At 61.5% G+C, this 113312-nt stretch carries 104 protein-coding genes and 3 pseudogenes (1 of these 107 running past the window's edge); 52 read left to right on the top strand and 55 right to left on the bottom strand.

What is annotated here, in order from left to right:
- A protein-coding gene (locus tag ABIE16_RS08445) for a metallophosphoesterase (RefSeq protein WP_371318493.1) crosses the window boundary here: on the bottom strand, window positions 1-459 show its 5' end (the start). The gene continues 516 nt to the left of window position 1, outside the view; the window shows 459 of its 975 coding nt (coding positions 1-459); the start codon lies at window positions 457-459; its stop codon lies off the left edge, out of view.
- Window positions 456-1346: an NAD(+) kinase gene (locus ABIE16_RS08440; protein WP_008016128.1), complete on the bottom strand. Its 891-nt coding sequence runs from the start codon at window positions 1344-1346 to the stop codon at window positions 456-458. Before ABIE16_RS08440 ends, ABIE16_RS08445 begins: the two co-directional genes overlap by 4 nt.
- Window positions 1347-1463: 117 nt before the next feature.
- On the opposite strand from ABIE16_RS08440, the gene ABIE16_RS08435 reads away from it, so the two are divergent.
- Window positions 1464-2414 carry a DUF1853 family protein gene (locus ABIE16_RS08435; RefSeq protein WP_429520876.1) on the top strand — a complete coding sequence of 317 codons (951 nt, stop codon included), beginning with the start codon at window positions 1464-1466 and terminating at the stop codon, window positions 2412-2414.
- A gap of 184 nt (window positions 2415-2598) precedes the next feature.
- On the opposite strand, the gene ABIE16_RS08430 is transcribed toward ABIE16_RS08435, so the two are convergent.
- Window positions 2599-3159 (bottom strand): NADPH-dependent FMN reductase, encoded by a 561-nt coding sequence (locus ABIE16_RS08430; protein ID WP_429520875.1) that lies wholly within the window; start codon window positions 3157-3159, stop codon window positions 2599-2601.
- Window positions 3160-3333: 174 nt separating this feature from the next.
- Between ABIE16_RS08430 and ABIE16_RS08425 the strand changes: the two genes are divergently transcribed.
- Window positions 3334-3561, top strand: a complete 228-nt coding sequence (locus tag ABIE16_RS08425) for a hypothetical protein (protein WP_057715028.1) — start codon at window positions 3334-3336, stop codon at window positions 3559-3561.
- A gap of 88 nt (window positions 3562-3649) precedes the next feature.
- Window positions 3650-4543 (top strand): LysR family transcriptional regulator, encoded by an 894-nt coding sequence (locus ABIE16_RS08420; RefSeq protein ID WP_429520874.1) that lies wholly within the window; start codon window positions 3650-3652, stop codon window positions 4541-4543.
- On the opposite strand, the gene ABIE16_RS08415 is transcribed toward ABIE16_RS08420, so the two are convergent.
- The 5 genes from ABIE16_RS08415 to ABIE16_RS08395 all read right to left on the bottom strand — a co-directional run bounded on the left by ABIE16_RS08415 (window position 4509) and on the right by ABIE16_RS08395 (window position 9810).
- A complete protein-coding gene (locus tag ABIE16_RS08415; RefSeq protein ID WP_349733912.1) occupies window positions 4509-5123 on the bottom strand; it encodes a GNAT family N-acetyltransferase in 615 nt (204 codons plus the stop codon). The two genes, ABIE16_RS08420 and ABIE16_RS08415, sit on opposite strands and share 35 nt — an antisense overlap.
- A 14-nt stretch (window positions 5124-5137) precedes the next feature.
- Entirely contained in the window at window positions 5138-7393 is a 2256-nt protein-coding gene (locus tag ABIE16_RS08410) for an Orn/Lys/Arg decarboxylase N-terminal domain-containing protein (protein WP_090455012.1), read from the bottom strand.
- A 141-nt stretch (window positions 7394-7534) separates the two neighbouring features.
- Window positions 7535-8293, bottom strand: coding sequence for a DNA polymerase III subunit epsilon (gene dnaQ / locus ABIE16_RS08405; protein ID WP_046037200.1), 759 nt, complete (start codon window positions 8291-8293; stop codon window positions 7535-7537).
- Window positions 8294-8506: 213 nt separating this feature from the next.
- Window positions 8507-8959 carry a ribonuclease HI gene (gene rnhA, locus ABIE16_RS08400; RefSeq protein ID WP_007979123.1) on the bottom strand — a complete coding sequence of 151 codons (453 nt, stop codon included), beginning with the start codon at window positions 8957-8959 and terminating at the stop codon, window positions 8507-8509.
- A gap of 92 nt (window positions 8960-9051) precedes the next feature.
- Window positions 9052-9810 (bottom strand): class I SAM-dependent methyltransferase, encoded by a 759-nt coding sequence (locus tag ABIE16_RS08395; RefSeq protein WP_007988453.1) that lies wholly within the window; start codon window positions 9808-9810, stop codon window positions 9052-9054.
- Window positions 9811-9875: 65 nt separating this feature from the next.
- Here ABIE16_RS08395 and gloB point away from each other — a divergent pair, with 65 nt between their 5' ends.
- The 8 genes from gloB (at window position 9876) to fabI (ending at window position 20580) form a co-directional block, all read left to right on the top strand.
- Window positions 9876-10643 (top strand): hydroxyacylglutathione hydrolase, encoded by a 768-nt coding sequence (gene gloB / locus ABIE16_RS08390; RefSeq protein ID WP_057715032.1) that lies wholly within the window; start codon window positions 9876-9878, stop codon window positions 10641-10643.
- A 99-nt stretch (window positions 10644-10742) separates the two neighbouring features.
- On the top strand, window positions 10743-12173 hold the full coding sequence (locus ABIE16_RS08385; protein WP_057715033.1) for a transglycosylase SLT domain-containing protein: 1431 nt from the start codon (window positions 10743-10745) through the stop codon (window positions 12171-12173).
- 223 nt (window positions 12174-12396) lie between these two features.
- Complete coding sequence (locus ABIE16_RS08380) at window positions 12397-14217, top strand: extracellular solute-binding protein (RefSeq protein ID WP_429521155.1); 1821 nt, start codon at window positions 12397-12399, stop codon at window positions 14215-14217.
- Window positions 14214-16055: an extracellular solute-binding protein gene (locus ABIE16_RS08375; RefSeq protein ID WP_429520873.1), complete on the top strand. Its 1842-nt coding sequence runs from the start codon at window positions 14214-14216 to the stop codon at window positions 16053-16055. The genes ABIE16_RS08380 and ABIE16_RS08375 overlap by 4 nt, the downstream gene beginning before the upstream one ends.
- Window positions 16056-16059: 4 nt before the next feature.
- A complete protein-coding gene (locus tag ABIE16_RS08370; protein ID WP_007979116.1) occupies window positions 16060-17133 on the top strand; it encodes a microcin C ABC transporter permease YejB in 1074 nt (357 codons plus the stop codon).
- 1 nt (window position 17134) lies between these two features.
- A complete protein-coding gene (locus tag ABIE16_RS08365) occupies window positions 17135-18154 on the top strand; it encodes an ABC transporter permease (protein WP_218498219.1) in 1020 nt (339 codons plus the stop codon).
- 1 nt (window position 18155) lies between these two features.
- Window positions 18156-19766, top strand: a complete 1611-nt coding sequence (locus ABIE16_RS08360; protein WP_429520872.1) for an ABC transporter ATP-binding protein — start codon at window positions 18156-18158, stop codon at window positions 19764-19766.
- Between the two features lie 19 nt (window positions 19767-19785).
- On the top strand, window positions 19786-20580 hold the full coding sequence (gene fabI, locus ABIE16_RS08355; protein ID WP_057715039.1) for an enoyl-ACP reductase FabI: 795 nt from the start codon (window positions 19786-19788) through the stop codon (window positions 20578-20580).
- Window positions 20581-20758: 178 nt separating this feature from the next.
- On the opposite strand, the gene ABIE16_RS08350 is transcribed toward fabI, so the two are convergent.
- Entirely contained in the window at window positions 20759-21625 is an 867-nt protein-coding gene (locus ABIE16_RS08350) for a LysR family transcriptional regulator (RefSeq protein ID WP_429520871.1), read from the bottom strand.
- A gap of 112 nt (window positions 21626-21737) precedes the next feature.
- Between ABIE16_RS08350 and ABIE16_RS08345 the strand changes: the two genes are divergently transcribed.
- On the top strand, window positions 21738-22163 hold the full coding sequence (locus ABIE16_RS08345) for a VOC family protein (RefSeq protein ID WP_223502161.1): 426 nt from the start codon (window positions 21738-21740) through the stop codon (window positions 22161-22163).
- Between the two features lie 103 nt (window positions 22164-22266).
- Here the strand turns inward: ABIE16_RS08345 and ABIE16_RS08340 are convergent, their stop codons facing one another.
- The 6 genes from ABIE16_RS08340 to ABIE16_RS08315 all read right to left on the bottom strand — a co-directional run bounded on the left by ABIE16_RS08340 (window position 22267) and on the right by ABIE16_RS08315 (window position 27788).
- Entirely contained in the window at window positions 22267-22848 is a 582-nt protein-coding gene (locus ABIE16_RS08340) for a GGDEF domain-containing protein (RefSeq protein ID WP_223502160.1), read from the bottom strand.
- 74 nt (window positions 22849-22922) lie between these two features.
- Window positions 22923-23504 (bottom strand): hypothetical protein, encoded by a 582-nt coding sequence (locus ABIE16_RS08335; RefSeq protein ID WP_223502159.1) that lies wholly within the window; start codon window positions 23502-23504, stop codon window positions 22923-22925.
- A gap of 1 nt (window position 23505) precedes the next feature.
- The gene (locus ABIE16_RS08330; protein WP_429520870.1) at window positions 23506-25674 is read right to left on the bottom strand and encodes a molybdopterin cofactor-binding domain-containing protein; all 2169 of its coding nucleotides are present in this window, start codon (window positions 25672-25674) and stop codon (window positions 23506-23508) included.
- Between the two features lie 25 nt (window positions 25675-25699).
- Window positions 25700-26155: a (2Fe-2S)-binding protein gene (locus ABIE16_RS08325; RefSeq protein ID WP_057715045.1), complete on the bottom strand. Its 456-nt coding sequence runs from the start codon at window positions 26153-26155 to the stop codon at window positions 25700-25702.
- Window positions 26156-26385: 230 nt separating this feature from the next.
- Complete coding sequence (locus ABIE16_RS08320; protein WP_218498222.1) at window positions 26386-27540, bottom strand: NnrS family protein; 1155 nt, start codon at window positions 27538-27540, stop codon at window positions 26386-26388.
- A complete protein-coding gene (locus ABIE16_RS08315; RefSeq protein WP_057715047.1) occupies window positions 27540-27788 on the bottom strand; it encodes a hypothetical protein in 249 nt (82 codons plus the stop codon). The genes ABIE16_RS08320 and ABIE16_RS08315 overlap by 1 nt, the downstream gene beginning before the upstream one ends.
- A gap of 291 nt (window positions 27789-28079) precedes the next feature.
- On the opposite strand from ABIE16_RS08315, the gene ABIE16_RS08310 reads away from it, so the two are divergent.
- The 5 genes from ABIE16_RS08310 (at window position 28080) to ABIE16_RS08290 (ending at window position 33647) form a co-directional block, all read left to right on the top strand.
- Window positions 28080-28604, top strand: a complete 525-nt coding sequence (locus ABIE16_RS08310) for a sigma-70 family RNA polymerase sigma factor (RefSeq protein WP_150814632.1) — start codon at window positions 28080-28082, stop codon at window positions 28602-28604.
- Entirely contained in the window at window positions 28601-29584 is a 984-nt protein-coding gene (locus ABIE16_RS08305; RefSeq protein WP_429520869.1) for a FecR domain-containing protein, read from the top strand. Before ABIE16_RS08310 ends, ABIE16_RS08305 begins: the two co-directional genes overlap by 4 nt.
- A 99-nt stretch (window positions 29585-29683) precedes the next feature.
- Complete coding sequence (locus ABIE16_RS08300) at window positions 29684-32173, top strand: TonB-dependent siderophore receptor (protein WP_429520868.1); 2490 nt, start codon at window positions 29684-29686, stop codon at window positions 32171-32173.
- Between the two features lie 103 nt (window positions 32174-32276).
- Window positions 32277-32780, top strand: coding sequence for a VOC family protein (locus tag ABIE16_RS08295; RefSeq protein WP_057715051.1), 504 nt, complete (start codon window positions 32277-32279; stop codon window positions 32778-32780).
- 33 nt (window positions 32781-32813) lie between these two features.
- The gene (locus ABIE16_RS08290) at window positions 32814-33647 is read left to right on the top strand and encodes a helix-turn-helix domain-containing protein (RefSeq protein WP_429520867.1); all 834 of its coding nucleotides are present in this window, start codon (window positions 32814-32816) and stop codon (window positions 33645-33647) included.
- Between the two features lie 192 nt (window positions 33648-33839).
- Here ABIE16_RS08290 and ABIE16_RS08285 read toward each other — a convergent pair whose 3' ends face one another.
- Window positions 33840-34427, bottom strand: a complete 588-nt coding sequence (locus tag ABIE16_RS08285) for a LysE family translocator (protein ID WP_429520866.1) — start codon at window positions 34425-34427, stop codon at window positions 33840-33842.
- Between the two features lie 91 nt (window positions 34428-34518).
- Window positions 34519-35850 carry a PLP-dependent aminotransferase family protein gene (locus ABIE16_RS08280; RefSeq protein ID WP_429520865.1) on the bottom strand — a complete coding sequence of 444 codons (1332 nt, stop codon included), beginning with the start codon at window positions 35848-35850 and terminating at the stop codon, window positions 34519-34521.
- A gap of 89 nt (window positions 35851-35939) precedes the next feature.
- Between ABIE16_RS08280 and ABIE16_RS08275 the strand changes: the two genes are divergently transcribed.
- The 5 genes from ABIE16_RS08275 to ABIE16_RS08255 all read left to right on the top strand — a co-directional run bounded on the left by ABIE16_RS08275 (window position 35940) and on the right by ABIE16_RS08255 (window position 40288).
- Entirely contained in the window at window positions 35940-36836 is an 897-nt protein-coding gene (locus ABIE16_RS08275; protein ID WP_218498226.1) for a DMT family transporter, read from the top strand.
- A gap of 91 nt (window positions 36837-36927) precedes the next feature.
- Window positions 36928-37548 carry a LysE family translocator gene (locus ABIE16_RS08270; RefSeq protein ID WP_090454996.1) on the top strand — a complete coding sequence of 207 codons (621 nt, stop codon included), beginning with the start codon at window positions 36928-36930 and terminating at the stop codon, window positions 37546-37548.
- 186 nt (window positions 37549-37734) lie between these two features.
- Entirely contained in the window at window positions 37735-38817 is a 1083-nt protein-coding gene (locus tag ABIE16_RS08265; protein ID WP_429520864.1) for a bifunctional transcriptional activator/DNA repair enzyme AdaA, read from the top strand.
- A gap of 36 nt (window positions 38818-38853) precedes the next feature.
- A complete protein-coding gene (locus ABIE16_RS08260) occupies window positions 38854-39666 on the top strand; it encodes an isocitrate lyase/PEP mutase family protein (protein WP_218498228.1) in 813 nt (270 codons plus the stop codon).
- 4 nt (window positions 39667-39670) lie between these two features.
- The gene (locus ABIE16_RS08255; protein ID WP_429520863.1) at window positions 39671-40288 is read left to right on the top strand and encodes a DNA-3-methyladenine glycosylase family protein; all 618 of its coding nucleotides are present in this window, start codon (window positions 39671-39673) and stop codon (window positions 40286-40288) included.
- Window positions 40289-40420: 132 nt separating this feature from the next.
- On the opposite strand, the gene ABIE16_RS08250 is transcribed toward ABIE16_RS08255, so the two are convergent.
- From ABIE16_RS08250 to ABIE16_RS08240, 3 genes are all read right to left on the bottom strand, one after another.
- A complete protein-coding gene (locus ABIE16_RS08250; protein WP_349733889.1) occupies window positions 40421-41518 on the bottom strand; it encodes an extracellular solute-binding protein in 1098 nt (365 codons plus the stop codon).
- Window positions 41519-41520: 2 nt separating this feature from the next.
- Window positions 41521-42645, bottom strand: a complete 1125-nt coding sequence (gene aguA, locus ABIE16_RS08245; RefSeq protein WP_429520862.1) for an agmatine deiminase — start codon at window positions 42643-42645, stop codon at window positions 41521-41523.
- A 100-nt stretch (window positions 42646-42745) separates the two neighbouring features.
- Window positions 42746-43630, bottom strand: coding sequence for a LysR substrate-binding domain-containing protein (locus tag ABIE16_RS08240; protein WP_090454991.1), 885 nt, complete (start codon window positions 43628-43630; stop codon window positions 42746-42748).
- Between the two features lie 241 nt (window positions 43631-43871).
- Between ABIE16_RS08240 and ABIE16_RS08235 the strand changes: the two genes are divergently transcribed.
- The 3 genes from ABIE16_RS08235 to ABIE16_RS08225 all read left to right on the top strand — a co-directional run bounded on the left by ABIE16_RS08235 (window position 43872) and on the right by ABIE16_RS08225 (window position 46905).
- Window positions 43872-44006, top strand: coding sequence for a hypothetical protein (locus ABIE16_RS08235; protein WP_429520861.1), 135 nt, complete (start codon window positions 43872-43874; stop codon window positions 44004-44006).
- Window positions 44007-44057: 51 nt separating this feature from the next.
- Window positions 44058-44552, top strand: coding sequence for a GFA family protein (locus ABIE16_RS08230; protein WP_057715061.1), 495 nt, complete (start codon window positions 44058-44060; stop codon window positions 44550-44552).
- Between the two features lie 103 nt (window positions 44553-44655).
- On the top strand, window positions 44656-46905 hold the full coding sequence (locus tag ABIE16_RS08225; protein ID WP_429520860.1) for a TonB-dependent siderophore receptor: 2250 nt from the start codon (window positions 44656-44658) through the stop codon (window positions 46903-46905).
- A gap of 152 nt (window positions 46906-47057) precedes the next feature.
- Here ABIE16_RS08225 and ABIE16_RS08220 read toward each other — a convergent pair whose 3' ends face one another.
- Window positions 47058-47666, bottom strand: a complete 609-nt coding sequence (locus tag ABIE16_RS08220; RefSeq protein ID WP_090454987.1) for a tRNA-(ms[2]io[6]A)-hydroxylase — start codon at window positions 47664-47666, stop codon at window positions 47058-47060.
- A 162-nt stretch (window positions 47667-47828) separates the two neighbouring features.
- Here ABIE16_RS08220 and ABIE16_RS08215 point away from each other — a divergent pair, with 162 nt between their 5' ends.
- A complete protein-coding gene (locus tag ABIE16_RS08215; RefSeq protein ID WP_057715063.1) occupies window positions 47829-48692 on the top strand; it encodes a universal stress protein in 864 nt (287 codons plus the stop codon).
- A gap of 148 nt (window positions 48693-48840) precedes the next feature.
- Here the strand turns inward: ABIE16_RS08215 and ABIE16_RS08210 are convergent, their stop codons facing one another.
- A complete protein-coding gene (locus tag ABIE16_RS08210; protein ID WP_057715064.1) occupies window positions 48841-49311 on the bottom strand; it encodes a DUF1289 domain-containing protein in 471 nt (156 codons plus the stop codon).
- 457 nt (window positions 49312-49768) lie between these two features.
- On the opposite strand from ABIE16_RS08210, the gene acnB reads away from it, so the two are divergent.
- A complete protein-coding gene (gene acnB, locus ABIE16_RS08205) occupies window positions 49769-52369 on the top strand; it encodes a bifunctional aconitate hydratase 2/2-methylisocitrate dehydratase (protein ID WP_340316407.1) in 2601 nt (866 codons plus the stop codon).
- 328 nt (window positions 52370-52697) lie between these two features.
- On the opposite strand, the gene ABIE16_RS08200 is transcribed toward acnB, so the two are convergent.
- The gene (locus tag ABIE16_RS08200) at window positions 52698-53978 is read right to left on the bottom strand and encodes a serine/threonine transporter (protein ID WP_057715067.1); all 1281 of its coding nucleotides are present in this window, start codon (window positions 53976-53978) and stop codon (window positions 52698-52700) included.
- Window positions 53979-54343: 365 nt separating this feature from the next.
- Here ABIE16_RS08200 and ABIE16_RS08195 point away from each other — a divergent pair, with 365 nt between their 5' ends.
- From ABIE16_RS08195 to ABIE16_RS08175, 5 genes are all read left to right on the top strand, one after another.
- A complete protein-coding gene (locus ABIE16_RS08195; RefSeq protein ID WP_429520859.1) occupies window positions 54344-54727 on the top strand; it encodes a tautomerase family protein in 384 nt (127 codons plus the stop codon).
- A gap of 28 nt (window positions 54728-54755) precedes the next feature.
- A complete protein-coding gene (locus ABIE16_RS08190; RefSeq protein WP_223502143.1) occupies window positions 54756-55343 on the top strand; it encodes a TetR/AcrR family transcriptional regulator in 588 nt (195 codons plus the stop codon).
- Window positions 55344-55525: 182 nt separating this feature from the next.
- Complete coding sequence (locus ABIE16_RS08185) at window positions 55526-56491, top strand: 2-hydroxyacid dehydrogenase (protein WP_429520858.1); 966 nt, start codon at window positions 55526-55528, stop codon at window positions 56489-56491.
- A 144-nt stretch (window positions 56492-56635) separates the two neighbouring features.
- On the top strand, window positions 56636-57703 hold the full coding sequence (locus ABIE16_RS08180) for a phosphotransferase family protein (protein ID WP_429520857.1): 1068 nt from the start codon (window positions 56636-56638) through the stop codon (window positions 57701-57703).
- A 137-nt stretch (window positions 57704-57840) separates the two neighbouring features.
- The gene (locus ABIE16_RS08175) at window positions 57841-58608 is read left to right on the top strand and encodes an SDR family oxidoreductase (protein ID WP_150718376.1); all 768 of its coding nucleotides are present in this window, start codon (window positions 57841-57843) and stop codon (window positions 58606-58608) included.
- Between the two features lie 144 nt (window positions 58609-58752).
- On the opposite strand, the gene ABIE16_RS08170 is transcribed toward ABIE16_RS08175, so the two are convergent.
- The 7 genes and pseudogenes from ABIE16_RS08170 to ABIE16_RS08140 all read right to left on the bottom strand — a co-directional run bounded on the left by ABIE16_RS08170 (window position 58753) and on the right by ABIE16_RS08140 (window position 64338).
- Window positions 58753-58974: a hypothetical protein gene (locus ABIE16_RS08170; RefSeq protein WP_139212678.1), complete on the bottom strand. Its 222-nt coding sequence runs from the start codon at window positions 58972-58974 to the stop codon at window positions 58753-58755.
- Window positions 58975-59234: 260 nt separating this feature from the next.
- Window positions 59235-59369: pseudogene (locus tag ABIE16_RS08165) on the bottom strand (response regulator transcription factor); the annotation flags it as partial.
- Window positions 59370-59426: 57 nt separating this feature from the next.
- Window positions 59427-59852: pseudogene (locus ABIE16_RS08160) on the bottom strand (PAS domain-containing protein); the annotation flags it as partial.
- Window positions 59853-59995: 143 nt separating this feature from the next.
- The gene (gene sigJ / locus ABIE16_RS08155) at window positions 59996-60889 is read right to left on the bottom strand and encodes an RNA polymerase sigma factor SigJ (protein ID WP_429520856.1); all 894 of its coding nucleotides are present in this window, start codon (window positions 60887-60889) and stop codon (window positions 59996-59998) included.
- Window positions 60890-60892: 3 nt separating this feature from the next.
- The gene (locus ABIE16_RS08150; protein WP_090454979.1) at window positions 60893-61327 is read right to left on the bottom strand and encodes a carboxymuconolactone decarboxylase family protein; all 435 of its coding nucleotides are present in this window, start codon (window positions 61325-61327) and stop codon (window positions 60893-60895) included.
- A 94-nt stretch (window positions 61328-61421) separates the two neighbouring features.
- Window positions 61422-62705 carry a Zn-dependent hydrolase gene (locus ABIE16_RS08145; RefSeq protein WP_429520855.1) on the bottom strand — a complete coding sequence of 428 codons (1284 nt, stop codon included), beginning with the start codon at window positions 62703-62705 and terminating at the stop codon, window positions 61422-61424.
- A 148-nt stretch (window positions 62706-62853) separates the two neighbouring features.
- A complete protein-coding gene (locus ABIE16_RS08140) occupies window positions 62854-64338 on the bottom strand; it encodes an NCS1 family nucleobase:cation symporter-1 (RefSeq protein WP_429520854.1) in 1485 nt (494 codons plus the stop codon).
- Window positions 64339-64891: 553 nt separating this feature from the next.
- Here ABIE16_RS08140 and hydA point away from each other — a divergent pair.
- The 3 genes from hydA (at window position 64892) to preA (ending at window position 69136) form a co-directional block, all read left to right on the top strand.
- Window positions 64892-66331, top strand: coding sequence for a dihydropyrimidinase (hydA, locus tag ABIE16_RS08135; RefSeq protein ID WP_218498240.1), 1440 nt, complete (start codon window positions 64892-64894; stop codon window positions 66329-66331).
- Between the two features lie 162 nt (window positions 66332-66493).
- On the top strand, window positions 66494-67861 hold the full coding sequence (locus ABIE16_RS08130) for an NAD(P)-dependent oxidoreductase (protein ID WP_218498241.1): 1368 nt from the start codon (window positions 66494-66496) through the stop codon (window positions 67859-67861).
- Window positions 67862-69136 (top strand): NAD-dependent dihydropyrimidine dehydrogenase subunit PreA, encoded by a 1275-nt coding sequence (gene preA / locus ABIE16_RS08125; protein WP_340316197.1) that lies wholly within the window; start codon window positions 67862-67864, stop codon window positions 69134-69136. It begins immediately after the preceding gene.
- Between the two features lie 142 nt (window positions 69137-69278).
- Here the strand turns inward: preA and ABIE16_RS08120 are convergent, their stop codons facing one another.
- A complete protein-coding gene (locus tag ABIE16_RS08120) occupies window positions 69279-69899 on the bottom strand; it encodes a TetR/AcrR family transcriptional regulator (protein WP_008046717.1) in 621 nt (206 codons plus the stop codon).
- A 393-nt stretch (window positions 69900-70292) separates the two neighbouring features.
- On the opposite strand from ABIE16_RS08120, the gene ABIE16_RS08115 reads away from it, so the two are divergent.
- A complete protein-coding gene (locus tag ABIE16_RS08115; RefSeq protein WP_429520853.1) occupies window positions 70293-71183 on the top strand; it encodes an aldose 1-epimerase in 891 nt (296 codons plus the stop codon).
- Here ABIE16_RS08115 and ABIE16_RS08110 read toward each other — a convergent pair.
- The 13 genes from ABIE16_RS08110 to pedF form a co-directional block, all read right to left on the bottom strand.
- Window positions 71159-72895: a PAS domain-containing hybrid sensor histidine kinase/response regulator gene (locus ABIE16_RS08110; protein WP_090454974.1), complete on the bottom strand. Its 1737-nt coding sequence runs from the start codon at window positions 72893-72895 to the stop codon at window positions 71159-71161. The genes ABIE16_RS08115 and ABIE16_RS08110 overlap by 25 nt on opposite strands.
- The gene (ercA, locus tag ABIE16_RS08105; RefSeq protein WP_057715188.1) at window positions 72879-74042 is read right to left on the bottom strand and encodes an alcohol dehydrogenase-like regulatory protein ErcA; all 1164 of its coding nucleotides are present in this window, start codon (window positions 74040-74042) and stop codon (window positions 72879-72881) included. The genes ABIE16_RS08110 and ercA overlap by 17 nt, the downstream gene beginning before the upstream one ends.
- A gap of 220 nt (window positions 74043-74262) precedes the next feature.
- Window positions 74263-75405, bottom strand: a complete 1143-nt coding sequence (gene pqqE / locus ABIE16_RS08100; protein ID WP_429520852.1) for a pyrroloquinoline quinone biosynthesis protein PqqE — start codon at window positions 75403-75405, stop codon at window positions 74263-74265.
- Window positions 75383-75655, bottom strand: coding sequence for a pyrroloquinoline quinone biosynthesis peptide chaperone PqqD (gene pqqD / locus ABIE16_RS08095; RefSeq protein WP_057715190.1), 273 nt, complete (start codon window positions 75653-75655; stop codon window positions 75383-75385). The genes pqqE and pqqD overlap by 23 nt, the downstream gene beginning before the upstream one ends.
- Window positions 75652-76404 (bottom strand): pyrroloquinoline-quinone synthase PqqC, encoded by a 753-nt coding sequence (pqqC, locus tag ABIE16_RS08090; RefSeq protein WP_090454972.1) that lies wholly within the window; start codon window positions 76402-76404, stop codon window positions 75652-75654. The genes pqqD and pqqC overlap by 4 nt, the downstream gene beginning before the upstream one ends.
- Window positions 76405-76547: 143 nt before the next feature.
- The gene (gene pqqB / locus ABIE16_RS08085; RefSeq protein ID WP_429520851.1) at window positions 76548-77462 is read right to left on the bottom strand and encodes a pyrroloquinoline quinone biosynthesis protein PqqB; all 915 of its coding nucleotides are present in this window, start codon (window positions 77460-77462) and stop codon (window positions 76548-76550) included.
- A gap of 55 nt (window positions 77463-77517) precedes the next feature.
- Window positions 77518-77589 carry a pyrroloquinoline quinone precursor peptide PqqA gene (gene pqqA / locus ABIE16_RS08080; protein WP_003253598.1) on the bottom strand — a complete coding sequence of 24 codons (72 nt, stop codon included), beginning with the start codon at window positions 77587-77589 and terminating at the stop codon, window positions 77518-77520.
- Between the two features lie 256 nt (window positions 77590-77845).
- Window positions 77846-79366 carry an acetaldehyde dehydrogenase ExaC gene (gene exaC, locus ABIE16_RS08075; RefSeq protein WP_218498250.1) on the bottom strand — a complete coding sequence of 507 codons (1521 nt, stop codon included), beginning with the start codon at window positions 79364-79366 and terminating at the stop codon, window positions 77846-77848.
- A gap of 239 nt (window positions 79367-79605) precedes the next feature.
- Window positions 79606-81381 (bottom strand): PQQ-dependent methanol/ethanol family dehydrogenase, encoded by a 1776-nt coding sequence (locus ABIE16_RS08070; protein WP_057715194.1) that lies wholly within the window; start codon window positions 81379-81381, stop codon window positions 79606-79608.
- Window positions 81382-81658: 277 nt separating this feature from the next.
- Window positions 81659-82597 carry a quinoprotein relay system zinc metallohydrolase 1 gene (locus tag ABIE16_RS08065; RefSeq protein ID WP_429520850.1) on the bottom strand — a complete coding sequence of 313 codons (939 nt, stop codon included), beginning with the start codon at window positions 82595-82597 and terminating at the stop codon, window positions 81659-81661.
- Between the two features lie 16 nt (window positions 82598-82613).
- The gene (locus ABIE16_RS08060) at window positions 82614-83375 is read right to left on the bottom strand and encodes a quinoprotein dehydrogenase-associated SoxYZ-like carrier (RefSeq protein WP_090454968.1); all 762 of its coding nucleotides are present in this window, start codon (window positions 83373-83375) and stop codon (window positions 82614-82616) included.
- Window positions 83376-83385: 10 nt separating this feature from the next.
- A complete protein-coding gene (locus ABIE16_RS08055) occupies window positions 83386-84261 on the bottom strand; it encodes a substrate-binding periplasmic protein (RefSeq protein ID WP_154860158.1) in 876 nt (291 codons plus the stop codon).
- A gap of 3 nt (window positions 84262-84264) precedes the next feature.
- Complete coding sequence (pedF, locus tag ABIE16_RS08050) at window positions 84265-84726, bottom strand: cytochrome c-550 PedF (RefSeq protein ID WP_154908896.1); 462 nt, start codon at window positions 84724-84726, stop codon at window positions 84265-84267.
- 210 nt (window positions 84727-84936) lie between these two features.
- Between pedF and ABIE16_RS08045 the strand changes: the two genes are divergently transcribed.
- The 6 genes from ABIE16_RS08045 (at window position 84937) to ABIE16_RS08020 (ending at window position 90133) form a co-directional block, all read left to right on the top strand.
- A complete protein-coding gene (locus tag ABIE16_RS08045; RefSeq protein WP_429520849.1) occupies window positions 84937-86121 on the top strand; it encodes an ABC transporter substrate-binding protein in 1185 nt (394 codons plus the stop codon).
- A 30-nt stretch (window positions 86122-86151) separates the two neighbouring features.
- The gene (locus tag ABIE16_RS08040; RefSeq protein ID WP_429520848.1) at window positions 86152-87111 is read left to right on the top strand and encodes a YVTN family beta-propeller repeat protein; all 960 of its coding nucleotides are present in this window, start codon (window positions 86152-86154) and stop codon (window positions 87109-87111) included.
- Complete coding sequence (locus tag ABIE16_RS08035) at window positions 87108-87839, top strand: ABC transporter ATP-binding protein (protein WP_429520847.1); 732 nt, start codon at window positions 87108-87110, stop codon at window positions 87837-87839. Before ABIE16_RS08040 ends, ABIE16_RS08035 begins: the two co-directional genes overlap by 4 nt.
- Window positions 87836-88627, top strand: a complete 792-nt coding sequence (locus tag ABIE16_RS08030) for an ABC transporter permease (RefSeq protein ID WP_429520846.1) — start codon at window positions 87836-87838, stop codon at window positions 88625-88627. Before ABIE16_RS08035 ends, ABIE16_RS08030 begins: the two co-directional genes overlap by 4 nt.
- Window positions 88628-88852: 225 nt before the next feature.
- Window positions 88853-89410, top strand: coding sequence for a PQQ-dependent catabolism-associated CXXCW motif protein (locus ABIE16_RS08025; protein WP_057715203.1), 558 nt, complete (start codon window positions 88853-88855; stop codon window positions 89408-89410).
- Window positions 89411-89467: 57 nt separating this feature from the next.
- Window positions 89468-90133: a response regulator transcription factor gene (locus tag ABIE16_RS08020; protein ID WP_057715204.1), complete on the top strand. Its 666-nt coding sequence runs from the start codon at window positions 89468-89470 to the stop codon at window positions 90131-90133.
- A 108-nt stretch (window positions 90134-90241) separates the two neighbouring features.
- Here the strand turns inward: ABIE16_RS08020 and nahK are convergent, their stop codons facing one another.
- The 6 genes from nahK to ABIE16_RS07990 all read right to left on the bottom strand — a co-directional run bounded on the left by nahK (window position 90242) and on the right by ABIE16_RS07990 (window position 98083).
- Complete coding sequence (gene nahK, locus ABIE16_RS08015; protein ID WP_429520845.1) at window positions 90242-92875, bottom strand: hybrid sensor histidine kinase/response regulator NahK/ErcS'; 2634 nt, start codon at window positions 92873-92875, stop codon at window positions 90242-90244.
- Complete coding sequence (gene nosP, locus ABIE16_RS08010; protein WP_090454961.1) at window positions 92805-93968, bottom strand: nitric oxide-sensing protein NosP; 1164 nt, start codon at window positions 93966-93968, stop codon at window positions 92805-92807. The genes nahK and nosP overlap by 71 nt, the downstream gene beginning before the upstream one ends.
- A gap of 154 nt (window positions 93969-94122) precedes the next feature.
- Entirely contained in the window at window positions 94123-95307 is a 1185-nt protein-coding gene (locus ABIE16_RS08005) for a porin (RefSeq protein ID WP_407516691.1), read from the bottom strand.
- 209 nt (window positions 95308-95516) lie between these two features.
- Window positions 95517-96323: a sulfite exporter TauE/SafE family protein gene (locus ABIE16_RS08000; RefSeq protein ID WP_090454959.1), complete on the bottom strand. Its 807-nt coding sequence runs from the start codon at window positions 96321-96323 to the stop codon at window positions 95517-95519.
- A 9-nt stretch (window positions 96324-96332) separates the two neighbouring features.
- Window positions 96333-97577 carry an FAD/NAD(P)-binding oxidoreductase gene (locus ABIE16_RS07995; protein WP_429520844.1) on the bottom strand — a complete coding sequence of 415 codons (1245 nt, stop codon included), beginning with the start codon at window positions 97575-97577 and terminating at the stop codon, window positions 96333-96335.
- A 164-nt stretch (window positions 97578-97741) separates the two neighbouring features.
- Window positions 97742-98083, bottom strand: a complete 342-nt coding sequence (locus ABIE16_RS07990; protein ID WP_007976596.1) for an ArsR/SmtB family transcription factor — start codon at window positions 98081-98083, stop codon at window positions 97742-97744.
- A gap of 118 nt (window positions 98084-98201) precedes the next feature.
- Here ABIE16_RS07990 and ABIE16_RS07985 point away from each other — a divergent pair, with 118 nt between their 5' ends.
- On the top strand, window positions 98202-99065 hold the full coding sequence (locus ABIE16_RS07985) for an MBL fold metallo-hydrolase (RefSeq protein ID WP_429520843.1): 864 nt from the start codon (window positions 98202-98204) through the stop codon (window positions 99063-99065).
- A 128-nt stretch (window positions 99066-99193) separates the two neighbouring features.
- Here the strand turns inward: ABIE16_RS07985 and bkdR are convergent, their stop codons facing one another.
- Window positions 99194-99682: a Bkd operon transcriptional regulator BkdR gene (gene bkdR, locus ABIE16_RS07980; protein ID WP_007976593.1), complete on the bottom strand. Its 489-nt coding sequence runs from the start codon at window positions 99680-99682 to the stop codon at window positions 99194-99196.
- 185 nt (window positions 99683-99867) lie between these two features.
- Between bkdR and ABIE16_RS07975 the strand changes: the two genes are divergently transcribed.
- From ABIE16_RS07975 to ABIE16_RS07955, 5 genes are all read left to right on the top strand, one after another.
- A complete protein-coding gene (locus ABIE16_RS07975) occupies window positions 99868-101103 on the top strand; it encodes a 3-methyl-2-oxobutanoate dehydrogenase (2-methylpropanoyl-transferring) subunit alpha (RefSeq protein ID WP_154860167.1) in 1236 nt (411 codons plus the stop codon).
- A gap of 1 nt (window position 101104) precedes the next feature.
- Window positions 101105-102163, top strand: a complete 1059-nt coding sequence (locus tag ABIE16_RS07970) for an alpha-ketoacid dehydrogenase subunit beta (protein WP_154908888.1) — start codon at window positions 101105-101107, stop codon at window positions 102161-102163.
- On the top strand, window positions 102164-103441 hold the full coding sequence (locus ABIE16_RS07965) for a dihydrolipoamide acetyltransferase family protein (protein ID WP_429520842.1): 1278 nt from the start codon (window positions 102164-102166) through the stop codon (window positions 103439-103441).
- A 3-nt stretch (window positions 103442-103444) separates the two neighbouring features.
- The gene (gene lpdA, locus ABIE16_RS07960; protein WP_223502125.1) at window positions 103445-104827 is read left to right on the top strand and encodes a dihydrolipoyl dehydrogenase; all 1383 of its coding nucleotides are present in this window, start codon (window positions 103445-103447) and stop codon (window positions 104825-104827) included.
- Window positions 104828-105035: 208 nt separating this feature from the next.
- Entirely contained in the window at window positions 105036-106055 is a 1020-nt protein-coding gene (locus ABIE16_RS07955) for a branched-chain amino acid aminotransferase (protein WP_090454954.1), read from the top strand.
- 160 nt (window positions 106056-106215) lie between these two features.
- Here ABIE16_RS07955 and ABIE16_RS07950 read toward each other — a convergent pair whose 3' ends face one another.
- Complete coding sequence (locus ABIE16_RS07950; RefSeq protein ID WP_429520841.1) at window positions 106216-106980, bottom strand: ArsR/SmtB family transcription factor; 765 nt, start codon at window positions 106978-106980, stop codon at window positions 106216-106218.
- A gap of 78 nt (window positions 106981-107058) precedes the next feature.
- On the opposite strand from ABIE16_RS07950, the gene ABIE16_RS07945 reads away from it, so the two are divergent.
- Complete coding sequence (locus tag ABIE16_RS07945; protein WP_429520840.1) at window positions 107059-108168, top strand: cytochrome P450; 1110 nt, start codon at window positions 107059-107061, stop codon at window positions 108166-108168.
- Between the two features lie 11 nt (window positions 108169-108179).
- Here the strand turns inward: ABIE16_RS07945 and dmeF are convergent, their stop codons facing one another.
- Together dmeF and ABIE16_RS07935 are read right to left on the bottom strand one after the other, a co-directional pair.
- Window positions 108180-109124: a CDF family Co(II)/Ni(II) efflux transporter DmeF gene (gene dmeF, locus ABIE16_RS07940; RefSeq protein WP_429520839.1), complete on the bottom strand. Its 945-nt coding sequence runs from the start codon at window positions 109122-109124 to the stop codon at window positions 108180-108182.
- A gap of 13 nt (window positions 109125-109137) precedes the next feature.
- Window positions 109138-109413, bottom strand: coding sequence for a metal/formaldehyde-sensitive transcriptional repressor (locus ABIE16_RS07935; protein ID WP_057715220.1), 276 nt, complete (start codon window positions 109411-109413; stop codon window positions 109138-109140).
- Window positions 109414-109674: 261 nt separating this feature from the next.
- Here ABIE16_RS07935 and ABIE16_RS07930 point away from each other — a divergent pair, with 261 nt between their 5' ends.
- Window positions 109675-110706: a D-cysteine desulfhydrase family protein gene (locus ABIE16_RS07930; protein ID WP_429520838.1), complete on the top strand. Its 1032-nt coding sequence runs from the start codon at window positions 109675-109677 to the stop codon at window positions 110704-110706.
- Window positions 110707-110709: 3 nt separating this feature from the next.
- On the opposite strand, the gene ABIE16_RS07925 is transcribed toward ABIE16_RS07930, so the two are convergent.
- Window positions 110710-111048: an FKBP-type peptidyl-prolyl cis-trans isomerase gene (locus ABIE16_RS07925; RefSeq protein WP_349733837.1), complete on the bottom strand. Its 339-nt coding sequence runs from the start codon at window positions 111046-111048 to the stop codon at window positions 110710-110712.
- 173 nt (window positions 111049-111221) lie between these two features.
- On the opposite strand from ABIE16_RS07925, the gene ABIE16_RS07920 reads away from it, so the two are divergent.
- Both ABIE16_RS07920 and ABIE16_RS07915 read left to right on the top strand, forming a co-directional pair.
- Window positions 111222-112295, top strand: a complete 1074-nt coding sequence (locus ABIE16_RS07920) for a sensor domain-containing diguanylate cyclase (RefSeq protein WP_349733835.1) — start codon at window positions 111222-111224, stop codon at window positions 112293-112295.
- 412 nt (window positions 112296-112707) lie between these two features.
- A pseudogene (locus ABIE16_RS07915) lies at window positions 112708-113312 on the top strand (copper oxidase); the annotation flags it as partial.

Here is a 113312-nt window from a genome sequence, read left to right as displayed (position 1 = left end):
GTCCCAGCAGGCGTGGACCACGCGAAAACGCCCGGCATCGACGAACAATGGCAACTGGTAGAACCATTGCTGGAAGTCGTGCCAGTCACCCGGATGGTGTTCGAACTGGGTCAGGGTTTCGTGCAGCAGGCGGGCATGACGCGGCGTGTGCTCACGCACGAACTGCTTGCCGCTGCCGGGCAGTGCCGGCGTGCTCCAGCCCAGCGCATTGAACTCGTGGTTGCCCATGATGCACAGCGCCTGACCGGCCTCGACCATGTCGTGGACGATATGCAGTGCCTCGCGAATCCGCGGGCCGCGGTCGATGATATCGCCGACGAACACCGCCATGCGCGAATCGTGTCGCCAGACGCCGCCCTGTTTGTGATAACCGAGTCGGTCGAGCAAGTGCTCCAGGGTCAGAGCGCAACCGTGCACGTCACCGATCAGGTCGTAGCTACGCGCGGGATCGAGCATCAGTCGCCTCCACCCCCCAACTTGCTGCCCCAGCCAAGCTTGGTCCGGCAGACTTCATAGTAATTGTGGTCCAGCGGATGGATCAGCCGCAGTTTCTGGGCTTTCTTGCTGACGGTAATGGTGTCGCCCGGCGCGCAGGTGAAGTGGTTCTGCCCGTCGCACGAGACTTGCGGGTAAATCTGCATATCCTTGGACACGACGATTTTCAGCTCACTGTTGCCATCGACCACAATCGGTCTACCCGACAAGGTATGGGGGTACATCGGCACAATCACAATAGCGTCGAGCTTGGGATGCATGATCGGCCCGCCGGCGGACAACGCATAGGCGGTGGAACCGGTCGGCGTCGCGACGATCAGGCCGTCGGCCTTCTGGCTACAGACGAACTGGCCGTCGATGTACAGCTCGAACTCGATCATTCGCGTGGATTTGCCGGGGTGCAGCACGACGTCGTTCAGTGCATCGCCCTGGCCGATGGCCTCGCCGTGGCGGCGGACTTCGGCCTGCAACAAAAAGCGGTTTTCCACCAGATAGTGGCCATCCAGCACTTCGGCGACCTTGGTTTCCAGCTCATCGGGACGGATATCGGTGAGGAAACCCAGGCTGCCCCGGTTGATGCCGAGCACCGGAATATTGTGTTTGGCCAGCGCCCGGGCGGCACCGAGCAGGCTGCCGTCACCACCGACCACTATGACCATGTCGCAGACTTCGCCGAGCATCTTGCGCGACGAGGTTTGCAAGCCGTGCCCTGGCAGCACTTCGGCGATGGTGTCTTCGAGGATCACGTGCAGGTGACGATCGAGCAGAAACCGTTTCAGTCGGCGGACGGTATCCAGCACCTGGGAACTGCCCAGGCGACCGATGATGCCGATATTGCGAAATTGCTCCATGGGGCTCCTGCGGGGATCTGCGTGGCGGCGAAAACCACGATTATGGGCGAAAGCCGCCCGTAGACAAAATCCTTTCAGTTTCAGGGGTGTGCCCGGGTTTCGGGCTATGCTCGCAAGATGATGCTATTTCCGGATTTGCTCCACCTGCCCCATCAGTTACGCCATCCCGAAGTGCGTGACCTGGCGTGGGTCATCCTCGCGCCGCCCATGCTGGACAATACCCCGTGGCCGCAGCGTCACCCGCTGGCCGGCAGCGACTGGGTGCAGGCACCGGATCGGCTGGAGCATTGGCTGCGGCAGCTGGATCGGGACAGTTATGGCCTGCTGCACTGGCTGGCCCAGGCCCGGACCCGGCGCCTGGGTTTGTACTACGAACGCCTCTGGCAATTCGCCGTGCAGCATGCACCGGGCATTGAACTGATTGCCGCCAACATGCCGATTCGCCACGAAGGGCACACCCTCGGTGAACTGGACATGCTGCTGCGCGACCGCGACGGCGTGCATCACCTGGAACTGGCGATCAAGCTCTACCTTGGCCCGCAATCCGGCGACGGACACGACACCGCCAAGTGGCTGGGCCCGGGCTGCCACGACCGGCTCGACCGCAAACTGGCGCACCTGAGCCAGCATCAATTGCCGATTTCCACACGCCCCGAGAGCCGTGAAGTGCTCGCGGCGCTGGATATCCAGGCGTTCAGCGCACATTTATGGCTGGGGGGTTACTTGCTGTACCCGTGGCCCGGACAAGCCGCCCCGCCATTGGGTGCCCATCCACAGCATTTGCGGGGTCGCTGGTTGCATCAAAAGGATTGGCCGGCGTTGTTGGCCCAAAGCCCGCCCGGTCGCTGGCAACCCCTGCCCCGTCACGCCTGGCTGGCGCCGGCGCATTATTCGGCCGAGCACACCTGGAACCCCGGACAGATGCAGGCGTGGCTGGATGACCTGGACCCGCTGGCGCCAGCACAACTGCTGGTGCGCCTGACGGAAAATGCCAGCGGCGACTGGGAAGAGGCCGAGCGATTGTTTCTGGTGGCGGATCTTTGGCCGAATGTGCCGGGACAGGGTTGAGTCCAGTATTGCCTGAGCCGGCCTCTTCGCGAGCAAGCCCGCTCCCACATTGGGCCTCAGCCGAACACAACTCTTGTATCCACTGAAGATCCCTGTGGGAGCGGGCTTGCTCGCGAAGAGGCCAACACGGTCTAAAGAGATAACCACCCAGCGCTTCGCAGGACAAAGCGCCGGCCAATGACCATCAGTCTTTCTTGTGCTGCTCGACCCATTGCCCATAAGCACTGATGAAACTTTGCAGGAACGGCTTTACCGACTCGGACAACTTGCCAGATTCGTCGAACGCCGAACCGGCGTTCCCCAGATAGGCCTCCGGTTGCTGCATCATCGGCACATTGAGAAACACCATGGATTGACGCAGGTTGTGATTGGCACCAAACCCGCCGACGGCCCCCGGCGACACACTGATAACGGCTCCCGGCTTACCGCTCCAGGCGCTTTTGCCATATGGACGCGACCCCACGTCAATCGCGTTTTTCAACGGTGCCGGCACCGACCGGTTGTATTCCGGGGTCACGAACAACACCGCGTCGGATGAGCTCACCTGTTGTCGGAAAGTGCTGTAGGCTGCCGGCGGTGAAGCGCCATCGATATCTTCGTTATAGAGCGGCAGATCGCCAATTTCGACGATGTTGAGCTTGAGATTGGCCGGCGCCAGTTCTATCAGGGCCCGTGCGACCTTGCGGTTGATCGATTCCTTTCTCAAGCTGCCGACCACGACGGCGATCGTATAGACGTTGCTCATAAGATTTCTCGACTGTCCGATAGGAAGAGCTTGTAGTTATAGATGACGATTCAAACAGCGGGCGACCGAAAACCCCGTCCCTGACTATTTTTTTCCCGTAGGAAAACTTACCTCGCCCAAGCACGGTCTACAGTGCCGCAAATTGAGTGATTTATCTCCAGAGGTTCTAAGCAGATGGCAGCAGTACTCGTCGGTCAGTTCCATGCAAGAGACGCGCAAGGCCGCATTTATTCGGTGCACGAGTTTCAGGACTCCACCCCGGCGGCAGAAGGTTCAGGGCCTGTCACCACCTACAAGCTGGCCATTGGCGACCGCGTCAACAAGGTCGACGACAATGAATTCATGCTGGTGCAAACCGGCGTGACCATTACCCGCGAACCGCAGATCGCCAGCGCTTCATAACCCGTCGTTATGAGCAGAAGTCATATGCACGGACTTGGGGTAGGATTCAGCCACTGACTCCTCCACCTGCTGAACATGGACTTCACGCATGCGCTTACGCCATATCGAAGTGATCCAGGCACTCTTGCAGACCGGTCACCTGGGCACCGCCGCCGAATGGCTGCAGTTGCCGGTGGCCGAAGTCGAGCGCTTGCTGCGCGACGCCGAGGATCAGTTGGGTTTCATGCTGTTCGCCAGCGTGCGCGGACGATTGCAGGCCACCCGCGAAGCGCGGGAACTGCAGGTGGAAATTGCCCGGGTCTATGATGCGCTCGAACCGGTGCAGCGCCTGGCCAACAGCCTCAGGCAATACCTGGCGCCGCCGCTGCGCATCATCTGCACCCCTCCCCTGGCCAACCAATTGTTGCCACACAGCATCGCGGCCCTGCGCCGACGCCTGCCCGATGCGGCTTGCACGCTGCTGAGCCAGCCCACCCGCGACATCGTCAGAAGCCTGCTGCTGCGTGAAAGCGATCTGGGCCTGAGCCTGCATGACCCCGATCACGCCGACCTCGACTGCCATGTAATTGCCCAGGGCAAACTCCAGTTGCTCGCCCCCCATGGCTGGCTGCAACCGAAACAGAAATACATTTCACTGCAGGATCTGGCCGGCCAATCGATGATCGGCCTGGAGGGGCAGGACCCGTTGAGCCCGGCGCTGGAAAACAAACTGCACGGCTTGCGCCCTGCCCCGGTGATTCAGACCCGGGTCCAGACGCATCAGATGATGCGCAGCATGGTCGAGGCCGGCGAAGGCCTGGCCATCGTCGACCCCTTCACCGCCCTCGGCGCCAAAGCCTCGGGGCTGGACACCTGCCCGCTGGCGCCAGCGGTCCCGATCAGCCTCTACGCCCTGACCCTGAAAAACGCCGAACCCTCTCCGGCGGTTCAGACGCTGTTAACCATCGTCACGGAACAAGCCGCGGCGATGCTGACGAACTGAACGGATTTTCCAGCGGGTTTTCGAACAATCGATACCAGAACAACGCCACTTCGGCGGTGTTCGGATCGATGCCGCGATAGCGCAGGTGGTCGATCCCACCAATCACGTAACCGCAGCGTTCATAGAGCCTGCAGGCCCCCAGGTTGTTGTTCTGGGTTTCGAGCATGATGCCTGGCAGCTTTTTCTTGCGGCTCCAGAACTGCGCCACATCCAGCAGGGCCTTGGCCACGCCATGCCGCCGGGCCGGTGCGTGCACCGCCAGCTCGTCGATATGGGCAAAGCCGTTCCAGTTGGTGCTGACCACCAGGTGCCCCACGGGCTGGTCATCCAGATAAGCCATGAAAATCGCGCCGTCGGCGGAATCGCGAAAGCTGCTGAATTCCTCGGGATCGATGCCGTAGCACTTGCGATAAGGCGTGATCGGGGTGACAGGCCACTGTGCCACCGGCGCTCCTATTTGTGCCGCACCGTAGGCCGCGACTTCAAAACTGAAATCACTGCCCCAGATATAGGCGGCAAAACCCTCGTCGGCAACCCGTACCGACAACCCTGGATAATTCGGATTTATAACCGGCTGCATACTGGGAAATGTCCTCATTCCTTGATGCAATCGACGGTGTAGCACCGTCCACTGCCCTGATCTTCATGTTGCAATCCGTGCACATCAGCAACGAACCCCGGAAAGCTGCTATCGAACGTGCGGGCAAACGCCAGGTAATCGATGATCGAGCGGGTCGACTCGGTAAAGCGCTCACCCGGCATGATCAGCGGAATGCCGGGTGGGTACGGCACCAGCATCACTGCAGCGATCCGCCCGTCCAGCGCATCGATCGACACGGCTTCGACTTCACCCCGCACCAATTGATCATAGGCGTCCGCCGGCTTCATCGCGACTTCCGGCAGAACGGTGTACATGCGCTTGAGGTGCCTGGCGGTGGCATTGCTGCGATAACAGGCATGCAACTGATCGCACAGATCACGCAGCCCCATGCCCTGATAGCGTGCGACATTCTCTTGCGCCACACAGGGCAGGCAACTGGCCAGACTGACGTTGGCGTCGTAGCTGCGCTTGAACTCCAGCAGTTCGGTGAGCAGCGTGCTCCACTTGCCCTTGGTGATGCCCATGGAGAACAACACGAGGAACGAGTACAGCCCGGTCTTCTCGACCACCAGGCCGCGCTCCCACAGGAACTTGCTGACCACCGCCGCCGGAATCCCGCGCTCGCTGAGGGCGCCACCGGCCGTCAATCCCGGCATCACCAGCGTGACCTTGATCGGGTCGAGCAGCACATAGTCGTCGGTCACGCCGCCAAAGCCGTGCCAGTCGGCATCGGGTTGCAGCAACCAGTCCTCAGTGACGACCCGCTCGATGCCTTCCGCCGACGGCGGTTGCCAGATCGAGAACCACCAGTCATCGGCGGCAATGTGCTGGCGCAAATTGGCCAGCGCACGGCGAAAACTCAGGGCTTCGTCGAACATTTCCTGCAACAGCGAACGCCCGGCCGGCCCCTCCATCATCGCCGAAGCCACATCCAGCGAGGCGATGATGCCGTACTGCGGCGAGGTCGAGATGTGCATCATGAATGCTTCGTTGAAGCGATCCCGATCCAGTTGCCGCGCACCGCCATCGCGCACGTGAATCATCGATGCCTGACTGAAGGCCGCCAGCAACTTGTGGGTCGAATGGGTGGTGAACACCAACGGGCTGTCTTCATCACGGGAGGTGCCCATGCCGTAGCGCCCGGCAAAGAACTCATGAAACGCTGCATAGGCGTACCAGGCCTCGTCGAAGTGCAACACCTCAACGCTATTGCCCAGTTGCTGCCTGATCAGCTCAGCGTTGTAGCAAAGGCCGTCATAGGTCGAATTGGTCACAACGGCAAGCTTGACCTTCGGGGAACGCCCCTTGGTCAGCGGACTGGCGTCGATCTTGGCCTGGATCGATTCGCGACTGAACTCACTCAGGGGAATCGGGCCGATAATCCCCAGTTCATTACGCTCCGGACACAAGTACAGTGGGATGGCGCCGGTCATGATGATCGAATGCAGCACCGACTTGTGGCAATTGCGGTCCACCAGCACCAGGTCATCGCGGGCGACCACCGAGTGCCAGACAATCTTGTTGGCCGTGGACGTGCCATTGATCACGAAAAAGGTGTGATCGGCGCCAAAATTGCGTGCTGCACGAGCCTCGGCTTCAGCCAGGGGGCCGGTATGATCGAGCAAGGAGCCGAGCTCCGGTACCGACACCGAAAGATCCGAGCGCAGGGTGTTTTCCCCGAAAAACTGGTGAAACGCCTGCCCGACCGGACTTTTGTGATACGCCACGCCACCGCCGTGGCCGGGGGTGTGCCAGGAGTAGTTGGAATCCGCCGTGTGCTGCACCAACGCCTTGAAAAACGGCGGCAGCAGGCCATCGAGGTACTTGCGCGCGGCGCGGGCCACCTGCCGGGCGAGAAAGGGCACGGTGTCCTCAAACAGATAAAGAATGCCGCGCAACTGATTGAGCTCGGCCATGGCGTCGGCGGGTGCGTTTTCCAGGGTCACTTTTTCGCCCAGGGCGAAGATCGGCAGATCCGGTGCACGCACCCGCGCCAGACCGATCAGTTCGGCCATGTTTTGCAACAAATGAGAATGGGTGCTGGCGTCTTCAGAGGCAATCAACATGCAGGACAGGCCGTGGTAAGTCGACGCAACCAGTCGTCCTTCGGTGTAGTCCACCGCCGAAACGACGCTGAACCCTTCCTGCTCCAGCTCCCGGGCAATCCCCCGCACGCGGTCACCGGCAACGCTGTCGGCCTTGATGTCGCGATGAACGATCAGGACCGGGAATTTCAAGTCTTTGTACATGAGGCTCAGCGTCCTGAGGCGGCAGACCAGAGCCTGCCAATCACCTCAGGTTAGAGTGTTGCAGCGGATGTGGCGAGCGGGATGCACCAACTTGTGGCGACGAGGGAGTTTCCCTGTGGCGAGTATCTGCCAAATAGGGTGTTATGCCTGCGCTTCAGCCTCGGCCAACTGCACCCACAACGCCGGGGCACCAGCGGATTTGCCGATGATTTCCAGGCGCGCCGCGTGGCGGGCCAGGTCGTCTTCACTGGCGCGGATGATGCGCGTCGGCTGACGGTCCGCCGGCAAACGGCGAATCTCGGTGGCCGAATTGTCCGCCCCTTCACCCGAGCCATTGCCATCGGAGGCGTTGCCGGCCAGGGACAGACTGGTCTGCCCCCCGGTCATGGTCAGGTAGACGTCGGCAAGAATCTCGGAGTCGAGCAAGGCGCCGTGCAGTTCACGACCGGAGTTGTCGACGCCATAGCGTTTGCACAGGGCGTCGAGGCTGTTGCGCTGCCCCGGATGACGTTCCCGGGCCATCATCAGGGTGTCGAGGATCGAGCAGTGCTGCGTGATGTCCGCGCGGTCCTGTTGGCCCATCAGGGCGAATTCGTTGTTGATGAAGCCAACGTCGAACGCCGCGTTATGGATGATCAGCTGCGCGCCCTTGATGAACTCGAAGAACTCTTCGGCCACCTCGGCAAAACGCGGCTTGCCCACGAGGAATTCGTTGGTGATGCCGTGGACGCCGATCGCGCCCTCGTCACTTTCGCGATCGGGTTGCAGGTACACATGAAAGTGCCGGCCTGTCAGGCGTCGGCCGATCAACTCGACACAACCGATTTCGATAATCCGGTGGCCGTCGGTCACCGGCATGCCGGTGGTTTCGGTGTCGAGTACAACGGATCTGGTGGCCATCAGTGCTCAGCTCTCAATCGGTCAATCGTGCAAAAGCGGCGATGTTAACACGCTCGCCGGGGTCTTTCAGGTACACCGAGTCACCGCCTTCGCGAGCAAGCCCGCTCCCATATTGAATCGGCGTCGGCTCACAACTTTGTGGACGACACGAATCCAGTGTGGGAGCGGGCTTGCTCGCGAAGGCCACGGCGCGGTGCATCGGCAGTACCCGAATCAGCCCTGCTTGTACCCACGCACCTCATCCACACCACGGTTGGCCAACTGGTCGGCCCGTTCGTTGCCGTGATGACCAATGTGTCCGCGCACCCATTTCCAGGTGACCTTGTGACGGTTGACCTGCTCGTCGAGCAACTTCCACAGGTCAGCGTTTTTCACCGGTTCCTTCGCCGCGGTTTTCCAGCCGCGCTTCTTCCAGTTGTCCATCCACTCGTTGATGCCTTTCATCACGTACTGCGAGTCGGTCACCAACAACACCTCGCAGGGACGCTTGAGTTCCTCCAGGCCACGGATCGCGCCCATCAGCTCCATGCGGTTGTTGGTGGTATTGGCTTCGCCGCCCCAGAGTTCCTTTTCGACGCCCTTGCACACCAGCAGTGCGCCCCAGCCGCCAGGACCAGGGTTGCCTTTGCAGGCGCCGTCGGTGAACAGTTCTACGCTATCGCTCATGCCAATCTATCCAGAAAATGCGCTGGCCCGCCGATCGCTGATCGACGACGCCCGAAGCCGGGACATGCCCGGCCACAAATGAAAAGTGTGTATTACGGTTCGATGTTGCGTCGGTTGACCTTGGCCATCGGCAACGGGATCAGCTTGCCCATCGGTTCGCGCCGCTCCTGGCGGACCGGTCGCAAGCCCACCACGATCTTGCGCGCCACCAATAAATAGAAGCCGCCGCCCGACAGTTGCCAGTCACCGGCCTTGCGCTCCCAACCGGCCAGGCGGGTCTGCCACGCCGGTGACGCAAGCGGCGGACGATAGCACCCGAAGCGGCGTTTCTCCAGCGCGAAACCCAGCAGGTTCAGCCAGTCGGCGACCCGTGACGGCGAAATGCAGCGCGCCTTGCGCAGCGCATCCTGGGCAAACACATGCCGCAGGCCCCAACTGCTCCAGGGGTTGATGCCAATGATCAGCAAATGCCCGCCGGGACGTACGCTGCTTGCCGCCTCGCGAAGCAGGCCGTGGGGCGACAGGCAGAAATCCAGGCCATGCTGCAGCACCACCACATCGGCAGCATGCTCGCTCAGCGGCCAGGCCTGCTCCTCACAAACGATCTCGACCCCCGGCAACGGCGCACCAAGGCGTACATTGCGCTGTACCTGAGGGGCAGACGGCGGAGTCTGGGCCGAGGGACCGTAATGCACCAGATAGCCACCAAAGAACCGCCCGAGCTCGTCTTCGAGCATGCGCCGCTCTTCGTCCAGCAGAAATTGCCCGAGGGGACCGGCCAGCCACTCGCGGGCGGCGCTGATCAACGCCAGCCAGTCAGGATCGGCTTGTGCGAACGCTTTATCAGTCATTGCATTCTCCAACGCGCCAGGAAGTTCTAAGATGCGCCAATGTTTTCCGCTTGGCGAATCCGACGATGATACAGATCACTGCCCTGCCCGCCTTCACCGACAACTACATCTGGTTGTTACAAGACCACGGCAGCAAGCGCTGCGCGGTCGTCGACCCGGGTGATGCCGGCCCCGTACAAGCCTGGCTTGCGGCCAATCCGGGCTGGGTACTGAGTGATATTTTGATCACTCATCACCATCATGACCACGTCGGCGGCGTCGAACAGCTGAAAAAAGCGACGGACGCGAAAGTCTATGGTCCGGCCAGCGAAACGATCCCGGCGCGGGACGTTGCGCTAAAGGACAACGACAAGGTCTGCGTGCTCGGCTGGGACTTCGACGTCCTCGCGGTCCCTGGCCACACCCTGGGGCACATCGCCTATTACCATCACGGCTTGCTGTTCTGCGGCGACACACTGTTTGCCGCCGGCTGCGGACGCTTGTTCGAAGGCACGCCACAGCAAATGTACAGTTCGCTGACACGCCTGGCCGGGTTGCCGGAAGACACGCTGGTGTACTGCACCCACGAATACACCCTCGGCAACCTGAAGTTTGCCGCGGCCGTCGAACCGAACAACCCGCACACTGCCGAGCGCCTGGCCAAAGTCACCCGCCAACGGGAATCCGGGATCATGACGCTGCCGTCGACACTGGCGCTGGAAAAGCTCACAAACCCGTTTTTGCGCTCCGGTGAAACATCCGTTAAAGAAAAAGCGGACGAACGGACCGGCACCGATAACTCGGCGCCCGATATGGTTTTTGCGGCGCTTCGGGCGTGGAAAGACAGGTTCTAAAGGGGCCTATCAAGATTGCAACAATTCTGAAAGGTTGACCGCGCAGGGTGCGCTTCCTAGAATCGCCCGACATTTTTGCCCGGAACTTACTTCCAGCCAATGTCGTCACCTATTCGCAAAGCCATCAGTTCAGACGCATTGACCCGCTTGGCTCAAGCCATTGCGGTGGCTGTGTCCGCCACCCTGGCGGGCTGTTCCAGCCATGCGCCGCAGACCGATGCGGCGCACACGCAGAACATCGCCGCGCGCGCCAAGCAGAAGCCGATCTGGCTCAGCGAAAAACCCAGCCCGCAAATTCCCCAGGACGTCTGGGAGCGCATGCGCCAGGGCTTCCAGCTGCAAGACGGGCTGGGCGTCAACCCGCGCATCGAGCAACAGCGCCTGTGGTTCGCCAGCAATCCATCTTTCCTCGAAAACGCCGGCGAACGTGGCAGCCTCTACATTCACTACATCGTCGAACGCCTTGAAGAACGCAACATGCCGCTGGAACTGGCCCTGCTGCCAGTGATCGAAAGCGCCTACAACCCGATGGCCTATTCCCGGGCCAACGCGGTGGGTCTTTGGCAGTTCATCCCGTCCACCGGGCGTTACTTCAACCTGCGTCAAACCCGCTTCTATGATGGCCGTCGCGACATCACCGCGTCGACCACCGCCGCCCTGGATTACCTGACCCGCCTGCACGACATGTTCAACGGCGACTGGATGCTGGCCCTGGCGGCCTACAACGCCGGCGAAGGCACCGTCAGCCGGGCCATTGAGCGCAACGAACGCCTCGGCCTGCCGACCGACTACTGGAACCTGCCGCTGCCCTCTGAAACCCAGGCCTATGTGCCAAAGTTGCTGGCACTGTCACAGGTGGTGATGGCGCCGGAAGCCTACGGCGTGAACCTCAATCCGATCGCCAACGAGCCCTACTTCCAGGTCGTCGAAATCAACCAGCGCATGGACCTGTCCAAGGTTGCTGAAGTTGCCAACATCGACGAAGACGAACTGTTCCAGCTCAACCCGGCCTTCAAGCAGCGCACCACCCTCGATGGCCCGCAACATCTGCTGGTGCCGACCTCCAAGGCGCAATTGCTGACCAGCAGCCTGCAGACCATGCGTCCTGAAGAACTGATCAGCAAGAAATCGCTCAAGCCGGTCTTCGAAGGTGCCGACGACAGCCAGGTCGCCAGCGTCAAGCGTTCCTATCGGGTCAAGCGGGGTGACAACCTCGGTTCCATCGCCAAGGCCAACAACGTTGACGTGAAGGACCTGCAACGCTGGAACAAACTGAGCGGCAAGAACCTCAAGCCCGGCCAGACCCTGGTCATGCAGGACAACAGCAAACGCAACTCCGGGCGCGTCAACACCGTGATTGCGGCCAATACCAAGAAGCAGCAGGCCAAGTACAAGGTCCAGCAAGGCGACTCGCTGTACATCGTGGCCAAGCGCTTCAACGTAGAGATGCAGCACCTCAAGCGCTGGAATCCGCGTGTCGGCCAGGCGCTCAAGCCTGGTCAGATGTTGACGGTGGCCAATCCGCACTAACTGTAGGAGCGAGCCTGCTCGCGAAAGTCGCCAATGATAACGCGGGCATTCTGGATAAATACCGCTCCCTCGGGCTCTTCGCGAGCAAGCTCGCTCCTACAGAGATTGCGACCCGCCGATATTGCGCATTCACCCACCGTCTTTTTCCTGTCCATACAAGCTGTTACTGTACGGTCCACAAAGCCCAAGCCGCCTGGATCGGATCCCCTATTTGAAGCGTCCCCTGCCCCTGCTCCTGATCAGCCTGGCCTTGAGCTCCACCGCAAGCGCGACGATCAGCGAAAGCCATGGTTATGCGCAGTTCGGCACGCTCAAGTACCCGGCCCGATTTACCCACTTCGACTGGGTCAACCCGCAAGCGCCCAAGGGCGGTACTTTGCGGGTGATGGCGTTTGGCACCTTCGACACGCTCAACCCCTACACCTTCAAGGGCACCAGCCCGGTCACCACGCCGAGTTTCCTGCAATACGGCATCAACGAGCTCAATGAACCGCTGATGGTCGGCACGGGGCAGTACGCACCTTCGGGTGACGAGCCCGCGTCCAGCTACGGCCTGATTGCGCAGTCGGTGGAGTACAACGAGAACCGCAGCTGGGTGGTGTTCAACCTGCGTCCCGAAGCACGCTTCCATGACGGCACGCCGATCACCGCCTACGACGTCGCGTTCTCCTATCGCGTGTTGCTCAAGGAAGGCCATCCGCTGTACCGCACCAGCCTTCAGGAAGTGTCGCGGGTCGACATCCTCAACCCGCAGCGCATCCGTTTCGTGTTCAAGCGTGCCGGCAATCCGCTGCTGATCCTGCGCCTGGGTGAAATGCCGGTGCTCGCGCAGCACTACTGGAAAGGCCGCGACTTCAAGGCCACCACTTTCGAGCCGCCGCTGGGCAGCGGGCCGTATCGCATCACCTCGGTCACGCCAGGACGACAGATCGTCTTCGAACGGGTCAAGGACTACTGGGGCAAAGACCTGCCGGTCAATCGCGGCAAGTACAACTTCGACCGCATGGAAGTCGAGTTCTACCGCGACAGCGTCGTGGCGTTCGAGGCGTTCAAGGCCGGTGAATTCGACATCTATATCGAGCACCAGGCGAAGAACTGGGACACCGGCTACAACTTCCCCGCCGTACGCCGCGGCGAGGTGATCAAGACGCAGATTCCCCATCAGATCCCGACCCAGACCCAGGGCCTGTTCATGAACAGCCGCCGTCCGGCTTTCTCGGACACCAAGGTCCGTGAAGCGCTGGGGCTGATGTTCAACTTTGAATGGACCAACCGCTCGCTGTTCGGCGGCGCCTACCAACGCGCCATGAGCTATTACCCCAACAGCGAGTTCTCGGCCAGCGGTTTGCCGGTCGGACATGAATGGCTGTTGCTCAAGCCCTATCGCGAGCAACTGCCGGCCAGGCTCTTTACCGAGCCGTTCAGCCTGCCGCAGACCGATGGCCGCGGCACCCCCCGGGAGACCCTGCGCAAAGCCCTCGGCCTGCTCGCCGAAGCCGGCTGGAAGCTCAATGGCCAGCGCCTGCAAAACACTGCCGGGCAGCCGCTGCGCCTGGAACTGCTGCTGGTCAACCCGAACCTGGAACGCATCCTCCAACCTTACGTCGAGAACCTGGCCAGCATCGGCATCGACGCGCGGCTGCGCACGGTCGATCGCGCGCAATACAAGCAGCGCCTCGACCAGTTCGATTTCGACATGATTCTGATGACCCTCAACCAGACGCTCAGCCCGGGCCTGGAACAATGGCAGTACTTTCACTCCAGCCAGGCCGGGGTCAAGGGCAGCAAGAACTACGCCGGCATTGCCAACCCGGTGGTCGACCATTTGCTCGAACAGTTGCTGGCCGCCCGGACCCGCGATGAACAGGTCGCCGCCGGCAAGGCCCTCGACCGCGTGCTGCTGTGGCAGCACTACATCGTTCCCAACTGGTACCTCAATTATCACCGCCTGGGGTACCGCAACCGGCTCGCCTTCGTCACCACGCCGCCCTACACCCTGGGCCTGAACGCGTGGTGGCTGAAATCTTCGGAGAAAGATCAATGAAACCCATCCGTGCCCTGCTCCTGCAGGCCAGCGGTCTGCTGTTCGCCGGGCTGGCCTGCGCCGCCCCGCAACATGCCGTGACCCTGTATAACGAACCGCCGAAATACCCGGCCGATTTCAAACACTTCGACTACGTCAACCCGGACGCGCCCAAGGGCGGGATTTTCCGCCAGGCCGGTTTCGGCGGCTTCGACAGCCTTAACCCCTTCATCAGCAAAGGCGTGCCGGCGGACGATATCGGCATGATCTACGACACCCTGGCCAAGCAAGGCCTGGACGAGCCGTTCACCGAGTACGGCTTGATCGCCCGCCTGATCGAGAAAGCCCCGGACAACGCCTGGGTGCGCTTCTACCTGCGCCCGGAGGCACGCTTCCATGACGGCCATCCGATTCGCGCCGAGGACGTGATGTTCAGCTTCCAGATGCTGACCAAGGACGGCGCGCCGATGTACCGCGGCTACTACAGCGATGTGGCCGAAGTGATCGCCGAAGACCCGCTCACCGTACTGTTCAAGTTCAAGCACACCAACAACCGCGAACTGCCGCTGATCCTCGGCCAGTTGCCGGTACTGCCAAAGCACTGGTGGGCCGATCGCGACTTCAACAAGGGCAACCTGGAAATTCCGCTGGGCAGTGGCCCGTACAAAGTCGGCGAAGTGAAAGCCGGACGCTCGGTGCGATACGAGCGGGTCAAGGACTACTGGGGCAAGGACCTGCCGGTCAATCGCGGTTTCTACAACTTCGACGTGATGACCACCGACTACTACCGCGACAACACCGTCGCCCTGGAAGCGCTCAAGGCCGGGCAGTTCGACTACTGGCTGGAAATGACCGCGAAGAACTGGGCCAACGCCTACAACATTGCGGCGGTCACCGAAGGTCGACTGGTCAAGGAACAGATTCCCAACGGCAATCCCACCGGCATGCAGGGGTTCGTGTTCAATATGCGCCGCCCGGTGTTCCAGGATGTGCGGGTGCGCCAGGCCTTGTCGCTGTTGCTGGATTTCGAATGGACCAACAAGCAACTGTTCAACGGTGCCTACGCGCGTACCCGCAGTTATTTCGAGAACTCGGAAATGGCCGCCACCGGCCTGCCTGACACCGATCAGGTGGCGATCCTCGAACCGTTCCGTAGCAAGCTGGCGCCGCAGGTGTTCAACGAAGCCTTCCAGAACCCGACCACCGACGGCAGCGGCATGATCCGCGCCCAGCAACGGCAAGCCTATCAATTGCTGCAGGAGGCCGGCTGGCGCATCGTCGATGACAAGATGGTCGACGCCACCGGCAAGCCGGTGGTCATCGAGTTCCTGTTGGCCCAGACCGAATTCGAACGGGTGCTGCTGCCGTTCAAACGCAACCTGAGCGACCTGGGCATCGATCTGGTGATCCGCCGGGTCGACGTCTCGCAGTACATCAACCGCGTGCGTTCCCGGGACTTCGACATGATCGTCGGCAGCTTCCCGCAGTCCAACTCGCCGGGTAACGAACAACGGGAATTCTGGATGTCGGACGCCGCCGACAAGCCCGGCAGCCGCAACTCCATGGGCCTGAAGGATCCGGTGGTCGATCAACTGGTCGAGCAACTGATCAACGCCGATTCGCGCAACAGCCTGGTCGCCCACGCCCGCGCGCTGGACCGCGTTCTGCAATGGGGCTATTACGTAATACCCAACTGGCACATCAAGACCTGGCGCGTGGCCTACTGGAACCACATCGGCCATCCCAAGGTCTCGCCTAAATACGATATCGGCACGGCCACCTGGTGGGTCAAGCCGGACATCAAGCCGGCAATAGAAGTCGAAACCACACTGCAGGCCGATCCTGCGGGCACGGAGTAATCAGATGCTGGCGTACATTTTTCGGCGACTGTTGCTCATCATTCCGACCCTGTTCGGCATTCTGCTGATCAACTTCGTGATCATCCAGGCGGCCCCCGGTGGGCCGGTGGAGCAGATGATCGCCAAGCTCGAAGGCTTCGAGGGCGCCACCAGCCGCATCGCCGGCGGTGGTGCCGAAGTCTCGGTGGCAGGCTCGGCCTATCGCGGCGCCCAGGGCCTGGACCCGGCGCTGATCAAGGAAATCGAGCACATGTACGGCTTCGACAAATCGGCGCCGGAACGCTTGTGGATCATGGTCAAGAACTATGCATCCCTGGATTTCGGCGACAGCTTCTTCCGCGACGCCAAGGTCATCGACCTGATCAAGGAAAAGATGCCGGTGTCGATCTCCCTCGGGCTGTGGAGCACGCTGATCATGTACCTGGTGTCGATCCCGCTGGGGATCGCCAAGGCCACGCGGCACGGCAGCCACTTCGACGTCTGGACCAGCTCGGCGATCATCGTCGGCTACGCGATCCCGGCGTTCCTGTTCGCCATCCTGTTGATCGTGGTGTTCGCCGGCGGCAGTTACCTGGACTGGTTCCCCTTGCGCGGGCTGACCTCGAACAACTTCGATGAACTGAGCATGGGCGGCAAGATCCTCGACTACTTCTGGCACCTGGCGCTGCCGGTGACCGCGCTTGTGATTGGTAACTTCGCGACCATGACCCTGCTGACCAAAAACAGCTTCCTCGACGAGATCAACAAGCAGTACGTGATCACCGCCAGGGCCAAGGGCCTGACCAACCACCGCGTGCTGTACGGCCACGTGTTCCGCAACGCCATGCTGCTGGTGATCGCCGGGTTTCCTTCGGCCTTCATCGGCATCTTCTTCACCGGCTCGTTGCTGGTGGAGGTGATCTTCTCCCTCGACGGCCTCGGCCTGATGAGTTTCGAGGCGGCGATCAACCGCGATTACCCGGTGGTGTTCGGCACGCTGTTCATCTTCACCCTGCTCGGGCTGGTGGTGAAACTGATCGGCGACCTCACCTACACCTTTGTCGATCCGCGCATCGACTTCGAAAGCCGGGAGCATTGAGATGAACCTGTCCCCTCTCAATCGCCGCCGCTTCGAACTGTTCAAGGCCAACAAGCGTGGCTGGTGGTCGCTGTGGCTGTTCCTGATCCTGTTCGGCGCAAGCCTGGGTGCCGAGTTGATCGCCAACGACAAGCCGCTGGTGGTGCACTACGACAACAACTGGTACTTCCCGGCGCTCAAACGCTACCCGGAAACCACCTTCGGCGGCGAATTTCCGCTAGAGGCGAACTACAAGAGTCCGTACATCCGCGAACTGCTCAAGGCCAAGGACGCCTGGGTGCTGTGGGCGCCGATTCCCTACAGCTACCAGAGCATCAACTACGACCTGAAAGTCCCGGCCCCGGCCCCGCCCTCGACGGACAACCTGCTGGGCACCGACGATCAAGGCCGCGACGTGCTGGCCCGGGTGATCTACGGTTTCCGCATTTCGGTGCTGTTCGCCCTGACCCTGACCGTGCTCAGCTCGATCATCGGCGTGATCGCCGGAGCCTTGCAGGGTTTCTACGGCGGCTGGGTGGATCTGGCCGGGCAGCGCTTCCTGGAAATCTGGTCCGGATTGCCGGTGCTGTACCTGCTGATCATCCTTGCCAGTTTCGTGCAGCCCAACTTCTGGTGGTTGCTGGGGATCATGCTGCTGTTCTCATGGATGAGCCTGGTCGACGTGGTGCGCGCCGAGTTCCTGCGCGGGCGCAACCTGGAATACGTGCGCGCCGCGCGCGCCCTGGGCATGCAGAACGGCGCGATCATGTTCCGTCACATCCTGCCCAACGCGATGGTCTCGACCATGACCTTCATGCCGTTCATCCTCACCGGCGCCATCGGTACGCTGACCGCCCTGGACTTCCTCGGCTTCGGCTTGCCGGCGGGCAGCCCGTCCCTGGGTGAACTGGTGGCCCAGGGCAAATCCAACCTGCAGGCGCCGTGGCTGGGCATCAGCGCCTTTGTGGTGCTGGCCTTGATGTTGAGTCTGCTGGTGTTCATCGGCGAGTCCGCTCGCGATGCCTTCGACCCGAGGAAGTGAAATGAATCAGCACAATCTGATCGAAGTGCGCGACCTGTCCGTCAATTTTGTCGTCGGCAATCGCTGCCAGCGAGCGGTCGAAGGCGTCAGCTTCGACATCAAGCGCGGTGAAACCCTGGCGTTGGTCGGCGAGAGCGGTTCCGGCAAGTCGGTCACCGCACACTCGATCCTGCGCCTGCTGCCCTACCCGCTCGCCCGGCATCCGTCCGGCACCATCTTGTATTCCGGGCAGAACCTGCTGGACCTGAAAGAAAAAACCATCCGCCACATTCGCGGCAACCGGATTGCGATGATCTTCCAGGAGCCGATGACCTCGCTCAATCCCCTGCACTCGATCGAGAAGCAGATCAACGAAGTGCTGGGCATCCACAAGGGCATGACCGGCAAGGTCGCGACCAAACGCACCCTGGAGCTGCTGGAGATGGTCGGCATCCCCGAGCCGCACAAGCGACTCAAGGCCCTGCCCCACGAATTGTCCGGCGGCCAGCGTCAGCGGGTGATGATCGCCATGGCCCTGGCCAACGAGCCGGAACTGCTGATCGCCGACGAGCCGACCACCGCGCTGGACGTGACCGTTCAGCTGAAAATCCTCGAATTGCTCAAGGAATTGCAGGCCCGATTGGGCATGGCCCTGCTGCTGATCAGCCATGATTTGAACCTTGTGCGAAGAATTGCGCATCGCGTATGTGTCATGCAGCAAGGTTGCATCGTCGAACAGGCATCGTGCGAAGAACTGTTCCGCGCGCCGCAGCATCCGTACACTCGGGAACTGCTGGCAGCGGAGCCCGGCGGCAAGCCTGCAAGCAACGTGATCGGCCCGCCGTTGCTGGCGGTCGAGGACCTCAAAGTCTGGTTTCCGATCAAGAAAGGCCTGCTCAAGCGCACGGTGGATTACGTCAAGGCGGTCGACGGCATCAATTTCAGCCTGCCCCAGGGCCAGACCCTGGGGATAGTGGGAGAAAGCGGTTCCGGCAAATCGACCCTGGGCCTGGCGATTTTGCGGTTGATCGCCAGCAAGGGCGCCATCCGCTTTGAAGGCCAGCAGCTAGACTGCCTGACGCAGCAACAGGTCAGGCCGCTGCGACGGGAGATGCAAGTGGTGTTTCAGGACCCGTTCGGCAGCCTGAGCCCGCGGATGTGCGTGAGCCAGATCGTTGGCGAGGGCCTGCGGATCCACAAGATGGGCACCGAGGCGGAACAGGAACAAGCGATCATTGCGGCACTCAAGGAGGTAGGTCTGGACCCGGAAACCCGGCACCGCTACCCCCACGAATTTTCCGGCGGGCAACGGCAGAGAATCGCCATTGCCCGGGCATTGGTGTTAAAACCGGCGTTGATTTTGCTGGACGAGCCGACTTCGGCCCTCGACCGCACGGTACAACGCCAGGTAGTGGAGCTTTTGCGTTCACTGCAAACCAAGTACAACCTGACGTATCTGTTTATCAGCCATGACCTGGCTGTGGTGAAAGCGCTGAGCCACCAGTTGATGGTGGTCAAGCATGGCCAAGTGGTCGAACAGGGAGACGCGCAGAGCATTTTTGCCGCCCCCCAACATCCGTATACACAGCAGTTGCTGGAAGCCGCTTTTTTGGCCCCGGCTACTGCGCAATAACCTGAAAGAGGAGCAACACATGGGTTTTCTCGCCGGTAAGCGCGTACTGATCGTCGGTGTCGCCAGCAAGCTGTCCATCGCATCCGGCATCGCTGCCGCCATGCATCGCGAGGGCGCTGAGCTTGCCTTCACTTATCAGAACGACAAACTCAAGGGTCGTGTCGAAGAGTTCGCACAAGGCTGGGGTTCGAGCCCTGAGCTGTGCTTCCCGTGCGACGTGGCCAGCGATGAAGAAATCGCCAAGGTCTTCGAAGAGCTGAGCAAGAAGTGGGACGGCCTGGACTGCATCGTGCACTCCGTCGGCTTCGCCCCGGGCGACCAACTGGACGGCGACTTCACCGAAGCCACCACCCGCGAAGGTTTCCGCATCTCCCACGACATCAGCGCCTACAGCTTCGTGGCCCTGGCCAAGGCTGGCCGCGAAATGATGAAAGGCCGCAACGGCAGCCTGCTGACCCTGTCGTACCTGGGCGCCGAGCGCACCATGCCGAACTACAACGTCATGGGCATGGCCAAGGCTTCCCTGGAAGCTGGTGTACGTTACCTGGCCGGCTCCCTGGGCCCGGACGGTACTCGCGTCAACTGTGTATCGGCAGGTCCGATCCGCACCCTCGCCGCTTCCGGCATCAAGAACTTCCGCAAGATGCTGGCCGCCAACGAAGCGCAAACCCCGCTGCGCCGCAACGTCACCATCGAAGAAGTCGGCAACGCCGGCGCCTTCCTGTGCTCGGACCTGGCGTCCGGCATCAGCGGTGAAATCATGTACGTGGACGGTGGCTTCAACACCACGGCCATGGGCAGCATCGAAGAGTAATCTTCGGTCAGCCAAAAAACCCGCCGCTTTTGGCGGGTTTTTTATGCCTGCGATTTCCCGGACAAACACAGCCCCCCTGTGGGAGCGAGCTTGCTCGCGATTACGGCCTGTCAGTCGACATCAATGGTGAATGTCAGTCCGATATCGCGAGCAAGCTCGCTCCCACAGGGGATCATGTTCAGTCAGCTATCGGCGTCAGGCATTTGGCAAACAACTGCTGAATCGGCTGCATCCGCTGGCTATAGCGCTGCAACAGCACGATCTCCCGATGGAAGGTCAGTTCGCCCAGCGGGACGATCCGCACCCCCGCCCCATGCTCCAGCCACAGCCCCGCCTCCGGCAACAACGAAACCCCCAACCCACACTCGACCATTTTGACAATGGCCTCCAGTTCATCCAGCTCCAGCGCCACGTGCACCTCGATCTTCTGTTCGCGCAGAAACCGCGTCACCAGCCGCCCGCCAAACGAATTGCGGTCGTAGCGCACATGAGGGTGCTCGGCGAGCAGTTGCAGCGGATCATCGCCGCCCAGGTCCGCCGGTACGATCAGCACGAACGGTTCCCGGCGAATGACCTGCGCAGACAATTCCTTTGGCAACTCAAACGGCGGCTTGATCAGGATCGCCAGGTCCACTTCTCCCGTGTCGACCTGACTCAACAGGTTCAGCGATACACCGGGCACCAGCTTGGGCTCCAGCAAGGGCGCCTGTTGGCGCAAGCGCAGCAGCGCCTGGGGCAGCAGCCCGGTCTGAGCGGTCGCCACTGCGCCGATTCTCAGTTCGCCACGGTACTCACTGACATCGTCGCTGACGGCCATGCGGCTGAAGGTCTCGAGCATTTCCCTGGCCATCGGCAACGCACGTTGCCCCGCCGCGTTGAGCAACGCCTGGCGGCCGGTGCGGTCGAACAGACGGATGCCAAGGGCTTGTTCCAGGTTGCGAATCTGCGCGCTGACCGCCGACTGCGTCAGGCCGATGTGCATGCCCGCTGCCGCGAACGTGCCGTAACGCGCCACCGCGATAAAGGTTTTCAGTTCGCGCAGCATGGCGGCCTCGATTGATCGAAATAATTTGAGCTCGATGCAAAAATTATCGTCTTTCAATCAAAAAGCACAGGGCTAAACTCGACACATTCCCACCCACACCGAGGTTCGCCTGATGCAACTGTCCCCTTTTCACCTGGCCATTCCGGTCTACGACTTGCCGGCCGCCCGACATTTCTATGGTTCAGTGTTTGGCCTGGAAGAAGGCCGCTCAAGCGATCAATGGGTGGATTTCAATTTTTTCGGCCATCAACTGGTGATTCACCTGGCACCGAAAAACCCCACGCAAGAAGCCGCGCACACCAATGCCGTGGATGGTCACGATGTGCCGGTGCCGCATTTTGGCGTGGTGCTCGAGATGGCCGAGTGGGAGGCGCTGGCCGAGCGGCTGAAGTCGCTGGAGACACGCTTCGTGATCGAACCGGGGATTCGTTTTCAGGGGCTGGTGGGTGAACAGGCGACGATGTTTCTGTTTGATCCTTGCGGGAATGCGCTGGAGTTCAAGGCGTTCAAGGATATTGGGCAGTTGTTTGCCAAGTAGGCGTTGCCTGTCGGGACGCCATCGCGAGCAAGCTCGCTCCCACAGTGGATTTGTGGCGTCCATAAATCCTGCTCGCGAAGAGGCCCGCAAATACAACACCGCCCTAACGGCTCATCACACGCTCGGCCTCCTCCAGCAGTTCCTCGATCGAGTCATGAACAGCGGGGTTGTATTCGACCTGGGTAACGCTGAACCGAATGTCATAACTGCGATGCGCCGTGGCGTTGCGCTCATCGAGTATCTCATTGAGTCGCACCTTGATCGCCTCAATCTCAACGGCACTGGACCCGGTCAGCAGCGCCACGAACCGGTCGCCGTCGAGTCGGCCGACCACATCGTTTTCACGAAAGCCGATCCGCAGGACATCGGCGAACGTCTTGAGCGCATCGTCACCTTTGGCCCGGCCATACAGATAGCAGATGAGCTTGAATTCATCGAGGCTGAGGTACAGCAGTGTCGCCGGCGTCTCCAGTTGTCGGCAGGCGTCCAGCCCGAGTTGGGCCAATGCGGTGAAACCATGGCGATTGGACAGCAGCGTCAGCTCGTCCATGCTCGCCATCTGCACTCCTGCCAGTTCTTGTTCGGCCTGGCGAGCCAGTTCGCGCAACCGTTCACGTTCTTGCTGTGGCGTGAGCAACGGGTTGGCTGATTGGCCCGGTTTACCTGTTTTGCCTGAGATCAACATCGTTCACTCCCTTGGCGGGTATGTACGTTAGAGTCGCCCGTACCCACATTGACTCCCTGTAAGCGTGCCGCTGGTCAGCTACCTGCCACCGGGCACGGTCCTCCCGCATCGGCCCAGCGCTTGAACCGGGCGACGAAAATATCGTGGGGCACCGGCACCGGCGCGCGATTGCCGCCGGGGTTCCAGCCCCACAGCACCAGCTTGTCGTCGCTGACGTGCTTGATCAGCGCGGCAAAATCCCGATCGCCGTTGCTGGAGCGATCCTTGATCATCGCGCACAGCCGGTCGGCCGGCAGGCCGATCCAGGCCATGCGGTGCGCGGCCGGTGGCAAACTCCAGTGCGGCGCACCCGGTGGTGCGTGGGGGCCGTAACTGGCCGGCGGATTGCTTTGCGCATGGCAGGTTGCACAGGGCAACCCGGCCGAACCCTTGCCGTCCATGCCACGCACGACATTCATGGCGTGGGGCACGCCGCCATCAAATTGCAGCGGCGAATCCCCAGGAATATGGCAGTTCTGGCAACGGGGGCTCTGGAAGACCTTCTGCACGGTGTCGAACGCCTGCAAGGCCTCGCGGTCATCGGCGAACACGTGCGATGCGTAGGCGATGAGACAGACCAGGATCACCGCCCCAAGCAACCAGTGATGTCGTTTCATCTCACACCCCCGCCAGCTGCAAGGGCAGCTCCCGCAGGCGCTGCCCGGTCAGGGCAAACACCGCGTTGGCCACCGCTGGCGCCATGGGTGGCACACCGGCTTCGCCGATACCACCGGGTTTGTCGCTGCTGGGCACGATATGCACTTCGACCACCGGCATTTCGTTGAGCCGCAGCACCCGATAGTCGTGATAGTTGGACTGCACCACCTGCCCGTCCTTGAGTGTCAGCTTGCTGTGCAAGGCGAAGCTGAGGCCAAAGGTAATGCACGACTCCATCTGCGCGGCGATGCTCTGCGGGTTGACCGCAATGCCGCAATCCACCGCGCACACCACCCGGTGCACGCGGATGGCGAGGTTGTCCTGGGACACCTCGGCCACCTGGGCCACGTAGCTGCCGAACGACTCATGCACCGCCACACCCAGGGCATGGCCGTCCGGCAGTGGCGCCGTCCAGTTGGCCTTCTGCACCGCGAGGTTCAGCACACCGAGATGGCGCGGATGGTCCTTGAGCAAGGTGCGCCGATATTCCACCGGATCCTTGCCGGCCGCCGTGGCCAGTTCATCGATCAGCGACTCCATGACAAACGCGGTGTGGGTGTGCCCCACCGAACGCAACCACAACACGCTGATGCCGGTCTGCGGTGAATGCAGTTCAATCTGGTGATTGGCCAACCCTTCGAGGTAGGGGCTGTCCGCCACGCCTTCGACGGAGGTCTTGTCGATCCCGTCCTTCACCATGCTCGCTTCAAGCGAGGTCCCGGCCATGATCGACTGGCCGACCATCACATGCTTCCAGGCCAGTGGCAGGCCGTCAGCGCCCAGCCCGATACGCGCATGGTGCAGGAACGCCGAGCGGTAATAGCCGCCGCGGATGTCGTCCTCCCGCGCCCACACGGTTTTCACCGGTGCACCGGCAGCCTTGGCGACATACACCGCTTCGCTGACGAAATCCGACGTCGGATTGGCCCGGCGCCCAAAGCCGCCACCGAGAAACTCGGTATGGATCTCGACCTGTTCGGGTTTGAGCCCGGTGATTTTCCCGGCGACCATTTGGTCCAGGGTCTGGAACTGGGTGCCAGTCCAGATTTCGCATTTGTCCTTGGTGATGCTCACCGTGCAGTTCAGTGGCTCCATCGGTGCGTGTGCCAGGTAAGGCACGCTGTATTCAACGTCGATCTTCTTGGCCGCTTTCGCCAGCGCAACCTGGGTATCCCCCGCCTGGCCTGCGTTCAGGCCAGGGGTGGTGGCGAGTTTGCGGAAGTTCTCCAGCAACGCCTGGCTGTCGAGCCCGGCGTTCGGCCCCGGATTCCACTCGATTTTCAGCGCATCGCGCCCCAGCTTCGCCGCCCAAAAATGATCGGCAATCACCGCGATGCCGGTCGGCACTTGCACCACTTTGTGCACACCCGGAATCGCCAGCGCTTCGGCGCCTTCAAAGGATTTGACGCTACCGCCGAAGGTGGGCGAACGGGCGACCATCGCAGTCATCAGCCCGTCAAACTGCACGTCCATGCCGAACTTCGCCCGGCCGGTGATTTTTTCCGGAGTGTCCAGACGCTGGGTGGGTTTGCCGATCAGCTTCCAGTCCTTTGCGTCCTTGAGTTTGATCGAGGCCGGGTCTGGCCGTGGCAATTGCCCTGCCTCATCGGCCAGTTCGCCGTAGGTGGCACGGTGCTCACCGGCCATGACCACCCCCGATTCGGTATGAATCTCGGACGGCGCGACGTTGAAACGCTTGGCCGCTGCGTCGATCAACATCAAACGCGCCGCCGCGCCGGCCTGGCGATAGCGGTCGAACTCCATCCAGGTCGAGGTCGAGCCGCCGGTGATTTGCATCCCGCCAAAACCAGGCAGGCCGTAATCGGCGGCCGAAGCCGGTGCATGCTCGACGCGGATTTTCGTCCAGTCGGCGTCCAGTTCTTCGGCGATCAGCATGGTCAGGCCGGTCCAGATGCCCTGGCCCATTTCCGAGTGCCCCAGCAATACGGTGACACTGTTGTCGTTGCCAATACGCAGGAAGGCATTGAGCGCAAACACGTTGCCCTGGTTTTCCGCGCCCATGGCGAAACGGTGGGCACCGGGCATGGCAAACGCGACCACCAGCCCGCCGCCCAGCATGGCACTGCCCTTGAGGAAACCACGACGCGATAACGCGTTGATGCTGTTCATGGCGCAAGCTCCCTTCAACCCGGCCTCAACCCAGCTCGGCGGCGCGTTTGACCGCCGCGCGGATCCTCGGGTAAGTGCCGCAACGGCAGATGTTCCCGGACAGCGCCTGATCGATGTCGCTGTCGGTCGGTTTCGGAATTTTCGCCAGCAATGCGGCCGCCGACATGATCTGCCCGGACTGACAGTAGCCACACTGGACCACGTCAAGTTCCGCCCAGGCCTGTTGGACCGGGTGCGAACCATCCGCGGAAAGGCCTTCGATGGTGAGAATCTTTTGCCCATGGGCCACGGCCGTGGCCGGTGTGATGCACGAGCGCAGCGGTGCGCCATCGACGTGCACGGTGCAGGCCCCGCATTGGGCGATGCCGCAGCCGAATTTGGTGCCGGTGAGGTGGGCGACATCGCGCAAGACCCAGAGCAGCGGCATGTCGGCGGGGACATCCAGCTCCTGATCCTGGCCATTGATGTTCAGGGTCAGCATGGCGCGGTTCCTCAGACTCAGGGTGATCTGAAGGGGCGTCGCTGCGGCCTTGTAAAACCTGCACGCGCCTCGAGTTACCCTTCAGCTAAGCGCAAAATTGCCGGCAGGCCGAGGCGCATCGACCACCGGTCACCTGCAGGAGCGAGCTTGCTCGCGAAAAACGTCAGTACAACGCGGTCATTCAGACAGGGCGCGTTATCGTTGACGTCCGTCGCGAGCAAGCTTCGCTCCTACACCCTCGGCCTGAACAAAATACCGGTGTAACGCGACAGAAACAGCCCGAATGCCATACACCAAAGCAGCGCCGACATTCCCAATCCCCACCCGGAAAACGGCACCAGCAACACCCGTGACACACCCGCCAGCAACAACAGGGCAAACCCCGCAACGATCACCTTTGACGGCTGCAACAAGCGCCCGGTGTGACCCAGACTGACCCGGGCAATCATCGCCAGAACCAACCCGCCGATGCCACCGACGGCCAGCGAATGGGTGGCCAGGCTTTGCTGCGGCATCCAGCCCAGGTGCCACAGCGCCATGGCCAGCGTCGCCACCGCGAGCCAGGTGTAAGCCAGGTACAGCGACCACAGCAGCGGCACGCGCCACAGACCGCGATCATGCCAGCGCCACAATCGCAGCAGATGCAAACCGCTGATCAACGCAAACAGCAGCGCCAGCCACACGCGTGGGGCGTCATTCAAACCGGCGGCAAAAGACACCGCCGCCAGCATCGCGCTGATCAGCAACACCTTGCCCGGCAACGGATGAGCCGCAGGCGTTGCGGGACGGTTCAAACCGCGCTGGATGAAGAACGGAATCACCCGCCCGCCGATCACGCTCATCAGCGCGCCCACCAGCCATAAAGCGGCCAGCACGCCATGCCGCTGCAGATTCACGTCTTCATTGAAAATACCCAGCAACGTCAGCGCCTGACAGCCTGCCAACAACGTGACCATCAGTAAAACCGGATAATTTTCCCGCTTGCCGGCGGCGATCAAATCCCGTCCCAGCACACACGCCAGCAGCGGCAGAAAGGGGACTTGCAAGGCCAGCAACAGGATGGCGGGCATCGGCATCAACCAGGCCAGCCGAGCGATCAGCCATACCAGCACCAGCCCGATCAGCGGCCACCCATTGAGCCCTGGCCGGCCGGTCCAGTTAGGTACCGCCGTCAACAGAAACCCGGCAATGATGGCCGCGGTAAAACCAAACGGCATTTCATGGCGATGCCAGGCGAGCATGCCACCCATTGGTTGTGCGCCGGGGAGTCGACCGTACAACCACAACGCCCAGACCGCCACCGCGATGGCCGCGAACCCGGCACCCGCCAGAAAAAACGGGCGAAAGCCGAGGGAGAAAACAGGTGCAGCAGCGATTCCACGCATCACGCCACCACCCTGGCCGGAGTTTGGCTCAGCCCGTACTGCGACAGCAGCCGCATGACATAGCCGATTTTCAGCAGGGTCGGGCCGAGGATGGTCATGGCGTGCATCGACACCAGGGCGCCAATCGACAGGTGGCCTGCGTAGAGATAGGCGCCGTAGACTCCGGCGAAAAACATGACCAGGCCAACGCCGAGTACACGACTGGAGAGATGCAGAACGTTTTGAGGGTTGCTGAAGAAATGGGACATTTTCCGTACGCCTGTAGCCGCTCAGTTGTACGTTTGATGTTTCATGTTCCGTGCCAGCTCATGAGCCCTTGTAAACCGGCACCTCCAGATCAACGAAGTCAATTTGACTCAACCCCGACATTGTCCTTATGACAACATCAAGAGTCATTACGACAACAACGTCATCCAGACACGATTCAATCAACCTAAAAGCAAACCAATATCATTTGCACAGACATGGGCCATTTGATTTAATCGCGATCAATTCTTATTTACACAAGGACGCGAACCGCCCATGGACATGCGCTCACGATGACGGTTGCCGATTCCTCCTGCGTCCAGACCCTCTACGCCACGCATCACCGCTGGTTGCACGCGCTGCTGCGCCGGCGTCTGAACAACGCGTTTGATGCTGCCGACCTGGCCCATGACACCTTCATCCGTGTGCTCAAGCGCCCTCAGGTGTTCGACGGCGAAACCCACGAACGTTCGTATCTGGCGACCATCGCCCGAGGCTTGTGTATCGATCACTGGCGTCGTCGGCAACTTGAACAGGCCTGGCTGGACACCCTCGCGGCGCAGCCCCAAGCCGTTCACCCTTCGCCAGAGCAGCGGGCGATCATCGTCGAAACCCTGTATGAAGTGGACGCCATGTTGCAACGCTTGCCCCAACGGGTACGTGATGCGTTCGTGTTGGCTCAGTTGCAGGGGTTGCCCTACCGCGCCATCGCCGAAGAAATTGGCGTGTGTGAGCGCATGGTGAAGAAGTACCTGGCCCAGGCATTGATGCATTGCGCCATGCTCGAAGCAGAACTCGATGGCCTGCTGATTCAATGACACAGACCGCATCGAACGCCATCAGCCATGCCAGTCTCGAACAAGCTGCGCAATGGTATGTCCAACTCAACGACCAACAGGCCGGGGAACAAGACCACCAGCACTGGCAAGCCTGGCTGACGCAAAGTAGCGAGCATCAGGCTGCCTGGCGTTATGTCGAGCGGGTTGGCCAGCGCTTTGCCGCCTTGCAGAACGATCATCCGCAAGCGGTCAGCCATGTACTGCGCAACACCGAACGTGCCGCCATCAGTCGCCGCCACACCGTGAAGAGTCTGCTGGTTCTGGTGTCAGGAGGTTTGCTGGGGTGGAGTGCCTGGGAGGAAACCGCCTTGGCGCCCACCCTGGTTCGCTGGCGCGCCGACCTCTCCACCGGCACCGGCGAAACCCGCGAAACCCGGCTCAGCGATGGCAGCCAGATCTGGCTCAATGCGTTGAGCGCGCTGAATGTTCGGTTCGACAGCACACAACGACTGCTGCTGTTGCGGCTTGGGGAGGTGTTGATCGATACCGCCAAAGACAGCCACCGCCCGCTGCTGGTGCACACCGCCCAGGGCCGGATGCGCGCGCTGGGCACGCACTTCAGTGTGCGCCAGGAGGATCGGCAGACAGTGCTCAACGTCTACGAAGGCGCCGTTGAAGTCCGGACTGCCCAAGGCCAGGTTCAGGTGGTGGAAGCGGGACGCCAAGTGGCATTCAGCGAAAACCACATTCCGACACCGACCGCCGCCACGGCGACTCGTGAAGCCTGGCGCCGTGGCCTGCTGCTGGCAGACAACCTGCCGTTGGGCCAATTGCTCCAGGAGCTGAGCCAGTACCGTCACGGGCATCTGGGCTGCGACCCGGCGGTGGCCGGGCTGCCGGTCATGGGTTCGTTCCCGCTCAAGGACACCGATCAGGCCTTGCGCCTGCTGGAAGCGGCATTGCCGGTACGGGTGCAGAAGCCGCTGGACTGGTGGGTCAACGTCGGCCCAAAAGCCTGATGACGGTTTTTTCTGTCCCGCCGGTTCCCTTTGGCCTTTTTCGTCCGGTTAACCCTTCAAGCACCTCGATTGCCGATTGATCCGACTCCCGGGAACCCCATGCCGCGCGCCACCGTTACCCGCAACCGCTTCGCCTTGCATCCGCTGGTGCTGGCGCTGGCGGTTGTCTTGCCGGGCCTGGATGTGTCGCGGACTCAAGCCGCCCCCCTCGTCAACAGCGAACAACCCGACAGCCAGGCACGCCATTACACCATCGCGGCCGGATCGCTGGTGAGCGTCCTCAACCGCTTTGCCGAACAGGCCGGGATTTTTCTCGCCGGACACAATGACCTCGCGGCCGGCAAACGCAGCCTTGGTCTTGACGGTGTCTACAGCCAGCAGCAAGCGTTGCAACGACTGCTGCAAGGCAGTGGCCTGCAAGCGCAACGCCAGGGCACCGGCAGCTACGTGCTGCAGGCCACAGCCTTGACACAAGAGGCACTGGAACTGGGTGCGACGAACATTTCCGGGCAGGCACCCGGGACGATCAGCGAAGACTCCCGCGCCTACACCGTCGGCTCGACGTCTTCAGCCACTGGTCTGCCGCTGTCCCTGCGCGAAACACCGCAATCGGTCACGGTCATCACCCGCCAACTCATGGACGACCAGGGGGCCACCAGCATTGTCGATGTCCTGCGCCGCACTCCTGGCATCAGCGTGCAAAACTACGACAGCGAACGCTGGGAATTTTCCAGTCGTGGCTTGCCGATCACCAATTTCCAGTACGACGGCGTCAATACCGACTACGACGGTGTCTACGACTACGGCACCTCGAGCACCGACATGGCACCCTACGACCGCGTTGAGATCATCAAAGGCGCGACCGGCCTGATGACCGGGGCGGGGGATCCCTCGGCAACCGTCAATCTGATTCGCAAGCGCCCGACCCCGGCATTCAAAGCCTCGGTCACCGGCACCGTCGGCTCATGGGACAACTATCGCAGCGAAGGCGATATCTCCGGCCCGCTGAGCGCCAGCGCAAATGTCCGCGGGCGTCTGGTCGGGGTCCACCAGGACCGCAGCGCCTACGCCGATCACTACCGCAGCACCAAGGACATCGCCTACGGCATTGTCGAAGCCGACTTGACCCCGGACACCCTTGTCACCGTCGGTATCGACCAGCAAGACACCCGTTCCCGGGGCGCCAGCTGGACCGGTTTCCCGATGTACTACAGCGACGGCTCGCGCACCGATTTCTCCCGTTCCTTCAACCCGGCCACCGACTGGAGCCGTCGCGACTTCACCAACCAGACGGTGTTCGCCTCCGTGCAGCAGCAACTGGTCAACGATTGGGCACTCAAGGTCAGTTACGACCGCAAACACCGCCAGCACGATACCTTCCTCGCCTCCGCCAGTGGCGGCAACCCGGACCCGGTCAGCGGTAACGGCATGTTCATGTACATGGGCAAGTTCGAGGGTGATCAGGTTCAGGACAACATCGACGTCAACCTGACCGGTCCATTCACCCTATGGGGTGGCGATCACGAACTGATCGTCGGTTTCATGTCAATGAGCACGCGCCAGGACATACCGGTATACGGTTCGGTGTACCCGCCAGTGGACGGCAGCATCTTCGACTGGCGCGGCGAGTTTGCGAAACCCGGGATCCCACGGGTGGGCACCGACGACATTGTCCAGCGCCAGACCGGTGCCTACCTGGCCACCCGGCTCAAGCCCGTCGATGACCTGGCGCTGATCCTCGGTACGCGTGTCAGCGACTTCTCGGGGCACGACGACCTGGATTACAGCGACCCGCACACCGCCGACCTGCGCGACAGCTATCGCCAGAGCGGTGTCGTCACGCCTTATGCCGGGCTTGTCTATGATTTCGACGACATCTGGTCGGTGTACACCAGTTACACCAGCATCTATCAGCCGCAAATGAGCAAGGACGCCAACCGGCGACTGCTCGATCCGGTACAAGGCAAAAGTCTTGAAGCGGGCATCAAGGCTGAATACTTCGACGGGCGCCTGAACGCCAGGTTCGCCCTGTACCGCATCGAACAGGACAACATCGCCGAGTATGTCAGCGGCGTTGATACCGAGTCGGTGTACCGCGCCGTCCAGGGCGCCACCACCAAAGGCTTCGAGATCGAACTGGCCGGCGAGTTGCGGGACGGCTGGAACCTGTCGGCCGGCTACACCTATAACCACACCCGCGATGCCAAGGGTGATTACGTCTACGGTTCGGTGCTGCAAACCACTGCACCGGAACAGGTGGTGCGAGTATTCAGCACCTACCGCCTGCCTGGCCCCTGGGACAGGCTCACCGTCGGTGCAGGCGTGAACTGGCAAAGCGAATTCTTTGGCAATGTGTTCCGTCCCGACCCCGCCGATACGGTGAACTTCGGTCAGTACACGACGATCACCCAGCCCGGTTACGCCCTGGTGGACGCGATGGCGCGCTATCGCTTCAACGAGCACCTGAGCACCACACTGAATGTGAAGAACCTGTTCGATAAAACCTACTACACCGGGCTTGGCAACTTTGGCACCGGGTTTTATGGCGAACCGCGCGCCGTACAACTGACCACCCGATGGGCGTTCTGATCGTGGCCTGAAACGGGTGTTTGGCGATCTACGGTACTGCCGAACGAACTCAGGCTGGCTACGCTGTAATCCAGCATGCATAACCTGCCGAGGAGTGCCCGCCATGCAACGTGTTCAAAAACTCACGCCCTGCCTGTGGTTCGACAATCAGGCCGAAGAGGCGGCAAAGTTCTATTGCTCGATCTTCGACCATTCGAAAATCACCGCCATCACCCATTACGGCCACGCCGGATTCGAATTCCACGGCCGGCCCGAAGGTTCGGTCATGACCGTCAGCTTCGAACTCGACGGGCAGAGCTTCACCGGTCTCAACGGCGGGCCGATGTTCACGTTCAGTGAAGCGGTTTCGTTTCAGGTCAATTGCCAGACCCAGGAAGAAGTCGACCATTACTGGGGCCGCCTGTCGGCCGGCGGCGCGCCCGAGGCCCAGCAATGCGGCTGGCTCAAGGACAAGTTCGGGCTGTCATGGCAGATCGTCCCCGTTGCGATGATGGACATGATCAAAGACCCGGACACGAAAAAATCCCAACGAGCCATGCAGGCGATGATGCAGATGAAAAAACTCGATATCGCCGAACTGCAACGAGCCTTTGACGGCGAGAGCTAATACACTCGGGCACTGACCTGCCGAGGAGCGAGCATGAAGCACGCCGTTGCCAAGAACGCCGACAAGGCCCCGCGCTTCTGGCGCGATGATGCCCTGCCTTTCATCGAAGCCCGCTCCATCGCCGACGGGCGCGAAGTCTGCTACACACGGCATGCCCACGAGCACTTTTCCATCGGAGCGATCACCGCCGGGCGCAGCACCTATCTCCATGAGCAGTCGGCGTTCGAGGTCAGCGTCGGCACTGTCGTGCTGATGAACCCCGGCGACGTCCACGCCTGCAACCCGATCGAAGACCAACCCTGGTCGTACCTGATGCTGTACGTCGATACGCCGTGGCTGACCGATTTGCAGCATCAGCTCGGGTTCTGCGATGACGCGGCGTTTCGCCGCTTTTCAGTGACCCATACCCGGGACGCCAACCTGTTTGCCGGCCTCGCGGGCTTGTATGAGGTACTGGTCGATCCACAGCAAGACGTGCTGCGCAAACACAGCGTGGCCGTGGAGTTCTTTACCGAGGTTCAGCTCCGGTTCAACCCGATCGATCAGCCGCTGCGCGAACCCAATTTCAAGCTGGAGCGTGCTGCCGATTACATCCGCGACCACTGCACGCAAACCCTCAAGCTCGAAGACATATGCGAGGCGGCGCAACTGTCACCGTCCTACCTGATCCGCGCCTTCAAACAGCATTACGGCATGACGCCCCACGCGTTCCTGGTGAACCGGCGCATCCAGTTCGCCCAGGATCAATTGCGCAGCGGCAAGCTGATTGCGGACGTGGCACTGGAAGCGGGGTTCGCCGATCAGGCGCATTTTCAACGGGCATTCAAACAGCACCTGGCGGCGACACCGGGGCAGTATCGGGGCTGAGGCAACACAAAGAGGCTCTTGAGCCTGACTCTCCCCTGTGGCGAGGGGGCTTGCCCCCGTTCGGCGGCGCAGCCGTCGTAAATCCTGCATACAATGTATGTCTGAAAGAACGTCGGGGGGCCGCTTCGCAGCCCAACGGGGGCAAGCCCCCTCGCCACAAAGTGCTCGCCACAAAACCTGCAGTGACTGCCGTTACGGCAGCAACAGGTACACCGCGCTCACCACCAGCAGCAACGCCATGGTGCGATTGAACAGGCCCATGCCGGCCGGGTTGTGCAAAAAGCCGCGCAGAAATGTCCCGGCATACGCCCAGCAGCCGACCGACGCATAGCAGATCACCAGGTAAATCGCGGCGAATTGCCAAACCAGGCGTGCCTCGCCATCGGCGACAAACGCGCCCATGCCGGCCACGCAGGCCAGCCAGGCTTTCGGGTTGAGCCATTGCATGATGGCGCCATACAGCATCGACGGCGCCTGCGCCGATTCGCTGGTTTGCACCTGCCCATTGTCGGCCGCCAGCTTGAAGGCCATGTACAACAGAAACGCCACACCTGCCCATTGCACCCCCTGCGTCAGTGCCGGCCATCGTTGCAACAACTCATGCAGCCCCAACCCCATCAGCACCAACAGCAAAACAAACCCCAGGGTGGCCCCGGCCACGTGACGCTGGCTGGCCCGGAAGCCAAACCGCGCGCCGGAACTCAACGCCACAATGTTGACCGGCCCCGGCGTGATGGACGCGACCAGCGCAAACGCTGCCATGGACATCATCAGACTCATTGCACACCTTCTTCCATCGAGTTGAACAAGGCCCTCAAGGTAAAGAGCCCACCGGCTCGCGTATTGAAGAAAACTACCCTTCCCGGCCTCGCTACGAGTAATAGCTGACGATGCTTTTCACTTTGCTCAAGGCAGTGCGCAACGAGTCCATGTCCACCGAACCCAACGCCAGGCGTATCGCGTGCGGCACGTGGGCCGAAATCGCAAAAGGCTCGGCCGGCGACACCGACACCTGCTCGCGCATCAGTGCCATGGCGATCTGGTCGGCCCGGGCGTCCTCCGCCAACGGCAGCCAGATGAAGTAGGAATTGGGGTGACTGATGGTCCTGAGCCCCGCCAGCATCTCGCGGGCCAGAGCTTGCCGGGCCCGGGCGTCTGCACGCTTTTGCGATTCCAGTTGGCTGACGGTGCCATCGTCGAGCCAGGCCGTGGCGATGGCGGTCACAACGCCGGGAGTGTTCCAGGTGGTCGCCATGATCGTGCGCTCGAAGGCGGCGACCCATTGCGCCGGTGCGGCGATGAAACCGACGCGCAGCCCGGTGGCGACATTCTTCGACAGACCGGACACATACACCGTTCTCTCAGGCGCCAGCTCGGCCAACGGTGGCGGTACGTTTTCAGCCAGGAACGCGTAGGCGGCGTCCTCGATGATCGTCAGGTCATGCCGGCGCGCAATCGCCACCAGTTGCTCGCGCTGACCGGCGTCCATCACCCAGCCCAGCGGGTTATGCAAGGTCGGCATCGAGTACACGGCCCGTACCGATCGGCTGCGACAGAGTTTTTCCAGGGCAGGCAGATCAGGCCCGGTATCCGTGACCGGAATGGGCAAGACTTCCAGATGCAGGGTTTCGGCCAGCGTCTTGAAACCGGGATAGGTCAACGCATCGGCGGCGATCACATCACCTGGTTTGAGCAGCGTCATCATCGCCACCGCCAGGCCATGCTGGGCGCCGCTGACGATCAACACCTGTTCAGCCGGCACGCTCAGCCCCCGATCAAGCAGATGGCGCGCGACCGAGGCCCGCTCGTGCAGGCGTCCCGCGTGAGGCTGATAGCGCAGCAGGGATTCAAGGTCCCCGGACAACGCCAGTTGACGCAAGGCAGTGCGCAACAGGTCGGCCTGACCGGGCAATGACGGGTAGTTGAAATTCAGGTCGATCATCCCCGCCGCCACCACGTGCTGCGAGATGCCCTGCCCCGGCGGCAGCGAGGTCTCCCTGACAAAGGTCCCGCGTCCGGTTTCGCCGCTGACCAGGCCCATACCCTCCAGCTCGGCATACACCCGGCTGGCGGTGACCAGTGCCAGACCGTGCTCGGTTGCCAGTTGCCGGTGAGTCGGCAGGCGCGTACCGGGCGGCAGATGCCCGGAGCGGATGTCGGCGGCAAAGGCATCTACCAGGGTCTTGTAGCGGGATCGAGGCATGTCGAGATGTATCCATGACAATTTTTTGATTGTATCGATACTCGCTCATAGGATGAGTTTCGTGCAATCAGACAATGAGCGTGAGCCAAATGGAACGGACCTCGAACCTGCAACCCCGGACGCTGGAAAACAGCACCAGCGGCTGGATCAACGGCCTGATCGGCGTGGTGATCTTCAGCGGCTCGCTACCGGCGACACGGGTGGCGGTGCTGGAGTTTGACCCCGTGTTCCTGACGGTTGCGCGCGCGACCATCGCGGCGGTCCTGGCGTTGTGCCTGCTGTGGTTATTCAAGGAAAAACGCCCGGCGCGCCAGCAACTGATTCCGTTGATGATCGTCGCCCTGGGCGTGGTCATCGGCTTTCCCCTGTTGACCGCGCTGGCGCTGCAATACGTGACTTCCGCGCACTCCATTGTCTTCGTCGGCCTGTTACCCCTGGCAACAGCGGTGTTTGGCGTTCTGCGCGGCGGCGAGCGGCCAAGGGCGGCGTTCTGGATTTTCTCGGTGCTGGGCAGCCTGCTGGTGGTCGGGTTTGCCCTGTCCCAAGGGCTGACCGCCTCCCCCCAAGGCGACATCCTGATGCTGCTGGCCATCCTCGCCTGCGGCCTGGGTTATGCCGAAGGCGCGAAACTGTCGCGCACCCTCGGTGGCTGGCAGGTGATTAGCTGGGCGCTGGTGCTGTCGCTGCCGGTCGTGGCCGTGCTCAGCTGGATGCGCATGCCGGCTTCGTTCACCGGCATCAGCACGCCGGCCTGGTTCAGCCTGGCTTACGTCTCGCTGTTCAGCATGCTGATCGGTTTCGTGTTCTGGTATCGCGGCCTGGCCCAAGGGGGCATCGCCGCCGTCGGGCAATTGCAGCTGCTTCAGCCGTTTTTCGGGCTGACCCTGGCCGCCACCCTGCTGCATGAGCATGTCAGCCTCGGCATGCTGGGTGTCACCGTCGCCGTGATCCTCTGCGTCGCCGGGGCGAAAAAGTTCGCCAGATAACCCCGTGTACGGTGGTTTGCGCCCATGACTGTATGGGTCTGGCCAAGGGTGAGCCGTGATAAAAATATCGCTCTTGCTACAGGAGCCCACCATGGACCTCGCCACCCTCACCCTGTTTCTGCCGGCCTGTTTTGCCCTCAATATGGCGCCAGGCCCCAACAACCTGTTGTCGGTCAGCAATTCGACCCGCTATGGCTACCGCACCGCGTGCGTGGCCGGCATCGGCCGGTTGCTGGCGTTCGCCGGGATGATTGCCCTGGCCTCGGCGGGGCTGGCGGTGGTGTTGCAAACCTCTGAGCTGCTGTTCTACGCCATCAAGATCCTCGGCGCGGCTTACCTGTTCTACCTCGCCTGGCAATTGTGGCGCGCAGATCCGGGTGTGGAAAACGTGGTCACCTCAGGGCCCGTGGGCACGCTGGCGCTGGCCCGGCAGGAATTCCTGGTCGCGGCCGGCAACCCCAAGGCCATCCTGATTTTCACCGCGTTCCTGCCGCAATTCGTCGACTCGACCCACGCCATTGCGCCGCAGTTCGTGGTGTTGGGCGCGCTGTTTCTGGTGCTGGAATGGGTCGCCATCGGCGCTTACGCCTACATGGGCCTGCACATGCGCCGCTGGTTCGCCAGGCCGTCGGGCAAGCGGATGTTCAACCGCTGCTGCGCCGGGTTGTTGTCGGCAGCGGCTTCGGTACTTCTGATGGCCAGACGCGCCTGAAGTAGATGTTTTACACATGTGGGAGCGGGCTTGCTCGCGAAGGCGTAGTGTCAGTCACCTCAATATCGAATGACACGACGCCTTCGCGAGCAAGCCCGCTCCCACAGGTTGGAATCACCTTTCGACTGGAAATTCGCTGTCGATTTTCCGGTGGAGGTCGCCCATGCCGCGATCTATGCTGGGCCCATGAACCTACAAAAAACGCTTCTACCGCCCCGTGCCGAGATGGTTCGCGCCATGCTCGAACGAGACACCTCCTACGAGGGGGTGTTTTTCACGGCGGTCAAGACCACAGGCATCTTCTGTCGCCCCGGTTGCACCGCCCGCAGCCCGAAGCCTGCGAACGTCGAGTTCTTTGCCAGCGCCGAACAATGCCTGGCGGCGGGCTATCGCGCCTGCCTGCGCTGCAAACCGCTGGACACCGCCGCCAGCGCGCCGGACTGGGTGCAGAAACTGTTCAAGTCGGTAGACGCCGACCCGGAACAGCGCTGGACCGACGCCCGGCTACTGGCTGAAGGCATCGAACCACTGAAACTGCGTCGCTGGTTCAAGCAGCATTTCGGCATGACCTTCCACGCCTGGCTGCGCACCCGGCGCCTGGGCGTGGCGTTGGGCGGAATCAAACAGGGCGACTCCATCGATGACGTCGCTTTCGATTCCGGCTACGAGTCCCTGAGCGGTTTTCGCGATGCCTTTCAAAAATCCTTTCACATCACCCCGGGCCGGGCGGCCAACAGCGAGCCGCTGCTGTTCACGCGCCTGACCACACCCCTGGGGCCGATGATCGCCATGGCCGAACGGCGTGGGCTGGTGCTGCTGGAGTTTCTCGATCAGGCCTCGCTGAACCCTTCGGTCCAGGCGCTGCAAAACCGTTTCGGTTATGCCGTGGCACCGGGGCACAACGCGCATTTGCAGCAGATCGAAGAGCAGTTGTCCGCGTATTTCGCCGGTACGCTCACTGAGTTCAGCGTGGCCTTGCACATGCCCGGTAGCGAGTTCTCCCGCCGGGTCTGGGCTGAACTGGCGAAGATCCCTTACGGCCGGACCACCACCTACGGCGCCATTGCGGCGATTCTGGGCAAGCCCGGTGCCAGCCGGGCGGTGGGCCTGGCCAACGGGCATAACCGCTTATCGATTGTCGTGCCCTGCCACCGGGTGATCGGCGCCGACGGCTCGTTGACCGGCTACGCTGGAGGCCAGCCGCGCAAGGCGTTTCTGCTCAGGCTGGAAAACGTAGCGGTGCAGCTCACGGAGCAGCTGGCGTTCTGATCCCCCCCACAGTTTTTTCATAAGGAAGGAAACTCGATGGACAGGCTCGACAATCAACTGCACCAACTGCATCTCGAGGGTTTGCTGATCCTCACCAACGTCGCCGATGCCGCCGGTGCGCGGCTGGTGGAGCAACTGGGCAACAAGGCCGTCGCCACCAGCAGTGCGGCGGTGGCCTGGGTACATGGCTATCCGGACGGCAACACCCTGCCCCTTGAGCGCCTGGTCTCGACGGTCGAGTCGATCGCCCGGGTCATTTCGGTGCCACTGACCGTGGACATCGAAGCCGGTTACTCCGATGACCTGGAACGGGTGGCAACAGTGGTTGACGCCGTGATCGCCGCCGGCGCTGTCGGAATCAATATCGAGGACGGCTCCTCGCCGCCGGAATTACTGGTACGCAAGATTGAAACCGCGCGCCAGGTGGCCGATCGACGTAACGTGAACCTGTTCATCAATGCGCGCACCGATGTTTATCTTCGGGGTCTGGTGCCTGCCGAAGATCGCGTCGCCGAAACCCTCGAGCGCGCCAAGCTGTATCAGGCGGCCGGTGCCAATGGCCTGTTTGCGGCGGGCGTTACCGCGGAGTACGAGATCAAGGCGCTGTGCCACGGCACCTCGCTGCCGCTGAATGTGCTTGGCTTCCCGGGCCTGCCGTCGCCCGAAGTGCTCACAGAACTTGGTGTGCGCCGCCTGTCCGCAGGTTCAGGCATCGCCGAATTCCTCTACGGTGCCATGGCCGGCATCGCCAAAAGCTTTCTGCAAACCGGCAAGTTCGATACCCACGACCTGAAGGCCCTCACCTATGGCGAAGTGAACGCCCTCTTGAAACCGTCCGGGAAAGCCTGAGCCCATGGCTGACGGCTATCAGGCGGCCAGTGCGTTCCTGGCGGCCATCGATGACGACTGGCGCCGCCACATCGACGCCGTCGGCCCGTGCCTGCACCAGCCGCACGCGGCCCGTGATCCGTATGAGTCGCTGGTGCGGGCGATTGCTTATCAGCAACTGCACGCCAAGGCCGGTGATGCGATTGTCGGCCGCCTGCTGGCACTGTTCGGTTCGGGTGCGTTTCCCAAGCCTGAACAGATCGTCGCGACCGATTTCGACCGACTGCGCAGTTGCGGATTTTCCGCGAGCAAGATCGCGACCATTCAGGGTATCGCCCAGGCGTCGCTGGACGGCGTGGTGCCCGATTACGCCACGGCGCTGGCCATGGACGATGAAGCACTGATCGAACGCCTGATCACGTTGCGCGGCGTGGGCCGCTGGACCGTGGAGATGCTGCTGATCTACAGCCTGGAGCGGCAGGATATCCTGCCGGCCGATGACTTTGGCGTGCGTGAGGGCTATAGGCGACTCAAGGGCCTGGAGGTGCAGCCGACACGCAAGCAGATGATCGAGATCGGGTTGGGGTGGAGTCCTTATCGGACGGTGGCCTCCTGGTATTTGTGGCGGGTGCCAAACAAATAGACCGCGTTATCGTTTTTCGCGAGCAAGCCCGCTCCCACATTCGACCGCATTCCCATGTCAGAACTCGGTTAAATGTGGGAGCGGGCTTGCTCGCGAAGACGTCAGTCCAGTCAACACACCATCAAGGACCAGTCACAACCCCGACTTCAACCGACTGAACGCCCGGATCAACGCCCGGTTGAACGCCTTGCCATTGTCATTCTTGCTGTACAGCGAAGCCCGGACCGCGGCCGGCGGATACGTCCCCGGATCGTTGCGAATCGCCGGGTCGATCAAGCCGTCCGCCGCCGTGATCGCATTGGCGTAGTGGATGGTGTCGGTGATCGGCGCGATCACTTGCGGGGTCATCAGGTAATCCATCAACGCCAGGCCGGCCTGCGGATGCGGCGCGTCCTTGGGAATGACCATGGCATCGAACCAGATCAACGTGCCCTCCTTCGGAATCCGGTACTTCAGCGAGTACGGCTTGCCCGCCGCCTCGGCCTGGCCCGCCGCGATGGCCACGTTGCCGTTCCACGACATCGCCACGCAGGTGTTGCCGTTGGCCAGGTCGCTGATGTTCAGGTCGTTGTCGAAGTAGCGGATGTACGGACGAATCTTCGCCAGTTGCTGCTCGGCCAACTTCAGGTCATCGAGGTTCTGGCGGTTGATGTCCAGGCCCATGTACTTCATGACCGCCGCAAACACTTCGTTGGGATCGTTGAGCAAGCTGACCCCGCAATCGGCGAATTTCGAGACCACGGCCGGATCGAACAGCATCGCCCAACTGTCGGTCGGCGCATCGGGCAGGCGCTGTTTGACAGCCTGTTCCTGATACCCCACACCCGTGGTGCCCCAGGCGTAGATCCCGGCATAGCGGTTGCCCGGATCGAACACCGCCATGTGCTGGCGGAACTCCTCGCCGACGCCGGCAAAGTGCGGCAGTTGCTGCTTGTCGATCGTCTGTACCGCGCCACTCTCGATGGCCCGGGACAAATGCTGCCCCGCCGTCAGCACCAGATCGTAGCCACTGCGGCCGGTGAGCAGCTTGGTCTCGACGGTTTCCAGGGAGTCGAAGTGGTCGACCACCACATGGATGCCGGTTTTCGCTTCAAAATTCTTCAAGGTGTCCGGGGCCAGGTACTCGCCCCAGATGTACAGGTTGACCACCGGTTTGGCGGTGTCGGCAGCCTGCACACACAGGGGTGCAAGCACCAGCAGTATTGCTTGAGTCAGTTTGTGCAGGCCCACGATCACGCTCCCTTTTTGTTGGAGGTGGTGACGGCGTACTGCGGCATGGTAATGCACGCGACGTTGCCGCCACCGAGGAGGATTTCCCGGGAGTTTTCGATGCCGACGATGCTGTGTTGCGGGAACAGCTCGGCCAGGGTCGCCAGCGCCACTTTGTCGTTGCGATCACCAAACAGCGGCACCACGATGGAGCTGTTACCGGCGTAGTAGTTGATGTACGACGCGCAGATTTTCGTCCCGGCCTGGCGGGTATGGGTGCTGTCCTGCCGGTCCAGGCCTTCGGCTTCTTCGGCGGTCCACTCCAGCACATCCGGCTGCGGCAGCTTGTGCACGATCAACTCGCGGCCACGACTGTCGCGGGTGCTGCGCAGGATGTCGTAGGCCTCCTGATAGATTTCCCACTGCGGGTCGTCGCGGTTGTCGGTCCATTGCAGCACCACTTCACCGGGGCGCACGAAGCACGCGAGGTCGTCGACGTGGCCGTCGGTTTCATCGAACTTGCAGCCCCGTGGCAGCCAGATCACCTGCTCGGCGCCGAGGTAATCGGACAGGCGGCGGGTGACTTCGTCCTTGCCCAGGTGCTGGTTGCGATTGCGGTTGAGCAGGCATTGCTCAGTGGTCAGGATGCTGCCCTGGCCGTCGCTCTGGATACCGCCCAGTTCGGCGATCAACGGTGCGCGATAGCGGTCGAAGCGTTCGATTTCGAGGATCTTGCCGGCGATCTGGTCGTCCTTGTCCCACGGATAGTACAAGCCGCCGTCGAGGCCGCCGTAGGCGTTGAATTCGAAGTCGACGCCGCGCACTTCGCCACTCTGGTCATTGACCACAAAACACGGGCCGCTGTCGCGGAACCAGGTGTCGTTGCAGGTCATTTCGACCACGCGTACTTGCGGCGGCAACTGGCGGCGCGCGGTGGCGAACTGTGCCGCCGAGGCGCACACGGTGACCGGTTCGCTCATGGAAATGGCGGTGACGATCTGCACCCAGACTTTCTGCGCCGGCTTGGCACCGTTGCGCCAGACGTCGGTACGCTCCGGCCAGCCGAGCCAGCAACCGGACTTGGCTTCGAATTCGCCGGGCAGGCGGAAACCGTCCTGTTTGGGAGTGGTGTCGAGCAAACGGGCCATGGTCAAACCTCTTCAGCGGGGATTGGAATGACCACAGGCTAAGGGCGACAGCGACTGGCTCGCCAACGATGATTATTTCGGAATACTTGAATTCAACTCATCAATCGAGCAACTGATCGTTGAACCATTCCAGCATTTGCGCCACCGCCGGACGCTCCAGCCGCAGCCGCTCGCACACCAGCGCATATTGGCCCAGCGCGGTCATGCTCGAGGTGAACGGCCGTACCAGCCGCCCGCTGAGCAAATCTTCCTGGGCCGTCAAGTTGTCGCCCATGGCCACGCCCTGCCCTTGGGCCGCGGCCTCCAGTGCCAGCCCGGCGTGGGCGAAATACAGTTGACGATCAGGGCGCTGGTCACCGGCATGGCTGGTAAGCCACGCGGTCCAGGTCTTGCCGTCCTGGTCGTCGTGCAGCAGACAGTGGCGGGCCAGGTCCTTCGGGGTTTTCAGGGTGCCCTGGTTGAACAGGCCGGGGCTGCACACCGGGAAGAACTGCAACGCAGGCAGCGGCCGGACGAAATACGCGGTGCTGTCCACCGGGCCGGTGCCGTAGGTGATCGCCAGGTCGATGTCTTCCCCGGGCGCCGTGGCGTCGATCGGCTGTTCGTACAGATGCAAGGTGATGTGCGGGTAACGCGCGTAGAAATCCGTGAGACGACTCATCAGCCACTTTTGCGCCAGCTCGGCGGTAACCGCCAGACGCAATACCGCCAGGGATGAAGGGTCGCGCAGTTCATCGCAGGCATCGCCAATCAGTTCGAAAGCCTGCTGCAAACTTTGCATCAGGCGCCCGGCGGCCAGGGTCGGGCGAATCTGCCGGCCCTCGCGCACGAACAGCGGCACACCGAGTTGCTCTTCGAGTTGGCGAATCTGGTGGCTGACCGCGCTGTCGGTGACACACAGCTCGGCCGCCGCCCGACCGAAATGGGCGTGACGGGCGGCGCATTCGAAGGTTCGCAGGGCTGCCAGGGAGGGTAATCGTCGCATCAGGTCATGTCCCGGTTTCGAGGGGGACATGCTGACTTGGCCTTTCGTGGGCGTCCAGTGGGACCGCGTTATCGTTCTTCGCGAGCAAGCCCGCTCCCACACTTGGAACGCAATACCCCTGTGGGAGCGGGCTTGCTCGCGAATAGGCCGGCCCATTCACCACAAATCCAATGACCTATCACGCTGACTGATCAACGATGACACTCCCCCAAACCCGGCGCGGGCACCTGCGATCGGTGAAGTGTTCATCGCCCGGGGCCGAGTGGTGAAGGCCGGCAAGAAACAGGTATTTGCCCGCGCCGAGCTGATCGCGCAAACAGGCGGTCAACTGAAACTGGTGGCGACCGGCGACGCGATTCTGGTGCCGGTCGAGTAGCCCCTACGGTCTAGGCTGTTCAGGGTACGCTCAAGTCAGCCGGAGGCTCCCATGCATCTCGAAGGTTCCTGCCATTGCGGCGCGGTGTCGTTCAGTTTGACCAGCGCCCACCCCTACCCTTACCAGCGTTGCTACTGCTCGATCTGCCGTAAGACACAGGGCGGTGGCGGCTATGCGATCAACCTCGGTGGCGATGCCGCCAGCCTCAAGGTTCGCGGGCGCAAACACATCGCGATTTACCATGCGCGGCTCAAGGAACAAGACGACAAGCGCGCCCACAGCAGCACGGCCGAGCGGCATTTCTGCTCGGTCTGCGCAACGGCTCTGTGGCTATTCAGCCCGGAGTGGCCTGAGTTGATTCACCCCTTCGCCTCGGCCATCGACACGCCGCTGCCGGTGCCGCCGGAGCACACGCATCTGATGCTCGGTTCAAAAGCGCCGTGGGTGGAGGTCCAGGCGCTGCCCGGGGATCAACAGTTCGATCTGTACCCCGTGGAATCCATCGCCCAGTGGCATGAGCGTCTCGGCCTGGTCTGCCGAGAATAATTATCAATTTTTTTTCATACGGCAGTTCCCCTTTGCGTTTTTCGTTCGGTCAACCCCTCAGAAGCACTTCAACTACCGATCGATTCGATGCAAAGGGATCCCCATGTCGCACCCGCTTGTCGCCCATTTCCGTTTTGCCTTGTGCCCTCTCGCGCTGGCCTTGCCTGCCGCCCTGCTGAGCCTTGTACCCGTTGTCCACGCCGCTGAAACCGATGCCGAAAAGAACTCGGCCCGGGACGACGGCGTACTGCAACTGGGCGCAACGACCATTTCCGGCCAGGCGCTGGGCGCTACCACCGAAGGCACCCACTCCTACACCACCGGTTCAACATCCACGGCCACCGGCCTGCCCCTGTCGATCCGCGAAACGCCGCAATCGGTGACCGTCATTACCCGTCAGCAGATGGACGACCGCGGTGTGCAGAGCATCGGCGACGCGCTACGCAACACCCCCGGTATTTCGACGCAGAAGTACGACAGTGACCGCACCGAGTTTTCCGCCCGTGGCTTTGCCATCACCAACTTCCAGTACGACGGCGTGAACATTCCGTATGACGGTGTCTACGGTGAAAACCCTAACAACGGCGACGACGCGTCCAGCCTGGACCGCATCGAAATCGTCAAGGGTGCGACCGGCCTGATGACCGGTTCGGGCGACCCGTCCGCCACCGTGAACCTGATCCGCAAGAAGCCGACCAAGGAATTCAAGGCGTCGATCAGCGGCACCGTCGGTTACTGGGACGCGTATCGCAGCGTCGGCGATATTTCCGGTTCGCTGAACGATTCCGGCAGTGTGCGTGGCCGCTTTGTCGGCGCTTATTCCGACAAGAACTCCTACCAGGATCATTACAGCCAGAAGAAAGACCTGTTCTACGGCATCCTCGAAGCCGATCTGACACCCGACACCCTGCTGACCTTCGGCGTCGACAAGTCAAGCACCACCCCGCGAGGCTCGTCCTGGACCGGCAACCCGGTGTACTTCTCGGACGGAGGCCGTACCGACTTCCCCCGTCACTTCAACCCGGGCGCCGACTGGAGTCGTCGCGACTTCGACGACATCACTTACTTCGCCTCCCTGGAACAGGCCCTGGCCAACGACTGGAAGTTCAAGGCCAGCATCGACCAGAAAACCACCGATCACGACACTCGCCTGGCCTCGGCCAGCGGCGGCAACCCGGACCGCGCCACTGGTGAAGGCATGTTCCTGTACTGGGGTCGCTGGGAAGGTCATCGCGTGCAAAACACCGCTGACGTGAACGTCACCGGCCCCTTCACCCTGGGAGGCCGCGAGCATGAACTGGTGGCTGGCTTCATGGCTTCCCACTCGCGCCAGACCGGCGCGACCTACGACACCAGCGCCTTCGAATTGGTCCCGGGCAGCATCTACGACTGGAGCGGCGATCTGCCGGAACAGAACTTCCCGAAAAACGGCAAGTACGAACGCACCCAAAGCCAGAATGGCCTGTACCTGGCCACGCGCCTGCACGCGACCGACGATCTGTCGATCATCCTCGGCAGCCGCCTGAGCACCTTCAAGTACAACGAGGATTATTCGTACTATCCGGGTGCGGGACTCGATGACACCCATGCCAGCTACAAGGAACATGGCGTGGTCACGCCCTATGCCGGTGTGGTTTATGACCTGGACGACACCTATTCTGCATACGCCAGCTACACCAGCATCTACCAGCCACAAACCTACAAGGACGCCAACGGTTCGACCCTGGCACCGGTCGAGGGCGCCAGTTACGAAGCCGGCCTGAAAGCCGCTTACTTCGACGGGCGACTGAACGCCAGCCTGGCCTTCTTCCGCATCGAGCAAGACAACCTCGCCGAATCGATCGGTACCAACCCGGTCACCAACGAAGGCATCTACAAAGCCATCGACGGCGCAACCACCAAGGGTGTGGAACTGGAACTGGCCGGTGAAGCGGCCGAAGGTTGGAACCTGTCGGCCGGCTATACCTACGCCCGCACCCGTGACGCTGATGAACAGCGCATCTTTGGCTTCCCGCTGGCGACCTCCAAACCGGAACATGTCGTGCGTACGTTCACCACCTACCGCCTGCCCGGCGCACTGGATCAGGTGACCATCGGTGGCGGTATCAGCTGGCAGAGCGCGTTCTACGGCAAGATCTACAGCCCGACAACGGGCGGCGACACCCGCATCAAGCAAGGTGGCTACACCCTCGTCGACCTGATGAGCCGCTACCAGTTCAACGAAAACCTGAGCTTCACCGTCAACGCCAACAACGTCTTCGACAAACGCTACCTGACGGGCCTGGGCAACTTCGACACCACGTACTACGGCGAACCACGCAACGTGATGTTGACCACCAAGTGGGATTTCTAAGCTGAGCGCCCGCCAGAAAACTGATACCTGTCAGTTAACACTGGAACCTGTGGGAGCGAGCTTGCTCGCGATAGCGGACTGTCAGCCACCTCAGGTGTGGCTGCCTGATCCGTCATCGCGAGCAAGCTCGCTCCCACAATGGGTTGCGGTGTTTATGCCGCAGCCGGTATGCCGCTATGGAAGCGAAATTCCACATCCGGGGATTCGATCAGTTCCTGCTCGGCGGCACGGACCCTGTCGATCACCTGGGCGATGTCCTTGGCGTCCCCATATTGGTAGGCCAGCTTCAGGTAACCCTGGAAATGCCTGGCCTCGCTCTTGAGCAGACCGAAATAGAACTTGCCCAGTTCTTCGTCCAGGTGCGGCACCAGCGCTTCGAAACGCTCGCAACTGCGGGCTTCGATGAAGGCGCCGACCACCAGGGTGTCCACCAGTTTCACCGGCTCGTGACTGCGCACCACCTTGCGCAGCCCCGACGCATAGCGCCCGGCGGACAGCTGGCGCAGTTCGATCTTGCGCCGTTTCATCAGGCGCATGACCTGTTCGTGGTGCACCAGTTCTTCCCGGGCCAGGCGCGACATCATGTTGATCAGATCGACGTGGGAGTGATACTTGGCGATCAGGCTCAACGCGGTGCTGGCGGCCTTGAATTCGCAGTTCTTGTGGTCGATCAGCAGGGTTTCCTGATCGGCCAGCGCGGCCTGGATCCAGCCGTCGGGGGTGCGGCAGCCAAGGAACTCGTGAATTTCGGGAAGGATCATGGGGCTCACGGAAAAATAGGTTCAAAACGAAGGGCGCCGATTATACCGGCCTGCCCGCAGACCACCAGTCGCCGACCGTTGATATGCATCAAGTCCCCGAATCGCCGACAGCAACTATAGTTGTGCAACGCCGTGCTTTTTCATTTTCAGGAGATCCCGCTCATGCAAGCCATTCGCAGCATTCTGGTGGTCATCGAACCCGAGCACTCGGAAAGCCTGGCGCTCAAACGGGCGAAGTTGATCGCCGGTGTGACCCAGGCGCAGTTGCATCTGCTGGTGTGCGACCCCAAGCATGATCACAGTGGCATGTTGGGTGTGCTCAAGGCCGCTTTGACGGAGGACGGCTACAGCGTCACCACCGAGCAGGCCTGGAACGACAGCCAACACCAAACCATCGTCGATGTGCAGCAAGCCGAAGGTTGCGGCCTGGTGGTCAAGCAGCACTTCCCCGACAGTCCGTTGAAAAAAGCCCTGCTGACCCCGCAGGACTGGAAGCTGTTGCGGTCCTGCCCGACTCCGGTGCTGCTGGTGAAAACCGCCGATTCATGGAAAGACAAAGTGATCCTGGCAGCCATCGACGTCGGTAACACCGACCAGGAACATCGCCACCTGCACAACACCATCATCGATCATGGCTATGACATCGCAACCCTGGCCAAGGCCCGCCTGCACGTGATCAGCGCCCACCCGTCGCCGATGCTGTCGGCGGCCGACCCGACGTTTCAACTGAGCGAAACCATCCAGGCGCGCTATCGCGAACAGTGCAAGGCGTTCCAGGCGGAATTCGACATCGACGATGATCACCTGCACATCGAGGAAGGCCCGGCGGATGTGCTGATTCCGTTCATGGTGCACAAACTGCAGGCAGCGGTGACGGTGATCGGCACCGTAGCGCGCAGCGGGTTGTCAGGGGCGTTGATCGGCAATACGGCGGAAGTGGTGCTCGATGCGGTCGAGAGCGATGTGCTGGTGCTCAAGCCGATGGAAGTGGCGGATCATCTCGAGGAGATTGCGGACAAGCATTGAAGCCGAACATGCTTTTGTGGCGAGGGGGCTCGCCCCCGCTGGGTCGCGAAGCGACCCCCTGCATTCCGGCAGATGTACTTGTACCAGCTCAATTTGCGACGGCTGCGCCGCCGAACGGGGGCAAGCCCCCTCGCCACATATCAGCGGGTCAGCCGCCAAAGGCGTCTTGCAGGAACCCCGGCGCAATATAGCGCTGGTAATGGGCTTCGGAGAGCAGGAAAAATTCCCGATCAATGGCGTCGCGCAATTCCGGCAGGTTCCACTCGCGAAACTCCGGCAGCAGCACCATCCCGTAGGCTTCCAGGTTGTTGATCACCCGCGCACCGCGCGCGATCAACTGGTAGGCCCAGCAATATTCCGATTGATGGGGCACGAAGCGGATCTTGCGCTGCTCCAGCTGCATTCGGAGCAGTGCCGGATCGAAAATTTCCACCTTGGCGGCCATCACCTGTGACAGCAACTGCTCAAGACGCAGCCATACCGCGCGCTTTTCTTCCTCGTTGTAACCGTTCCAGTGGATCACTTCGTGGTGGAAACGCTTGCAGCCACGGCACACCAGGTCACCGTAAACAGTGGAGCAGAGGCCGACGCAGGGAGTCTTGATGGTCTGATTGGGCATAGATAGGCAAAACGCGAAAAAGCAGAACAGGCCGGCATGTTAGCCCTTTGTCGGCCATTGATCACCCCTCAAAGTTCAGGGCCTGTGGAGAATCGGGCTCTGGTGACCGCCACCACCAAAGTCCAATAAACACTGACTTACCTTTAATTTTTTTTTGCCGTAGAATCAGCCTGCCTTTTTAGGCGCCAATGTCCGTTAGAAGCTGTTTTCAAAGCGTCACGAGCACAGTCGTTCCTTCAGAGCGGTGTTGGCGAGGGGTTTTTCCAGCGGGGAAAAGCCCAACGCCAACCCTCATCAGCTCCCGTTCTGCAGGCGTAAAACTTTGAAAGCAGCTTCTGTAAGGAATTGTCGGTAATTCTGGCTAAGTGGCTCACAACGCCATGCAGCGCATGAGTACGGCAATTTCGGGATGAGCGTCCCGGACACCCATTTGGGACCACTGATGAGGGTAATAACTGTGCTTGAAGCCTACCGCAAACATATCGAAGAGCGCGCAGCACTGGGTATCGTTCCCCAGCCGCTAAACGCCGAACAAACTGCAGGCCTGGTCGAGCTGCTGAAAAATCCCCCGGCTGGCGAAGAAGCATTCCTCGTTGACCTGATCACCAATCGCGTTCCGCCTGGAGTGGACGAAGCAGCCTATGTAAAGGCCGGCTTCCTGTCCGCCATCGCCAAAGGCGAAGCCAAATCCCCCCTGATCGACAAGAAGCGCGCTGTTGAACTGCTCGGCACCATGCAGGGCGGCTACAACATCGTGACTCTGGTTAACCTGCTGGACGACGCCGAACTGGCTCCAGTAGCGGCCGAAGAACTCAAGCACACCCTGCTGATGTTCGACGCCTTCCACGACGTCGCTGAAAAAGCCAAGAACGGTAACGTTCACGCCCAAGGCGTGCTGCAATCCTGGGCTGACGGCGAGTGGTTCGTGAAGCGCCCGACCCTGGCCGACAAGATCAGCCTGCGCGTGTTCAAGGTCACCGGCGAAACCAACACCGACGACCTGTCCCCTGCTCCTGATGCCTGGTCCCGTCCAGACATCCCGCTGCACGCCCTGGCCATGCTGAAAATGGCTCGCGACGGCATCGTGCCTGACGCACAAGGCGTCACCGGTCCGATGAAGCAGATCGAAGAAATGCGCAACGCCGGTTTCCCTATCGCCTACGTCGGTGACGTGGTCGGTACCGGTTCTTCGCGTAAATCGGCGACCAACTCCGTACTGTGGTTCTTCGGCGACGACGTTCCTTATGTACCGAACAAGCGTGCCGGCGGTTTCTGCTTCGGCAGCAAGATCGCTCCGATCTTCTACAACACCATGGAAGATGCTGGCGCACTGCCAATCGAATTCGATGTTTCCAACATGCACATGGGCGACGTGATCGACCTGTACCCGCATGCTGGCAAAGTCTGCAAGCACGGCACCGACGAAGTCCTGACCACCTTCGAAATGAAGACTCCGGTGCTGTTGGACGAAGTTCGCGCTGGCGGCCGTATCCCGCTGATCATCGGCCGTGGCCTGACCGAGAAGGCTCGCACCGAGCTGGGTCTGCCACCTTCGAACCTGTTCAAGAAGCCTGAAGCTCCGGCTGAAAGCACCAAGGGTTTCACCCTGGCGCAGAAAATGGTCGGCAAGGCTTGCGGCGTGACCGGCGTTCGTCCGGGCACCTACTGCGAACCGAAGATGACCACCGTGGGTTCCCAGGACACCACCGGTCCAATGACCCGTGACGAACTCAAAGACCTGGCGTGCCTGGGCTTCTCGACCGACCTGGTGATGCAGTCCTTCTGCCACACCGCGGCTTACCCTAAGCCGATCGACGTGACCACCCACCACACCCTGCCTGACTTCATCATGACCCGCGGCGGCGTTTCCCTGCGTCCGGGCGACGGCATCATCCACTCGTGGCTGAACCGCATGCTGCTGCCAGACACCGTCGGTACCGGTGGTGACTCCCACACCCGTTTCCCGATCGGCATCTCGTTCCCGGCCGGTTCCGGCCTGGTTGCGTTCGCCGCAGCCACCGGCGTCATGCCGCTGGACATGCCTGAGTCGATCCTGGTTCGCTTCAAAGGCGAACTGCAGCCAGGCGTCACCCTGCGTGACCTGGTTCACGCCATTCCTTACTACGCGATCCAGGCTGGCCTGCTGACCGTAGAGAAGAAAGGCAAGAAGAACGCCTTCTCCGGTCGCATCCTGGAGATCGAAGGCCTGCCTAAACTGACCGTAGAGCAAGCGTTCGAACTGTCTGACGCCTCGGCTGAACGTTCGGCTGCCGGTTGCACCATCCAGCTGTCCAAAGAGTCGATTGCCGAATACCTGCAGTCCAACATCACCCTGCTGCGCTGGATGATCGGCGAAGGCTACGGCGATGCACGTACTCTGGAACGTCGCGCTCAAGCAATGGAAGCCTGGCTGGCCAACCCTGAGCTGCTGGAAGCCGACAAAGACGCCGAATACGCCGAAGTCATCGAGATCGACCTGGCCGACATCAAGGAGCCTGTATTGTGCGCTCCGAACGACCCGGACGACGCTCGCCTGCTCTCCAGCGTTGCTGGCGAGAAGATCGACGAAGTGTTCATCGGTTCGTGCATGACCAACATCGGTCACTTCCGCGCTGCCGGCAAGTTGCTGGAACAGGTCAAGGGTCAGCTGCCAACCCGTCTGTGGCTGTCGCCGCCGACCAAGATGGACGCTCACCAGCTGACCGAAGAAGGCTACTACGGCATCTACGGCAAGGCCGGCGCTCGCATGGAAATGCCAGGCTGCTCGCTGTGCATGGGTAACCAGGCACGTGTAGAGCCGAACTCGACTGTAGTGTCGACTTCGACCCGTAACTTCCCGAACCGTCTGGGTGACGGCGCGAACGTCTACCTGGCTTCGGCCGAGCTGGCGTCCGTGGCTTCCATCCTGGGTCGCCTGCCGACCGTCGAGGAGTACATGGAATACGCTGGCAAGATCGACAGCATGGCGGCCGATGTCTACCGCTACCTGTCCTTCGACCAGATTGCCGAGTTCCGAGAAGCTGCTGCGAACGCCAACATCCCGGTCGTTCAAGCCTAACGTTGCAACGCAATGAAAAACGCCGCCCATCGTGAGATGAGCGGCGTTTTTTTATGGCTGTTTTTTGTGTGTATATCCGTTTCTGGAGTAATGGCTGCTATTTGTTCCGCGAGCCGACCTGGCTCTGGCTGAGGTCCCCGAACCTCTGTAGGAGCGAGCCTGCTCGCGATGGTCGTCAACGATAACGCAGGCTGTCTGAATCCCCGCGGTGTCCCGGCGTTTTTCGCGAGCAGGCTCGCTCCTACAGCGATCGAATACCCCCCCCCAAAAAAAACGGCCGACCCGAAAACCGGATCAGCCGTTATTTACTCAGCAAATCAAACAGCAATCACGCACTCAGCGAATAGACCAACGCCGAAATCGCCACCAGGCCCACCGCCGTCACGAAGACATTGGACGCCTGACCGCGATAGCGTGCCATCGCCGGCACCTTGCGGATGGCGTACATCGGCATCAGGAACAGGATCGCCGCGATCACCGGGCCACCGAGGGTTTCGATCATGCCGAGGATGCTCGGGTTCAGCGTAGCGACGATCCAGCACACCACCAGCATGAACGCGGCGGTCATACGGTCCAGGGCCTTGGCGGACGGACGCTTGCCGCTCTTGACGATCAGGCCCTTGAGGCCTTCGCTGGCGCCGATGTAGTGCCCCAGGAACGACTTGGAAATGGCCACGAAGGCAATCAACGGCGCCGCGAAGGCAATGGTCGGATTGCTGAAGTGGTTGGCCAGGTACGACAGGATCGACAGGTTCTGCGCCTTGGCTTCAGCCAGTTGCGCTGGCGACAGGGTCAGCACGCAACTGAAGACGAAGAACAGCACCATCACTACCATCAACAGATGGGCACGGGACAGGATCTGCGAGCTGCGTTCCTCGGCGTGTTCGCCATAACGACGCTTCTGGTCGACCGCAAACGCCGAGATGATCGGCGAGTGGTTGAACGAGAACACCATCACCGGAATCGCCAGCCACAGGGTATGCAGCAGCGCCGACGGCGCAGGCACTTGGCTCGCGGTGGCGAGAATGCCGCCGTTCCAGTGCGGAATCAGGTACACCGCCAGAAACAGCAGCGCCACGATGAACGGGTAAACCATCAGGCTCATGGCCTTGACGATCATTTGCTCGCCGCAGCGCACCACGGCCAGCAGGCCAAGGATCAGCACCAGCGACAACACGGCGCGCGGTGGCGGCGTGATGTGCAATTGATGTTCAAGGAAACTGCCCACGGTGTTGGTCAGCGCCACGCTGTAGATCAGCAGGATCGGGAAGATCGCGAAGAAGTACAACAGCGTGATCAGCGCGCCGGCCTTGATGCCGAAATGTTCTTCCACCACTTCAGTGATGTCGGCGCCTTCGCGACCGGACAACACGAAACGGGTCAGCCCGCGGTGTGCGTAGAACGTCATCGGAAACGCCAGCAACGCCAGGATCAGCAGCGGCCAGAAACCGCCCAGGCCTGCGTTGATCGGCAAAAACAGGGTTCCGGCACCAATCGCCGTGCCAAACAGGCCCAGCATCCAGGTGGTGTCTTGGCGATTCCAGCTCGTAAGCGTCGCAGGTGTCGCGTCTACATAGCGTTCGTTAACGCTATTGGCCTGATCATTCATCCGGTGGGATCTCCACATTCCGGTCACTTGCCACCCGGCCAGGACGCGTCGGAATACCCGACAGGCGGCGCCCGGCCGAAACAGGGGCGCGATTCTGGAGGATTAGTGAGCAGAAGCAAAGACTTAGGTGAGGAACGGTGGTACCAGGTAGGCGAAAGTCCCCTGTGGGAGCGAGCTTGCTCGCGATAGCTGCGGCACATCCAACAACCACTTGCCAGACACACCGCTATCGCGAGCAAGCTCGCTCCCACAAGGAATTGCAGTGTTTTCGAGGCTACGTTTCATCGCCAGAAAGCATGGGACACTTGATAAAGGTTCACCATCATGTATTTTTAACCGACCTGCATTCCTTCTGGAGTCTGCCCATGCCACTGGTTCGCGTCGACATCCGAAAACACCGGGACCCCACCCACGCCAGACGCATCGGACAACTGATCTATGCCGCCATGCGCCAGACCATTGGCGTGCCTGAACACGACAACTTCCAGATCCTGGCCGAACACGACGAGAAGCATTTCATCTTTGATCCCGAGTATCTGGGCATCAACCGCACCGATAACCTGGTCGTCATCCAGATCACCCTCAACGAAGGGCGAACCCTGGAGCAGAAAAAAAACCTCTACAAAACCATCGCCGAAAGCCTTAATGCAGAGCTGGCGGTGCGCCTGGAAGACGTTTTCATCAATCTGGTGGAAGTGAAAAAAGAGAACTGGTCGTTCGGCAACGGGATTGCCCAATACGCCCTCTGATAGTCCACCTGCAAACCGAGAATGACCCATGCCCCGAGTTTCCCGCAAACAAGCCGACCTCAACCGCGAGACCATCGTCGATGCCGCCACCCGGCTGTTTCGTGAACGCGGCTTGCACGGGATCAGCGTGGTCGATGTGATGGCCGCCGCGGGCCTGACCCACGGTGGCTTCTACGGGCACTTCGAATCCAGGGAGGCCCTGGCGCAAGAGGCCAGCGGCCGGGCTTTCGAGCAGGCCGCGCAACGCTGGTCAGGACGGGTGGCCGAGCATGACAGCAAGGACGCCGCCCGCCGTGCCGTGGTCGAAACCTACCTGTCCAACGAAAGCCGGGACAAGCCGGGCGACAGCTGCCCGGTGGTGGCCTTTGCCGGGGACATGTGCCATGAGGCCGCCGAGAGCGGACTGCGCCAAACCTATCTGCAAGGCCTGAACAACCTGCTCGATTCCCTTGGCTCGCTGCTGGACGCAGAGGACGAAGCCGGCAAACGGCAGCAGGCGCTGGTGCAGTATTCGCTGATGTTCGGTGCCCTGATGTTGTCCCGGGCCACCCGAGGCGACCCGCTATCGGATGAAATTCTCGAAGCTGCCCGGGCCGCCCTCACGCCGTCGAAGTAAATCGCCCGCCCCCACGCAATAAAAAGATCGCAGGCATTACCAGCCCCTACACTCAGCGCAGTGTCCACAATGGCGCAGGAGCTGCCACGGACTGCGATCGCTGGTGGTTGCCAAGCCGCCCTGAAATCAGCAATCTCAAGTGACGTTCGAGCCGATTTTTCGATGCCCACAGGGAGCCAAGCATGCCTGTAACCGTTCTGGTACTGGTTGAAACCATCAATGAGTACCTGCCTATCCTCGAACATCAGGGCTTTCACCTGATCCTGGCCCCGACGCCCGCCGAGCGCGCCGAAGCCATTGCCCGCCACGCCGGGCAGATCGACGCCGTCCTCACCCGTGGCCCGTTGGGGCTGTATGCCGATGAAATCGCCGCCCTGCCCAACCTCAAGATCATCTGCGTGATTGGCGCCGGCTATGAACACGTCGACCTGCAGGCCGCAGCGAACCGGGGCATCACCGTCACCAATGGCGCCGGGGTCAATGCCTCGTCCGTCGCCGACCATGCGATGGCGCTGCTGCTGTCGCTGGTGCGCGACATACCCCGCTGTGATGCCGCCGTTCGGCGCGGTGAGTGGCCGAAGATCATGCGTCCTTCCCTCGCTGGCAAACGCCTGGGCATCCTCGGCCTCGGTGCCGTCGGCATGGCCATCGCCAAACGCGCGGCCAGTGGCTTCGACATGGCGGTGAGTTACCACAATCGCCAGCATCGCAGCGATGTGCCCTACACCTTCTGCTCCACCCCCACTGAACTGGCCCGTGCTTCGGACTTTTTGATCGTCGCGACCCCCGGTGGTCTCGGGACCAGACACCTGATCAACAAAGCGGTCCTTGATGCCCTGGGTCCCAACGGGTTCATCGTCAACATCGCCCGCGCCAGCGTGATCGTCACCACCGACCTGATCAGCGCCCTTGAACAACGCCGGATCGCCGGCGCCGCACTCGACGTGTTCGACGCCGAACCGAAGGTGCCGGATGCACTCAAGACCCTGAGCAACGTGATCCTCACCCCCCATGTCGCCGGGCTGTCCCCGGAAGCCACCCAGGGCACCGTCGAAATGGTGGGCAAAAACCTCGTGGCGTTTTTCTCCGGCCAACCGGTGCTCACGCCAATCGAACTGCCGTCGGCCGAGAGCCGGCTCGCCCAGTGATGGCGATTCAAACAGCTGTATCAAAAACAATGATTGGCCGGCAACACGCTCACCTATAAGAGCCGTTCGCGGTTGTAGGTGTGCAGTGTGCGCATTAGATTAGCCAATAGTTTCAGGCCTCCAGAATAAGCAGAAGGGATAAGCATGGCGCTTAACGACCAGTCCACCCGTATCCGCACCGGCGAAGAGCTCGATGCCGGCCTGATCGATCCGTACCTCAAGGCCCATATTCCAGGGCTCAGCGGCTTGCCACGGATCAGCCAGTTTCCGGGCGGCGCTTCAAACCTCACTTACTTGCTGGAATACCCCGAACAGGAATTCGTCCTGCGTCGCCCGCCCTTCGGCCACAAGGCCAAGTCGGCCCACGACATGGGCCGTGAATTTCGCATCCTCAATCAACTGCGCGACGGTTTTCCGTACTGCCCGAAAGCCTACGTGCACTGCATCGACGAATCGGTGATCGGTGCCGAGTTCTATGTCATGGAACGGGTCAACGGCATCATCCTGCGCTCGGACCTGCCGCCGGAGCTGGGCCTGGATTCGGCGAAAACCGAAGCCCTGTGCAAGAGTTTCATCGACAAGTTCGTGGAACTGCATCGCGTCGACTACAACGCCTACGGCCTGGGTGACCTGGGTAAACCCGAAGGCTACGTGGCACGACAAATCAAAGGCTGGAGCGATCGCTACGAAAAGGCCCTGACCCCCGATGCGCCACAATGGGAAGCGGTCAAGGCCTGGCTCAACGACAAGATGCCGGCCGACCATCCGACCTCCAGCATCGTGCACAACGACTACCGCTTCGACAACGTGATCCTCGACCCGAACAACCCGATGCAGATCATCGGCGTGCTCGACTGGGAACTGACCACCCTGGGCGATCCGCTGATGGACCTGGGCAACACCCTCGCCTACTGGATCGAAGCCGATGATCCGGCGCCGGTGCAGATGATGCGCCGCCAGCCGAGCCACGCGCCGGGCATGCTCACCCGCCGCGAGTTCGTCGATTACTATGCCGAACGTTCGGGCATCCGCATCGACAATTTCGACTTCTACTACACCTACGGCCTGTTCCGCCTGGCCGGCATCGTGCAGCAGATCTACTACCGCTTCTACCATGGCCAGACCCAGGACAAACGCTTCGCGCAGTTCATTCACATGAACAAGCTGCTGGAGCAGATGAGCTTGCAGGTCATCTCGAAATCCAGCCTCTGACCATATGCGATCCCTGTAGGAGCAAGCCTGCGCGCGAAGACCGTGAACGATAACGCGCACTGACTGGACTCAACTGAACAGCATTAGCCGCAACACGGCATTTGACTCGATAACAAGACTTTTCATAAGGGAATCCCATGTCCAAGACTCAGTTGTTCGACCTCGACGGCAAGATCGCTTTCGTCTCCGGCGCCAGCCGTGGCATCGGTGAAGCCATCGCCAAACTACTGGCCCAGCAAGGCGCCCACGTGATCGTGTCGAGCCGCAAGCTTGAAGGCTGCCAGCACGTCGCCGACGCGATCATCGCCGCCGGCGGCAAGGCCACCGCCATTGCCTGCCACATCGGCGAGATGGAACAGATCAGCCAGGTCTTCGCCGGCATCAAGGAACAGTTCGGGCGCCTGGACATCCTGGTCAACAACGCCGCGACCAACCCGCAGTTCTGCAACGTGCTGGACACCGACCTCAGCGCCTTTCAAAAAACCGTCGACGTGAACATCCGCGGCTACTTCTTCATGTCGGTCGAAGCCGGCAAGCTGATGCGCGAAAACGGCGGCGGCAGCATCATCAACGTGGCGTCGATCAACGGTGTTTCACCGGGTATCTTCCAGGGCATCTACTCGGTGACCAAGGCGGCGGTGATCAACATGACCAAAGTCTTCGCCAAGGAATGTGCGCAATTCGGGATTCGCTGCAATGCCTTGCTGCCGGGTCTGACCGACACCAAGTTCGCCTCTGCACTGGTGAAAAACGAAGCCATCCTGAACACCGCTTTGCAACAGATCCCGCTCAAGCGCGTGGCTGACCCAAGCGAAATGGCCGGCGCAGTGTTGTACCTGGCCAGCGATGCTTCCAGCTACACCACCGGCATTTCGCTGAATGTGGATGGCGGCTTCCTGTCCTGATCGTCTGAACAGCACAAATCCCTGTGGGAGCGAGCTTGCTCGCGATGGCGTTATCAGATTCAACATCGATGTCGACTGATACGCCGCTATCGCGAGCAAGCTCGCTCCCACAGTCGGGGTTGTTGCACATCGCAGCGTCCGGGCTTACTGCGTGACGCAACGAGTCGTGGTAGTGACTCGGGTCACCTGCCCGTCTTCAGCCCGTACATCGCCCAGGACATCGGTTTTATCCATGGCCTGGCAGGTGCGTTCAGGAGGTGGTGGAGTGACCGCTGGAGGGGGTGGCGGACTGGCACAGCCGCCGAGGATCGCCACGCAGAATGCCAGCGACAAGGGTGAGATAACGCGTTTCCCAAGAGTTTTCATAGGTTGACCCGCGATAAGTGATAGACACTTTTTTGTGACAACAAAACCGGCGCGCAAAATCCATGCACCTGTCAAAAAAATAAATATCTGCGAATCATTTATAGCCCAATCCGTGACCAGTATCCGTAAAAGCTGACAGTTCTTACATCACCGAATCAGGGCGCTGCAAGGAATTGCTGTCCAGTTCGTAACGCAGTTCTTCGATCAATGCGGTGACCGATAGTGCGTTTGTAGGTTAACCCTGCCCCTTCGACCGGGATTCACCAGAGAACAGTCCCCCGCTCCCGCGCCCAGACAATCGCCTCGCTGCGGCTGTGCACATTGAGCTTGGAGTACACCGTCGCCACATGGTTGCGCACTGTGTTCGGTGCCAGTTTCAGGCGCGCGGCGATGTCCTTGTCGGCCAGGCCTTCGCAGATCAGACCCAGTACATCGCGCTCACGGGCGGTTAGTTGCCCAGTGCTGGCCCGGTCGGTGACATCGTCCATGATCAAGACCAGCGACTCCGGTTTGCCACGGCCGTCAACCAATACCAGGCTGCGCACGCGATGGACCCAGGTGTACGCTTCGTTCCCCGCCGATGTCACCTCCACCAGCACATCGCTGAACGTCTCGCCACGGGCCACCCGACTGATCGGGTAGCTGTCGGCCGGCACGAGGTGATTGTTGCGATAACGCAGGGCGAAGCGTTTGACATAGGCCTTGGCGTTGCTGCCCAGGTCGCTGATCTGCGAGGCACCGTGCATGGCCAGCGCCGCCTCGTTGGCCCACAGGATGCTCTGGTCGGGATCGAGCAGAATCACCCCGTCGGACAAGCAGGCGATGATTTGCTGCAACTGGCGACGATTGGCCTCCGTGGAAAGGACGTGCTGGCTCATTTCGACTCCACAAGTATGGTGCCCCTGTGAAGAATACGACCGCCGGAGTTTTGGTTAGTGCAACGAACCTTGTGGGAGCGGGCTTGCTCGCGAAAGCGGTTGAGTAGGTCAGCGAAAAGCCTGGAGGGCCGGTGGTCCTTTGACTATTGCACGTTAAAGGACGCGTCAAGCCCCGCCAACTTGTCCGGATTACGCATGATGAAAACCCGATTCACCCGCCCGGTTTCATCGAAAGCAAACGTCATCGACGCGGTGATAACACCGTCGGCCTTGATGATGACGCCTTGTGCACCATTGATTTCAACGGGCAGCCATTCACAGGTTTGCCAATAGGCGTGCAACGACTGACCAATGAAATCCAGCACGCTTTCGATGCCAAACAGCGTTTCACGGATCGCCGAAGCCTTGCCGCCGCTGTCGGCGCAGAGTTCGACGTCTTCGCTCAGCATCTCGCTCAAGTTCGCCGTGGAACCACTGGTGATGGCGTTGTGAAAGGCACTGAGCAACTGGTTTTGGCGCACAGGTTCCGGTTGATAGCGGGTCTGGGCACTGCCAAGACTCGCCTTGGCCCGAGACACCAGTTTGCGGCAAGCGGCTTCCTGCACCCCGACCGCATCGGCAACCTGCGGGTAATCCATGTCGAAGATTTCGTACAGCAGGTACGCGGCACGCTCCTTGGGTGTCAGCCGCTCCAGCAACAACACGAACGCGGTGGACAGCGACGAAGCCAGTTCATGCATGTGCTCGGGTGAATCCTGATGCGCCGTGTGGATCGGCTCCGGCAGCCAGGTACCGATGTAATCTACCCGGGACTTGTGCGCCGACCGTAGCAGGTCAATGCAATGGCGAGTGCACGCGGTGGTAAACCAGGCGGCCGGCGTGGCGATGGAGGCCCGGTCGGCCTCCAGCCACTTGATGAACAACTCTTGCACCGCATCTTCGGCTTCGGCGCGCGAACCGAGAATGCGATAGGCCAGACCAAGCAAAAAGGGCCGCCGCTGTTCGAACACAGTGGCGGCGTTTTCAGCGCAGTTCATCAATCAGTGCCTCGACACCTGCAAGCGGTTCCACAGGTTGATCATGCCGATCTCGGCCGTCAAGGCGCCGATCTGTTCGTCATTGAAGTACGCCCTCAGTTCACCGCGCAGGCTGGCGTAATCGGTTTTTTCATCCAGTATCGTCAAGGCTTCGGTCCACGCCAGCGCGGCGCGCTCCGCAGCGCTGAAATCACTGACGTGACGCCAGACGATCAGGCGATCCAGACGCTCGTTGGTTTCATTGGCTTCCCGGGCTTCGCGGGTGTGCATCTTCACGCAAAAACCGCATTGGTTGATCTGCGAGGCGCGCAGGTGGATCAAGTGCTTGAGGCCTGGATCAAGATCATGCTGATCGAGCGCGACATGAACCTGGGTCAGGCTTTCGAAAACCTGTGGAATCGATTGCAGCAGGTTGACCGCTTGGGTGTTGGACGACATCGTGTTGCTCCACTGATTGAGGGATTCAACAGGATGACGATTGAGGGTTGGGGTTTGTGACGTGCGCTGATTCATTCAGCGCACGTCACTCGGTTCAAGCAGCCAACTCTCCCTTCGCAATCGCCGCCGAAGCCGCCAGCATTGCCCGCAACAGCACCGCACACCCGGCCGCCAGGTCATCCGGCGCGGCATTTTCGATTTCGTTGTGGCTGATGCCGCCTTCGCACGGCACGAAGATCATCCCGGCCGGGCCGAGTTCGGCGAGGAAGATTGCGTCGTGGCCCGCGCCGCTGACAATGTCCATATGCGACAGGCCCAGGCTTTGGGCGGCGCCGCGTACCGCTTCGACGCACCCCTTGTCGAAGTACAGCGGTGGGAAGTCGGCCGTTGGCGTGAGTTCGAAGGTCAGGCCGTGTTCGTCGCAGGTGGTTTCGATGACTTCACGCACTTCGGCAATCATCGAGTCCAGGCGCGCCGGTTCCAGGTGCCGGAAGTCCAGGGTCATGCGCACTTCGCCGGGGATGACGTTGCGCGAGCCGGGATAGGCTTGCAGGCAACCGACGGTGCCGCAGGCATGGGGTTGATGGCTGAGCGCGGCGCGGTTGAGCGCTCCGACGATCACCGCGGCGCCGACCAGGGCGTCCTTGCGCAGGTGCATCGGAGTCGGGCCGGCGTGGGCTTCGACGCCGCGCAGCTTGAGGTCAAACCATTTCTGCCCGAGGGCGCCCATGACCACGCCTATGGTCTTGCGTTCGTCTTCCAGTATCGGGCCTTGCTCGATGTGGGCTTCAAAGTAGGCGCCGACTTTGTGGCCGCTGACTTTGCGCGGCCCGGCGTAACCAATGGCATTCAGTGCCTGCCCCACCGTCACGCCCTCGGCATCGACCTTGGCCAAGGTTTCCTCGAGGGTGAATTTTTCCGCGAACACGCCGGAACCCATCATGCACGGGGCGAAGCGCGAGCCTTCTTCGTTGGTCCAGACCACCACTTCCAGCGGCGCTTCGGTTTCGATGTTGAGGTCGTTGAGGGTACGCAGCACTTCGACGCCGGCCAGCACACCGAAGCAGCCATCGAACTTGCCGCCGGTGGGCTGGGTGTCGATGTGGCTGCCGGTCATCACCGGTGGCAGGTCGGGATTGCGCCCGGGGCGACGGGCGAAGATGTTGCCGACGGCGTCGATGCTCACGATGCAGCCGGCATCGATACACCATTTGACGAAGATGTCCCGGGCCTGGCGATCCAGATCGGTCAGGGCCAGGCGACACACGCCGCCCTTGACCGTGGCGCCGAGCCTGGCCAGTTCCATGAGCGATTGCCACAGGCGGTCGCGGTTGATGTGCTGATGGCTGGACTGCAGAACGTCTACGGCCGCGTTCATGATGATTTCCTCAGGCTGTTCTTGTGTGTTTCTTCAGGCAATTCGTTGGTGAACTTGAGGCCGCCATCGCGGGCAAGCCCGCTCCCACAGGGTTCTCGGGTGTTCACAAAACCTGTGGGAGCGGGCTTGCCCGCGATGAGGCCCTCCCTTACACCGCAGTTTTAGCTATTGATGGGCTGGGCCGCATCACACTCAACCCGTAATAAATAACCCCACCCAGCGCCGAGCCGGTGAACCAGCCATAGCTGTAGAACCAGCTGAACGCGTCGCTGCCCAGGGACAGCAGCGTCAGCACCACCGGCACACCAAACGCGATGAACCCGCTCCAGTTCCACGCCGGATACACGTCATCGCGGTACAGGCCGGCGAGGTCCAGTTGCTGCTTCTTGATCAGGAAATAGTCCACCACCATGATCCCGGCGATCGGCCCCAGCAGGCTGGAATAGCCGAGCAACCAGTTGGAATAGACCGTTTCCAGGCTGAGATCGGAAACGATCAGGCCGAGCTTTTTCAGCAGTTCATGGGCCATCAGCGCCAGTCCGACCAGCCCGGTGAGGATTACCGCCTTGGTCCGGTTGATCGCCTTGGGTGCGATGTTCTGGAAATCGTTGGTGGGCGATACGATGTTGGCCGCGGTGTTGGTCGACAGCGTGGCGATGATGATCAGCGCCATGGCCAGCGCCACCCAGACCGGACTCTGGATATGGCCGATCAGGGTCACCGGGTCGGACACCGTCACGCCCACCAGCTTCACTGAGGCGGCGGTCATCACCACGCCCAGGGAGGCAAACAGGAACATGGTCAGTGGCAGGCCGATGATCTGCCCGACGATCTGGTCCTTCTGGCTTTTCGCGTAGCGGCTGAAGTCGGGGATGTTCAGCGACAGCGTGGCCCAGAACCCGACCATCGCGGTCAGCCCGGCCGCGAAGTAACTGGCCACGCCCGCGCCTTCGGGGCGCTTGGCCGGGATCGCCAGCAACTCGGTCATCGACACGTTGGGCATGGCCCACACCAACAACCCAACCCCCACCAGCACCAGCAGCGGTGCCGAGAGCGTTTCCAGCCATTTGATCGACTCGGCACCGCGAATCACCACCCACAGGTTCAGCGCCCAGAACACCATGAAGCCGATGACCTCACCGGTGCCGCCCAGGGACTTCCAGCCCTCGAACACCGAGCCGAGGAACAGGTGAATCGCCAGGCCGCCGAACATGGTCTGGATGCCGAACCAGCCACACGCCACCAGGGCGCGGATCAGGCACGGAATGTTGGAGCCGAGCACGCCGAAGGACGAGCGCAGCAACACCGGAAAGGGAATACCGTATTTGGTGCCGGGAAAGGCGTTAAGCGTCAGGGGAATCAGCACGATGATGTTGGCAAACAGAATCGCCAGCAGCGCTTCACCGACGGTCAGGCCGAAGTACGCGGTCAGCACACCACCAAGGGTGTAGGTCGGCACGCAGATCGCCATGCCTACCCACAGCGCCGTGATGTGCCATTTGTTCCAGGTGCGTTCGCGCACCTTGGTCGGTGCAATGTCGTGGTTGTAACGGGGACTGTCGAGGACATCGCTGCCGGCTTCAAGCTCGAACAAGCCGTCGCGCTCGGTCACTTGCGATCTGATCTGTTGCATGGCCGCTCCACTGTTCTTTGAATTATTTTTTGCTCATCGGGGGCTGGCGGCATCAATAAACGTGCCGGGTGCCCCGATTACGCATCGGGCAGTTCCATAAACACTCTGTAAGCAACTGATGTTTATCAGTTTTATGCAGTCAACGATGCAGTCCTCAGTTGCATGTCATGCCACTCAGGCCGAATGCCAGACAAGTTGTCCTGACAGTCAGGACTCAATCTGGTGCGTTGATCTTTTTTTCAATGGCTGCGCATCAACCATAGACCATACTCAAACAGCTGATTTCACATAAGAAATCTTGACTATTTTTCGATCCTGTCAAGTGCGTCAAAATGGTGAACGGCCTCACCATTTTGGTGATTCTTGTAATTAATCTTTAAATATCAATTAGTTAATACCTGCATAAGCTTATAAAAAATATTCTTGCCGATTCGGATAACTGCAGCTAGCGTTTAATCCTGACAGCACTGACAGGAATAAATCTGACCGGGCTGTTTTTATATAGAACATCTAGAACCGGCATAAACCGGTCATTGCCTGCGAGGAACTCGGAATGTCTCTGTTGATCCGTGGCGCCACCCTTATTACCCATGATGAAAGTTATCGCGCCGATGTGTATTGCGCAGACGGCGTGATCAAGGCCATCGGCGAAAATCTCGATGTACCTGCAGGCGCCGAAGTGCTCGACGGCAGCGGCCAATACCTGATGCCCGGCGGAATCGACCCGCACACCCACATGCAACTGCCCTTCATGGGCACCGTGGCCAGCGAAGACTTCTACAGCGGCACGGCGGCCGGACTGGCCGGCGGCACCACGTCGATCATCGACTTCGTGATTCCCAACCCGCAGCAATCCTTGCTCGAAGCCTTCCATCAGTGGCGCGGCTGGGCCGAGAAGTCGGCGTCGGACTATGGCTTTCACGTCGCCATCACCTGGTGGAGCGAACAGGTCCGCGAGGAAATGGCCGAACTGGTCAGCCAGCACGGCGTCAACAGCTTCAAGCATTTCATGGCCTACAAGAACGCGATCATGGCCGCCGATGACACCCTGGTGGCGAGTTTCGAACGCTGCCTGGAACTGGGCGCGGTGCCGACCGTTCATGCGGAAAACGGTGAACTGGTGTATCACCTGCAACGCAAGCTGATGGCCCAGGGCATCACCGGACCGGAAGCGCATCCGCTGTCGCGGCCTTCACAGGTTGAGGGCGAGGCCGCGAGCCGGGCGATCCGCATCGCCGAAACCCTGGGCACGCCACTGTACCTGGTTCACGTCTCGACCAAGGAAGCCCTGGACGAAATCACCTACGCCCGGGGCAAGGGCCAGCCGGTCTACGGCGAAGTACTGGCCGGGCACCTGCTGCTGGACGACAGCGTCTACCGCGATCCGGACTGGCAAACCGCCGCCGGTTACGTGATGAGCCCGCCGTTCCGCCCTCGTGGCCATCAGGAAGCGCTCTGGCATGGCCTGCAATCGGGCAACCTGCACACCACCGCCACCGACCACTGCTGCTTCTGCGCCGAGCAAAAATCCGCTGGCCGCGACGACTTCAGCAAGATCCCCAACGGCACCGCCGGCATCGAAGACCGCATGGCGGTGTTGTGGGATGAAGGTGTGAACAGCGGACGCTTTTCGATGCAGCAATTCGTCGCGCTGACGTCCACCAACACGGCGAAGATCTTCAACCTCTACCCACGCAAAGGCGCGATTCGTGTGGGTGCCGATGCCGACCTGGTGCTGTGGGACCCGCAAGGCACGCGGACCATTTCCGCCAAGACCCACCATCAGCAGGTGGACTTCAACATCTTCGAAGGCAAGACCGTGCGCGGCGTGCCCAGCCACACCATCAGCCAGGGCCGCGTGGTCTGGGCCGACGGCGACCTGCGGGCCGAACGCGGGGCCGGGCGCTACATCGAACGACCGGCGTATCCGGCGGTGTTTGATTTGCTGAGCAAGCGGGCCGAGTTGAATCAGCCGGTTGCCGTGAAACGCTGAGAGCGGCCTTCGGCCTATCGCGAGCAAGCTCGCTCCCACAGGTTTTGTGAACACCCGAGATCCCTGTGGGAGCGAGCTTGCTCGCGATGAGGCCCGCACAGACAACACAAAAAACAATGCCCATTCAGAGGCAGCACCTCAAATAACCGTGAGGCCAAAACCGTGATCAAGACCCTGGACCACCTCCCGCATCCCGTTGAGAATGCGGTCGCCCTCGCCGGCCACTTCACCGATCTGGCGCCGCCGCTCAACGAGCGCCAGGCGCACCTGGAAGCCTCGCGCTGCCTGTATTGCTACGACGCGCCCTGCGTGAATGCCTGTCCGAGCGAGATCGACATTCCCTCGTTCATCCGCAACATTGCGCAGGACAACGTGCAAGGCGCCGCGCAGAAAATCCTCTCGGCCAACATCCTCGGTGGCAGTTGCGCCCGGGTGTGCCCGACGGAGATTCTTTGCCAGCAGGCCTGCGTGCGCAACAACACTCACGAATGCGCGCCGGTCATGATCGGCCTGTTGCAACGTTACGCCGTGGACAACGCCCATTTCAGCACGCACCCCTTCCAGCGTGCTGCCGCCACCGGCAAACGCATCGCCGTGGTGGGTGCCGGTCCGGCCGGTTTGTCCTGCGCCCACCGCAGTGCCATGCACGGGCATGACGTGGTGATTTTCGAGGCGCGGGAAAAGGCTGGCGGCCTCAACGAGTACGGAATCGCCAAATACAAACTGGTGGATGACTACGCGCAAAAGGAACTTGAGTTCCTGTTGGAGATTGGCGGCATCGAAATCCGCCACGGGCAGAAACTCGGTGAGAACCTGACCCTCAGTGAACTGCAGCAACAGTTCGATGCGGTGTTCCTCGGCCTCGGGCTCAATGCCAGCAAACAGCTAGGGTTGGCCCACGAAGACGCGCCCGGCCTGCTCGCCGCCACCGACTACATCCGTGAACTGCGCCAGGCCGATGACCTGAGCCAACTGCCCCTGGCCGACCACTGCATTGTCCTCGGCGCAGGCAACACCGCCATCGACATGGCGGTGCAAATGGCCCGCCTCGGCGCCCACGATGTGAATCTGGTTTACCGCCGTGGCATCGAGGACATGGGGGCCACCCATCACGAACAGGAGATTGCCAAGGCCAATCAGGTGCGGCTGATGACCTGGGCTCAACCCGAAGAAGTGCTGCTCGATGACCATGGCCGCGTGCGCGGCATGCGTTTCGCCCGCACCCGTCTGGTGGAAGACCGCCTGCAAACCACCGGTGAAACCTTCGAACTGGCCGCCGACGCGATCTTCAAGGCCATCGGCCAGACCTTCGACGGCAGCGCCCTCAGCGATCCGCTGGCCCGAGAACTCAAGCGTCAGGGCGAACGCATCGAAGTCGATGAGCAACTGCGCACCAGCATCCCCGGCGTGTATGCCGGCGGCGACTGCACCAGCCTCGATCAAGACCTTACCGTGCAAGCCGTGCAGCATGGCAAGCGCGCCGCCGAGGCGATCAACGCTCAACTGATGCTCAACGTGGAGGCTGCGTAAATGGCCGATCTGTCGATTGTCTTCGCCGGCATCAAAGCACCCAATCCATTCTGGCTGGCCTCCGCGCCACCGACCGACAAGGCCTACAACGTGGTCCGCGCCTTCGAGGCCGGCTGGGGCGGCGTAGTCTGGAAAACCCTGGGTGAAGACCCGGCGGCGGTGAACGTGTCTTCGCGCTACTCGGCACACTTCGGGGCTAACCGGGAGGTGCTGGGCTTTAACAACATCGAGCTGATCACCGACCGCTCGCTGGAGATCAACCTGCGGGAGATCACCCAGGTCAAAAAGGACTGGCCGGACCGTGCGCTGATCGTGTCCTTGATGGTGCCCTGCGTCGAAGAATCCTGGAAACACATCCTGCCGCTGGTGGAAGCCACTGGCGCCGACGGCATCGAGCTGAACTTCGGTTGCCCCCACGGCATGCCGGAACGCGGCATGGGCGCGGCGGTCGGCCAGGTGCCGGAATACGTGGAACAGGTCACCCGCTGGTGCAAAACGTATTGCTCGCTGCCGGTGATCGTCAAGCTCACGCCGAACATCACCGACATCCGTGTCGCCGCCCGCGCCGCCCACCGTGGTGGTGCCGATGCGGTGTCATTGATCAACACCATCAACTCGATCACCAGCGTTAACCTCGAACGCATGGTCGCCAATCCCATGGTCGGCAGCCAAAGCACCCACGGCGGTTACTGCGGCTCGGCCGTCAAGCCGATTGCCTTGAACATGGTCGCCGAAATCGCCCGCGACCCGCAGACCCAGGGCCTGCCGATCAGCGGGATCGGCGGCATTGGCAACTGGCGCGATGCGGCGGAATTCATCGCGCTCGGCAGTGGCTCGGTGCAGGTCTGCACGGCGGCGATGCTGCATGGCTTCCGGATTGTCGAAGACATGAAGGACGGCTTGTCACGCTGGATGGACAGTCAGGGCTATGCCAGCATTTCGGAGTTTTCCGGTCGCGCGGTGGGCAACACCACGGACTGGAAGTACCTGGACATCAACTACCAGGTGATCGCGAAGATTGATCAGGAGGCTTGTATCGGTTGCGGTCGCTGCCATATCGCTTGTGAGGACACCTCGCACCAGGCCGTGGCCAGCCTCAAGCAAGCGGATGGCACTCACAAGTATCAAGTGATCGATGAGGAGTGTGTGGGATGCAACCTGTGCCAGATCACCTGCCCGGTGCAGGACTGCATCGAGATGGTGCCGGTGGAGACCGGCAAGCCGTTCCTGGACTGGAATCATGATCCGAGGAATCCGTATCACGTCGGTCCTTGAGGTCCGCGGCGCCTGAACTGACGCTATCGCGAGCAAGCTCGCTCCCACAGTGGATTTGTGTCGTACATCAAACCTGAGTACACCAATGATCCCTGTGGGAGCGAGCTTGCTCGCGATGAGGCCGGCCACTGCAGCACAAATCTCAAGGCTCCAACCCGATCCCCCGCAAAATCACACTGGTCACCGTCTGCACCGCTTTCTCGAACTGCATGTCCGACAGCGGCTGATGGTCGTTGAGAATGTTCACCTGGTGATCGAAGTCGGCGTAGTGCTGGGTCGAGGCCCAGATCATGTACAGCAGGCTCGAGGGCTCCACCGGCAGGATGCGTTTGTCGTCCACCCACTGGCGGATTTTCGCTTCCTTCATCTTGGCCCAGTCGTACAGGCTCGCATCCAGCGCTTCGCCGAGGGTCGGCGCGCCATGGATGATTTCGTTGGCCCAGACTTTCGAGCCATAGGGCCGGCTGCGGGAATGGTTCATCTTGGCGCGGATGTAGCTGCTGAGCACCACACGCGGGTCATCGAACATCTCGAAGCACAGCGCATCCTGCTTCCAGACTTCCAGCAAGTCGAACAGCACGGCGCTGTACAACTCGGTCTTGGTGCTGAAGTAGTAGTGCAGGTTGGAGCGCGGCAGTTGTACTTCAGCGGCGATGTCGGCCATGGCGGTGCTGCCAAAGCCCTTTTCAGCGAAGACTTTTTCCGCCCCCAGCAGGATTTTTTCGACGTTACTGCGACGAATCTCGATCTTGTGATTGCCCATGCGGATCCCCGACAACAACGTTGAGCAAGACTAGCATCCGCTCTGGATCGCGGCGACAGGGGAAAACGAAACTTCGTGCAGCCACTGTCGTAAAGCTAAACTCTGCGCACTTGGAAACTGCCTGAGGTACCCACGATGTTGCTCAAGAAAACCCTGACCGTCGCGGCCCTGCTCGGCACGCTGCCGCCGATGATTTCCAGCTGACAATCCAATCCCTTGTGGGAGCGAGCTTTTGTGGCGAGGGGGCTTGCCCCCGTTAGGCTGCGCAGCAGTCGTAAATATAGACTCCTCGATATGCCTGAAAGTCGTAGGGGCCGCTTCGCGACCCAACGGGGGCAAGCCCCCTCGCCACAGGGAACGGTGCAAGCCTTGAAAATCACACAGCAGGTCAACATGTCGCTAACACTGATCGAACTTGAAGACGAATTCACCCGCCTCACCCTCGCACCGGGGCTTGGCGCCAGCATCGTCAACTGGACGGTGCGCAGCACCGGACAGCCCTTGTTGCGCCACAGTGATGCCCATGCCCTGAACACCGGCCTGCCCGGCAAACTCGGCTGCTTTCCCTTGATCCCCTGGTCCAACCGCATCGCCGATGGCGGTTTCGATTGCCCCGATGGCTGGCTGGCACTGGCGCCCAACAGCCTCACCGATCCCCTGCCGATTCACGGCAGCGCCTGGCAGCAGGCGTGGGACATGGTTTCCCGGTCGGAAAATGAAGTGGTCCTGCAACTCGACGGCACAACCCCCTTCGCTTATCGCGCCCGGCAACGTTTCCATTTGAGCGCGGGCAAGCTGAGCATCGAACTGCACGTCACCCACCTGGCCGAGCACGCTGCGTGGCATGGCCTGGGATTGCATCCGTATCTGCCGCGCACCGCGAACACCCGACTACAGGCACCCGCCCGGCATGTGTGGTTGTGCGACAGGGCAAAACTGCCGACAGAACTCAGCGCATTGCCGCTCGAGTGGGATTTCCAGCATCTGAAGGCATTGCCCGAATTGCTGGTGGACAACGGCTTCTGCGAATGGAACGGTCACTGCCTGATCGAGCAAGCGGATCTTGGTTACACGCTCGACTGCCAGGCCACCGGCAGCGATTACTACCTGCTGTACTGCCCCGTGGGCCTGGAGTTTTTCTGCATCGAACCGGTGAGCCATCCGGTCAACGCGCACCACCTGCCCGGTCGGCCGGGGTTGCGTTTGCTGGAACAGGGCCAATCCACCGAACTGGGTTTCACCCTGCAGTTTCGACCGCTTCAGGCAGATGCTCCCAACAGTTGACTCAATACCGCTCGCAACTTGCCAGGCTTCACCGGTTTGTTCAGCAAGGGTGCGTTGAGCCGCTGCAACGCACGCCGACATTGGTCGGTGCGGTCGGCGGTAATGATCACCGCGGGAATGTCCTGGTGGAAATGCTCGCGTAAATGTCGCACCACATCACAGCCGACCACCCCGTGATCGAGGTGATAGTCCGCGAGAATCAGCTCCGGCGCTTGTCCGCGTAACGCTGCCAGTGCAGCCGCTTCATCGGTGGCGACCAGAACGTCGCAGCCCCACTGCCCGAGCAACGCGCCCATGCTTTCGAGAATGCTCACTTCGTTGTCGATCACCAGCAGACGGCGGCCCGGCAGCGGATTGCCGGTGCCCGGTTGTGGTACCGCCTGGCTCACGGGCAACGGAACCTCGTCGGATATCGGCACCTCGATGCTGAACATCGAACCCCGCCCCGGCAACGAGTACACGCCGACTTTATAGCCAAGGATCTTGGCGATGCGCTCGACAATCGCCAGCCCCAGGCCCACGCCCTTGCGGTCGGCGGCGCGACCGACATCCAGTTGGTTGAACTCGAGGAAGATCGAATCGAGCCGGTCGGCGGCGATGCCACGCCCGGTGTCCCAGACCTCCAGGCGCAGCATCTCGCCCCGACGCCTTACCGCCAGCAGGATGCTGCCTTCATCGGTATAGCGGCAGGCATTGCTGAGGAAGTTGCGCAGGATCCGCGTCATCAGGCGCAAGTCGGTGCTGATGGCGTAATCGGCCATGCGCACCCGCAGGTTCAAGCCGGCCGCCTGGGCGACGGACTGGAACTCCGACACCAGCGGCCCCAGCAGTTCATCGAGGCGGTACGACGCGATGTCCGGCTTGACCGCGGCCTGATCGAGCCGGGAAATGTCGAGCAGATCCGTCAACAGGTCTTCGGCCCCTTCCAGGGCCTGGTGAGTGCGCTCCACCAGCACCTGTTCGGCTTCCGGCAATTGGCGTTCGCGCAAGGTCGAAACCAGCAACCGCGCGGCGTTCAGCGGTTGCAGCAGGTCGTGGCTGGCGGCGGCGAGGTATTTGTCCTTGCTGTGATTGGCGGCCTCGGCGGCATCGCGGGCATCGCGCAAGGCCTTGGCGATCTGTTTACGCTGGGTGATCTGCTGCTGAAGGTTGCGGTTGGCTTCGAGCAGTTCATTGGTGCGCGCGACGACGCGCAGCTCCAGTTCGTCATTGAGTTGCTGCAGGCGTTGCTGGGCCTGTTTGCGCTCGGTGATATCGGAAACGAACCCCTCCACCAGCCCTTCCTGGCCAGGTTTGAGCAGCAGGTTCATCAACACATCGAGATGGCTGCCGTCCTTGCGGCGCAAGCGGGTTTCATAGCCGTGCAGGCTGCGCTGGTGCCTGAGGATCTCGCCGATGTTTTCCAGCTCCTGCGCGCCGTCGACAAACAGGGCGCCGGCCAGGTCGGTCAGGGAGAACAGCACCTCCTGCGGGTCCTGATAGCCAAGCATGCGTGCCAGCGCCGGGTTGGCGGCACGCATGCCATCGTGCAGGCTGGCCTGGAAGATACCGTGCACCGCGTTTTCGAACAGCCACTTGTAGCGGTTACGCTCGGCTTCCAGATCATCCAGGCGCGCGGCCAGTTCCGGGTAATGACTCTTGCGCGCCGAATGGCTGCCCAGCCCCAGCAGCCCGGCCAGGGCGCGTTGTTGCTCGTCAGAGGGCTTCGCCATAGACGACCTCGACATCACGCTGGCTGGATTCGCGCGGGTTGGTCAGGATGCACGGATCGTGCATCGCATGCTGCGACAGGAACGGAATATCCGAGGTCCTGACGCCATGCAAACCGAGGGTTTCGTGAAAGCCGATGGCGTGCTTGAGGGCGATCAGGTGTTCGACCAGGCGCCCACAGATCTGCCGGTGATTCAGGCCTCGGCAGTCGATGCCGAAGGTCTCGGCGATCACCTTGAAGCGCTCCGGTGCCGAGTTGTAATTGAAGGCCACCACATGCTCGACGAGCACCGCGTTGCACAGGCCGTGGGGCAGGTCCAGAAAGCCGCCGAGGCTGTGGGACATGGCATGCACGGCGCCCAGGATGGCGTTGGAAAACGCCAGCCCGGCCTGCATGCTGCCGAGCATGATCTTCTCGCGCAGGGCGATGTCGGTCGGGTTGGCGATCATTTGCACCAGATTGCCATTGATCAGGCGCATCGCCTCCAGCGCATGGGGGTCGGTCAACGGCCCGTGGCCGGTGGACACGAAGGCTTCGATGGCATGCACCAACGCGTCGATGCCGGTACAGGCCGACAGGAACGGGTCCATGCTCAGGGTGGTTTCCGGGTCGATCAGCGAAACGTCCGGCACCACGGCCTTGCTGACGATGGAGAACTTCATGCGCTCCTGCTGATTGGAAATGATCACGAATTGCGAGACATCGGCCGAGGTGCCGGCGGTGGTCGGAATCAGGATCAGCGGCGGGCTGGGCACGCGGATGGTGTCCACGCCCTCGAAATCGAGAATGCTGCGGCCATGGGCGACGACGATGCCGATGCCTTTGCCGCAGTCCATCGGGCTGCCACCACCGACGGCGACGATCACGTCGCAGTGGTTTTCCCGGTACATCTCGGCACCGAGCATCACCTCTTCGACCCGTGGGTTGGGCGAGACATCGCTGTACAGGCAGTATTCGATGCCCAGCGCTTGCAGGCTGGCCTCGACATCGGCGACCCAGCCGGCGGCGATCACGCCGGGATCGCTGACCACCAGCACCTTGCGTGCGCCAAAGGTCTTGGCGTAATTGCCGACACTGTGCCGGCTACCGGCACCGAAGATGATTTCAGGGGAAACGAACTTGCGCAGCTGGTTGAGACTCTGGCTCATTGGAAAGCCTGTTTTTATTGTTTTGGAAGGTAGAAACCACACTAAACCATCCAGCTGCGAATGCAATCAGACCAAGGTCATCCGCCCTATTCTGCGAACGCCGCAGCCCCCTGTGGGAGCGAGCTTGCTCGCGATAGCTGCATCACAGTCGACATCAATGTTGATTGTGCCGACCTCATCGCGAGCAAGCTCGCTCCCACAGGGGATTTATGTCGCCAGACTAACCGCGATAGATCAGCTGCGAAGTCTTCGCATTGCGCAGCGTCAGGTGTTCGATCCCCATCCCTGGCACCTCGGCTTCTTCGCGGGCCTTGAGGATCACGCCGTGGTGCGGCGACTTGCTGCACACCGGGTCGGCATTGCTGGCATCGCCAGTCAGCATGAAAGCCTGGCAGCGGCACCCGCCCAGGTCCTTGTGCTTTTCATCGCAGGAGCGGCACGGCTCCTTCATCCACTCATCGCCGCGAAAACGATTGAAGCCGAACGAGTCGTTCCAGATGTGCGAGAGGCTGTGCTCGCGCACGTTGGGAAACGCTACCGGCAACTGCCGGGCGCTGTGGCAAGGCAAGGCCGTGCCGTCGGGGGTGATGTCGAGAAACAGGTTGGCCCAGCCGTTCATGCAGGTCTTGGGGCGTTCCTCGTAGTAGTCCGGGGTGACGAAGATCAGCTTGCACGGGTGGCCCTGTGCTTCAAGCCGTTCGCGGTACTCGTTGGTGATGCGCTCGGCACGTTGCAATTGCTCGCGGGTGGGCAACAGGCCGACGCGGTTGAGTTCAGCCCAGCCATAGAACTGGCACGTGGCCAATTCGACGAAATCCGCTTCCAGCTCCAGGCACAACTCGATGATCTGCGCGATCCGGTCGATGTTGTGCCGATGGGTGACGAAGTTCAGCACCATCGGATAGCCCTGGGCCTTCACCGCCCTGGCCATCGCGAGTTTCTGGGCAAAGGCCTTGCGCGAGCCGGCCAGCATGTTATTCACCGCTTCGTCGGCGGCCTGGAAGCTGATCTGGATATGGTCCAGCCCGGCCACCTTGAAGTCGCGCACCTTCTGCTCGGTCAAACCGATGCCCGAAGTGATCAAATTGGTGTAGTAACCCATGTCTCGCGCGGCCTTGATCAACTCGGCGAGGTCCTGACGTACCAGCGGCTCGCCACCGGAAAAGCCCAATTGCGCGGCGCCCATGTCCCGCGCTTCGCGGAATACGCGGATCCATTCTTCCGTGCCCAGTTCCTCACCGTGCCGGGCAAAGTCCAACGGATTGGAGCAATACGGGCATTGCAACGGACAGCGGTAAGTCAGCTCGGCGAGCAGCCACAGCGGCGCTCCGGGCAGCGTCTCACTCGATCCAGAATTGCGCATGGGCCACCTCCAGAAACGCCAGCACGTCTTCGTCGATCCCGGGTACGCCGGGGAAATTCGCGCTCAATCGATCAATAATCGCCGCCACGCTGCGCTGGCCATCCACCAGGTCGAGAATCTGCCCGGCGCTGCTGTTGAGCTTGATCATGCCTTCGGGGTACAGCAGCACGTGGCAATCCTGACGGGGCTCCCATTGCAGTCGAAAACCACGACGCAAGGCCGGTGACTGCTGGCGATTGATCAGGCTCACAGGGCGATCCCCCGATGCCAGACGTTGTCGCCGGTGACAGTGTGATAAGGCGGGCGTGCAAGTTCGTAGGCCATGCTCATGGCATCGAGCATGCTCCACAGCACATCGAGCTTGAATTGCAGGATCTCCAGCATGCGTTGTTGCCCCTCGGCCGTCACGTAGTGCGCCAGGGTAATGCGCAAGCCATGCTCGACATCGCGCCGCGCCTGACTCAGGCGCGTGCGGAAATAGTCGTAGCCGGCGACGTCGATCCACGGGTAATGGGTCGGCCAGGCGTCGAGTCGCGACTGATGGATCTGTGGGGCAAAGAGTTCGGTCAGCGAACTGCTGGCCGCTTCCTGCCAGCAGGCGCGACGGGCGAAATTGACGTAGGCGTCCACCGCAAACCGCACCCCGGGCAGCACCAGTTCCTGGGAGAGGATCTGCTCGCGATCCAGGCCCACGGCTTCGCCCAGGCGCAGCCAGGCTTCGATTCCGCCCTCGCTGCCGGGGACGCCGTCGTGGTCGAGAATCCGTTGCAGCCACTCCCGGCGCACGTCGCGGTCCGGGCAGTTAGCCAGGATCGCGGCGTCCTTCAGGGGAATGTTGATCTGATAGTAGAAGCGATTGGCGACCCAGCCCTGGATCTGCTCGCGGCTGGCGCATCCGGCGTACATCGCTTGGTGGAAGGGATGGTGGATATGGTAGTAGGCGCCCTTGGCGCGCAGGGCGGCTTCGAATTCTGTGGGGGACATGGGGGTGTCAGTCATTTTGTTCTCCGGGAATTTTTGCGGTGCCTGCGCTGGCCCTATCGCGAGCAAGCTCGCTCCCACAGGTGTTCGGTGGGAACACAAATTTCATGTACTGCAGAAATCCATTGTGGGAGCGAGCTTGCTCGCGATAGAGCCTTTGGTTACAGCTCAATACTCATGCCGTCATAAGCCACTTCGATCCCCCGCCGCTCCAGCAAAGCCCGCTCGGCCGAGTCTTCATCGAGAATGGGATTGGTGTTGTTGATATGGATCAGCACCTTGCGCTGGCGATTGAAACCCTCCAGCACTTCAAGCATCCCGCCGGGGCCGCTTTGTGGGAGGTGCCCCATTTCGCTGCCCAGGCTCTGGCCGACTTCGCAGAGACGCATCTCGTCGTCGCGCCACAGGGTGCCGTCCAGCAGCAGGCAATCGGCACGCTGCATCCAGCCCAGCACTTCATCGTCGATTCGGCCAAGGCCAGGCGCATAGAACAGCGAGGCACCGCTGCGCAGGTCTTCTATGAACAGGCCAATGGTGTCGCCCGGTTGCGGGTTGCCGCGATTGGGTGAATACGGCGGCGCGTTGCTCACCAGGGGAATCGCGCGAAATTGCAAATGCTCGCAGGCCGGGATGCCGAACGGCTGGCGATCGAGGCCGACCGGTTGCCATTGCAATCCGCCGTTCCAGTGTTCAAGCATTTTGAACAACGGGAAACCGCTGCTCAGGTCCTGATGCACACGCGCGGTGCACCAAACGTCATGCGGACAGCCTTCGCGCAGGCTGAGCAAACCGGTGCAATGATCGATCTGGCTGTCCAGCAGCACGACGCCGGCGATGGCAGTGTCACGCAATCGGCGCGCCGGTTGCAGCGGCGCAAAACCCTCGAGTTGCGCGCGAATGTCCGGTGAAGCATTGCACAGCACCCACTCCACACCGTCGTCACTCAGGGCAATCGACGACTGTGTACGGCGCTGGGCCCGCAAGCTGCCATTGCGTACACCGGCGCACTGGCGGCAGTTGCAGTTCCACTGCGGGAAACCACCGCCAGCGGCGGAACCGAGAATGCGGATGTGCATGGCGGATGCTCCAGAAGGCAGGCCCGGCCAACGCATCGGCTGGCCGGGTGATCAATCAACGGTTGGCGAAATACATCGTCACTTCGAAGCCAATGCGCAGATCGGTAAACGCGGGTTTAGTCCACATGGGTCATTCCTCTTCTTGTGCCCGGGTGATTCCGGTAGAGCCATTAATGCACGGGGCGCCGAGTGCCCGAATGCTACTTTCGAAGGAGTTTTGGGGGTGATTTGGTAGGGGGTGTTGCGCAGTCATTGGCAACACAAAACCCATGTGGGAGCGAGCTTGCTCGCGATGACGGAGCAACAGTCAACCGAGATGTTGAATGTGCCGACCTCATCGCGAGCAAGCTCGCTCCCACAGGTTTTTCAGTGTTCTTGCGAGGTTAGAAGAACCCCAGCGGATTGATGTCGTAGCTCACCAGCAGGTTTTTGGTCTGCTGATAGTGGTCGAGCATCATCTTGTGGTTTTCGCGACCAACGCCGGACTTCTTGTAGCCACCAAACGCCGCGTGCGCCGGGTACAGGTGGTAGCAGTTGGTCCACACCCGCCCGGCCTTGATCGCCCGGCCCATGCGGTAGGCGCGGTTGATGTCGCGGGTCCACAGGCCGGCGCCGAGGCCGAACTCGCTGTCGTTGGCAATCGCCAGCGCTTCGGCTTCGTCCTTGAAGGTGGTGACACCCACCACCGGGCCGAAGATTTCTTCCTGGAACACGCGCATCTTGTTGTGCCCCTTGAGCAGGGTCGGCTGGATGTAATAGCCGCTGGACAGGTCACCTTCCAGACGCTCGGCCGCGCCACCGGTGAGCAGCTCGGCGCCCTCCTCTTGGGCAATGGTCAGGTACGAGAGGATCTTGTCGTATTGCTGCTCGGAAGCCTGGGCGCCGACCATGGTCTCGGTGTCCAGCGGATTGCCGCGCTTGATCTTGACGATCTTCTTCATCACCTCGGCCATGAACGGCTCGTAGATCGACTCCTGGACCAGTGCCCGAGACGGGCAGGTGCAGACTTCGCCCTGGTTGAAGAACGCCAGCACCAGGCCTTCGGCGGCTTTTTCGATGAACGCCGGTTCAGCGTTCATGATGTCTTCGAAGAAGATGTTCGGCGACTTGCCGCCCAGTTCGACGGTGCTCGGGATGATGTTCTCGGCGGCGCAATGCATGATGTGCGCGCCCACCGGGGTCGAGCCGGTGAAGGCGATCTTGGCGATGCGCTTGCTGGTGGCCAGGGCCTCGCCGGCTTCGCGCCCGAAGCCCTGGACGATGTTGAGCACGCCCGCCGGCAGCAGGTCGGCGATCAGCTCGGCGAAGACCATGATCGACAGCGGCGTTTGCTCGGCGGGCTTGAGCACGATGCAGTTGCCGGCGGCCAGGGCCGGGGCGAGTTTCCAGGCGGCCATCAGCAGCGGGAAGTTCCACGGAATGATCTGCCCGACCACGCCCAGGGGCTCATGGAAGTGATAGGCCGTGGTCAGCTCATTGATCTCGGCAGCCCCGCCTTCCTGGGCGCGGATGCAGCCAGCGAAGTAACGGAAGTGGTCGGCCGCCAGCGGCACGTCGGCGTTCAGGGTTTCGCGCACGGCCTTGCCGTTGTCCCAGGTTTCGGTGACGGCCAGGACCTCAAGGTTCTGCTCGATGCGGTCGGCGATTTTCAGCAGCACCAGGGAGCGGTCCTGGGCCGAGGTCTTGCCCCAGGCGTCGGCAGCGGCATGGGCGGCGTCCAGGGCCTTGTCGATGTCGGCGGCGCTGGAGCGCGGGAACTCGGCGATCACTTCACCGTTGACCGGCGAGGTGTTGGTGAAGTACTCGCCATTGATCGGAGCGACAAACTCGCCACCGATGAAGTTGCCGTAGCGCGGCTTGAAGGTAATGACGGCGCCTGGAGTTCCGGGTTGTTTGTAGATCATGGTGGGCCTCTGTCTGGGTCGATGCCTGTCGTACTGACAGGCGATACGCCGATACTAGAGAGCCCCGCGCGCCAGACGAATGCATCGTTGGCAGGAGGGGCTCTCGTTATTTGGTCGTAGGTTTCACACAAAACACTGTGGGAGCGAGCTTGCTCGCGATGAACCCGAGAACGCCGCGGGGTATCAGGCTTCCAGCGTTATCGTTGACGACCATCGCGAGCAGGCTCGCTCCTACAGGTTTAATGCTTGGCGACGAGGTCCTTGGGCAGCTTGAAGGTCCAGAGCATGCCGCCCTGGTTGAAGTCCTTCACCCGCTTGGCCACTTCGCCGCCCCACAGCGGTACCGCGCCGCCCCAGCCGGAGAGCACCGAGACGTACTGTTCGCCGTCCATTTCCCAGGTCACGGGCGAACCGAGCACGCCAGAGCCGGTCTGGAATTCCCAGACCTTTTCGCCGGTCTTGGCGTTGAAGGCCTGCAGGAAGCCTTCAGGCGTGCCGGTGAACACCAGGTTGCCCTTGGTGGTCAGCACCCCGCCCCACAGCGGCGCGTAGTTCTTGTGGCGCCAGACTTCCTTGCCGGTTTTCGGATCGATGGCCCGCAGCACGCCGATGTAGTCTTCGTTCAACGGCTTGATGGTGAAGCCGGCGCCGAGGAACGCCGCGCCTTTCTTGTAGGCGATGCCTTCGTTCCAGATGTCCATGCCCCATTCGTTGGACGGCACATAGAACAGCCCGGTGTCTTTGTTGTAGGCCATCGGCATCCAGTTTTTCGCGCCGAGGAACGCCGGCGCTACGAAGACCGAGCTGCCCTTGGCTTCGGAACCCGGGGCACCGGGACGGCTGGCTTCGTTGTAGATCGGCCGGCCGTTCTTATCCAGGCCGGTGGCCCAGGTGATCTTGTCCACGAACGGGAAGCCACGGATGAATTTGCCGTTGGTGCGGTCCAGCACGTAGAAGAAACCGTTACGGTCGGCAGTGGCCGCCGCCTTGATCTCCTTGCCCCCTTCGCTGTAGTTGAAGGACACCAGCTCGTTCACGCCGTCGTAGTCCCAACCATCGTGGGGCGTGCTCTGGAAGTGCCACTTGATGGTGCCGTCGTCCGGGTTGAGCGCCAGGCGCGATGAGGAATAGAGGTTGTCGCCAGGGCGCAGGTGCGAGTTCCACGGCGCCGGGTTGCCGGTACCGAACAACAGCAGGTTGGTTTCGGGGTCGTAGTAACCGCCAAGCCAAGGGGCGGCGCCACCGGTTTTCCAGAGATCGCCCGGCCAGGTCTTGCCCGCCTCGCCGCCGGAGATGCCGTTTTCCACCGCTTTGCCGTCCTTGTAGACGTAGCCCATATGGCCTTCGACCGTTGGCCGGGTCCACAGCAGATCACCGTTTTTCGGGTCATAGGCCTCGATCTTGCCCACCACGCCAAACTCGCCACCGGCCACGCCGGTAATCAGCTTGCCGTTGATCACCAGCGGCGCGGCGCTGATCGAGTAGCCTTCCTTGTGGTCGGCGACTTTCTTGCTCCACACCACCTTGCCGGTGTCCTTGTTCAGCGCCACGAGCTTGGCGTCGAGGGTGCCGAAAATCACCAGGTCGCCATACAGCGCGACGCCACGGTTGATCACGTCGCAGCAAGGGCGGATGTCATCGGGCAGGCGCGCATCGTATTGCCAGAGTTTCTTGCCGGTGCGCGCATCCACGGCAAATACCCGGGAGTAGGAACCGGTCATATACATCACGCCGTCCTTGACCATCGGCTGCGCTTGCTGGCCACGCTGTTTTTCTCCGCCGAAGGAAAACGCCCACGCCGGGCGCAGCTCCTTGACGTTGTCGACATTGAGAATATCCAGCGGGCTGTAGCGCTGCCCTTGAACGCCGAGGCCGTTGGTCACGACCTGTTCCGGGTTCTTCGGGTCCTGGAGAATGTCCTGGTCGGAAACCCCGGCCAATGCCTGGCCGGACAACAGCATGGCACTGAGCAGCAGGCTCAAGACGAAGGACTGGCGACGTGCGGGTTGGGTCATGACGGCTTCCTCTGCGGATTTTTGTTATGTCCGGAAAATTTTCCCGGTCTGGTGCAGATTCTTGGGCGCCGCTGCCCTGGCAACAATTGCCCGCAATGAGGAGATTGCTAGTTCCTTGGTACAGGGTCGGAGGAGATAAGCAGCGAACTTTGTGCCAGACATAGATCCCCTGTGGGAGCGAGCTTGCTCGCGATGGCGTCGTATCAGCCGACATCAATGTTGACTGTCAGGACCTCATCGCGAGCAAGCTCGCTCCCACAGGGGGGGCTGTGTTTGCTCACTTTTGCGCGGCAGAATCCACCCGCGTCATCTGCCCTCGCTCGTAGCGCGGGTACAGATGACTGACGCTGCGGATCAGTTCATAACGGCTCAGGTTGATCCCGGCGAAGCGTTCGGGGATGGGGCTGCGGATCATCTCCGCCATATCACTGCCATTGGCCGCGCCATCGCGCATGAGCTGATCGAGCCAGGTCAGGTAATCGCGCATCTGCTCGAAGGGTTGTGGATCGCTCGACACCGGCCCATGGCCCGGTACGACCTGTGTCCAGGGCAAGCCTTGCAGGGTCGCGATGTCCGCCAGCCACACCGACAGCCCTGGACTGTTGGGCGTTGTCAGCGCCCGCTGATAAAACACCAGGTCCCCGGCAAACAGCACGCCGGTTTGCTGGTCGAGAATAGCCAGATCCGCGCCCGTATGCCCACCCAGGCTCAGCAAGCGCAGATCGTGATTCCCAAAACTTTTCACGCCGGGTGTCAGCGTCTGAGTCGCCAGCACCACTTCGGTGCCACGCATCCAGTCGCCGACCATCCGGTACATATTCTCCGCCATGGCATCGCCTTGCTGGTGCACCAGCTCGCTGGTGCCGGCCAAGGCGCCGATTGGCACGTCGGTGAAGGCTTGATTACCCAGCACATGGTCCGGGTGGTGATGGGTCAGCAAGACCTCGATCACCGGCTTGTCGGTGGTGGCGGCAATGGCCTTGCGCATCGCTTCGCCGTAACGCCTGGACGGCCCGGTGTCGATCACCACCACACCGCGCTCAGTGACGATAAACGCGGTGTTGACGATGTTGCCGCCGTTGGCCTTGGCGAAATTATCGGTGCTGCCTTCCAGTAACCAGGTGTCCTGGGCAATCCGCCGGGGCTTGAGCGAGTACTCGAGATCGGCCAGGGCCGGCAGACTGACGCTTAACACCATCAACAGGATCCAGCGCATGCCACGCTCCTTAGGGTCAGGGGATCGACGCATCGAACTCATTGCCGCTGTTGTCCCGTAGCAGCAGGCGCGTTTGCCCTGCCCCTTCGATGTCGAAGGCCAGGTTGGGGTTTTCGCTGACCGCGGGGAACAGCTCCAGCCGGGCCAGCACTTGCTCGTTGCGGTCGCGCAGTTCGGCATGGTTGATGAAGAATTCCGGAATTCCGCTGACCATGCCGTTGTCCATGGGATGGGCCACCTGCATACGCAAACGGCTGAACCCGTCCCGGGGATAGCGCCCGCCGAGCACTTCGCCGATGCGCTCCTCCCAGCCCGGTTGAGTCCGCACCACGCTCGGGGCGGTGCAACCGCCACCCGCGGCGTCAATCAGGGTCGAGCCGACATGCCACACGCCGTCGCGGGTCAACACCGCCGCGCGCAAGGGCGTCGCCTGTTCGATGCGAATGCGCAAAGACAGCCACGGCAAAACCGAATTCAGCGGCTGGAAGTCGACGATTTTCGGCAACGGATTCAGCTCTGCCCAGGCGAGGATTTTCACCACCTCGCCATTGAACGCCCGGGCATCGATTTCCAGCGGCACCTGCCGGGCATCTTCGGCAAACGGCGGCGCCAGCAGCTTGACCCGCTCATCGAAAACGAACGGCGCATTGCCCAGAAACCGCTGATGGTAGAAGGCCCACATCACCGATGGCACCGGATCCTTGCCGGGATCGATAGCGCCAGCCTGTGCCGCCAGGCTCAACCAGCAGGCCAACAGACAACTCCCTCGCCATTTCATCGCCTGCTCCTTATTGATACATCTCGGGCACGTCGTAACGCAGGCCGTAATGGCCGTAGATGGTCTTCACCGAACCGTCGCGGATCAGCGCTTCCAACGCCTCTTCCACGGCATAGGCCAGTTGACGGTTGCTTTCGTGCACCGCCATGCCGATTTCCCAGAGCTGCTTGCCCATGTTCGGGTAGGCATTTTCTGCCAGCGCCACCTGCGGGTCGGCCGCTTCGTGCACTTGCCAGTCGATTTCGCCGCGCATGGCCATCACCGCGTCGACCTCACCGGCCTTCATCGCGGCAAACGCCTGGGGTACGCCCGAATAGTGATGGGTCTTGCCGGCGAGCATGCCGTTGAACACCGATGTCAGGTAGAACGACGGCACGCTGTCGACTTCGACACCAATCGGGTGATGCTCGAACACCGCGACGCTGGCGACCTTGTCCAGCCTTCGGCGGTCATAGGCCACCTGCCATTGTTCGTTCTGGTACGGACCGAACATCACCACTTGGCCGTTGACCAGTTCGCCGAACTCGTTGCGCTTCTGCGCGTAGTCACGGTCGTAGGGCACGCGCATCATCAGGTCGGCCAGTTGCTGGTTGTGCAAGGCACTGGCACGCCAGATGTAGTCGCGCAGGTCGTCATCGAGTTTTTCCCCGGCCGGTGCCCAGATCAGCGACAGGCGCACACCGAGTGCCTTGGCCAAGGCCTCGGCGAGTTCAACATCGACTCCCTGGGGCTTTCCGGCGCTTTCGAAACTGTAGGGGGCGAAGTCCTTGTAGACCGCCACCTTCAGCTCCCCGGCGGCGATCATTTCGTCGTAGTTGCGAACCTGCGCCTGCGCCGCCTGGCAGCACAGCCACAGAGCGCTGATCAACACCGCGAGCAGGCGCATGGGTCACTCCTCGACGCGCACAGTGTCCAGATAGGTACGCACCGCCCACAGGGCTTCCTGGCTCAGGTAGTCGGCCATCTTCGGCATGTACACCCGACCGTCGCGCACCGCGCCATGGCGCACCCGTTCGGCGAACCATTCATCGCCCGCCTCGCCGACATCGAGCATGCGCAAGTCGGGGGCGATACCGCCGGACTTGGCTTCCAGGCCATGACAGGCCGCGCAGTTCTGGGTATAGGCCGAGGCGCCGATTTCCACTGCCTTGTCGTGTTCCGGGGCGGTGCGATACGGGTTCACCGCGGCCCAGCCATCGGCATCGAGCTGCACCCCGGCGTCTTTGATCGGGGTCAAGCCCTGGGTGGCGACAGCCTGTGGCACCACATTGCCGTGGGCCCAGACGGAACCTGCACTGATCAAACCGGCCAATAGCCCGGTCACGAGCAAGGCGTTGCGTTTTGTTGTCATTGTTATGCCCTCAGGATTGCACGCAAAACCTCTTGGCAGAGGCTATGGCAGCCATCTTAGAAAGCCCTGCGCACAGCCCCCATGCTGCTTTGGTGGTCGCTACCTAGTCCCTTGGTAGTAAGGCGCTGGATGGACACCACCGGTACTTTCTGCATATTTCCTCAGCTTCGCGGGCTTCCTATGCTGGCGCTACCTGTAATGGAGTGCCCTATGCGCCAGCTAATCCCTTACGCCCTGATCTACCTGCTGGCGATTGCCTGCGCCGCCGGCCTGGCCACCCAGAGTCAGGCCGCCGATGCGCCCTTGCAGGTGCGGATCGGCTACCTGGGTTATCGCCCCGACGCCGGCCCGTTGCTGTCGAACGTCATCCCCGAGCCCACCGATGCCGGGCTGCGCGGCGCCGAACTGGCGATCACCGACAGCAACAGCACCGGGCGTTTTCTCAATCACGGCTACAGCCTGGTCAGCGCCAGTGTCGACAGCCCCGAAGCCTTGCTCGAAGCGGCGAAGGCCCAGCACGAACAAGGTCTGCGCCTGTTTGTGGTGAACGCACCGGGCGCCAGCCTGCGCCAGCTCAGTGCCGCACTGCCCGACAGCCTACTGTTCAACGCCGGCAGCCCCGACGACAGCCTGCGCATCAGCGATTGCCTGCCGAACGTGCTGCACACCTTGCCGAGCCGGGCGATGCTCGCCGATGCGCTGGCGCAGTTTCTGGTGTTGCGCAAATGGCAGCGGGCACTGCTGATTGTCGGCCCGACCCCGGACGATCAAGCCTATGCCGCCGCCCTGCGCCGCGCGGCCAAGCGCTTCGGCTTGCAACTGGTGGCGGAAAAACCCTGGAGCTTTGATAACGACCAACGCCGCAGCGCCCAGGCCGACATGCCGCTGTTCACTCAGACCGCCGAGTACGACGTGGTGCTGGTGGCCGATGAACGCGGCGACTTCGGTGAATACGTGCCCTACCAGACCTGGTACCCGCGCCCGGTCGCCGGCACCCAGGGCCTGACCCCGGTGGGCTGGCACAAGACCGTGGAAACCTACGGCGCCGCTCAGCTGCAAAAACGCTTTGAAGCCCTGACCGGACGCTGGATGAATGACCGCGATTTCGCGGCATGGATGGCCGTGCGCAGTATCGCCAGCGCTGTGAGCAAACTGCGCCAGGCCGAGCCGATGGCGATCCGTACGATTGAAATCAGCGATCAGTTGCCGCTCGACGGCTTCAAGGGTCGCAAGCTCAGCTACCGGTCGTGGAATGGCCAGTTGCGCCAGCCGATTCCCATTGTCCAGCCCCGGGCGCTGGTCAGCACCTCACCCCAGGACGGCTTTTTGCACCCGTTCAACGAGATGGACAGCCTGGGTTACGACAAGCCCGAGGTCAGCTGCCGCTTTCCCTGATCCGAACATCACAACAATAAGGAATCCGCCATGCGCCGCACCCTGCTCTCTTGCACCTTGCTGCTCGCCGCTGGCAATGCCGTTGCCAGCACTGCCTGGGTCTCCAACGAAAAGGACAACAACCTGAGCCTGATCGACATGCAGACCCTGCAAGTCACCGACACCCTGCCCGTCGGCCAGCGCCCTCGCGGCCTGCTGCTGTCCCATGACAACAAGTTGTTGTACATCTGCGCCAGCGACTCGGACCGGGTCCAGGTGATGGACGTGACCACGCGCAAGATCATCAAGGAATTGCCCTCGGGCAAAGACCCTGAACAATTCGCCCTGCACCCGAACAATCGCTGGTTGTATGTCTCCAACGAAGACGATGCGCTGGTCACGGTGATCGACACCGAGACCTCCAAGGTACTCGGCCAGATCAACGTCGGCGTCGAGCCCGAGGGTATGGCCGTCAGCCCCGACGGCAAGTGGGCGGTCAACACCAGCGAAACCACCAACATGCTGCACTGGATCGACACCAGCACCCAGACCCTGGCCGACAGCACCCTGGTGGACCAGCGCCCGCGCTTCGTCGAGTTCTCCCCCGATGGCGCGAAGCTCTGGGCCTCGGCGGAAATCGGCGGCACCGTGACCATTCTCGATGTGGCCAGCCGCACCGTGCTCAAGACCCTTAACTTCCAGATCAAGGGCGTGCACCCGGACAAGGTCCAGCCGGTCGGCATCAAGCTCAGCGCCGATGGCAAGTACGGTTTCGTCGCACTGGGCCCGGCCAATCATGTGGCGGTGATCGATGCCAAGACTTTCGAGATTCTCGATTACCTGCTGGTGGGTCGACGGGTCTGGCAGATGGCGTTCACCCCGGATCAGAAGCAACTGCTGGCCACCAACGGCGTCAGCGGCGATGTCTCGGTGATCGATGTCGACAGCCTCAAGGTCAGTAAATCGGTGAAGGTCGGGCGCTATCCCTGGGGCGTGGTGGTGACGCCATGAACGCCCTTGAAGTCAGCGACCTGAGCTTTGCCTACGGCTCCCGGGAGGCCTTGCGCAAGGTGAGTTTCAGCCTGGAACCCGGGCGTTTCGCCGCGCTGCTGGGGCCCAACGGCGCCGGCAAGTCGACCCTGATTGCCCTGCTGACCCGGCTCTATGATCTGCAGCAAGGCGAGATCCGCGTCGGTGGCTGTTCATTGCGCAGCGCGGCACGCCCGGCACTCAGGCAATTGGGCGTGGTGTTCCAGCAAAGCACCCTGGACCTGGACCTCAGCGTCGAGCAGAACCTGCGTTATCACGCGGCATTGCATGGCCTGTCCCGGCGTCAGACCGACCTTCGGGTCGACGCCGAACTGGCCCGTCAGGCCCTGACCGACCGTCGCCGCGAACGGGTGCGCGAACTCAATGGCGGCCATCGTCGCCGGGTGGAAATTGCCCGCGCCCTGTTACATGAGCCGCGCCTGCTGCTGCTCGATGAAGCCAGTGTCGGCCTCGACCCGGCGAGTCGCCTGGCGCTCAACCGGCACATCCGCAGCCTGTGTCGCGAGGAGCACATCAGCGTGCTCTGGACCACCCACCTGCTCGACGAAGTACAGCCCAGCGATGACTTGCTGATCCTGCATCAAGGCCGGTTGGTGGCCAGTGGGCAGGCCGACGTCCTGAGCCTGGAGCACGGCGGTGATCTCGGCTCGGCCTTCACCCGCCTGACAACATCGGGAGCTGCCCAATGAACGCTTACTGGCAATGTTTCAGGGGTATCGTGCTGCGCGAATGGCTACGCTTTGTGCTGCAACGCACCCGATTTCTTAGCGCCCTGGTGCGGCCGCTGCTGTGGTTGCTGGTGTTCGCCGCCGGTTTTCGCGCGGCGCTTGGGATCGCGATCATCGAGCCCTACGACACCTACATACCATACGAGGTCTACATCATTCCCGGGCTGGCCTGCATGATCCTGTTGTTCAATGGCATGCAGGGGTCACTGTCGATGGTCTACGACCGCGAGATGGGCAGCATGCGCGTGCTGCTGACCAGCCCCCTGCCCCGAACCTTTCTGCTGTGCAGCAAACTGGTGGCCACGTCGCTGATTTCGTTGTTGCAGGTGTATGCGTTCCTGGCGATTGCCTGGATCTACGGCGTGCGGCCACCGGCCATGGGCCTGTTGCTGGCGTTGCCGGCCCTGTTGCTGGTGGCGTTGATGCTCAGCGCACTGGGCCTGTTGCTGTCGAACGCGATCCGCCAGCTGGAGAACTTTGCCGGGGTGATGAACTTCGTGATCTTCCCGCTGTTTTTCCTGTCATCGGCGCTGTATCCGCTATGGAAGATGCGCGAGGCCAGCCAGTGGCTGTATTGGCTGTGCGCGGTGAATCCCTTTACCCATGCGGTGGAACTGGTGCGCTTCGCCCTGTATGAACGCTTCAATCCGCTGGCGCTGGCGGTGTGTGCGGGTTTGACGCTGCTGTTCGCGCTGCTCGCCGTGCTGACCTTCAACCCGCAGCATGCGGCCTTGCGCAAAACCAACTGACTACACAGGTCAACTGTGGGAGCGGGCTTGCTCGCGAAGGCGGCGGCAAATTCAATAAATAAGTCGACTGACACAACGCTTTCGCGAGCAAGCCCGCTCCCACAGGGGGATCTTCATTGAACAGCGTGAAATTACTACTTTAGTACTGGTTTTCCTGTCTATCGTCGCATTCCCAACGCCCCCCGACTGGCATGTAATAGGTCCATAACTATAAGGACCGAACCCATGCCGCGAGCCCGACGTTGCCTGTTGCGCCCTACTCTCGCCGCCCTGTCGCTGGGCCTGCTGCTGAGCACCGCGCAGGCCGACACGGCGCTGTTCTCCACCGACGGCTATCGCATCGGCCTGTACCGCAGCCCGACGCCGGAACAACTGCAAGGCGCAACCATCATCGACACCCCCGCCCTGCAAACCCTGCTCGGCCAAACCCCGCGCCCGGTGCTGATCGATGTCTACCGCCGTCAGTGGCTGCAAGGGCAGTTCATCGAAGACCAGCCCCATGAAAACCTGCCCGGCAGCCATTGGCTGGCCAATACCGGCGACGGTGACCTGACGCCCGCTTGGCAGGATTACTTTTCCCGCAACCTGAAATCACTGACTGGCGGCGACCCGACGCGACCGCTGGTCTTCTACTGCCGCTCCGACTGCTGGTTGAGCTGGAATGCGGTCAAACGCGCAGCCACCATGGGCTATAAGACTCTGTATTGGTATCGCGATGGCCTGGACGCCTGGCAAGCGGCCAATCTGCCGGTTTCGCCAGCCAGCCCCGAACCCTTTCCCTGAAGCTTTACGCGTGCGTGTAGTTGCCACACCATAATCAAAATAATGAGGTGAAAGGCCATGTACAAAATCCTGATTGCCGACGATCACCCGCTGTTTCGCGAAGCCATTCACAATGTCATCAGCGACGGTTTTGCCGGCACCGAAGTGATGGAAACCGCCGACCTGGACAGCGCCCTGGCGTTGACCCAGGAACACGATGACCTGGACCTGATCCTGCTCGACCTGAACATGCCCGGCATGCACGGGCTCAATGGCCTGATCAACCTGCGTAACGAAGCGCCGACCATTCCGGTGGTGATTGTCTCCGCCGAGCAGGACAAACAGATCGTGCTGCAAGCCATCACCTACGGTGCGGTGGGTTTCATCACCAAGTCTTCACCCCGCACCCAGATGACCGATGCCATCCAGCAGATTCTCAATGGCAATGTCTACCTGCCCCCGGACATCATCCGCACCGCCAAAAGCAGCACCCACCGGCGGATGAACGACACCCCGGGCTTCCCGCCCGAACTGCTCCAGGCCCTGACCCGCAAACAACTGCAGGTACTGGAACGCATGACCAAGGGCGAATCGAACAAGCAGATCGCCTACACCCTGGAAATCGCCGAGACAACGGTCAAGGCCCATGTCTCGGCGATCCTGCGCAAGCTCAACGTGCACAACCGGGTGCAAGCGATCCTGAGTGCCGGGGATATTGATTTCGGGTCTTATCTGCGGCGTTGAGTCAAGACCGCGTCGCTCTCATCGCGAGCAAGCTCGCTCCCACAGGTACGATGCTGTCCCTGTGGGAGCGAGCTTGCTCGCGATAGCGGTGGCAAAAACCCCGGGATCTCAAGGCCGGCCGAGCAAATGACTCATCGCCGTCTTCAGCTTCATCGGCCGCACCGGCTTGTGCATCAGGGTGTGGCCCAGTTCGCGGATCTGCTGCTTGAGTTCATTGCTGTAGTTGGCCGTGATCATCATCGCCGGGACCGGTGACGCGCGCCGGGCATTGATCCGGGCCACGGCGTCGACACCGTTGCGATCGTTGTCCAGGTGGTAATCGGCAATCAGCAGGTCGGCCTCGGCGTGGTAATTGTCCACTTGCCGCGCCAGGTCCTCCTCCGACAGCGCCGTCACCACCCGACACCCCCACCCCTCCAGCAAGGTGCGCATGCCGGCACAGATGGTCGCGTCATTGTCCAGCACCCATATCCGCGCACCGCGCAGGCGCTCAAGCATCGGCTCGCTCATCTGCAACGTCGGCGGCGGTTTCGGCGCGGTGGCGCTCAACGGTACTTCGACCGAAAACATCGAACCCCGTCCCGGCCATGAGCGCACATGAATGCGATGCCCGAGGATGCCGGCAATCTTCTCGACAATCGCCAGGCCCAGGCCCAGGCCGCGATCCTGATCGGGTCGCTGCACATCACCGCGCTTGAACTCCTGGAAAATCTCCTCCAGGCGATGCTCGGCGATACCCATGCCGCTGTCCCAGACTTCGATCGTCAGGCACTGATGATGCCGCCGGCACCCGAGCACCACGCGGCCACTGTAGGTATAGCGAATCGCATTGCTCAGCAGGTTGCGCAGAATCCGGGCGAGCAGCTGGATGTCACTGCGCACCAGCGCCGAACAGCCGATGAAGTGCAGTTGCAGGCCTTCACTGCGCGCCACCTGGGTGTATTCGGCGGCCAGGTTGTCCAGCAGTTCACTGAGGGCGAACGGCGCAATGTCGGCTTTGATCACCCCCGCATCGAGCTTGGAAATATCCACCAGGGTGCCGAGCAGGTTCTCCACGTCTTCCAGGGAATTGCTCACGTTGCGCACCAGAATTTCGCTAGACATCGGCTCGCGCCGCTCCAGCAAGGCACTGGTAAACAGCCGAGCGGCATTCAACGGTTGCAGCAGGTCATGGCTGACGGCGGCGAGGAACTTGGTCTTCGACAGGTTGGCCTGCTCGGCTTCCTGCTTGGCCTCGCGCAAGCGTGACTCGACCAGGCGACGCTCATCGATCTCGCGCAGCAGTTGGTCATTGAGGGTAGTCAATTCCGCCGTGCGCTCGCGTACCCGCAGCTCAAGGTTCTGATAAGCCTGGTGCAACGCCTCGGCGGTGCGCCGGCGTTCGGTAATGTCGCGGATCAGCACGAAAATCCCCACCACCTCGCCACTGGCCAGACGGTTGGGCACATAGGAGCGCAGCATGTAGCGCTCCTGATTGTTGACGTTGGTTTCGGCGAATTCGAACGTCACGCTCTCGCCCGCCAGCGCCCTGGCCACGTAGGACTCCAGCCGCTGGTAATGCTGTTCGCTGTGCACTTCGCGCAGGCTCTGGCCGAGCATCACGCCGCGGGGCCAGCAGTACCATTCTTCGTAGACCTTGTTGGTGAACTCGTAGACCAGATCGGCATTGAGGTAGGCAATCAATGCAGGTACGTGATCGGTGATCAGGCGAATCCAGTGTTCGCTTTCACTCAGCGCCTCGGCGTGCTGGTAGCGTTCGGTAATGTCGGTGAAGGTGTTGACGAAACCGCCGGCGGGCAATGCATGGGTGCGGATTTCCAGGACCCGGCCATCGTACAGGCGCTGTTCGCATTCGCGTACCGGTCGTCCGTTGCCATCGCGACTGGCCGGGGTCAGCAGGTTCAACTCGCTGTCGGCGATTACTTCGGCAAACGGGCGATGGGCCGCCACGGGCGCCAGGCCGCTCAACTCCAGGAAACGCCGGTTCCACAACTCCAGAATGCCCTCGGCGCTGACCATCGCCACCCCTTGGGACAGGTTGTCGACCGCCCGTTGAAGCAGATGCGACTTCTGCGCCACCGCCTGTTCCCGGCGTACGGTTTCGCTGAGTTTGACGTCGGTAATGTCGGTGAACAGAATCACCCGCCCCCCTTCCTGGGTCGGCCGCTCGCTGACTTGCAGCCAGCGCCCGTTCTGCAGGCGGTAAAGCAGGTTTTCGTCGGCATGCCCGCGTGGCTCTTCGGTGAACAGGCCGTTGTTCATCATCAGCCGCTTGACCTCGGTCAGGCGCATGCCGGCATTGATCCGCACCCGACTGTTGCTCCAGAACGCCTTGAAGCGACTGTTGAACAGCACGATGCGCTGCTCGGCGTCGAACAGGACGAAGGCGTCGGAAATGCTTTCAATGGCATCGATCAGGTGTTGATGCGCCGTTTCCGCGCGCAGGCGGGCTTCGCTGAGCAAATGATTACCGGCCTTGAGTTCGGCCATGGCCTGGTTCAGGGCATCGGTGCGTTCGCGCACCTGCTCGGCCAGCACCACCGAATGCTGGAATGCCGCGTACGGATCGTTGCCGCGGGTCACCCCGGACTCGACCCGTTCGATCAGCGCACCATTGATGCGCTGCAGTTTATGGTTTTCCAGGCGCAGCCTGGCCAGCTCGGCCTGCAGCTCAGCGATGTCCTGGGGCACGGCCACGGGCAATGGCAACGCCGGTGAAGGTCTGGTTGATGTGCATGCCATTGAACTGTTCTCCATAGGTGTTGAAACCCATCACCCGTTGCTCACGCAAAAACGTGCCGATCTGATCAAGACTGCCGTCGTCTTCGAGTTCCAGACGCCGCAGGAAACAGTCGCAACCGATGGTCAGCAGCAAATCACCCAGGCGCTCCTGCAAACCCTCGAACAGGCTTTGCAGGTTCGGCAGCATCGGCCCCGGAGTCATGGCGGTGAGGACGATGCCGTTTTCCACGGCGCAGTAGAAACTCAGGCTCAGGTCCGGATGCACCTGCTGGATGGCCCGCACGTAGTACTGCTGATTGATCCGCACTGCCAACGGGTGCGCGGCGAAGACCCGGTGATCGAGTTGCGCCACCGGCACGCCGATGTGCCGGGCGTACTCGGCGGCGGCCGGCTCGGCATTGAGTTCGAAGACCCGGCGCAAAGTGCTGTCGGCCCCGGTGACCACCAGCTTTTCGGCGCGGGGCAGCACGTGGTGGGTGGTGAACACTTCGAAATCCAGCCAGGTATTGACCAGCACCACCACGGCCGCGCCGCTGTGGAACTCGCCATCGAAGTACACATGGGTATGGGTCAGGTAGTTATCGTCGCCGGCCGAGCCGCCGAAATGCGGAATGTCGCCCAATGCCGCGCTCAAGGCCGCCAGGACCATTTCTTCACGGCTGGACAGGCCATCGAGCAAGGTCAGGGCAAAGCTGTTGCCCTTGATCGGGGCCAGGGTGTTGCTGCGACAGCCACTGACCAGGCGCTCGACCATTTGCTGGGCGTCGATCAGGCTGAAGTGCTCCATCTGGTCGATCAGCTCGATCGCGATGGAAAAGTGCCGATGATCGAAACCCACCGCCGTCACGCAATTGCGTCCGTAGCCCAGCGGGGTGATTTCCCCGGCGCTGGTGCAGCCCGCCAGGCGAATGCCGCCGAAGCTTTGCTGCAAGGCCTGGCCCAGCGCCTGCAAGTCGTACTCGGCGGAACAGAAGAACAGCACGAACCCCAGGTGCGGGTGCAACAACTGTCGTGCCAGTTCCTGCGCGACCTGCCGGGCATCGGTGGCCTGGGACATCGCACTGACGATTCCTTCGTTCTGGACCGACTGCATCGTCACCTCCGGCAGGTGCGTGTGTATGAGGCACGAGTGTACGAAGTCTGTGAGGTGCGACGAATGCTACTTGGGTAGCGGGTAGCCGCTTCGATGGGATGAGACGGTTGGCGACCCTCGCCGCGATGCGCACGGCCAGGGCCACCTCCCGGGGTTACCAGGTCAGCACCGCACCCACGGCAAAGGTGTCGGTGTCTTCGTTCTGTTCATCGGTGTCGTGGCCATTGATTTCAAACTGGTTGTACTCGGCCACCAGCTTGAGGTTGTCGTTCACGTCATGGAACAACGCGATGCCGCGGGTCTCGTAGTCCGCGCCGCTGCCGACCACGCCGTTGCCATCGTCATTGGTCTTGCCGTAGGACAAGGCCAGGCGGTTCTTGCCCAGTTTGTAGGAGCCCTGCATCAGGTAGCCGTCGCTGTCGACATTGCGCAGGGTCGGCTCGCCGGCATTGTTGGTGAAAAACGGGTTGATGCCCTTGGCCTGGAAACCGGAGCCGGTGAGGGACAAGCCGCCCATCTTCGCCTGCACGCCATAACCGACACCCTTGGAGGTGACGGTCTCGACCGTGGAATCAGTGTTGTCCGAGGTCTGGTAGCTGCCGTTGACCCAGCTGTAGATCTTTGCCCCGGCCAGGTCGAATTGATAGGTGACTTCGCTTTCGGTACGCGGGTTTTCCTGATAGGCCTTGCCCGTCGGGCTGCTGTCGTTGGTGTCCACCGGGTCCATGATGCCGACCGCCACGCGCAGACCGTCCATCACCGGGGTGCGATAGGTTATCTGCGAGGTCGGGAACGGATACGGATAACCGGTGCCGATGTTGCCGAACGACACCCCGCCGCCATCCACCAGCCCCAACGTATCGCTGACCTGACCGTAACCGGCGAGCATTTCGTCGAGCAGGATGTTGGAACGGGCGAACAGCCCGAAGTCCTTGCCGATCAGCACCTCGCCCCACTCCGGGTTGGCCACGGTGCCGAAGAACTGCCGCACATCGATGGCGGTGTCGGTGCCGTTGGTTTCGCTGTCGTTGATGGTGACCCAGAACGAGGCACGGGCGCCGAGCTTGAGGTCGTCTACCTGCTTGCCCATGTTGAACCCCAGGTAGTTGGGCAGGAACCCCATCTTGACCCGCGACTGTCGACGGTCGAACTGATCGCCGGCGCGATCGACATCGCTGTTCACGTAGAAGGCGTTGATGTAGCCGTCGGTGGAGAACGTGGTCTGGTCCTTGTCGTACAGCATGATATCCGCCTCGGCCAGCGGGCTCAGGCCAAGGGCGGACAGGCCGGCGATGAAGGCAGGCAGAAAACGATGCGTGACGTTCTTATTGTTGTGCATGGCGCGCTCCGAAACGGGGGACTGAGTGTCGGAGGCGATTATCGAAACCTGACGGGCGGCGCCATACGCTGCCTTGGGGCTGGTTTTCAGGTGCTTTGGATTGGCTGGCGGTGTGTGACCACTACGGTGTAAGACCGTGTGTCAGTGAGGCTCGCCACTAAGGGTGTAGGCCTGTGGACCCCACTGGCGTCCACAGGAACCGGTACCGGTCAGGCGTTAGCCCTGAACAGCATGTAGGCGGCGACCACGACGCAGATGCTGGCGAATCCGACCTGCAACGCCCGCGCCGGCACCCGGGCGCAGAGCTTGCGGCCGATGATCATGCCGACGATGCTGGAGACGATGAAGGCAATGCCCGAATCGTCGATGCGCACCCCGGCATGGAACGCGCCGATCACGCCGATGCCGGAAATCAGGCTGATCACCATCAGCGACGTGGCGATGATCCCGCGCATCTGCACGTCGGTCAGTTGCTTGAAGGCCGGGACAATCAGAAAGCCGCCGCCCACCCCCAGCAATCCAGAGACCACGCCGGTTACTGCCCCGAGCGCGGCGAGGGTCGCGGTGCATTTGGCGGTCCAGGAAAAGCGCCCGGTCTGTTGATCGAGCATGCAGTTCTTCTGGCCCCAGTTGGCCTGACCATGGTCGCTGGGACCCTCGTCCTTGCGCTCGCGGCGCAACATCCGCCCGGCCACCATGACCATCAGCAGGCTGAACAGGATCATCAGGATTTTTTCCGGCAACTGGTGGGCAAAGTAGATGCCTATCGGCGAAAACACCGCACCCAATGCCGCGATCAGCAGCGCTGCGCGATAACGCACCAGGCCATGGCGCAAGCCGTCGATGGCACCGACCGCTGCCGCACTGCCTACCGCGAACAACGCCACCGGAGCGGCCTGGGTCATGCTCCACCCCAACCCCAACACCAGGGCCGGGACCGCAAGGATACCGCCACCGGCGCCCGTCAAGCCGAGCACCAACCCCATCACTACACCAAACAGACTTGCCAGCAACATACGGAGTTCTCAGTCGACCCTGGACACACGTGTCAGCCACTCGCGGCCCTTGAGCATACCGTTCCAGTAGAACCACGGTAGCAGTGTCGCCTTCAGCCACCACGCCGAGCGGCGCGGGATCGTCGGGTCAAGGGGAAAGGTCGGCAGCAACTTGCCCGCGTACCCGAACTCGGCAAGGATCACCTTGCCCTTCTCCACCGTCAGCGGACAGGAGCCATAACCGTCGTACTTCAGCGGCAGCGGCTGCTGCTTGCGCAAGGCCAGCAGGTTTTCGGCCACCACCACGATCTGCTTGCGCACCGCCGCAGCAGTTTTTGCATTCGTGGTGCCGCAGATGTCACCCAGCGCGAACACGCCTGGATAGCGCGGATGTTGAAGGGTGTGGGGATCGACCTCGCACCAGCCGGCAGCGTCGGCCAGCGGACTTTGGGCGATGAAGTCCGGAGAGACTTGTGGTGGCACGACATGCAGCAGGTCAAAGGTTTTTGCCTGGCGGGTAACATTGCCATCGGCATCCTTGACGTCGAACCACGCGGTTTTCGCCGGGCCGTCGACCTTGACCAGATTCGAATTGAACGCCAACCGGGCTTTGTACTTTTCGATGTACTTCATCAGTGGCGGGACAAAGGTCGGCACTCCGAACAGTGCCGCGCCCGCAAGATTGAACTCGACGTCGATGTTGTTCAGCACACCGCTCTTGGTCCAATGATCGCAGGACAGGTACAGCGCCTTTTGTGGCGCTCCGGCACATTTGATCGGCATGGCCGGCTGGGTGAACAGCACCTTGCCGCCGCGTAATTTCTGCACCTGGTCCCAGGTGTAGGTCGCGTGCCGATAGCTGTAATTGGAGGTCACGCCGTGCTGGCCGAGGGTGTCCTCCAGGCCTTCGATTTTCTCCCAGGCCAGGCGCAGGCCGGGGCAGACCACCAGGTTTTGATAGCCGACCGTACGCCCGTCACCGAGGGTGAGTTGAAGCTTGTCGGGATCGATGCCCGTCACGCCAGCCTGCAGCCAATGGGCCCCGCGCGGCATCACCGACGCCATGGGCCGCACGGTGTTTTCCACGTTGTAGGCACCACCGCCGACCAGCGTCCAGGCCGGTTGATAGTAGTGCCGGGAGTCGGGTTCGATCACGGTGATGTTCAGATGCGGGCTACGCTTGAGCAGGCTGGCGACAAAGCCGATGCCTGCCGTGCCGCCGCCGATGACCACGATATCTGCACTGATGGATGGGCCCCAGTGTTGATCGTTCATTGCTTGTTCCTTTTGCTGCACGCAAGGATTGTGACGAGTCAAACCACAAAACCTGTGGGAGCGGACTTGCCCGCGATGGCGTCAGGTCAGTCGCCATTAATGTTGGATGTGCCGGCCCCATCGCGAGCAAGCTCGCTCCCACAGGTTCGGTGTGTTGAATAAGATCAAGGTTGAACCCAGCTTTTAAGCACGGCCCCGCAATAAAGCCCGGAGAGGGTTTTCATCACCTGGATCACTTCGTGACTGGCGAGACCGTAAAAAATGTACTTGCCTTCACGACGGGTGGCGACCAGTCCTTCATCGCGCAGGATCCCCAATTGCTGGGACAGGGTCGGTTGGCGCACGCCGGTCATTTTTTCCAGCTCGCCTACGTTGCGTTCGCCCTGGGTCAGCTGACACAGGATCAACAGGCGATCCTCATTGGCCAGGGCCTTGAGCAGCGCACACGCCTTGGAGGCCGAGGCGCGCAGCTGGGCGACTTCACATTCGGTCAGACTGGATTGCATTTGCAGGATGCCTTCAACGTCACTTAAGCTGTAAACATTATGTTTAAACATATAATGTTGCAACCCATGACTGAAATTTCGCCGTCTGACTTTTCTAACCCTGCACAGGTTCGTGTCCATGCCCGCACTGATTGAAGCTTTCCTCGACCCCGCCTCCTCGACCTACAGCTACGTGGTCTACGAGGCTGATGGCGGGCAGTGTGCGATTGTCGATCCGGTGCTCGACTACGACGCAGCCTCCGGGCGTACCGCAACCACCCAGGCCGACAACATCATCGCCTTCGTCCGCGCCCGTCACTTGCAAGTGCAATGGCTGCTGGAAACCCACGCCCATGCCGATCACCTGTCCGCCGCGCCGTACCTGCGCAGAGAGCTTGGCGGCAAAATCGCCATTGGCGAGTCGATCAGCAAGGTCCAGGACGTGTTCAAGACGCTGTTCAATCTGGAGCCCTCCTTTCGCGTCGACGGCTCCCAGTTCGATCACCTGTTCGCCCCCAACGAATCGTTCATGATCGGCAACCTCAAGGCGACCGCCCTGCACGTGCCCGGCCATACCCCGGCGGACATGGCCTACCTGGTCGACAGCGATGTGATTCTGGTGGGCGACACGATGTTCATGCCCGACGTCGGCACCGCCCGCTGCGATTTCCCGGGCGGCAATGCCAACCAGATGTTTGCCTCGATCCACAAACTGCTGGCCTTCCCCGCCAGCGTGCGGCTGTTCGTCTGCCACGACTACCCGCCCAATGGCCGCGCGCCCCAATGCATGACCACCGTCGGTGAACAACGCAAAAACAACATTCATGTACATGACGGGATCGATGAAGCCGCGTTCGTGGAAATGCGTACACGACGTGATGCAGGGCTGGGCATGCCGACGCTGTTGCTGCCGGCGATCCAGGTGAATGTGCGGGCGGGGAATTTGCCGCCGGCCGAGAACAACGGCGTGACCTACCTGAAAATCCCTCTGAACAAATTCTGACCCTGTAGGAGCGAGCTTGCTCCGGGCGGCGTTCCGACGATGGACTTGAGGGCAACGCGTTTATCCAGAAGACTCGCGTTATCGTTAACGTCCATCGCGAGCAAGCTCGCTCCTACAGAGTAATCGTGTCAGTTGCCCAAAGTCAGGCCATTGGCCGGCAACGGCAGCGCGGTCTTGTACCGCACCTGCTTGAGCGCAAAGCTCGAACGGATGTTCGCCACCCCCGGCACCTTGGTCAGAAAGTCCATCATGAAGCGCTCCAGCGACTGGATGGTCGGCACCAGCACCCGGATCAGGTAGTCCGGATCGCCGGCCATCAGGTAGCACTCCATCACCTCGGGGCGATCGGAAATCGCTTCTTCGAAATGCTGCAACGCCTCCTCCACCTGCTTCTCCAGGCTGACGTGAATGAACACATTCACATGCAGCCCCAACAGATCGGCATCCAGCAGCGTCACTTGCTCGCGAATCACCCCCAGTTCTTCCATGGCCTTGACCCGGTTGAAACACGGCGTGGGTGACAGGTTCACCGAACGCGCCAGGTCGGCGTTGGTGATGCGCGCGTTCTCCTGAAGGCTGTTGAGAATGCCGATATCGGTACGGTCCAGTTTGCGCATGAGACAAAACCACCTGTTTTTTATGTTTATGCAGGTTTTTTATCTGCAAATGATCTTTAGCGCAACGAAACAGAGAGAAATATTCTTCTTGGTCGGGCCTATGATTGTTGTAGGACAAGATTTCTTCTACCGAACGAAATCTGTCAGCTCACTACAAGAAATTCACAAGATCGAGCGTAGAAGCCATGACCCAAGCGTATGAACCGCTGCGCCTGCACGTCCCCGAACCCTCGGGCCGTCCCGGCTGTAAAACCGACTTCTCCTACCTGCATCTGACCGATGCCGGCACGGTGCGCAAACCCCCAATCGACGTTGAACCGGCTGACACGGCTGACCTGGCCCGTGGCCTGATCCGCGTGCTCGACGACCAGGGTAATGCCCTCGGCCCATGGGCCGAAAACGTACCGGTGGAGATCCTGCGCAAGGGCATGCGCGCCATGCTCAAGACCCGCATCTACGACAACCGCATGGTGGTCGCCCAGCGTCAGAAAAAGATGTCGTTCTACATGCAGAGCCTTGGCGAAGAAGCCATCGGCAGCGCCCAGGCCCTGGCCCTGAACATCGACGACATGTGCTTCCCGACCTACCGCCAGCAAAGCATCCTGATGGCCCGCGACGTACCGCTGGTCGACCTGATCTGCCAGCTGCTGTCCAACGAGCGCGATCCGCTCAAGGGACGTCAGTTGCCCATCATGTACTCGGTCAAGGACTCCGGTTTCTTCACCATCTCCGGCAACCTCGCCACCCAGTTCGTGCAAGCCGTGGGCTGGGGCATGGCCTCGGCGATCAAGGGCGACACCAAAATCGCTTCGGCGTGGATCGGCGACGGCGCCACCGCCGAGTCGGACTTCCACACCGCCCTGACGTTCGCCCACGTGTACCGCGCGCCGGTGATCCTCAACGTGGTCAACAACCAGTGGGCGATCTCCACCTTCCAGGCGATTGCCGGTGGTGAAGCCACCACCTTCGCCGGTCGTGGCGTCGGTTGCGGCATTGCCTCCCTGCGGGTCGACGGCAACGATTTCTACGCGGTCTACGCCGCTTCCGCCTGGGCTGCCGAACGTGCGCGCCGTAATCTCGGTCCGACCATGATCGAGTGGGTCACCTACCGCGCCGGCCCGCACTCGACCTCCGATGATCCGTCCAAATACCGTCCGGCCGATGACTGGAGCCACTTCCCGCTGGGCGATCCGATTGCGCGCCTCAAGCAGCACCTGATCAAGATCGGCCAGTGGTCCGAAGAGGAACACACCGCCGTCAGCGCCGAGCTCGAAGCCCAAGTGATCGCCGCACAGAAAGAAGCCGAACAGTACGGCACCCTTGCCGGCGGCCAGATTCCGAGCGCCGCGACCATGTTCGAAGACGTCTACAAAGAGATGCCGGAGCACTTGAAGCGCCAGCGTCAAGAGTTGGGGATCTGACATGAACGATCACAACAACCATATCGAGCTGGAAACCGCCATGACCACGACCACCATGACCATGATCCAGGCCCTGCGCTCGGCCATGGATGTGATGCTTGAACGTGACGACAACGTCGTGGTCTTCGGCCAGGACGTGGGCTACTTCGGTGGCGTGTTCCGTTGCACCGAAGGCCTGCAAGCCAAGTACGGCACCTCGCGAGTATTCGACGCGCCGATCTCTGAAAGCGGTATCGTCGGCACCGCCGTGGGCATGGGCGCCTACGGTCTGCGCCCGGTGGTGGAGATCCAGTTCGCCGACTACGTCTACCCGGCCTACGACCAGATCATTTCCGAAGCCGCGCGCCTGCGTTATCGCTCGGCCGGCGAGTTCACCGCGCCGATGACCCTGCGCATGCCCTGCGGCGGCGGCATCTACGGCGGCCAGACCCACAGCCAGAGCATCGAGGCACTCTTCACTCAGGTATGCGGTCTGCGCACCGTCATGCCGTCCAACCCCTACGACGCCAAAGGCCTGCTGATCGCCTCCATCGAAAATGATGACCCGGTGATCTTCCTGGAGCCGAAACGGCTGTACAACGGCCCTTTCGACGGCCACCACGAACGCCCGGTTACCCCGTGGTCGAAACACCCCGCCGCACAGGTTCCGGACGGTTACTACACCGTACCGCTGGACGTTGCCGCTATCGCCCGTCCGGGCAAGGACGTCACGGTGCTGACCTACGGCACCACCGTCTACGTGTCGCAAGTGGCCGCTGAAGAAAGCGGCGTGGATGCCGAAGTCATCGACCTGCGCAGCCTGTGGCCGCTGGACCTGGAAACCATCACCAAGTCGGTGAAGAAAACCGGTCGCTGCGTGATCGTTCACGAAGCCACCCGCACTTGCGGCTTCGGCGCCGAACTGACGGCGCTGGTGCAAGAGCACTGCTTCCACTACCTGGAAGCGCCGATCGAACGCGTCACCGGTTGGGATACCCCTTACCCGCACGCGCAAGAGTGGGCGTATTTCCCAGGGCCGTCCCGAGTGGGCGCGGCGTTGAAACGGGTCATGGAGGTCTGAATGGGCACGCACGTCATTAAAATGCCGGACATTGGTGAAGGCATTGCAGAAGTTGAATTGTCGGTATGGCACGTCAAGGTCGGCGACATGGTCGTCGAAGATCAGGTGCTGGCCGATGTGATGACCGACAAGGCGATGGTGGATATCCCGTCGCCGGTGCATGGCAAGGTCATTGCCCTCGGTGGCCAGCCGGGCGAAGTCATGGCGGTTGGCAGTGTGCTGATCAGCATTGAAGTCGAAGGCGCGGGCAACGTTAAGGAATCGACGCAACCGGCACCTGTTGTTAAAGAAGCACCGGTTGCAGCAACGAAAGTCGAAACCGTGGTTGAAAGCAAACCGGTCGCTGCCCCGGCGCCGAAAGCTGCCGTATGCCAGGGCCCGATGGTTGCTCGCGAGGCCGATGAGCGTCCGCTGGCCTCCCCGGCCGTGCGCAAGCATGCGCTGGACCTCGGCATTCAATTGCGCCTGGTGCGTGGCACCGGCCCCGCCGGCCGCGTGCTGCATGAAGACCTCGACGCCTACCTGGCCCAGGGTCAGTCGAACGCTTCGGCACCGGTGGCGGCTGCTTACGCCCAACGTACCGATGAACAGCAGATCCCGGTGATCGGCATGCGTCGCAAGATTGCCCAGCGCATGCAGGACGCCACCCAGCGCGCCGCCCACTTCAGTTATGTCGAAGAAATCGACGTCACCGCCGTGGAAGAGCTGCGCGCGCACCTCAACGAAAAACATGGCGCGACTCGCGGCAAGCTGACTTTGCTGCCGTTCCTGGTCCGCGCCCTGGTCGTCGCCCTGCGTGATTTCCCGCAGATCAACGCCCGCTACGACGACGAAGCCCAGGTCATCACCCGCCTCGGCGCAGTGCATGTCGGCATCGCCACCCAGGCGGATATCGGTTTGATGGTGCCGGTGGTGCGTCACGCCGAAGCCCGTAGCCTGTGGGACAGCGCCGCTGAAATCTCTCGTTTGGCCACTGCCGCCCGTAACGGCAAGGCCAGCCGCGACGAGTTGTCCGGCTCGACCATCACCCTGACCAGCCTCGGGGCTTTGGGCGGCATCGTCAGCACCCCGGTGCTGAACCTGCCGGAAGTCGCGATAGTCGGCGTGAACAAGATCGTCGAACGGCCAATGGTGATCAAAGGCCAGATCGTGATCCGCAAGATGATGAACCTCTCCAGCTCCTTCGATCACCGCGTGGTCGACGGCATGGACGCGGCGCTCTTCATCCAGGCCATCCGTGGCTTGCTCGAACAACCCGCGACCTTGTTTGTGGAGTAAGTCATGCAGACCCTCAATACCACGCTGCTGATCATCGGCGGCGGCCCCGGCGGTTATGTGACGGCGATCCGTGCCGGCCAACTGGGCATCCCGACCATCCTGGTGGAAGGCCAATCCCTGGGCGGCACTTGCCTGAACATTGGCTGCATTCCGTCCAAGGCACTGATTCACGTCGCTGAGCAGTTCCATCAAACGCAACACCACAGCCAGCATTCGGCCCTGGGCATCAGCGTTTCGGCGCCCACCCTGGACATCGGCAAGAGCGTGGAATGGAAAGACGGCATCGTCGATCGCCTGACCACCGGCGTCGCGGCGCTGCTGAAAAAGAACAAGGTCCAGGTCGTTCAAGGCTGGGCCAAAGTGGTTGACGGCAAAACCGTGGAAGTTGGCGACACACGTATCCAGTGTGAACACCTGGTGCTGGCCACCGGTTCCAAAAGCGTGAACCTGCCAATGCTGCCGATTGGCGGGCCGATCATCTCGTCCACCGAGGCCCTGGCGCCGACATCCGTGCCCAAGCGCTTGATTGTGGTCGGCGGTGGCTACATCGGTCTGGAGTTGGGCATTGCCTATCGCAAGCTCGGCGCCGAGGTCAGCGTGGTGGAAGCGCAGGAACGCATCCTGCCGGCCTACGACGCCGAACTGACTCAGCCGGTGCACGACGAACTGAAAAAACTCGGTGTGAAGCTTTACTTGAAACACAGCGTGCAAGGCTTTGATTCTTCTAACAACACCTTGCAAGCACTTGCCCCGAACGGCGAGACCCTGAACCTGGAAACCGACCAGGTACTGGTGGCCGTCGGTCGCAAGCCGAACACCCAGGGCTGGAACCTCGAAGCGCTGAACCTGGACATGAACGGTTCCTCGATCAAGATCGACAACCGCTGCCAGACCAGCATGCGCAACGTGTATGCCATCGGTGACCTGAGCGGCGAACCGATGCTCGCCCACCGGGCCATGGCCCAGGGCGAGATGGTCGCCGAGCTGATCAGCGGTAAAACCCGCGAGTTCAACCCGACCGCCATCGCCGCCGTGTGCTTCACCGACCCGGAACTGGTGGTGGTCGGCAAGACCCCGGACGAGGCCAAGGCCGCAGGTTGGGACTGCATCGTGTCGAGCTTCCCGTTCGCCGCCAATGGCCGGGCGATGACCCTGGAGTCGAAAAGCGGCTTCGTGCGGGTGGTCGCCCGTCGGGATAATCACGTGATTGTCGGCTGGCAGGCGGTGGGCGTCGGCGTGTCGGAGCTGTCCACGGCGTTTGCCCAGAGCCTGGAGATGGGCGCGCGGCTGGAAGACATCGGCGGCACCATCCATGCACACCCGACCCTGGGTGAGGCGGTGCAGGAAGCGGCGTTGCGGGCCCTTGGCCACGCATTGCACCTGTAGGAGCGAGCTCGCTCGCGAAAAACGTCAGGACAACGCGGTCATTCAGACGAGACGCGTTATCGTTGACGTCCATCGCGAGCGAACTCGCTCCTACAAGGAACGTATTTCAGGCTGCGAAACAGCCCAAGAATGAAGTATTGTTGTCCCCATCCAAAAAACGTCAGAAGCCTTGAACCGTTTCGACGGTTGTTCAGTGATAGAGGGTGTCATGGGTAACGAAAGCATCAATTGGGACAAGCTGGGTTTTGACTACATCAAGACCGACAAGCGCTATCTGTCGTACTTTCGCAATGGCGAGTGGGACAAAGGCACCCTGACCGAAGACAACGTGCTGCACATCAGCGAAGGCTCCACTGCCCTTCACTATGGCCAGCAATGCTTCGAAGGCCTGAAGGCCTATCGTTGCAAGGACGGCTCGATCAACCTGTTCCGTCCGGACCAGAACGCCGCGCGCATGCAGCGCAGCTGCGCCCGCCTGCTGATGCCGCACGTGTCCACCGAGCAGTTCATCGAAGCGTGCAAGGAAGTGGTGCGTGCCAACGAACGTTTCATTCCGCCGTACGGCACCGGCGGCGCGCTGTACCTGCGTCCGTTCGTGATCGGCGTGGGTGACAACATCGGCGTGCGTACCGCGCCGGAGTTCATCTTCTCGGTGTTTGCGATCCCGGTCGGCGCCTACTTCAAGGGCGGCCTGACCCCGCACAACTTCCTGATCTCCAGCTACGACCGCGCCGCGCCACAAGGCACCGGCGCCGCCAAGGTCGGTGGCAACTACGCCGCCAGCCTGATGCCGGGCTCCCAGGCCAAGAAGGCGCATTTCGCCGACTGCATCTACCTGGACCCACTGACTCATACCAAGATCGAGGAAGTCGGTTCGGCCAACTTCTTCGGGATCACCCACGATAACAAGTTCGTGACCCCGAACTCGCCATCGGTACTGCCGGGCATTACCCGTCTGTCGCTGATCGAACTGGCCAGGTCCCGCCTGGGTCTGGACGTGGTCGAAGGCGACGTGTTCATCGACAAGCTGGCGGACTTCAAGGAAGCCGGTGCTTGCGGTACTGCGGCGGTGATCACGCCGATCGGCGGCATCAACTACAACGACCACCTGCACGTGTTCCACAGCGAAACCGAAGTCGGCCCGATCACCCAGAAGCTCTACAAAGAGCTGACCGGCGTGCAAACCGGCGACATCGAAGCGCCAGCGGGCTGGATCGTCAAGGTTTGACCTGACGCCAGATGCACAAAAGCCCCCCATCGGGTGACCGATGGGGGGCTTTTTGTTTGCATAGTACTGACGAGTCCACCACTCCCCCTGTGGGAGCGAGCTTGCTCGCGATGACGGCAGTGCATTCAACACAGAAACAACCGGAATACACGTTCGTCAGTCAGCGAATGTTCCCGAACTCCACCGAACCTGCCGCAATTTGCAAAACTTTGACATTACCCTCAACCACCAACGGCAACCCGATTCCAAACCGCCTTCCAAACTCCTTGCGCCCCAACGCCGTCAACGCCAACGCCCGACTGTCCAGATCCTGGGTCACCCACTTGCGCTTGAGCGCCGTTTGCAGCAACGCCGCACCCAGCGACCCACCCAGATGTGGCCGACGCATGCTCCAGTCCAGGCACGGGCAGGCGAAACGACGGCGCAAGGTGCTCAAGTCCTGCGTCTCGATCCCGAGCCCTTGAAACATTGCCGTACCGCTGTCGCTCAAGCGATAGGCCTGTTCGTCGGTTTCCTCAAGCCAGCCCGCTTCAAGCATCCGGTCATGCAGCAGCACGGCCAGGGTTCCCGCCATGTGGTCGTAGCAGGTGCGGGCAAATTGCAGGCGATCCGGGGTCCGTGCCCGGAAGCTCGGCGCGGTGTTCTGGCCGATCACCATCAGTGCCTCCAGGGCTTGGGCTACGCGCTTGTCCGCCAGGCTGTAATAGCGATGACGCCCCTGAACGTGCAGCCGCACCAGCGCCAGCTCCTTGAGCTTGGCCAGGTGGGCACTGGCGGTCGACGCGCTGACTTCGGCCACCGCCGCCAGTTCGGTGCTGGTGCGGGCATGGCCGTCCATCAGCGAACAGAGGATTTTCGTCCGCGCCGGCTCAGCGATGGCTGCCGCCACCTGCGAGACGCCAATGTCGTGTTGTTCTGCGCTCATATTTCGCTCCCGGACGAATCAATGCCCTTTCGGACTGGAGATAGTAGCAACACTTTCCAACAACAAAAGGCTGTGCCCATGGACCCGATCATCGCTGCGACCCATGCCGATCCTTATCCCTACTACGCACAACTGCGTGCCGAAGGTGGGCTGGCTTTTCATCCGGGGCTGAACATGTGGGTGGCCAGCAGCGCCCGGGCGGTGGCCGCCGTGCTGGCGCATCCCGATTGCCACGTTCGACCCGCGCAGGAGCCAGTCCCCAAGGCGATCGCCGACGGCATGGCCGGCCAGGTGTTCGGCCAATTGATGCGCATGAATGAAGGTGAACGCCAGCGTTGCCCACGGTCGGCGATTGCGCCAGGGCTGGAGTTGATCGATGCGCGGGAAGTCGAGGCCCTGGTCAGCGCCCGATTGATGACCGCCGATGCCGCTGGCCTGTACAACGCCATGTTTCGCGGACCGGTTTGCGTGGTGGCGGCGTTGCTGGGGTTCACCCCGGCTCAGGGCCGCGCCATCAGTGAGTTGACGGCGGATTTCGTCGCTTGCCTGTCGCCCTTGAGTAACGCGGCACAATTGACCGCAGCTCATGCTGCCGCCGAACAATTGAGCGGTTATTTCATCGAATTGCTCGACGATCCGTACAACCACAGCCCTTTGCTTGCAGGTATCGGCCGGCGCTTCGCCTGCGGCGCGCCGCAAACCCTGATCGCCAACCTGATCGGCCTGTTCTCCCAGACCTTCGAGGCCACTGCCGGGCTGATCGGCAACGCCGTGCTGGCATTGATTCAACATCCGTCGTTGCGCAGCGAATCTCCCCCGGTCGAAGACCTGCTGGCCGAAGTACAGCGCTTCGACCCGCCGGTACAGAACACCCGCCGCTTCGTCGCCGCCCCCTGCGAAATTGACGGGGTGAGGCTGAACGCCGCAGACGTGATCCTGGTGCTGCTGGCCTCGGCCAATCGCGACCCCCAGCTCAACGACAACCCCGACACCTTCCTGCTCGACCGCCCGAACCGGCGCAGCTTCACCTTCGGCGCGGGGCGCCATCAATGTCCGGGGCAACGCCTGGCGTTGAGCATTGCAGGCGCCACGCTCAAGCAGCTTCTGGCGATGAGGCCGGTACTTGACCCTCTGAAGCGGGAATACCGCCCCTCCACGAATGGACGGATTCCACTGTTCCGTGAATGACCGGAAGCCGTTCAAGCAACGCGGAGTTCGACGGTCAGGTGAGACAGTTCATGGACCGGCGCCAGGCGTTCGCGAATGGTGTCGGCACTGACATTGGCCGCCGCCACAACGCTGACAATCGCGGCCCGTGCCTGGGGGCCGACCTGCCAGACATGCAGATCGCTGATGCGCACATCGTCCGACGACTCCAGCAGTTCACGAATCTCGTCGGCGACGTGTGTATCCGTGACATCGAGCAACACCGCTGCGCTGTCACGCATCAATCCAACAGCCCATTTCGCGATCACGATGGCGCCCACAATGCCCATCACCGGGTCCAACCACACCCATCCCAGATAGCGCCCCGCCAGCAATGCGGCGATCGCCAGCACTGAAGTCAAGGCATCGGCCAGCACATGGACATAGGCCGAGCGCAGGTTGTTGTCGTGATGGTGATGATGGCCGTGCTCATGGCTGTGGCCATGGTCGTGGCCATGGTCGTGGCCATGATGGCCGTGGTCGCCCGCCAGCAAAAAGGCACTGGCGATGTTCACCGCCAGCCCCACCACCGCAATCACCGTCGCTTCGGTGAATGCCACGGTCGTTGGCTGAAACAGGCGATAAACGGATTCACCGGCAATGCCGAGAGCCACCAGCCCCAGCACCATGGCCGAGGCAAAACCCGCGAGATCCCCGACCTTGCCGGTGCCGAAGCTGTAACGCGCGTTGTTGGCATTGCGCCGTGCAAACCCATAGGCCGCCGCCGCGATGCCCAAGGCCCCGGCATGGGTGGCCATGTGAAAACCATCGGCCAGCAGCGCCATGGAACCGGTGATGTAACCGGCGGCAATTTCGCCAATCATCATCACAAACGTCAGCGCCACCACCCATAAGGTGCGTCGGGCGTTTTCATCATGGGATGCGCCGAGAAAAACATGGTCGTGAGAAAAGCGCGAAGCCTGGGGTGTCAGTGTCATGGAATTCAGGCCTCTATTTGGCATAACGACGGATGGCCAGCAACAGGTCTTCCACGCCCTGGGCGCGATCTTCATCGCTCAGGTCCGGATGGGCCACGTGCTCGCGGGCATGGGCGTCGATGAACTGCTCCAGCAGACCATTGACCGCGCCCCGGATGGCGGCCACCAGATGCAGGGTCTTGGCGCAATCGGCATCGGACTCAAGCGCTCGCTCCACGGCTTCCACCTGCCCGGCAATCCGCCGCACCCGCTTGATCAAGTCATCCTTGTGTTCGTGAATGTGTGCCATACCTATACCCCCTACCCCTATATGGAATCTATGGTCGCCGATAGTGCGGAGCCTGGCAAGGCACAACCCGATGATGGTCGGTTTGGCGTGATATCGATTTTCGCCGGCCGGTTGGCCACTGAACGTTTGGGTTCAACACCCCCTGCTGCCCGGCTGGATTAGTTACACCGGGTTAAAACAGTCATGACGGGCAGTGCGTTTATCCCGCCGGCCTTTCTCCATAGAGTCACCAGGATCATGGTGAACAACGAGGTTCGATCGATGCAAACCCAACTGGACAAGTCACTGAGTGTTTTTGCGCGGGCAGACCTGCTGCAAGGTCCCACGCCCATTCAGCGGGCTGCGCGACTCGAACAGCTGCTGGGCCTCGACAAGCAGGGTATCGGCCTGTTTCTCAAACGCGACGACCATATGTTGATCGGCGCGGGCGGCAACAAGCTGCGCAAGCTTGAATTCCACATCGGCGCAGCACTGCAAGCCGGAATCGATACGATCATTACCGTGGGCGGCATCCAGTCCAATCATGCCCGCCTGACCGCCGCAGTGTGCGCCCGGCTGGGCATCGCCTGCGAGCTGTTCCTGACCCGGGCCGTGGCCAAGGCCGAGGTGGATTACGAGCTCAACGGCAATGTGCTGCTCGACCAGTTGTTCGGCGCGCAGATGCAGGTGTTTGCCGGCGGTACCGACTCACTGGCCAAAGCCGAGGCCAGGGCGGCGCAGCTTCGAGACTCCGGGCACAAGGTCATGGTGCTGCCAACCGGTGGCTCGACGCCCCTGGGCAGCCTCGGTTATGCCCGCTGCGCAGCGGAGATCGCCCAACAAGAGGCCGAACTGCAACTCAGGTTCAATCAAGTGGTGGTACCCAATGGCAGCGCCGGCACGCATGCCGGGCTCGCGGCGGGTTTCCAGTTGCTGGGCCGGGGTATGTCCGTGCTCAAGTCGTTCTCGGTGTTGTCCGACCAGGACTCATCAGCGGCGAGAACCCTGCAACTGACCCGCGAAACATTGGCGCTATTGGGCAGTAGCGCCGAGGTGCGGGTTGACGAGATGGCGATTGACGGCAGCCAGCTGGGTACCGGCTATGGGTTGCCAACCGCCGCCATGCAGGACGCGGTACGCCTGATGGCGCGGGCCGAAGGCCTGTTGGTCGACCCGGTGTACTCCGGCAAGGCGTTTGCCGGGTTGCTGGCCGACCTGCAGCAAGGGCGCTTCGTCCCCGGGGACAATGTGCTGTTCATCATGACCGGCGGAACACCCGGCCTGTATGCGTACCGGGAAACGTTTCAGGCCTGACGGTCAATCATCCCGCGTCAGCACTTCCAGCAATTCGATTTCGAAGATCAGGTTCGAGTTCGGCGTGATCTTGCCCATGGTGCGTTCGCCATAGGCCAGGTGCGCCGGCACCAGCAACTTGCGCTTGCCGCCGACCTGCATGCCCATGATGCCCTGGTCCCAGCCCTTGATGACCCGCCCGGTGCCGATCACGCACTGGAAGGGTTTGCCACGACTGTACGAAGAGTCGAATTCGGTCCCGTCCTCCAGCCAGCCACGGTACTGGGTGGTGATCAGTGCGCCTTTTACGACGGCTTTTCCGTCACCCACCTGAAGATCGATTACCTGAAGCTCGTCATTCATTGATTTCACTCGTATGCTCACTCGCCCTCAAGGGCCTGATGGGCGCCGTTTTCCCAGATTTGTCCTCGATTGGCAACCATTGCCGCCTCCGCGCACGACGTTTAAAGCGGTTTGCTGAACTAAAATAATCAACAATTACCCGTACGGTTCTCCGCCCTGATGGCCATCCCCGAATGATCCTGCTCTGGACCAGCGTCCTCCTTGGTTCAATGACGCTCAGCCTGATCGTCGTGCTGGCTTGGCGCGAACGCTATCTGCAAAAGCAACTGGCGGAGTATCGCGCGATCATCAATAGCCTGTCCGAAGGCCAGAACATCCACAAGGATGACGACGCCGAGCGCTTCAAGCGCAGCCAGTATTTCGCTCGTATCGGCACCTGGGATTGGGATGTCGACACCGACCGGTTGTATTGGTCAGATGCCATTTTCGGCATGTTCGGCTTCAAGATCGGCGAAGTGACGCCCTCTTACGCCCTGTTCTGTTCCTGCGTGCATCCGGAAGACCGGCTCAGGGTTCGGGCCGGCGAACTGCGTTGCCTGGAAACCGGTGAAAACCATGATGAGGAATACCGCGTGGTGTGGCCCGACGGAACGATCCGCTGGCTGCGGGAAACCGGCAACGTGGTCAAGAACGACCACGACGAAACGATCAAGATGATGGGTGTGGTACGCGACATCACCGAAGAAAAGGCCTCGGCCAACTACCTCAAGCACCTGGCCCATTACGACCCGTTGACCGGCCTGCCCAATCGCCTGGTGCTCGAAGAGCGCCTGTCCGAAGCGCTGGAGTTGGCGCGCACCAGTGCCACGCGGGTGGCGCTGGTATTTGTCGACCTCAATGGCTTCAAGGCCATCAACGACCGCTATGGGCATGCGGCCGGCGACCGCGTGCTGGTCACGACCGCCACGCGGCTAAAGCGCATCCTGCACGGCACCGACACCGTCGCCAGGATCGGCGGCGACGAATTCGTGGTCATCCTCCAGGACCTGCCCCAAGGCAAAAGCCTGCAAGACGAAGCGCGCACGATCTGCCAGAAAATCTTCGTCGAACTCTCCCCGCCCGTCACCCTCGGCAACGACCAGCGCCACATCGGCACCAGCCTCGGCGTCGCCGTGTTCCCCGATCATGCGCCGAGCATCGATCGCTTGCTGCACATTGCCGACCTGGCGATGTATGAGGCCAAGCGCAGCGGGAACAATCAGTATCGGTTGGGCACCGAGAGCCTGGTGCGGGCACACAGCGAATAACGCTTCGTCCTTGAATGCATTGATCCACTTAGCGCATCAATGCATACCAACAATGCAATTAACCTATCGATGCCCCTGCTCCACTATCCGCCCCAGCAAGAACCGTGCGCCGGGTCCTTTGTGAATCCATGTCGCCCCAGAGCAAGCAGTCCCTACCGGTTGGTGAAACAGGGCCGCTACTCCCATAAATGGGGGACTACACCCACTCAACCGGGTGTTTACCACCTAATTTGAGGAATATCCCCACCCTACACTTCACCAAAAAGACACATTTTGAAACAACTTACTTATTACTCAGTATCTTCCTCATCCATGGCCCGACGGTTGCATAACCCCTTGCAACGCAGGCAGATGCTGTCACCAACCGGGGATGGCGGGTTTCGCCGTTGCGCTATGTCGCGAGGGGAACCTCATGAAAATCATTGCATCGTCGTTCAATTCGTTCCGTTTCTTAAGGGTTTCGGGCGCAGGCTCTGTACTGTTGATCACCTTCAGTCTGTCCCCGGTCAACGCAGCACCGCTTGACGATGTCGGCCCGCCGCCGCCAACAGATCCTTCGGCGTATACCAATCCGCCGACCGACTTCAAGGCCGCGCTGGATGCCCTAAAGGCCATGCCACCCGCCAACCAGGGTTCCATCGCCTTGCCCAATGGTGTGTACGGCACCCGCACCACGCCAACGACCGACAACGTGCTGCCGCCAAGCCTGCAGACATCCTTCAAAATCCCCACCAACGGCAAGCCCAGCCCGTTGTTCGGGGCCCAGCCGTACACTCAGCAACTGCTGCTGTTCGAAGAATTCGGCACGGAGAAACTCGACCCGACACTGCCGCCGCCCACCCTGACTTTCCCGGTTCCGATCGTCGGTCCGGCGCCCACGCAGGACCCGAACAACATCGCCCGCAGCGGCCCTTCGGCCGCCGCGCTGGAAGCCTTCATGCGCCAGCCGGGGCTGTACCCGTTTCCGGCGCAGTATTCCAACGTGCTGGACCGCAACCCGTGGAAAGCGCAGATCGA

It is taken from the genome of Pseudomonas sp. 2725 (genome assembly GCF_050434585.1).
Classification (GTDB): Bacteria; Pseudomonadota; Gammaproteobacteria; order Pseudomonadales; family Pseudomonadaceae; genus Aquipseudomonas; species Aquipseudomonas jessenii.
This window is presented reverse-complemented; position numbering and strand designations above follow the sequence as displayed.

Excerpts from the sequence above, each read along its gene's own strand:
- ABIE16_RS07925 (WP_349733837.1), bottom strand. The coding sequence starts at position 111,048 with ATGAATGACGAGCTTCAGGTAATCGATCTTCAGGTGGGTGACGGAAAA.
- ABIE16_RS07950 (WP_429520841.1), bottom strand. The coding sequence starts at position 106,980 with ATGAGCGCAGAACAACACGACATTGGCGTCTCGCAGGTGGCGGCAGCC.
- ABIE16_RS08265 (WP_429520864.1), top strand. The coding sequence starts at position 37,735 with ATGAACCTACAAAAAACGCTTCTACCGCCCCGTGCCGAGATGGTTCGC.
- ABIE16_RS08415 (WP_349733912.1), bottom strand. The coding sequence starts at position 5,123 with ATGCAGCCGGTTATAAATCCGAATTATCCAGGGTTGTCGGTACGGGTT.
- ABIE16_RS08020 (WP_057715204.1), top strand. The coding sequence starts at position 89,468 with ATGTACAAAATCCTGATTGCCGACGATCACCCGCTGTTTCGCGAAGCC.
- ABIE16_RS08260 (WP_218498228.1), top strand. The coding sequence starts at position 38,854 with ATGGACAGGCTCGACAATCAACTGCACCAACTGCATCTCGAGGGTTTG.
- ABIE16_RS08210 (WP_057715064.1), bottom strand. The coding sequence starts at position 49,311 with ATGCCCAATCAGACCATCAAGACTCCCTGCGTCGGCCTCTGCTCCACT.
- ABIE16_RS07965 (WP_429520842.1), top strand. The coding sequence starts at position 102,164 with ATGGGCACGCACGTCATTAAAATGCCGGACATTGGTGAAGGCATTGCA.
- ABIE16_RS08215 (WP_057715063.1), top strand. The coding sequence starts at position 47,829 with ATGCAAGCCATTCGCAGCATTCTGGTGGTCATCGAACCCGAGCACTCG.
- pqqC (WP_090454972.1), bottom strand. The coding sequence starts at position 76,404 with ATGACTGACACCCCCATGTCCCCCACAGAATTCGAAGCCGCCCTGCGC.
- ABIE16_RS08035 (WP_429520847.1), top strand. The coding sequence starts at position 87,108 with ATGAACGCCCTTGAAGTCAGCGACCTGAGCTTTGCCTACGGCTCCCGG.
- lpdA (WP_223502125.1), top strand. The coding sequence starts at position 103,445 with ATGCAGACCCTCAATACCACGCTGCTGATCATCGGCGGCGGCCCCGGC.
- ABIE16_RS08055 (WP_154860158.1), bottom strand. The coding sequence starts at position 84,261 with ATGCGCCTGCTCGCGGTGTTGATCAGCGCTCTGTGGCTGTGCTGCCAG.
- ABIE16_RS08110 (WP_090454974.1), bottom strand. The coding sequence starts at position 72,895 with ATGGCGAAGCCCTCTGACGAGCAACAACGCGCCCTGGCCGGGCTGCTG.
- ABIE16_RS08045 (WP_429520849.1), top strand. The coding sequence starts at position 84,937 with ATGCGCCAGCTAATCCCTTACGCCCTGATCTACCTGCTGGCGATTGCC.
- ABIE16_RS08345 (WP_223502161.1), top strand. The coding sequence starts at position 21,738 with ATGCAACTGTCCCCTTTTCACCTGGCCATTCCGGTCTACGACTTGCCG.
- ABIE16_RS08410 (WP_090455012.1), bottom strand. The coding sequence starts at position 7,393 with ATGTACAAAGACTTGAAATTCCCGGTCCTGATCGTTCATCGCGACATC.
- ABIE16_RS08305 (WP_429520869.1), top strand. The coding sequence starts at position 28,601 with ATGACACAGACCGCATCGAACGCCATCAGCCATGCCAGTCTCGAACAA.
- ABIE16_RS08025 (WP_057715203.1), top strand. The coding sequence starts at position 88,853 with ATGCCGCGAGCCCGACGTTGCCTGTTGCGCCCTACTCTCGCCGCCCTG.
- ABIE16_RS08430 (WP_429520875.1), bottom strand. The coding sequence starts at position 3,159 with ATGAGCAACGTCTATACGATCGCCGTCGTGGTCGGCAGCTTGAGAAAG.
- ABIE16_RS07930 (WP_429520838.1), top strand. The coding sequence starts at position 109,675 with ATGCAAACCCAACTGGACAAGTCACTGAGTGTTTTTGCGCGGGCAGAC.
- ABIE16_RS08195 (WP_429520859.1), top strand. The coding sequence starts at position 54,344 with ATGCCACTGGTTCGCGTCGACATCCGAAAACACCGGGACCCCACCCAC.
- ABIE16_RS07975 (WP_154860167.1), top strand. The coding sequence starts at position 99,868 with ATGACCCAAGCGTATGAACCGCTGCGCCTGCACGTCCCCGAACCCTCG.
- ABIE16_RS08170 (WP_139212678.1), bottom strand. The coding sequence starts at position 58,974 with ATGAAAACTCTTGGGAAACGCGTTATCTCACCCTTGTCGCTGGCATTC.
- sigJ (WP_429520856.1), bottom strand. The coding sequence starts at position 60,889 with ATGAACTGCGCTGAAAACGCCGCCACTGTGTTCGAACAGCGGCGGCCC.
- ABIE16_RS08435 (WP_429520876.1), top strand. The coding sequence starts at position 1,464 with ATGATGCTATTTCCGGATTTGCTCCACCTGCCCCATCAGTTACGCCAT.
- ABIE16_RS08040 (WP_429520848.1), top strand. The coding sequence starts at position 86,152 with ATGCGCCGCACCCTGCTCTCTTGCACCTTGCTGCTCGCCGCTGGCAAT.
- preA (WP_340316197.1), top strand. The coding sequence starts at position 67,862 with ATGGCCGATCTGTCGATTGTCTTCGCCGGCATCAAAGCACCCAATCCA.
- ABIE16_RS08300 (WP_429520868.1), top strand. The coding sequence starts at position 29,684 with ATGCCGCGCGCCACCGTTACCCGCAACCGCTTCGCCTTGCATCCGCTG.
- ABIE16_RS07995 (WP_429520844.1), bottom strand. The coding sequence starts at position 97,577 with ATGAACGATCAACACTGGGGCCCATCCATCAGTGCAGATATCGTGGTC.
- ABIE16_RS08365 (WP_218498219.1), top strand. The coding sequence starts at position 17,135 with ATGAACCTGTCCCCTCTCAATCGCCGCCGCTTCGAACTGTTCAAGGCC.
- ABIE16_RS07935 (WP_057715220.1), bottom strand. The coding sequence starts at position 109,413 with ATGGCACACATTCACGAACACAAGGATGACTTGATCAAGCGGGTGCGG.
- ABIE16_RS08330 (WP_429520870.1), bottom strand. The coding sequence starts at position 25,674 with ATGAACAGCATCAACGCGTTATCGCGTCGTGGTTTCCTCAAGGGCAGT.
- ABIE16_RS08375 (WP_429520873.1), top strand. The coding sequence starts at position 14,214 with ATGAAACCCATCCGTGCCCTGCTCCTGCAGGCCAGCGGTCTGCTGTTC.
- ercA (WP_057715188.1), bottom strand. The coding sequence starts at position 74,042 with ATGAGCCAGAGTCTCAACCAGCTGCGCAAGTTCGTTTCCCCTGAAATC.
- ABIE16_RS08120 (WP_008046717.1), bottom strand. The coding sequence starts at position 69,899 with ATGGGCAATCACAAGATCGAGATTCGTCGCAGTAACGTCGAAAAAATC.
- exaC (WP_218498250.1), bottom strand. The coding sequence starts at position 79,366 with ATGATCTACAAACAACCCGGAACTCCAGGCGCCGTCATTACCTTCAAG.
- ABIE16_RS07920 (WP_349733835.1), top strand. The coding sequence starts at position 111,222 with ATGATCCTGCTCTGGACCAGCGTCCTCCTTGGTTCAATGACGCTCAGC.
- ABIE16_RS08290 (WP_429520867.1), top strand. The coding sequence starts at position 32,814 with ATGAAGCACGCCGTTGCCAAGAACGCCGACAAGGCCCCGCGCTTCTGG.
- ABIE16_RS08140 (WP_429520854.1), bottom strand. The coding sequence starts at position 64,338 with ATGCAACAGATCAGATCGCAAGTGACCGAGCGCGACGGCTTGTTCGAG.
- ABIE16_RS07945 (WP_429520840.1), top strand. The coding sequence starts at position 107,059 with ATGGACCCGATCATCGCTGCGACCCATGCCGATCCTTATCCCTACTAC.
- ABIE16_RS08240 (WP_090454991.1), bottom strand. The coding sequence starts at position 43,630 with ATGCGACGATTACCCTCCCTGGCAGCCCTGCGAACCTTCGAATGCGCC.
- fabI (WP_057715039.1), top strand. The coding sequence starts at position 19,786 with ATGGGTTTTCTCGCCGGTAAGCGCGTACTGATCGTCGGTGTCGCCAGC.
- ABIE16_RS08030 (WP_429520846.1), top strand. The coding sequence starts at position 87,836 with ATGAACGCTTACTGGCAATGTTTCAGGGGTATCGTGCTGCGCGAATGG.
- ABIE16_RS07985 (WP_429520843.1), top strand. The coding sequence starts at position 98,202 with ATGCCCGCACTGATTGAAGCTTTCCTCGACCCCGCCTCCTCGACCTAC.
- ABIE16_RS08425 (WP_057715028.1), top strand. The coding sequence starts at position 3,334 with ATGGCAGCAGTACTCGTCGGTCAGTTCCATGCAAGAGACGCGCAAGGC.
- ABIE16_RS08360 (WP_429520872.1), top strand. The coding sequence starts at position 18,156 with ATGAATCAGCACAATCTGATCGAAGTGCGCGACCTGTCCGTCAATTTT.
- ABIE16_RS08000 (WP_090454959.1), bottom strand. The coding sequence starts at position 96,323 with ATGTTGCTGGCAAGTCTGTTTGGTGTAGTGATGGGGTTGGTGCTCGGC.
- ABIE16_RS08320 (WP_218498222.1), bottom strand. The coding sequence starts at position 27,540 with ATGCGTGGAATCGCTGCTGCACCTGTTTTCTCCCTCGGCTTTCGCCCG.
- ABIE16_RS08200 (WP_057715067.1), bottom strand. The coding sequence starts at position 53,978 with ATGAATGATCAGGCCAATAGCGTTAACGAACGCTATGTAGACGCGACA.
- nahK (WP_429520845.1), bottom strand. The coding sequence starts at position 92,875 with ATGGCATGCACATCAACCAGACCTTCACCGGCGTTGCCATTGCCCGTG.
- pqqE (WP_429520852.1), bottom strand. The coding sequence starts at position 75,405 with ATGCGCAATTCTGGATCGAGTGAGACGCTGCCCGGAGCGCCGCTGTGG.
- ABIE16_RS08175 (WP_150718376.1), top strand. The coding sequence starts at position 57,841 with ATGTCCAAGACTCAGTTGTTCGACCTCGACGGCAAGATCGCTTTCGTC.
- ABIE16_RS07970 (WP_154908888.1), top strand. The coding sequence starts at position 101,105 with ATGAACGATCACAACAACCATATCGAGCTGGAAACCGCCATGACCACG.
- pqqB (WP_429520851.1), bottom strand. The coding sequence starts at position 77,462 with ATGCACATCCGCATTCTCGGTTCCGCCGCTGGCGGTGGTTTCCCGCAG.
- ABIE16_RS08315 (WP_057715047.1), bottom strand. The coding sequence starts at position 27,788 with ATGTCCCATTTCTTCAGCAACCCTCAAAACGTTCTGCATCTCTCCAGT.
- ABIE16_RS08145 (WP_429520855.1), bottom strand. The coding sequence starts at position 62,705 with ATGAACGCGGCCGTAGACGTTCTGCAGTCCAGCCATCAGCACATCAAC.
- aguA (WP_429520862.1), bottom strand. The coding sequence starts at position 42,645 with ATGGCCCGTTTGCTCGACACCACTCCCAAACAGGACGGTTTCCGCCTG.
- ABIE16_RS08275 (WP_218498226.1), top strand. The coding sequence starts at position 35,940 with ATGGAACGGACCTCGAACCTGCAACCCCGGACGCTGGAAAACAGCACC.
- ABIE16_RS08285 (WP_429520866.1), bottom strand. The coding sequence starts at position 34,427 with ATGAGTCTGATGATGTCCATGGCAGCGTTTGCGCTGGTCGCGTCCATC.
- ABIE16_RS08065 (WP_429520850.1), bottom strand. The coding sequence starts at position 82,597 with ATGCGCTGGATCCTGTTGATGGTGTTAAGCGTCAGTCTGCCGGCCCTG.
- ABIE16_RS08295 (WP_057715051.1), top strand. The coding sequence starts at position 32,277 with ATGCAACGTGTTCAAAAACTCACGCCCTGCCTGTGGTTCGACAATCAG.
- ABIE16_RS08420 (WP_429520874.1), top strand. The coding sequence starts at position 3,650 with ATGCGCTTACGCCATATCGAAGTGATCCAGGCACTCTTGCAGACCGGT.
- ABIE16_RS08370 (WP_007979116.1), top strand. The coding sequence starts at position 16,060 with ATGCTGGCGTACATTTTTCGGCGACTGTTGCTCATCATTCCGACCCTG.
- ABIE16_RS08185 (WP_429520858.1), top strand. The coding sequence starts at position 55,526 with ATGCCTGTAACCGTTCTGGTACTGGTTGAAACCATCAATGAGTACCTG.
- dnaQ (WP_046037200.1), bottom strand. The coding sequence starts at position 8,293 with ATGGCCACCAGATCCGTTGTACTCGACACCGAAACCACCGGCATGCCG.
- ABIE16_RS08440 (WP_008016128.1), bottom strand. The coding sequence starts at position 1,346 with ATGGAGCAATTTCGCAATATCGGCATCATCGGTCGCCTGGGCAGTTCC.
- ABIE16_RS08310 (WP_150814632.1), top strand. The coding sequence starts at position 28,080 with ATGACGGTTGCCGATTCCTCCTGCGTCCAGACCCTCTACGCCACGCAT.
- ABIE16_RS08395 (WP_007988453.1), bottom strand. The coding sequence starts at position 9,810 with ATGACTGATAAAGCGTTCGCACAAGCCGATCCTGACTGGCTGGCGTTG.
- ABIE16_RS08335 (WP_223502159.1), bottom strand. The coding sequence starts at position 23,504 with ATGAAACGACATCACTGGTTGCTTGGGGCGGTGATCCTGGTCTGTCTC.
- pedF (WP_154908896.1), bottom strand. The coding sequence starts at position 84,726 with ATGACAACAAAACGCAACGCCTTGCTCGTGACCGGGCTATTGGCCGGT.
- ABIE16_RS08190 (WP_223502143.1), top strand. The coding sequence starts at position 54,756 with ATGCCCCGAGTTTCCCGCAAACAAGCCGACCTCAACCGCGAGACCATC.
- ABIE16_RS08115 (WP_429520853.1), top strand. The coding sequence starts at position 70,293 with ATGTCGCTAACACTGATCGAACTTGAAGACGAATTCACCCGCCTCACC.
- ABIE16_RS08005 (WP_407516691.1), bottom strand. The coding sequence starts at position 95,307 with ATGCACAACAATAAGAACGTCACGCATCGTTTTCTGCCTGCCTTCATC.
- ABIE16_RS08255 (WP_429520863.1), top strand. The coding sequence starts at position 39,671 with ATGGCTGACGGCTATCAGGCGGCCAGTGCGTTCCTGGCGGCCATCGAT.
- ABIE16_RS08280 (WP_429520865.1), bottom strand. The coding sequence starts at position 35,850 with ATGCCTCGATCCCGCTACAAGACCCTGGTAGATGCCTTTGCCGCCGAC.
- ABIE16_RS08220 (WP_090454987.1), bottom strand. The coding sequence starts at position 47,666 with ATGATCCTTCCCGAAATTCACGAGTTCCTTGGCTGCCGCACCCCCGAC.
- rnhA (WP_007979123.1), bottom strand. The coding sequence starts at position 8,959 with ATGAGCGATAGCGTAGAACTGTTCACCGACGGCGCCTGCAAAGGCAAC.
- ABIE16_RS08180 (WP_429520857.1), top strand. The coding sequence starts at position 56,636 with ATGGCGCTTAACGACCAGTCCACCCGTATCCGCACCGGCGAAGAGCTC.
- gloB (WP_057715032.1), top strand. The coding sequence starts at position 9,876 with ATGATACAGATCACTGCCCTGCCCGCCTTCACCGACAACTACATCTGG.
- ABIE16_RS08350 (WP_429520871.1), bottom strand. The coding sequence starts at position 21,625 with ATGCTGCGCGAACTGAAAACCTTTATCGCGGTGGCGCGTTACGGCACG.
- ABIE16_RS08225 (WP_429520860.1), top strand. The coding sequence starts at position 44,656 with ATGTCGCACCCGCTTGTCGCCCATTTCCGTTTTGCCTTGTGCCCTCTC.
- dmeF (WP_429520839.1), bottom strand. The coding sequence starts at position 109,124 with ATGACACTGACACCCCAGGCTTCGCGCTTTTCTCACGACCATGTTTTT.
- ABIE16_RS08340 (WP_223502160.1), bottom strand. The coding sequence starts at position 22,848 with ATGTTGATCTCAGGCAAAACAGGTAAACCGGGCCAATCAGCCAACCCG.
- ABIE16_RS08385 (WP_057715033.1), top strand. The coding sequence starts at position 10,743 with ATGTCGTCACCTATTCGCAAAGCCATCAGTTCAGACGCATTGACCCGC.
- ABIE16_RS08060 (WP_090454968.1), bottom strand. The coding sequence starts at position 83,375 with ATGAAATGGCGAGGGAGTTGTCTGTTGGCCTGCTGGTTGAGCCTGGCG.
- ABIE16_RS08230 (WP_057715061.1), top strand. The coding sequence starts at position 44,058 with ATGCATCTCGAAGGTTCCTGCCATTGCGGCGCGGTGTCGTTCAGTTTG.
- bkdR (WP_007976593.1), bottom strand. The coding sequence starts at position 99,682 with ATGCGCAAACTGGACCGTACCGATATCGGCATTCTCAACAGCCTTCAG.
- ABIE16_RS07955 (WP_090454954.1), top strand. The coding sequence starts at position 105,036 with ATGGGTAACGAAAGCATCAATTGGGACAAGCTGGGTTTTGACTACATC.
- ABIE16_RS08070 (WP_057715194.1), bottom strand. The coding sequence starts at position 81,381 with ATGACCCAACCCGCACGTCGCCAGTCCTTCGTCTTGAGCCTGCTGCTC.
- ABIE16_RS08325 (WP_057715045.1), bottom strand. The coding sequence starts at position 26,155 with ATGCTGACCCTGAACATCAATGGCCAGGATCAGGAGCTGGATGTCCCC.
- ABIE16_RS08150 (WP_090454979.1), bottom strand. The coding sequence starts at position 61,327 with ATGTCGTCCAACACCCAAGCGGTCAACCTGCTGCAATCGATTCCACAG.
- ABIE16_RS08270 (WP_090454996.1), top strand. The coding sequence starts at position 36,928 with ATGGACCTCGCCACCCTCACCCTGTTTCTGCCGGCCTGTTTTGCCCTC.
- ABIE16_RS07990 (WP_007976596.1), bottom strand. The coding sequence starts at position 98,083 with ATGCAATCCAGTCTGACCGAATGTGAAGTCGCCCAGCTGCGCGCCTCG.
- nosP (WP_090454961.1), bottom strand. The coding sequence starts at position 93,968 with ATGCAGTCGGTCCAGAACGAAGGAATCGTCAGTGCGATGTCCCAGGCC.
- hydA (WP_218498240.1), top strand. The coding sequence starts at position 64,892 with ATGTCTCTGTTGATCCGTGGCGCCACCCTTATTACCCATGATGAAAGT.